Raw genomic sequence first — 96,326 nt, 5'->3', positions numbered from 1 at the left:
GCTGCTGCTGCTGGCGCTCGCCGGCAACGGCTGGCTGCGCGGTGTGCAGGAGCTGCACCGGCCGGTGCGGTTCGTGCTCGCGGGATGGCCGGGCCGCGCGCCGGGTGCCTAGTCGCCCTTGACGTTGACGACCTGCCGGAGGGTGTGCCGGACCTCCACCAGGTCCGCCGCGTCGGCCATGACGACGTCGATGCTCTTGTAGGCATCGGGGTGCTCGTCGAGGAACGCGTCGGAGTGGCCCCAGGCGATGCCCTGCATCCGCTGCTCCAGGTCCGCCCGGGTGAACAGCCGCCGCGCCGCGTTCCGCGAGTGGTTCCGGCCCGCGCCGTGCGGGCTGGACTGCAGCGCGTCGGCGTTGCCGAGGCCGGCCACCACGTAGGACGCCGTCCCCATCGAGCCGGGGATGAGGCCGGGCTGGCCCTTCCGCGCGGAGATCGCGCCCTTCCGGGACAGCCACACGTCGCGGCCGCCGTGCCGCTCCCGCTCGGTGTAGTTGTGGTGGCACTGCACCTCTTCGAGCCGCTGCACGTCCTGGTGCAGGAACCGACCGACCTGGTCGACGACCCGGTCCATCATCTCCTCGCGGTTGAGCCAGGCGAACCGCTGCGCCCAGCGCAGCGCCTCGATGTAGGCGTCGAACTCCGGCGTCCCCTCGGTCAGGTACGCGAGGTCCCGGTCGGGGAGCTCGATGCCCTGCGCCCGGCACACCTCCTGGGCCCGCCGGATGTGCACCTGCGCGAGCTTGTTGCCCACGCCCCGCGAGCCGGAGTGCAGGAACAGCCAGACCCGGTCCCGCTCGTCGAGGGAGACCTCGATGAAGTGGTTGCCCGAGCCGAGCGAGCCCAGCTGCAGCGGCCAGTTCCGCACCGCGCCGTCGGCCTGGGCGGCGCCGGGCAGCTCCCGGAGCTCCGCGACCCGCGGCTCGGCGGTCGGCAGCACCTCCTTGTTGGCGCGGCCGGCCGACAGCGGCACCGCCCGGGCGATCTGGCCGTGCAGCACCGCGAGGTCCCCGCGCAGGTCGGCGGCGTCGAACTGGGTGCGGACGGCCATCATCCCGCAGCCGATGTCGACCCCGACCGCCGCCGGGATGATCGCGCCGTCGGTCGGGATGACCGAGCCGACGGTGGCGCCGAGGCCCAGGTGCGCGTCGGGCATGAGCGCCATGTGCGGGTGGATGAACGGCATCGCCGCGGTGCGCTCGGCCTGCTCCCGGGTGTTGTCCTCGAGGATCGAGGCCCAGTTCCAGAGCCGTGCGTTGATTTTGTCCATGGCCCTCTGTCGTCGCCCTCTCTCGTCTCTGTGGGGTGCGGGTGGCGCTGCGCAGCCCGTGCAGTGAACGCGGTGGGCGCCGGGTCCGCACCCGCATTACCCGCTCTCGGCGCCGAGAGCGGCACCGCTTTGGGCGCCGAAAGAGGTAGCGCTTTCGGCGCTGAAAGCGGGGAGAGGGAGACGGGGATGGAGGGGAGTTGGGGGGTCAGCCGCGGAAGCGCTGCTCCAGCTGCTGCACCTCGGGCAGGCCGATCAGGTCGGTGAACTCGTCGAACGCGGGCAGCCCGTCCAGCGCCGGCACCCCGTCGGCGCGCAGCGACGCCAGCACCGAGCGGATCCCCGCGGTCGCCGCCAGCAGCGTGCCGATCGGGTAGATGACAAGCGAGAAGCCCAGCTCGGCGACCCGGGCGAGCGGCAGCGGCGGGGTCTTGCCGCCCTCGGCCCAGTTGAACACCATCGGCGCCAGGCCGCGCAGCTCGGTGGCGATGGTGACGAGGTCCTGCTCGGACGTCGGCGCCTCGACGAACAGCACGTCGGCGCCGGCCTCGACGTAGGCCCGCGCGCGGTCGATCGCGTCGCCCACCCCGGAGACCGCGACGGCGTCGGTGCGGGCGATGAGCACCAGGTCCGGGTCGCGGCGGGCGGCGACCGCGGCCTGCACCTTGCCCACCATCTCGGCGGTCTCGATGACGGCCTTGCCGCTCATGTGGCCGCACTTCTTCGGCGCGACCTGGTCCTCCAGCTGCAGCCCGGCCACCCCGGCCTGCTCGTACAGCTGCACGGTGCGCACCACGTTGATCGCGTTGCCGTACCCGGTGTCGGCGTCGGCGATGACCGGGACGTCGACCGCGGAGACGATCCGGCGGGCGTTGTCGACCATCTCGCTGCCGGTGAGCAGCCCGACGTCCGGGCGGCCGATCAGCGAGGCGGTGGTGCCGAAGCCGGTCATGTAGACGACGTCGAACCCGGCCTGCTCGACCAGCCGCGCGGACAGCGCGTCGTAGGCGCCCGGGGCGACCAGCGGTTGCGGTGCGGCGAGCAGCCGGCGCAGCTCGGCCCCCGGTGACGGACGGCGGTTCCCCAGCAGATCGGCCACGACGAGCCCTCCCCTTGTATGCAGTCACGCGGAATTTACGCGCGGAGGCTTGTCCCCGGGAAGCCTCTGGCCATAGTTTGCATGCAATCACCGAGGGGGTGTGAGCTGTGACACGGACGCTGACGTCCGCCGAGCGGGCGCTGGAGGTGCTCCGCGAGGACATCCTCCGCGGTGCGCTCACCGCCGGTGCCCGGCTCGGCGAGGTCGAGCTCGCCGAGCGGCTGGGGGTCAGCCGCACGCCGGTGCGGGAGGCGCTCAGCCGGCTGGCCGCCGAGGGGCTCGTCGAGCTCGTGCCCAACCGCGGCGCGCGGGTCGCCAGTTGGAGCGTCGACGAGCTCGAGGGGGTCTTCGCGCTGCGGTCGATGCTGGAGCCGCGGCTCACCGCGCTCGCCGTCCCGAACGCCTCGACCGCCGACCTGGACGAGCTGGAGGAGCTCGCCGTCCGCATGGCGGAGACCGGGGAGGCCGACCTCGACGGGCTGGTCCCGCTCAACCGCGCCTTCCACGACCGGCTGGTCGCGCTGGCCGCCGCGCCGGCGCTGGCCACCGCGCTCGCGGCCGCGGTGCACTCCCCGCTGGTCGCCCGCAACTTCCACGCCTACGACAGCGTCTCGCTGCGCCGCAGCACGGCCCACCACGTGGAGATCGTGGCCGCCGCGCGCGCCGGTGACCCGGAGTGGGCGGCCGCGGTGATGACCGCGCACATCCACAACGCCCGCGCCGTCATGGTGCGCGCGGCCCGCGACCGCGAGGACTGACCGGCACCACCCGACCGCACCGCCCGAGGAGAGGAGACCCGATGAGCTACCGGCTCGGAGTCGACGTCGGAGGAACGTTCACCGACGTCCTGCTGGTCGAGGAGGGCAGCGGCCGCACGTGGCGGGCCAAGACCGCCTCGACACCCGCCGACCAGTCGGTCGGCGTGCTCAACGGGATCGCCCGCGCCTGCGCCGAGGCCGGCATCGACCTGTCCGAGGTCGGCTCGGTGCTGCACGGGACGACGGTGGCCACCAACGCCATCCTCGAGGGCAAGGGCGCCACCGTCGGGCTGGTCACCACCCGGGGCTTCCGGCAGGTGCTGCAGATCGCCCGCTCGTACGTCCCCGGCGGGCTGGCCGGCTGGATCATCTGGCCCAAGCCCGAGCCGCTGGCCGCGCTGGAGAACACCGTCGAGGTCGACGAGCGGGTCGCCAGCGACGGCTCGGTGGTGCGCGAGCTCGACGAGGACGACGTCCGCGCCCAGCTGGCGACGCTGCAGGGCCGGGGCGTGCAGGCGCTCGCCGTCTCGCTGATCAACTCCTTCGCCGCACCCGCGCACGAGCGGCGGATCGCCGAGCTCGCCGCCGAGCTGCTGCCCGGTGTCCCGGTGTCGCTGTCCTCCGACGTGCTGCCCGAGCTGCGCGAGTACGAGCGGACGCTGACCACCGTGGCCAACGGCTACGTGCAGCCGCAGGTGAAGCGGTACGTCACCACGCTCGCCGACCAGCTGCGCGACGGCGGGGTGCAGGGCGAGCTGGCGATCCTGCGCAGCGACGGCGGGCTGTCCTCGGCGGGCGCGGCCATCGACGCCCCGGTCACCCTGCTGCTGTCCGGCCCGGCCGGCGGCGTCACCGGCGCGGTCTGGGTGGCCGAGCAGTGCGGCATCCGCGACCTGATCACCTTCGACATGGGCGGCACCTCCACCGACGTCGGGCTGGTGCAGGGCCTCGACCCGCGGATCGGCCGGGAGACCAAGGTCGGCGACCTCGCCGTCCGGGCCTCCAGCGTCGACGTGCGCACGGTGGGCGCCGGCGGCGGGTCGATCGCGCACGTGCCCGAGCTGACCAGGGCGCTGCGCGTCGGGCCGCAGTCGGCCGGCGCCGACCCCGGTCCGGCCGCCTACGGCAAGGGCGGGGTCGAGCCGACCGTCACCGACGCCAACGTCGTGCTCGGCTACCTGCCCACCACGCTGGCCGGCGGCGAGATCAGCCTGGACGTCGAGGCCTCCCGCGCCGCGGTCGGCAAGGTCGCCGAGGCGATGGGGCTGGAGTCGGTGGAGGCGGCCGCCGCCGGGATCATCGACATCGTCAACGAGAACATGCTCGGCGGCGTCCGGCTGGTGTCGGTGCAGCAGGGCTTCGACCCGCGCGACTTCGCGCTGGTCGCCTTCGGCGGCGCCGGGCCGCTGCACGCGAACGCGCTCGGGAAGCTGACCGGCGCGTGGCCGGTGGTCGTCCCGCCGGGGCCGGGCACGCTGTGCGCGCTGGGCGACGCCACCACCAGCCGGCGCGACGAGTCGGCGCGCACCGTGCTGCGCCGGTTCGGCGAGCTGACCGGCGCGGACCTCGCCGAGGTGCTCCGCGAGCTCGCCGCCGACGCCGGCCGGCGGCTGGCCGCGCAGGGGCTGCCCGAGGACCAGCAGACGGTCGGCTACCAGGTCGACGTCCGCTACCACGGCCAGGGCTTCGAGATCCCCGTCCAGGTCGACCCGGCCTGGCTGGACGACCTCGGCACGGCGCTGGACCGGGTGGGGGAGACCTTCGACGCCGAGCACGACCGGCTGTTCTCCTTCCTGCTCACCGTCGACCACGAGCTGGTCAACGCCCGCGCCACGGTCACCGGGCCCCGGCCCGACGTCGCCCCGGTGACGCTGCCCGAGGGCGACGGTGACCCGGCCGGCGCGCTGGTGCAGGACCACTCGATCCACGTCGGCGGTGAGTTCGTGCCGGCCGGCGTCTACGACCGCGGGCGGCTGCGCGCCGGCGATGTCGTCCGGGGTCCGGCGATCGTCACCGAGATGGACTCCACCACCCTCGTCCTGCCCGGGCACGCGGCCACCGTGCACGCCTCGGGCGCCCTGCTGATCAACCCCTTGACCACCGAGAGCACGGAGGGCTGACCCATGGCTCGGATCATCCAGACCGCGACCGGCGAGGTCGAGAAGTCCGACGTCGACCCGGTGACCCTCGACCTGATCGAGAACGGGCTGCGCAACGCCCGCTACGAGATGGACGAGGTGCTGTTCCGCACCGCGCTGAGCCCGGGCATCCGCGAGCAGCACGACGAGTTCCCGCTCATCGCCGACCCCGACGGGAAGATGGTCGTCGGCCAGTTCGGCCTGTCCATCCCCGACTTCCTCGACGGCTTCGACGGCACGATCGAGGAGGGCGACGTGCTGCTGACCAGCGACCCGTACGCCTGCGGCGCCGCGATCAGCCACGCCAACGACTGGCTCGTCGTCGTCCCGGTGTTCCACGGCGGCCGGCTGGTGGGCTGGTCGGCGATGTTCGGGCACATGTCCGACGTGGGCGGCAAGACGCCGTCGTCCATGCCGACCGACGCGCAGACCATCTACGAGGAGGGCGTGGTCATCCCGCCCTTCAAGCTCTACGCGCAGGGCCGGCTCAACGAGGACGCGCTGCGGATCATCCTCAACCAGGTCCGCAAGCCCGACTGGAACCGCGCGGACCTCAACGGCCTGGTCGCCGCCTGCCGCACCGCCGCCCGGCGGGTCGCGGAGATGTGCGACCGGTTCGGGACGGCGACCTACCTGTCCGGGCTGGACGCGCTGCTGCAGCGCAACTACGACGCCATGAAGGTGCTGCTCTCGATGGTGTTCGAGGAGGGCCGGACGCTGTCGTTCACCGACTACATCTGCGACGACGGCGTCGGCTACGGGCCCTACGAGCTGAAGCTGTCGCTGACCCGCACCGGCGACAAGGTGCACCTGGACTTCACCGGCAGCTCGCCGCAGGCGCACGGGCCGATCAACTACTACATCAACGAGAACCTGACCCGGATGTTCTTCGGGATCTACATGATCACCGTCGCCGACCCGCAGATCCTGTGGAACGACGGCTTCTACCCGCTGGTCGACGTCACCATCCCCGACGGCTCGTACTGGAAGCCGGCGCACCCGGCGTCGCTCAACGGCCGCAACCACGGCATCGGCCGGGTGTTCGACCTGTTCGGCGGCCTGCTCGGGCAGACCAACCCGGCGCTGCTGAACGCGGCCGGGTTCTCCTCCTCGCCGCACTTCATGTACTCCGGGCACTACTCGCAGGGCGAGCGGAAGGGGGAGTGGTTCCAGCTGTACTCGATCGGGTTCGGCGGCATCCCCGGCCGGCCGCTCGGCGACGGCCCCGACGGGCACTCGCTGTGGCCGAGCTTCACCAACATCCCGTGCGAGTACCTCGAGTCCTACTACCCGCTGCGGATCGAGAAGTGGGAGACGATCGCCGACACCGGCGGCGCCGGGCTGCACCGCGGCGGCAACGGGGTCGACGTCGCCTACCGGTTCGACGAGCCGGGCACGATCGCCATCCACGACGACCGCTGGCTCACCTACCCGTGGGGCGTCAACGGCGGCGCCCCGGGCGCCCGTGGCACCAAGTGGATCGACCACCCCGACGGCACCCGGCAGGTGCTGCCCAGCAAGTGCCACGACGTGCCGGTCGCCCCCGGCGACGTGCTGCACTTCGTCACCTGGGGCGGCGGCGGGTGGGGTGACCCGCTCGAGCGCGACCCGGCGCTGGTGGCGCTCGAGGTGCGCCGCGGGCTGGTCACCGCCGAGGGCGCCCGCCGGTACGGGGTCGTGCTCGGCGCCGACGGCAGCGTGGACGACGCGGCGACCGGGGAGCTGCGCGACCGCATGCGCGCCGACCGCCCCGCCGAGCTGCCGGTGTTCGACATGGGCCCCTCGGTCGAGGAGCTGCTGGCCCGCTGCGAGGCGGAGACCGGGCTGCCTGCACCGAAGCGCCCGGTCTGGACCTGATGGGCGGGCCGCACGGCGGGGGCTTCTCCGGCCGGGTCGGCTGGGGGAGCGCCCCGGCGGTCGTCGTCGTCGACCTGGTGCGCGCCTACGCCGAGCCGGACGGGCCGTTCGCGCTGCCCGACCCCGGCCCCGCGGTCGCGGCGACCCAGCAGCTGGTCGACGCGGCGCGGGCGCACGGCCGGCCGGTGGTGTGGACCGTCGTCCGGTACGCCCCCGGGCTCGCCGACGCCGGCCTGTTCGCCCGCAAGGTGCCCGCGCTCGCGTGCTTCGCCGCGGACGCGCCCGGGGGCTGGGGCGAGCTGGTGCTGCGGCCGGCGGCGGGGGAGACGGTGCTCGTCAAGCAGTACGCCTCCGCCTTCGCAGGCACGTCGCTGGCGGCCACGCTGCACGTGGCCGGCGCGGACACCGTCGTCGTCACCGGCGTCTCGACGTCCGGGTGCGTGCGGGCCACCGCGATGGACGCGCTCAACGCCGGCTTCCGCCCGCAGGTGGTGCGGCAGGCCTGCGCCGACCGCACGCCGGCGGTGCACGAGGCCAACCTCGCCGACCTCGACGCCAAGTACGCCGACGTGGTCGACCTGCCCGAGGCGCTCGGGCACCTCTGACCAGGCCGGCCCGGGGCGCGTCCGCCCCCGGGCTGGCCTGCTCCTCCCCGGGGCTGACCCGCGTCCGCCCCCGGGTGCAGCCGGGCGCTGGGCAAGATCACGTCCCCGGGTGACGCGCGCGGACGCCGCGGCGCGGTCGACTGTCCCGGTGATCACGAGATCCCGCACCCCGCTCGCAGCCTCCTCCCAGCCGCCCCGCGTTCCCTGGGGTCCGGGGGTCGGTCGGCGCAGCGGAGGCACGGCGGTGGGAGCGGGAGTGCGCCGGTTGGTCCGGCGGTCCGTGCGCCTCGCGCTGGTGCTGGCCGTGCTGGCCGGCGCCGTGCTCGGCGTCGCGTGGGCCGCCACCCCGGGCGTCGCGGACGCGCAGCAGCGGGTCGCCGCACGGCTCACCGCGCACGGCGCCACGGCGCTGGACGGCGCCGTCCCGGCGAAGGTCGCCGACGCGCTGATCGCCACCGAGGACAGCCGGTTCCGCACCAACGGCGGCGTCGACTGGCGCGGGGTGCTCCGGCAGCCGTGGGGGCTGGTGACGGGGCAGGACCTCGGCGGCGCGACGCTGGAGCAGCAGCTGGCCAAGAACGTCTACGAGGACGGCGAGAACGGGCCGGTGGAGAAGGTCCGCGCGGTCGCGCTGGCGCTCAAGCTGGACCGGGCGTGGAGCAAGGACCAGCTGCTGCGGATGTACCTGGACGACGGCTACTACGGCCACGGCTTCCACGGTCTCGCCGACGCCGCGCAGGGCTACTTCGGCGTGCCCGCCGACCAGCTGACCTGGGCGCAGTCGACGGTGCTCGCCGGCCTGTTCCAGGCCCCGAGCGCCTACGACCCGCTGGCGCACCCGGAGCGGGCGCGGGCTCGCCAGGCGCACGTGCTCGACCGGCTGGTCGCGGTCGGCACGCTCACCCGGGCGCAGGCGGACGCGGTGGCGCAGGACGACTGGGGCCTGGTCGGCCGCTGACCGGTCACGGGGCGCGCAGCGCGGCGGCGACGAACGACGCGGTGCGCCCGGGGACCGCGTCGTCGACCGCGGCGCCGGTCGCCGAGGCCACCTGCATGCCGATGCCGCGCAGCAGCCCGACCAGCATCACCGCCACGGCGTCGGCGTCCGCGTCGGCCCGCACCGACCCGTCGGCCAGGCCGGCGCGGACGAGGGCGGCGAGGTCCGCGCGGAAGGCGGTGTCGCGCTCGCCGAACAGCGCCTCCAGCCCCGGCTCGCCGGCGATCGACTCGGCCCACAGCAGCAGGAAGGCGCCGGTGCCCGGCCGCCGCTCCAGCACGTTGTCCAGGTAGGCCCGGACGACGGTGGTCAGCCGGTCGAGCCCGGTGCCGGTGGCCTCCGGGACGGGGAACCGCTGCGCGTCCCGGACGACGGCCTCCAGCAGCTGCTCCCGGCTGCCGAAGTGCGAGTGCACGATCCCCCGGCTGTACCCGGCCTCCCGGCCGACCTCGCCGAGGGTGACCGCGCGGGACCCGCGGGCCGCGATCAGCCGGGTCGCGGCGTCGACCACCCGCCGTTCGGTCTCCGCCCGGCGCTGCTGCTGGGTCCGTCGCCCCTGGTCCTCCGGCACCGGGTCACTGTGCCACCGCTCAGCGGTCGCATCCGCTCGGACATTGCTTGTGTGCATGCAAGCAAGTATGTTGCAGGAGGGCGCCACTCCGGTGCCCACTCGCCCGGAAGGGGCACCTGCGATGACCAGTGCCGACCGGTCCCGTCCCGCGCGGTGGAGCACCTCCGGGTGCGCCGAGCCGGACCGGGGCACCCCGCCGTTCCGCTGGCCGCTGCGCCGGCCCTCGCCCCGCCGCCCGCGCGACCTCGGCTGACCGCGAGCTCGGCTCGGCGAGGTCGCCCGGCCGGGCGAGGGCCCGTTCGCCCGCTGACCTGGCATCCTCCCGTCGTGCGGGCTCGCCTTCCGTTGCTGGTCGCGGTGGCGGCCGGGCTGCTCACCGCGTGCGGCTCCGGGCAGCCGGGACCGGCAGCTGCTGGTCCCGGGATCGATCCCGGGGCGGACGCCACTGCCGCGCCGGCCGGGGACCGGTGCAGCGCCTTCAGCCTGTCCATCGCGGACGGGGTGGCCGGGCGGCCGTCACCGGTCGCGGCGGCGGGGTGGTTCGCCGACCACGGCGGGGTCGGTGGTGTCCCCGGGGCCGGCTGGACCGACGGCGGGGCCGACGAGTCGGGTGCCGTCGTCCGCTCCGGGGGCTGGACGTTGCACGTCGTCCGGTTGAGCGACGGCACGTGGGTGGTCGACTCCGGCCGGCACTGCTGAGCCGGCCTCAGCCGAGGCGGTACCAGGCGCGGGCGTTGTCCCGCAGCACCGCGGGCAGCGCCTGCTCGCCGAGCGCGTCGATGAGCAGCTCGACGTCCGCCGGCGCGAACGGGCGGCGGGCCCGGGTGCCGGGCAGGTCGGTGCCGAACAGCAGCGCCGTGGGGTCGACCGCGTGCACTGCGCGCAGGGTCGCCGCCACGTCGAGGTCGACCCGGCCGAACCCGGTGGCCTTCACCCGGGCGCCGCCGTCGACCAGCCGCAGCAGCTCGGTCGTGCCGCGGCCGGACATGCCGAGGTGGTCCACGCCCACCCGGGGGAGCTGCCGGAGCACCGGCGCGAGCGCGGCCAGGTCGCCGGAGTCGACGTAGAGCTCGCAGCCCCAGCCGGCCAGGTCGTGCACCCGGTGGGCCAGCGCGACGAGCGCGGCGGCGTCCGGTGCGGTGCCGCGGGCCAGGTTGAACCGGACGGCGCGCACCCCGGCGGCAGCCAGCCGCAGCACCTCCGCGTCCGGCACGTCGGCGGGCAGCTGCGCGACGCCGGCCCACCCGGGGCCCAGCTCGGCGAGCGCGGTGGTCAGCCAGCGCTGGTCGGTGCCCTGGAACGAGCCGGCGACGAGCGCCCCGCCGAGGAGGTCCAGACCCGCGCCGGCGACCGCTGAGCGGTAGGCGGGCACGTCGAACGGGCCGGGCACGAAGCCCTGGTTCGGCACCAGCGGGAACCGCGGGTCGATCACGTGCACGTGCGCGTCGAACACCTGCACCGGCCGCTCCCGTTTCCGCCCGGCGGGTGCCGGGCACCGCCTGGCTGACTGTCGTACAGACGAGGAGACCCCACCATGCAGGTCGGCCTGAAGCTCGCCACCGAGGCGTTCGGCCCCAAGGAGATCATCCGGCAGACGGTCGCCGCGGAGGAGGCGGGCTTCGACTTCGTCGAGCTCAGCGACCACTTCCACCCCTGGCTGGAGGAGCAGGGCCATAGCGGGTTCACCTGGTCGATGCTCGGCTCGATGGCGGCGCAGACCTCGCGGATCGGGCTGGTCACCGGGGTGACCGCGCCGATCGTCCGGTACCACCCGGCGATCATCGCCCAGGCCGCCGCGACCGTGCAGATCATCTCGGACAACCGGTTCACCCTCGGCATCGGCGCGGGGGAGCGGCTCAACGAGCACGTCGTCGGCGGCGGCTGGCCGGCGGTGCGGATCCGGCACCACATGCTCACCGAGGCGCTGGAGATCATCAACCTGCTCTGGCAGGGCGGCTACCAGTCCTACGAGGGCACGTACCTGACCCTGGAGGACGCCCGCATCTGGGACCTGCCCGACCAGCTGCCGGCCATCGCGGTCGCCGCCGGCGGGCCGGGTGCCGCCCGGCTGGCGGCGCACCACGGCAGCGGGCTGTTCGCCACCGAGCCGGAGGCCTCCTACATCGAGGAGTTCACCAAGGCCGGCGGCAGCGGGCCGAAGTTCGCCGAGGTGCCGCTGAGCTGGGCGGAGACCGAGGACGCCGCCGTGCAGGAGGCGCTGGAGAAGAGCCGCTGGGCGCTGACCGGCTGGCCGGTGATGAGCGAGCTGCCCAACCCGGTGAACTTCGACGCGGCCAGCGGCACGGTCACCGCCGAGGACATCAAGGGCCAGTTCTCCGTGGGCCCCGACCTCGACGCCCACCTCGAGCAGGTGAAGCCCTACGTCGAGGCCGGCTACGACCACCTGGTGCTGCAGAACACCGGCCCGGACCCCGACGGGTTCATCGCCGTCTGCAAGAGCGAGTTCATCGAGCGGGTGAAGTCGCTCAGCGCCTGACGTCGTTCTGGGGGACCGGGAGCACGCTCCCGGTCCCTCAGGAGCTGAACTGCTGGGAGCCGATCACCGACAGCAGCTGCATCTTCTGGGCGCTCTCGGTGCCCGGCACCGGGGTGAGCACCATCAGCATCTGCGCCCGGTTCTCGGTGAACAGCACCTGGCAGTCGACGTCGATCGTGCCCAGCTCCGGGTGCACCAGCGTCTTGGCGTCGGCGAACCGCCCGCCGACCAGGTGCTGCTCCCACAGCGCCGCGAACTCGGTGCTGCGGGCCAGCAGCCCGCGCACGACCTCCTGCGCCCGCCGGTCGCCGGGGTCCGCGGTGAGCGCCGCCCGCAGGCCCGCGGTGTACATCCGGCTCTGGTGCGCGTGGTCGCCCGGGGGGTACGGACGGCGCTCGTCCGGGTCGGTGAACCAGCGGAAGTAGGCGCTGCGGGCGGGGCCGGCGTACCGCGTCTGGTCGCCCAGCAGCGCCGTCGCCAGCTCGTTCTGCACCAGCGTCTCGGCCAGGTCGGTCATGATCAGCGCCGGGGTGTCGGCCAGCCGGTCGAACACCCGCAGCAGCGGCGGGCTGACGTGCTCGGAGCGCTGCATCCGCAGCGGGGCGGAGTGCCCGGCCAGCCGGAACAGGTGGTCGCGCTCGTCGAGGGTCAACCGCAGCGAGCGGGCCAGCGCGGTGAGCAGCTGCTCCGACGGCTGCGGCCCGCGCCGCTGCTCCAGCCGGCTGTAGTAGTCCGCCGACATCCCGGTGAGCGCGGCGACCTCCTCCCGGCGCAGTCCCGCGGTGCGCCGGCGCGCGCCGGGCGGCAGGCCCACGTCGGCCGGCTGCAGCGCCGCCCGCCGCTGCCGCAGGAAGTCCGCCAGTCCGCTCCGGTCCACGCGCCGATCATCGGTCAGCGGCGGCGCCGCAGCCAGGGACCGGCAGTCCGTGGACGGGCGCTCCTCTCCCGCGCCGGCGCCGCGGGCCGCAGGGTCGTCCCCGTCAACCACGACGGAGGAGCACACCCATGAGGACGACGGGCAACACGATCCTGGTCAGCGGCGGCACGTCCGGCATCGGCCGGGCGCTGGCCGAGCGCTGGCACGCCGACGGCAACACGGTGGTCGTGGCCGGCCGCCGCAAGGACCTGCTGGACGAGGTCGCCGCCGAGCACCCGGGCATCGGGACGCTCGAGCTCGACGTCACCGACCCGGACTCGGTCCTGGCGGCCGCGGAGGTCGCCGCCGAGCGCTTCCCGGCGCTGGACGTGCTGGTGACGATGGCCGGCATCATGCGGACCGAGGACCTCCGCGACCCCGCGCACCTCGCCGACGCCGAGGCGACCGTCACGACCAACCTGCTGGGCACGATCCGCACGGTCGCGGCCTTCCTGCCGCAGCTGCTCGCCCGGCCGCAGGCCACCGTGATGACGGTGTCGTCCGGGCTGGCGTTCGTGCCGCTGCCGGTGACGCCGACGTACAACGCGACCAAGGCGGGCGTGCACGCCTACACCGAGAGCCTGCGTGTGCAGCTGGCCGGCACCGCCGTGCAGGTGGTCGAGCTGGTGCCGCCGGCGGTGCAGACCGGGCTGCTCGGCACCCCTGACCCGAGCTGGATGCCGCTCGGGGAGTTCGTCGACGAGGTGGCCGGCATCCTGGCCCGCGAGCCCGGCGTCCGCGAGGTGCTGGTCGACCGGGTGCGCCCGCTGCGGTTCGCGGAGGTCGACGGCACCTACGACCAGGTGCTCGCCGCGATGGCCGGGTAGTCCACCCCGGGCGCTGGTGCCCTGCTCACCACGGTGAGCAGGGCACCAGCGCCGGTCGGGTCACCCCGCGGCGAGGACGACCTTGCCGATGGTGGACGACGACTCGAGCAGCCGGTGCGCCTCCTGCAGGGTGGCCGCGTCGATCGGCGACAGCCGGGTGCCCAGCGTCGTCCGCAGCGTGCCGGCGTCGACGAGCCGGGCGACCTCGTCGAGCAGCTCGCGGTGCGCGCTGCTCTCCGGGTCGTGCAGCACCCGGGTGAACATGAACTCCCAGTGCCAGCCCTGGCTCTTCCACTTCAGCGGCAGCGTGTCGACGCCCTCGGGCTCGTCGATGGCGACGACCGAGCCGCCGATCGCCATGACCTCCGTGTAGGTCTCCACCATCCCCGCGGAGAACGGGCTGAACACGAAGTCGACGCCGCGCGGGGCGATCTCCGCGACCTCGGCGAGCAGCTGGTTGCGGTCCACGACGTGGTGGGCGCCGAGCCCGCTGGTCCACTCCCGGGACTCCGGGCGGCCGACCGCGGCGATCACGGTCAGGCCGGTGAGCTGCCGGGCGAGCTGGACGAGGATCGAGCCGACCCCGCCCGCGGCGCCCATGACCAGCAGCGTGCCGGTGCTGTCGGCCGACAGCCGCCAGCGCAGGAACAGGGTCTCCCAGGCGGTGATCGTGGTCAGCGGGAGAGCGGCGGCCTCGGCGAAGTCGAGCGAGGCGGGCTTGTGGCCGGCGACCCGCTCGTCGACCAGCTGCAGCTCCTGGTTCGACCCGGGGCGGGCGATCGAGCCGGCGTAGTAGACCTCGTCGCCGACCGCGAAGGCGGTGACCTCGTCGCCGACCGCGAGCACGACGCCCGCGGCGTCGTAGCCGAGCACCTGGGGGCCGTCCCCGCCGGGGAGCGCACCGCCCCGCAGCTTCACGTCGACGGGGTTGACCGAGACGGCGCGCACGCCGACCAGCAGGTCGCGCGGGCCGGGGGTGGGGACGTCGAGCTCGACGTCGGTGAGGACGTCGACCGGGCCGCTCGCGGTGGCGACGACGGCGCGGTTGCGGGTGGGGAGTGACATGGACGCCACGGTAGGAGCGTGGTGCCGGTCACTCCCCGGTCAGACGACCTTGCCCGGGTTGAGGATGCCGTGCGGGTCGAGCGCCGCCTTCACCGCGCGGTGCATCTCCAGGACGGCGGGGTCGAGCTCGCGGCGCAGCCCCTCGCGCTTGAGCAGGCCGACGCCGTGCTCCCCGGTGACCGTGCCGCCCAGCGCCAGCGCCTCGGCGATGATCGCGTCGAACGCCTGCTGCGCGCGCTCCCGCGCCGGCTCGTCGCCGGCCGGGGTGATCAGCAGCGGGTGCAGGTTGCCGTCGCCGGCGTGCGCGATGTTGGCGATGTGGGTGTCGTACCGCGCGCCGATGGCCTCGATCCGGGCGAGCATCTCCGGCACGGCGCCCTTGGGCACGCAGACGTCCTCGGTGAGCACCGGGCCCAGCCGCTCCAGCGCCGGGTAGGCCAGCCGGCGGGCGGCGAACAGCGCGTCCGCCTCGGCCGGGTCGGAGCTGACCGCGGCGAAGGTGGCGCCCGCGCCCTCGAACGCCGCGAGCATCGCCGCGGCCTCGGCGTCGCCGGCCGCGCCCGGGGTGTCGACCCGGCCCAGCAGCACCGCGTTCGCGTCGGCGGACAGGCCCATGTTCTTCCAGGCGTCCACGGCGACCAGGCAGGCGCGGTCGACCAGCTCCAGCGCGGACGGTGTGAGGCCCGCGGCGGCGACCGCGGTGACCGCCCGGCCGGCGTCCACCACCGAGTCGAAGTACCCGGCGACCGTGCGCTCCGGCTCGCGCAGCGGCCGCAGCCGGACGGTCACCTCGGTGACGATGCCGAGCGTGCCCTCGCTGCCCACCATCAGCGCGGTGAGGTCGAACCCGGCCACGCCCTTCGCCGTCCGGCGGCCCAGGCGCACCAGCTCACCGGTGCCGGTGACCACCTGCAGCGCGAGCACGTAGTCGCGGGTCACGCCGTACTTGACGCAGCACAGCCCGCCGGCGTTGGTCGCGACGTTGCCGCCGATCGTCGACCACGGGGAGCTGGCCGGGTCCGGCGGGTACCAGAGGCCGAACTGCGCGACGTGCGCCCGCAGGTCGTCGTTCACGACGCCGGGCTGGACGACGGCGTAGCGCTCGAGCTCGTCGACCGCCAGGACGGCGGTCATCTGCTCGAGGCTCACCACCACGCAGCCGGCCGCGGCGTTCGCACCGCCGGACAGCCCGGTGCCCGCACCCCGCGCGACGACCGGTACGCGGTGCTCGATGCAGGCCCGGACGACGGCCTGCACCTCCTCGGCGGACCGGGCCCGGACCAGCGCCGCCGGCAGCTCCCACGGCGCCCACTCGGCGTCGTCGTGCGCGTACGCGGCCAGCACGTCCGGGTCGGTGACCAGCCGGTCGGCAGGCAGCGCCGCCGCCAGCGCGCCCGCGATCGTGCTGCTGCCCAGACCCGTGTCGGCCGCCATCGCCCGTCCTCCCGTCGCCGAGTGCTGCTCCGACGCTAGCCCGGGGTGCTCTTCACGGCCGGGACGCCCGGAGGTGGCCGTCGGGGAGCTCGGTGAGCCGGCCGGCGGCCAGCGCCCGGGCGAGCGCCACGTCGAGGACGGCGACCAGCGCGGGGCTGGGCCGGCGGTTGCCGAACACGGCGCCGGTGCGGCGGAACAGCTCGTGCTGGGCGAGCGGGCCGTCGGCGCGGCACAGCCCGACCATCGCGTTGCCGATCTCCACCGCCGGCACCTGGTCCAGCGGGCGCTCGGCGGCGGTGGACTGCCGGCGGAACCAGGTCCACGAGTCGGCCGTCGAGCCGGCCGGCCAGGCGACCCCGTCGGCCAGCGCGCCCTTCGGCAGCAGCGCGAGCAGCGCGTCGCGGCGGGCCGGGCCCACCCGGGTCAGGCCGAAGGCGCCGGCGGTCAGCCTGGCCAGCCGGTCGCCGCTGACCGGGCCCTCGGCCTTGACGCCGGCGGTCAGCACCCGGCGCACGGCCTTGGCGACGGCGGGGTCGGCGAGCTGGTCGAGCAGCTTCTTCTCACCCGTCGGCTTCGGCGCCCAGGCGACGAACGGCAGCTCCTCGTCCAGCGGCGCGGGCGCCGCCGCCCGCGTCCGGGCCGCCGGGCGGGACCGCGCGGGGCGCGGCCGCTCCACCGGTGCGTCGGCCGCGGCGGTGCCGGCGGTGGGGACGTCGACGACCGGCGCGGGAGCGACCGGCGCGGGTGCCGGGACTGCGGGCCGCAGCTCGGCGCGCGGCGCGGGGGCCAGCGCCGGAGCGGCTGCGGCGGGCGCTGCCGGGGGAGTGGTCGGCGGGGCCTCGGGCGCCCGGCGCGGTGCCGGGGCCAGCCGGGCCCGGGGCGCCCGGGCGGGCGTGCGGACCGGTGCCGGCAGCGGGGTCGCCTCGACCGCGGCGACCAGCCGCTCGACCACGGCCGGGCGGTCGGCCAGCCACGACAGCAGCGACACCCGCTCGACCGCCGGCCAGCGCGCGGCCAGCGCGGTCAAAGGCAGCTCGTCCCGGTCGCCGGCGGTGCTGCGGGCCGCCCAGGCGGGCCCGTCGAGCAGCACGGCGAGCACCGGGGAGTCGGGGGCGGTCAGCCGGGCGACGGCGAGGTCGACGCGGAAGCCGCCGAGCCCGACGTCGGTGCGCACCACCAGCCCGCGCCCGCGCAGCGCCGCGGCGAGGTCCTCGACGTGCTGGTCGGGCGTGCCCGGCTCGCGCGCGGGCAGGGTGCCGGTGCCCCGCTCGGCCAGCAGCAGGTACCCGCGCAGCCGGCGGACGCCCGCGGCGGCGGTCTCGGTGGCCGGCAGCTGGGCGGGCGCGAACGACGCCACGACCACCAGCTGCCGGCGGGCCGCGGTGACCGCGGCGGTGAGCCACCGCTCGCCGCCGGCCTGCGACAGCGGGCCGAGGTCCAGCGGCACCCGGCCGCCGGCGTCCGGGGTGACGCCCAGGGACAGCAGGACGACGTCCCGCGCCGCCCCGTCGACCGCGGCGAGCTCGCGCACCAGCAGCCCGTCGGGGGCGTCGAGCGCCGCGGCCACCCGCGGGTCGCCGCACTCGCGCAGCAGCTCCAGCACGAGGTCGCGCTGCGCCGCGGTGAGCGTGGTGATCGCCAGCGAGGGCAGCGCGGCGGGCGAGGCGTCGAAGCGGCGCAGCACCTCGGCCACCACCGTCGAGGCCTCGACCGGGTTGGTGCCGGGGCGGTCGGCCGGTCCGGGGACCGCGCCGACCCGCACCAGCGCGACCCCGCGCCCGTCGGCGACCGACGACCGGCCCGAGCGCGGCGCGGGCACCGTGCGCACCCGGAGGCCGTGGTCGTGGGCGTTGGGGAACGCGAACAGCGACTCGTCGCGGCTGCGGTGCTGCCAGCCGAGCTCCCGGCGGGGGAGCCCGGCGCGCAGGGCGGCGGCCAGCACCGCGTCGTCCGGGCCGGGCAGCGAGGGGTCGCCGGCGACCACCGCGGAGCGGCCGCGGCGCACGGCGGCGACGCCGTCGGCGAGCGTCAGCTGCTGGGCGGCGCACACCAGCACCTGGTCGACCAGCTCGCGGGCGGGGAGGTCGGCCAGTGCCGCCGGGTCGGCGAGCACGACCGGGGTGGCGGTGAGCACCGCGGCGGTGTGCCGCGACAGCAGCTCGCGATCGGCCGGCGGGCGGGCGGCGGCCAGCGCGCGGCGCAAGGCGGCGAGGGCCTCGTCGTCGCGGGCGGCGACCGCGGCTGCTGGGAGGGCGGTGGTCAGCTGCGCGCGGACCGCCCGGGCGGCGGCGACCAGCGCGGGCGCGGCCGCGGCGACCGCGGCCGGGTCGGCGTCGTCCAGCGCGAGGGCCGTCCACCGCTCGGCGAGGGAGGCCTGCGCCAGCCCGTGCTCGAAGGCGCGCAGCGCCACCCGCGCGGGCACCGCGCCGGTGAGCAGCAGCCGGCGGGCCTCGTGCAGCCCCGCGATCCGCAGCGGCTCGAGGGTGTCGAGCAGGCTCACCCAGCGGCGCAGCGACATCGGGTGGGTGTACTCGACGCCGCGCTCGGGGCGGGTCATCGTCCACTGCAGCACGAGCCCGGACTCGTCGCTCCAGGCGACCAGCTGCTTGGAGCTGCTGCGGCAGGCGGCCAGCAGCGCGGCGAGCGCGGTGCGCAGGTCGACGACCAGCGCGGCGTCGCCGGCGTCGGCGACCGGGCCGGCGGCCAGGAAGCGGCGCAGCGCCGGGGCGAAGCCGGTCGCGCCCTCGACTGCGGCGGCCGCCCGGCGCAGCCACGCGATCTGGCTGTCGACGGTGAAGCGGCCGGCGTCCAGGAACGGGTTCCAGCCGGCGGGCACGGCCAGCCCGGGCACCGCGTCGGCGCGGCCGGCGAGGGCGCGCACCTCGGTCTGCAGCCGCAGCAGGTCGCCGGTCAGCTGCGGGACGTCGGCCGGCCGGACCACCACGCCCTCGCGCAGCACCGGGAGCAGGGCGGCGAGCACCGCCTTGAGCCGGCCGCCGCGACCGAAGCGGCTCGACGCCGCGGCGGCCCGCGCCTGCGCGTCGAGCTCGGCCAGCGGCAGCGCCAGGGCGGCCGGGGTGGCCAGGTCCAGCCCGGGGTGCGCGGCACCGGTGAGCGCGCCGACGGCGGCGGTCAGCTCCGCCGTGGCCGCCGCCCAGCGGTCGCCGCGGCTGACGTCGAGCAGCTCCAGCGTCACGGCGGGGCCGGTCAGCAGGTGCGCGAGGACGTCGAGGTCCTCCGGCGTGCGGGCGGCGCGGACGACGTGCGCGACCCGCCCCTCGCCGGGCAGTGCCCGGACGGCCCGGTCGACCCGGACGGCGGCCTGGTGCACGGCCGGCAGGTCCAGCTCCACCGCGTCGACGAAGGCCCAGGCGTGCCCGGTGGCCGGCCGGGCCAGGTCGGCGACGTCGGGCAGCAGGGCCAGCGACCGGCGCAGCTCAGCGGTGACCTCGTCGGTCGTGCCCGCGACGAAGGCTGCGGGCACCGGCAGCGCCGGGGTGTCGCCGGCGCCGGCGAGCACGGCGGACGCCGACCAGGTCGAGTGGCCGGCCGCGTTGCGGGCGTGCAGCTGCTCGGCCGAGCGGTCCAGCACCGCGCGCGCCGCGGCGAGGTCGGCGCGGGCCGCGGCGAGCGCGCCGGGGTCGGTGGCCGGTGCCGCGGCGAGGGCGGTGCGCAGCTGGTCGGCGACCGGTCGCGCGCCGTCCAGCCGGAGCGTGAGCGGGCCGAGCCCGGCGGCGGCGAGCCGGCGGGCGATCGGGTCCAGCGCGGCCGGCGGGGCCACCACCAGCGTGGTGCGGCCGGTGGCGACCGCCCGGGCCGCTGCGTTCACGACCGTCTGGGTGGCACCGGTGCCGGGGGCGGCGGTGAGCACGAAGGAGGTGCCGGTGTCGGCGGTGGCGACGGCCGCGAGCTGGCTGCCGTCGGCCGGCAGCGGCAGCTGGGCGGCGAGCTCGTCGAGGTCGGCGGCCGGCGCGGGCAGGAGCGCGGGCTCCGCGGCCGGGCCGATCAGCCGGGCGGCGAGCGGCGAGTCGCCGGCCGCGGCGCGCAGCTCGGCGGGCACCGCCGGGACGTCGAGCGAGCCCAGCGGGCGCAACCCGGCCGTGCGGGCCCGGGCGACGTCGGTGACGCCGAGCAGCCGGCCGCGGTCGGCGCCCAGCCAGCGGTCGGCCGCGGCGGCGTGCAGGTCCGCACCGGCCGGGCCGCCCGCGGTGAGCAGCGCCGTCTCCACCAGCCGGACGTCGCCGGCGGCCACCAGGCCGGCGAGCACCGCGGCGTCCGTGGTCGCGACCGCGTCGGCGGCGCGGGTGGTGCGCCAGCAGCCCAGGAACGCGTGCGCCTCGTCGGCACCGGCGCCCTCGGCGAGCACGACGAGCGGGCGCAGCCCGGCCCGCTCGAGCAGCGCGGCCAGGGCGAGCGTGAGGTCCAGCGGGGTGCCGGCGCGCTCGTCGAGGAGCTGCTCGGGCGTGCGCACCGACGAGCCGATGCCCGCCCAGGTGGCCGGGCCGGGCAGCCGGCGCAGCGACCGGCGGCGCAGCGCGTCCGCGGCCGTCGCGACCAGCCGGTCGACCTGCTCGGGGGTGCCCGAGCCGGCGGGCAGGCCGGCCAGCAGCGGGGTCAGCGCGGCGTCGTCCGGGTGCACGTGGACGGCCAGCACCTCCAGCGCCAGCGGCAGCGGGGTGGCCAGCCACTGGCTGGGGGCCAGCACGTGCACCGGCACCCGGCGGTGGGCGACCACCCGGCCGGCGCGGTGCAGCTCGGCGCGCACCCAGCCCGGCCGGCGCTCGGGCACCTGGCGGAGGGTGGCCGGGTCCAGCAGCAGCCCCGGGTCGGGGAGCACGGTGGCGCCGCCGGGCACCAGGTCGACCGGCACCTCGACCGCGGCGCCGATCGCGCCCTCGGCGTCCTGGACGGCCAGCCGGACGACGGCCGGTCCGGCGAGGTCGGCCGGGCTGGTGACCGTCAGCCGGGAGACCACCGGGACGCCGGCGGCCGCGAGCCCGGCGCTGAGCACGGGCACCGCGTCGAGGTCGAGCGAGGGCCCCGTCGGCGCCGCGGCCACCGGGGTGCCGGTGCTCAGCTGGAGGTCAGCGGTGTCGCCCATGCTGCTGTGTCTACCGGCTCGGACGGACCGTTCCCGTCAACCGGTGATCATGCTGGTGCGGATGTGACGGCAGGGGGCTGCTGGGGTGCGCGGAGGCCGGATGGACGCCGTCCCCGGCGGTGGTCAGAGGGCGGCGAGCTGGCGGCAGTCGGGGCAGAGCTCGTCGGCCGGCTGCGCCTCCGGCGGCCACGGCACCTCCTCGTCGCGGGGGACGTAGGCGCCGCACAGCGCGCGGCGGCCCCGGGTGCCGCTCAGCCCCAGGGTGGCGTGCGCCGGCCCGATCGCGCGTGCGGTCTGCCCGGCGGGGTCGTGCAGGGATCCCACCATCAGCACGGCCCGGGCCGTGCGGTACGAGTAGCCCATGGCGCCAAGATGTGCCGGGACGCCGCCGGCGGGCGCCTGACACGCGGGTCGTCACCGAACCGCAAGCCACACCGGCCCCACCCGTCCCAGGACGCGGTGGAGCCGGTGTGCCCGCCGGGTCAGCGGCGGCGGTCGATCCCGTCCGTGTCGGCCTCGATCTGCTCCTTGCGCACCGAGTCGCTCACCGTCTCGGTCCCGGTGACGGTCTGGGTGTCCAGGCGCACGCGCTCGACCGGCACGGCCTCCTTGGCCACCACGGGGCGCTCGGCGTGCAGCACGACCTCGTGCTCCTCCTCGGAGATGGCCGGGCCGTCGAGGGCGTCGCCGACGTTGGCGTCGGTGATCGGCTCGCGCTCGATCCGCACCTCCTCGTGGGAGACCGGCACGGTGGTGGTCACGTCCTCGGTGACGACGTACTTGCGCAGCCGGGCCTTGCCGGCCTCCACCTGCTGGGTGCCGACCCGCAGCTGCTCCTCGGAGCGGGTCATCGCGTCGTCGGTGGTCGGGCCGGAGGTGTCGTGGCCGACGGTGCCGTGCCGGTTCGCGTCGCGGCCGGTCGTGGTGCCGGCGGTGGTGTCGGTGGCCCTGCCGGTCGTGGTGTCGGTGTACCCGGCGGTCGTGTCGGTGCGGCCGGCGCTGCCGCCGGTGCCGACGCCGTAGAAGCGGTAGAGCTGGGTCTCCTCCTCGGGGCTGAGGTGGCCCTGCTCGGCGTCGACGCGCGGGGCGTCCTTGACCTTCGCCTTCTGGTACGGCAGGCGCAGGGTGCCCTCGCCGACGGTGGCGTCGGCCAGCGGGACGAAGGTCTCCTGGGTGCCGAACAGGCCGGTGCTCACGGTCACCCACTCGGGCTTGCCGGTCTGGTCGTCGAGGTAGACCTGGCCGACCTTGCCCAGCTCGTCGCCGTCGGCGTCCACGGCGTTGCTGCCGATGATCGTGCTGATGTCCCGCTCGGTGATCATGCGCGTTCCCCTTTGCGTGGTCCGGTCGGTGTGCACGGCGGCCGCACGGCGCGGTCGTCCACCGGACGCCTCTGTAGCCCGCCGTTTACGGCGTAAACAACGCCCCGGGAAATGGAGGTCGGCGCAGGGTCCTCACAGGTCCAGCACGTCGCCGTTCTCGCCGTTCCGGGCCTCGTGCCGCACCCGGTCCAGCCGGTCGAGCAGGTTCTCCAGCGCCTCCTCGAACTCCGCCGCGGACTTGTCCTGCGCCAGCAGCGGCTCGGTGCGCTCGAGCGCGGGGAACTGGTCGAGGTCGGTCCGCGCCTGCGCGTCGGGGTCGCCCTCGGGCTGGTCGAGCAGGCTCACCTGGGCGCCGATCTGGGTGACCTCCAGCAGCAGGTGGCCGAGCAGGAAGCTCGAGTACGCGCGGTAGGCGGCGACCGCGGCCTGGTCGGAGAAGCCGTCGCCGGTGAGGGTGCCGAGGAAGGACTCGACGATCCGCAGGCTGCGCAGCGGCGGGCGCACCCACGGCGCGGCCGGCGGCCGGCTGGCCACCAGCGGGAAGACCGCCGGGTGGGCCAGCGCGATCCGGCGGACGCCGTGCGCCAGGCGCATCAGGTAGTCCTGCCACCCGCTGTGGTCACCGATGTAGATGTCGTCGCCGTCGTCGGCCTCGAACAGGGTGTCGACGACGGTCTCGACCACGCCGTCGAGCAGGTCCTCCCGCCCGGGCACGTAGCGGTACAGCGCCATCGCCTCGACGCCGAGGGCGGACCCCAGCCGGCGCATCGTCAGCGCGGCCAGGCCGTGCTCGTCGATGAAGTCGATCGCGGCCTGGAGGATCCGCTCCCGGCCCAGCCCGGACGGCCGCGCCGTCCCGAGCGCCGTGCCGCCGCCCTCGGTGACCGCGACCAGGTCGGGGTCGTGCGGGTCGTCGCTCGTCCTGTCCACCTGCGGTGACCTCCTCTGGTCCCCCTCAGCCTGCGCGCCCGCCGGCAGCGGAACCGCGTCCTCGGACAGGCCCTACCCCGCCCGGGGTGGGTGCGACGCGTCGATCTGCGGGTGGGCGCAACCCGTGCGGAGGTGGTCACCGGGGGGCGCGACCGGCGGCAACGGAACCGAGACGCTCGTCACTCCAGGTTACGGACGCCCGGGTCCGGGAAATGCTCCTCCTCATGACCAGCACGCCTCAGGTGGAGGAGATCACGCCCGAGCTCCTCGCCCGCGAGTTCTCCATCGTCACCGCGGTCACCCGGCTGGACTTCCTGAGCCGCCGTGACAACGTGGCCATGGAGCTGCCCGCGCCGGCCACCGACGACGATGACGACGACTGGAAGCGCATCAAGAACGTCGACACGTCGCTGGACGCCGACGAGGCCTTGGAGTTGCTCGCGCTCGGTGAGGTGGTCGCCCGCAAGGCCCACGACAGCCGCCAGCTCGGGATCCGCGCCGCGCTCCGCGGCGGCGCCGGCTGGGAGCGCATCGGCACCGCGCTCGGCGTCGGCCCGCGCGCTGCCTGGGAGCAGCACACCGCCTGGCTGGACGCCCAGGCGGCCGCCCGCCGCGGCGGTGACCTCGAGGCCCTCGACGAGGCGGCGGTGGCCACGGCCCGCGAGCTCGCCGGTCCCCGTCCCGCCTGAGGGGAGGCCCCCGTCGCCGGGGCCTAGCCGTGTAGGACGGCGAAGGTGGCCACGGCGTGCACCAGGTCCGCGCCGTCCTGGGTGACGTCGGCGTCGCACACGGTCAGGTGCTCGCCCTGCTTCCGCACCCGCCCGGTGACCTGCAGGTCACCCGGTGACCCGGGACGCAGGTAGGTCACCGTGAGCTGGCTGGTGGCCGGTACGTCGTCGTCGCCGGTGCGGCTGCGCACGGCCGCGCCCATCACGGTGTCGACGAGCGTGGCCAGCACCCCGCCGTGCAGGGTCCCGGCCGGGTTGAGGTGCTCCTCGGTCGCGGTGAACACCAGCCGCGCCGTCCCGTCGTCGGCGTCCACCTCCGGCAGGCCGAGGTGCTGCACGAATCCGGTCGGGTGCGTCGCGGGCATGCCCGGCGGCTACCCCGTGCCCGCGCGGGGACACCTCCGCGGTCTTCCGCTCGGTGGGGGCCGGCTGGTGGGCCCGGCCGGTCGGGGAGATGCTCCGGCCATGACGAGCAGCACGGCACCCCGATCGGTCATCGTCACCGGCGCCGCCGGCGGCATGGGCGGCGACTTCGTCCGCGCCTTCGCGGCCACCGGCGCCGACGTGATCGCCTCGGACGTCCCGCAGCGGGCGGAGCTCGGCGAGCGGTTCGCCGCGGAGGTCACCGCGGACGGCGGCGGGCAGGTCACCTTCGTGCCCGCCGACATCACCTCCGACGACGACCTCGCCGCGTTGGTCGAGGCGGCCTCGGCCCGGTCCGGGGGCGTGGACGTGCTGGTCAACAACGCCGGCATCTTCATGGACCTCGGCGCCAAGCGGCCGATGACCGAGATCGACAACGAGTCCTGGGACCGGGTGCTCACCGTCAACGCCCGCGGCACCTGGCAGGCGGTCAAGGCCGTCGTCCCGGCGATGCGGGCCCGCGGCGGCGGCCGGATCATCAGCATGTCCTCGGGCACCGTGCACGCCGGCACCGCCGGTTTCGTGCACTACGTGGCCAGCAAGGCCGCGGTCGAGGCGCTCACCAAGGTGGCCGCCCGCGAGCTCGGCCCCGACGGGATCACCGTCAACTGCATCGCCCCCGGGCTGATCGAGACCGAGGCCGCCAAGCAGATGAACAGCCCCGAGTACCTGCAGCAGGCCGCGGCGAGCCGGTTCATCGCGCGCGGCATGGCGCCGGCGGACCTGGTCAGCACGATGCTGTGGCTGGCCGCCCCGGAGAGCGGGTTCGTCACCGGCCAGACGATCGTCGTCGACGGCGGCTGGCTGCAGGCCTGACGTCCCGACCGGACCCGCGACCATCCCGACCGGACGAAGGAGTCCTGTGACCGACCAGCCCGACGAGCACCTCTGGCGCGCCCCCCGCAGCACCCCGGAGTCCCGGGCCGGCCGGCCGCCGGAGCACCGGTTCGAGAACCGGCCCGGGATGGTGATCGAGAAGGACATCGCGATGCCGTTCGGCAGCGAGGGGCACGTGCTCTACGTCGACGTCTACCGCCCGGACACCGACGTCCCGGCGGCGCCGCTGGTGAGCTGGTCGCCCTACGGGAAGCACAACCCCGCGCCGATCGGGCAGATCTACCCGGGCAGCGGGGTGCGGCCGGAGTGGACGTCGGACCTCACCACCTTCGAGGCCCCGGACCCGGAGTACTGGGTGCCGCACGGCTACGCCATCGTGCTGGCCGACATCCCCGGCACCTGGTACTCCGAGGGCCGGGCCACCTACCACTCGGTCGAGGAGGCGCGGGCCTTCGCCGACGTGGTCGAGTGGGCGGGCACGCAGCCGTGGAGCGCGGGGAAGGTCGGGTTGTCCGGCGTCTCCTACCTGTCCAGCCTGCAGTGGTTCGTCGCCGCGCTGGACCCGCCGCACCTCGCCGCGATCAACCCCTGGGAGGGCTGGAACGACAGCTACCGGGAGGTGGCCCGGCACGGCGGCATCCCGGAGACCTCGTTCTGGCCCTACATCTGGGAGCGCTGGGGCGCCAGCACCACCGAGATCGAGGACCTCGAGGCCGAGACCGCCGCGCACCCCTGGTACGACGAGTTCTGGGCGTCCAAGGCGGCCGACCTGGAGGCGATCCGGGTGCCCGCGTTCGTCGTGGCCAGCTGGGCCGACCAGGGGCTGCACAGCCGCGGCACGCTGGAGGGCTTCCGGCGGATGGCCTCGGAGCAGCGGTGGCTGGACGTGCACGGCCGGAAGAAGTGGGCCTACTACTACGAGCCGGAGAACGTGGAGCGGCAGCGCGCGTTCTTCGACCACTTCCTCCTCGACCGGGACACCGGGGTCCAGCAGTGGCCGCGGGTGCGGGCCGAGGTGCGCGACCGCTACTACGAGGGCAGCTGGCGGGAGGCCCGCGAGTGGCCCCTGGAGGACGTCGAGTACCGGCGGCTGCACCTGGACGCCGCGTCGTCCGCGCTCACCTGGGAGCCGGTGGCCGCGGAGAGCGAGGCCGGCTACGACGGGCTGGGCAGCGGGCTGGCGCCGCGCCGGGCCACGTTCGAGATCACCTTCCCCGAGCCGGTGGAGCTGGTCGGGCACGTCACCGCCGTGCTGCACGTCTCCGCCGACGAGGCCGACGACATGGACGTCTTCGTGGCGCTGTTCAAGCTCGACGCCGCGGGCCGGCAGGTCGGCTTCGCCTACTACGGCCAGTTCGAGGACGGGCCGGTCGCGGTCGGCTGGCTGCGCGCCTCGCACCGCGAGCTCGACCCCGACCGGACGACGGAGTTCCTGCCGGTCCACGCCCACCGCCGCGCGCTGCCGCTCGAGCCGGAGGGACCCACCCGGATCGAGGTGGAGGTGTGGCCGTCGGGCACCCGCTTCGAGGCGGGGGAGAAGCTGCTGCTGGTGGTGCAGGGCAGCGACGTCATGCGCTACCCCGAGCCGCTCACCTACGCCCGGCACACCGAGACGGTCAACCACGGGCGGCAGGTGGTGCACACCGGCGGGCGGTTCGACTCGCACCTGCTGGTGCCGGTCCTGCCGCCGCGGGAGGGCTGACCGCTCCCGGGTCGACGGTCAGCCGGGGAGCAGCAGGGCCTGGTCGGGCTCGCACCACGCCCAGCGCTCACCCGGCTCCGCGGAGGCGACCACCGGGTGCCCGGTGGCCCGCCGGTGCGCGGCGGCGTGCCGCGCCGGCGAGGAGTCGCAGCAGCCGACGGCGCCGCAGGTCAGGCAGCGCCGCAGGTGCACCCACCGGCCGCCGTCGCGCAGGCAGTCCGGGCAGGTGTCGGCGGGCCCGGACGGCGCGGGCAGCGCGGCCGCGTGGGGGCAGACCGCACCGCCCTGCGCCGTCCAGCCGGTCACCGGCGACGGGTGGCCGGCTGCCGGGGGAGCCGCGCGCAGAACGTCGTCCCGTGCTCGCCGGTGGTGAAGCTCAGCGACCCGCCGTGCCGGCGCTCGATGATCCGCCGGGCGTTCTCCAGGCCCAGCCCGCTGCCGGCCCCCGCCGGCTTGCTGGTCACGAACGGCTCGAACACGTTGGCGCGCAGCTCCTCGGGGATGCCGGGGCCGTCGTCGGAGATCTCCACGAACACCGCGTCGTCGTCGGCCCGGGTGCGCAGCGTGAGCGTGCCCCCGCCGGGGCTCATCGCGTCGGCGGCGTTGTCGATGATGTTGGTCCACACCTGGTTGAGCTCGGCGGGGTAGCCGGGCACCTTCGGCAGCGCGGCGGCGTACTCGCGGCGCACCTCGATGCCCGACAGCTTCCGGGCGAGCATCACCAGGGTGCTCTCCAGCCCCGGCTTGACGTCGACGTCCTGGTGCTGGGCCTGGTCCATGTGCGAGTACTGCTTGACCGCGCCGACCAGCGAGGAGACCCGGGTGGTGGCCTCCTCGATCTCGTCCATCAACGCCTCGGTCTCCAGCGTGTAGCGGAGCCAGCCGAACGCGGCCTCCCACTTGAGGCCCGAGTCGACGTCGGCGACCACCCCGTCGACCCAGCCGGCGTCCAGGCCGGAGGCGGCGAACACCGGGGCCAGCTCGTACGCGTGGGCGACGCCGAGGTCCTCGAGCCGGTCGCTGATCTCGTCCTCGAGGTCGCTCTCCTCCAGCGCGGTGAGGTCCGGCCGCGGCTTGGCCGCCCGCTCGACGGCCTGCTCCTGGATGCTGATCAGCTGGTGCACCTTCTCCGCGGAGATGCCCTCCTTGGCCAGGATCCGCAGCTTCGAGCGCATGCCGGAGATCCGGCTGCGCAGCTGCTCGGTGGCCCGCACCGCCGCGGCCGCCGGGTTGTTCAGCTCGTGCGCCAGGTTCGCCGACAGCACGCCGAGCTGCACCAGGTGCTCCCGCTGGCGCATCGTCGACTCGGTGGCCCGCACCCCCTCGTAGATGCCGTCCAGCAGGTGCACCGCCATCGGGCACTGCTGGTGCACGAGGGTGGCGAAGTCCGCGGCGGGCAACCGCAGGAAGCGGCTGGGCCGGGTGGCGCGCAGGCTGGTCTGGTAGGCCTGCGGCGCGCCGGTGGCGAACGCCCGGACCGCCCCGGCGTACGCGCCGCGGTGCGTCGTCTCGTTGATCAGCACGTCCTCGCCGCCGGCGTGCTTGGTCATCGCCAGGCCGCCGTCCATGAGCACGAACAGCGCCTCGGCCGGCTCGTCGCCGGCGAACACGACGGCGTCGGCGTCGTAGACGCGCACCTCGGCCCGCTCGGTGAGCCAGTGCAGCGTCGCGTCGTCCAGCTGCTCGAAGAGGAACAGCGACCGCAGCTCGTCCACCGTGGGGCGGGGGGTCGTGGTGGTCATCAGATCGCCTCCAGGTAGCGGTGCACGAGGGTGACGGCCATCGCGCCCTCGCCGACCGACGACGCGACGCGCTTCACCGACTCCGAGCGGACGTCGCCGGCGACGAAGACGCCCGGCACCGAGGACTCCAGGTGGTAGGGGCCGCGCGACAGCGGCCAGCCCGCCGGCGGCCGGCCGTCGGCGTCCAGCAGCGCCGGTCCGGTGCGCAGGAAGCCGTGGTCGTCGCGGGCGTAGTCATCGCCGAGCCACCCGGTGATCGGCCGGGCGCCGATGAACACGAACAGCCGGCTCGCCTCGACGGTCTCGCTGCCGTCGGTGGCGTGCGAGAGCACCAGCCGCTCCAGGTGGCCGTCGCCCTCGACCGCCTCGACGGTGGTGCAGGTGCGCACCTCGATCGACGGGTGCGCCTCGATCCGGGCGACCAGGTACTCGCTCATGCCGCTGCGGATGTCCGGCCCGCGGCAGAGCATGACCACCTTGTCGGCGTACTTGGCGAAGTGCAGCGCCGCCTGCCCGGCGGAGTTCGCCGCGCCCACGACGTGCACCGTCTGCTTGCGGCAGCTGAGCGCCTCGTGCGGGTCGGCGCCGTAGTAGACCCCCCGGCCGTTGAACTCCTCGGCACCGCGGGCCGGCAGCCGGCTCCACTGCACGCCGGTCGCGAGGACGACGGCGTGCGTGGTCACCTCGCTGCCGTCGGCGAACCGGACGACGCGGCCGTCGCCGGCCGGCGCGATCTCGGTGACCTCGGCGGTCGTGACGATCTCCACGCCGAACTTCACCGCCTGGTCGCGGGCCCGCCGGGCCAGGTCGGCGCCGGAGACCCCGCGCGGGAAGCCGAGGTAGTTCTCGATCCGGCTGCTGGTGCCGGCCTGCCCGCCGGTGGCGGTCTTCTCCACCAGCAGGGTGCGCAGCCCCTCGCTGCCGGCGTACACCGCCGAGCCCAGGCCCGCGGGCCCGGCGCCGATCACCACGACGTCGTAGAACGGGCTGCCCGCCGTCGTCGACAGGCCGCACTTCTCGGCGACCTCCCGCAGCGTCGGCCGGCGGAGCACGACCCCGTCGGGGAAGACGCAGGCCGGCAGCGCGGCGTCGTCGGTGAGCTCGGCGGCGGTGCGGATCGCCGCGGCGTCCTCACCCTGCAGGTGCCGGTAGGGGACCTGGTTGCGGGCGAGGAACTCCTTGAGCTCCTGGGTCTCGGCCGACCACTGGTGGCCGAGCAGGGTGAGCCCGTCGAACGGCTGCCGGGCGCTGCGCTTCCACTGCTCGAGCAGGTCGTCGAGGACCGGGTAGAGCTTCTCCTCCGGCGGGTCCCAGGGCTTGAGCAGGTAGTGGTCGAGGTCGACGTCGTTGATCGCGCGGATCGCGGCGTCGGTGTCGGCGTAGGCGGTGAGCAGCACCCGCTTGGCGGTGGGTGCGAGGTCCATCGCCTGCTCCAGGAACTCCACCCCGGTCATGCCGGGCATGCGGTGGTCGGCGAGGAGCAGGGCGGTGGTCTCACCGCGAGCGGTCAGCTCGCGCAGCGCGGCGAGGGCGTCGGGGCCGCTCTCGGCCCGGACGACCCGGAACCGGTCGCCGTAGCGGCGACGCAGGTCGCGGGCGACGGCGCGGCTCACGGCCGGGTCGTCGTCGACGGTGAGCAGGACGGGACGAGCGGGCACGGCACCTCCGGATACGGGCCGCGAGGGTGGACACCCGGGAGGGGTCGCCCCCGGTGGCTGGTGTCCATCCAACCCGTTGCACGGCCCGACGGGAAGCCACCGGGCGATCGCACCTGGCAGGGTGGGCCCACCGACGACCACGCGAGGAGAGCAGATGACGGCGCCGACGGAGTACCTCGACTGGTGGCGGCACGGCGAGGAGCACCTGGGGACGGCGCTGGGCCGGCTCACCGACGAGGAGTTCGCCGGGCCGTCGCTGCTGCCGGGCTGGACCCGGGCGCACGTGCTCGCCCACCTGGCCGGCAACGCCGAGGCCCAGGTCAACTTCCTGACCTGGGCGCGGACCGGGGTCGAGACGCCGCCCTACGCCTCCGACGAGGCCCGCGACCAGGCGATCGCCGAGCGGGCCGCGCTGCCCCCGGCGGAGCTGCGCGCGCTGCTGCTGGACTCGGTCCGGCTGCTGGTGGCCGCGGTCGAGCAGCTCCCCGACGCGGCGTGGTCGGCGTCGGTGCGCAACCGGCAGGGCCAGGAGATCCCCGCGGTCGAGCTGCCGCTGATGCGGGCCCGCGAGGTGTGGGTGCACTCGGTCGACCTGGACGCCGGCGTCGGCTTCGACGAGGTGCCCGCGGAGGTGCTCGCCTCGGTCGTCGACGACGTCTTCACCCAGTGGGACGCGCGCGACGTGGTGCCCGACGTCGTCGTGTTCGCCGGCGACCGGGAGTGGGGGACCGGCCGGCTCGCGGTCAGCGGGTCGCTGGCCGACGTCGCCGCCTGGCTGACCGGGCGCGGCGACGGCGCCGGGCTGCGGTCCGACGGGCCGCTGCCCTCGCTGGCCGCCTGGCGCTGACCGGTCCGGCCGGGGTGACCACCCCGGGCTGAGCGTCCCCTCCCACCGGTGGGGCACCGCTGGGCCCGGGGTGGTCACCGGGTCAGGGCAGCGGGTCCACCCGGCGGAGGAACGAGCGGACCGCCAGGTGGTGCGACAGCTGCTCGCGGTGGTCGTCGCAGGCCGTCCAGGTCTTCTCCCGGTCGGGCGTGTGCACCTTCGGGTTGTTCCAGACCAGCCGCCACCGGGCGGGCGCCGTGCAGCCCTTGGCCGAGCAGATCACCGGTTCGTCGTCCACGCCCCCGAGTCTGCCCGGCGGCGTGTCAACCCCCGCGCGTGCACACCGCGTGTAGGAGGTGAGACGGGCCGTGACCGGCAGGGGAGGGCGGTTGGACGACGACGGGTTCCGCCGGTTCGTGGTGGCGCAGCGGCAGTCGCTGCTGCGCACCGCCTACCTGCTGGCCGGGGACCACGGCCACGCCGAGGACCTGGTGCAGACGGCGCTGCTGAAGACCTACCGGCACTGGGCGCGGGTCACCGCGAAGGGCGACCCGACCGCCTACGTGCGCCGGGCGCTGGTCAACGAGCACACCAGCTGGCGTCGCCGGCTGTCGAGCACCGAGCAGGTCGTCGAGACGCTGCCGGACGTCGCGGCCGCCGCCGTGCCGGACCGCGACGAGGAGATGGTCCGTGCGCTGCGCGAGCTGCCGCCGCGGATGCGCGCCGTCGTCGTCCTGCGGTACCTCGAGGACCGCTCCGAGGCGCAGACCGCCGAGCTGCTGGGCTGCTCGGTCGGCACGGTGAAGACCCAGTCCTCCCGGGCGATGGCCCGCCTCCGGGAGCTGCTCACCCCCGCCGAGCGAGAGGCAGGACGGCGATGAACGCCGAGACCGAGCTGCGCGACCGGCTGGCGTCCGCCGCCACCCGCGCCGACCGCTGGGACGACGACTGGGCGGCCGCCGACGCGGTGATCGACCGGCGGCGGGTGGAGCGGCGGCACCGGGTGCTGGGCGCGGCGGCGACCGTCTGCGCGGTCGTCCTCGCGGTGCTGGTGCCGACGGTCGCCGGCGGGATGTTCGCCGACAGCTCCGCCCCGCCCGCCCAGGGCGTGGACGCCGGCGATCCCTGGGACTCCCCGGTCCGCGGCTCGCTCGCCGGGGACCACGCCTTCCTCGCGCAGGTCGCGGCGCTCGACTGGCCGGGCACGTCCCGGCCCGCCGCCCGCCGGGTGGTGTTCGCCGGTGACCTCGGGGACCAGCGCTGGGTGCTGGTCGCCGGCCGGGTCGGCGGGGCGATGCAGGGGGCGTGGTTCACCGGGCGGGCCGGGGCGGTGCCGGGCGGGCTGGCGTTCGCGAGCTCGGCGCCGCTGCCGGCGTCCGGGGTCGCCGAGGGCACGCACCTGTCGGGCGACGGCAGCAGCCTGGTGGTGCTGGCCCGGCCCGCCGACCGGCTCCTGGTCTCCAAGGCGGTGCGGGTCGACGCCGACGGCGCGGCCTCCCGCGAGTGGTCGCCGGTGGCCCTGACGCGCGGCGTGGCCCGGGTCGACCTCCCCACGGCCGCCGGCGCCGTCCGGTACCGGGTCGAGCGCGACGGGGTGCCCGTGGCCGCCGGACCGACGGTGTCCGCGGACCTGCCCGACGGCGACCCGGCCGCCGACGTCGTGGCCGTCGCCGCCCAGCCGCCGCTGCGCGGAGGCCAGGGCACCGCACCGGCGGCCGCCGTCGCGACGGCGCTGGAGAGCGTGACCGGCCGGACCGGGCTGGCCGTCGCCGACCTGCACCCGCGGCTGCTGTGGACCGGACCGGTGCCCTCCGGGGACGGCGTGACGGCGCAGGCGGTCGTGCTGGCGGCGACCCTGCCCTCCGGCGCGGTGCTCACCAGCACGGCGTGGGCGGTGCCGGACGGCACCGGCACCCAGGCGGGCCGGTTCTTCACCGCCGCCCGGCCCTGCGGCACGACGGTCGACCCGGCGGGCACCCCGGTGGACGACCTGGTCGCGGTCGGCCGGTGCGCCGTGGGCGACGGCCTGGTCACCCGCTCGCTGGTCGTCTCCGCGCCGGCCCGGGTGACGCAGGTGCGGGTCGACTCCGGCGCGGGACCGGGGGAGCCGCAGCCGCTGGCGGGCAGCGGCGTCCTCGACGACCACGGCGCGGTCACCTCGGTGACCGTGTCCGGCCCCGGGCTGGACCCGGTGACCGCGCCGGTGGCGCGGTCCGGTGACGCGCTCGCCGTGGACGGCGGGTGATGCCTCCGCCGTGGCCGGAGTCGGCGGTGCTGCTGGCCGCCCGGCAGCTGGCCGACGAGGCCCGGGACCGCCGCGGCCGGGTGCACCCGCCCGGTCGGCGGCCGAGGTCGGTCGTGCGCCGTGACCCCGCGCACGACCGGCCTCCGGCCGGCCACCCGGCCCCACCCGCCGGCGGCGGATGAGCAGTTCGGTTCGCCGGGACCGGAGTGTGCGCGGGTGCCGGCGACCGCAACCGCGCAGCCGGCGCAGGGACGGCGACGCGGCTCAGGCGGCGGCCGCGGCGGCGTCCTCGACCGGTGCGTGCGCGGGTGCGCGCCGCGGGGTCATCCCCAGCGCGGCCGCGGCGGCGGCGACCGCCGTCCCGGCGAGCACCCACCACCCGGCCTGGAACGCGGCGTGCGCCTCCGCGTAGCCGTGCGGGGTGCCCAGCACCGCGACGAAGACGCTCACCCCCAGCGCCGTACCGATCTGCCGGGTCGTGTTGACCACCGCGCTGCCGGTGGCGGCCTGGCCGGGCGGCAGGTCGGCCGCGGCCGAGGACAGGATCGACGGCAGCGCCAGGCCCACGCCCGCCCCGCCGATCAGCCAGCCGGGCAGGAAGTCGGCGGCGTAGTGCGGCACCGGGCCCACCGACAGCGAGACGACGACCGCGCCGACGGCGGTGAGCAGGCAGCCGACCGCCACGACGACCCCGATCGGCAGCCGCCGGGCGAGCCGGTGGGCCACCACCGAGAACAGCGGCACCATCAGCGGCCCCGGCGTGATCGCCAGGCCTGACCGGACGGCCGACCAGTCCCAGACCTGCTGCAGCCACAGCACCCGCGACAGCAGCGAGGCCGCGAAGGCAGCGGCGAACAGCAGCGACGTCAGGTTCGCCCAGCCGAACGCCCGCACCCGCAGCAGCGCCGGCGCCACCACCGGCGCCGGGTGCCGGGCGGTGCTCCAGGCGAACCCGGCCGCCGCCAGCACCGCGACCAGCCAGGCGACGATCGTCCGCCCGCCGGCCCAGCCCCAGTCGGGGCCCTCGACCAGCCCCAGGGCCAGCGCGCCGACGCCCACGGCCAGCAGCGCGGCCCCGAGGGCGTCGGGCAGCCGCTGCACCGACCTGTCCCGGGACGCCGGCACCCAGCGGGCGGCCGCGGCGAGCGCGAGCAGCCCGATCGGCAGGTTGACCAGGAACACCCACCGCCAGCTGGCCTCCACGAGCAGCCCGCCGACCACCGGGCCCAGCGCGGCGGCGACGGCGCCGGACGCCGCCCAGGTGCGCACCGACCGCGCGCGGTGCTCCGGTGCCGCCGAGGCCACCACCAGCCCGAGGCTCGCCGGGGTGAGCAGCGCGGCGCCGGCCGCCTGCACGACCCGGGCGCCGACCAGCTCCCAGATGCCGTTGCTGGCAGCGCACGCGACGCTCGCCGCGGTGAAGACCGCGAGCCCGACCAGGAACCCGCCCTTGCGGCCGTAGCGGTCGGCGACGCGGCCGGCCGGGATGAGCAGCGCCGCGTACACGATCGCGTAGGCGTTGAGCACCCACGACAGCTGCGACAGCGACGGCCCGCGCAGCTCCGCCCCGATCGCGTCGAAGGCCACGTTGACGATGAAGACGTCGAGGCTGGCCATGAACGCGGCGAGGGACAGGACGGCGAGGACGAGCCCCGCTCGCGGCTGACTAGTGCGGGCCATGGTCAGGCACCGTAGACGGCTGGCTATGCGAGGCACAAGCTAGCCTGGTGCCGTGGACGACGAACGGGACGCGGTTCGGCTGGAGGGCCCGCTCGCCGATCGGGCGGCGTGGTCGGCGGACCGCTGCTCGCTGGCCGGTGCGCTGGGCGTGGTGGGCACCCGATCGGCGATGCTGATCATGCGCGAGGCCTACTACGGGACCCAGCGGTTCGACGACTTCGCCCGCCGGGTCGGCGTCACCGACGCGGTCGCCGCCACCCGGCTGCGCGAGCTCACCGACGCGGGGCTGCTGCGGCGCGAGGCCTACCGGGAGCCCGGCCAGCGCACCCGGCAGCGCTACCGGCTCACCGCCATGGGTCGCGACCTGTTCCCCAGCCTGGTCGGGCTGCTGCGCTGGGGCGACCGGTACCTGGCCGGGGCCGACGGACCGCCCGTGGTGCTGGAGCACGCCGACTGCGGCGAGCCGGTCGAGGTGGCGGTCCGCTGCGCGGCCGGCCACGACGTCCCGCTGGCGGAGGTCTCCGTCCGCGTGCCGTGAGCGCCGGTCAGCCGGGCAGCCGGGAGAGGACGACGTCCCCGCGGCTGACCACCAGCGCGAGCGAGGCCGCCGGGTCGGCCAGCACCCGGACGTCGTGGCCCGGGTCGGCGCGGGCCAGCAGCACGTCGGCCGCCGCGCCCGGCGCCAGCACGCCCAGCCGCCCGCTCTCGCCCAGCAGCTCGGCGCCGACCAGCGTCGCCGACGCGAGCACGTCCCAGGAGTCCTGCACCTCGGCGCGCAGCGCGAACTCGCGGTTCTGCTCCTCGGCCATCGGCCCGAGCAGGTCGGTGCCCAGCGCGATGCGCACGCCGGCCCCGGCGGCCACCCGCAGCGCCACGGCGCCCCGGTCGGCGACGGCGGCCAGCTTGTCCGCGCGGTCGGCGGGCAGCCCGAGCTCGACGCCGCGCTCGCCGAGCACCGCGTAGGCCGCCAGCGTCGGCACCAGGAACGTGCCGGCGGCGGCCAGCAGCTCGGCGTCCTCGGGCCCGACGAGGTTGCCGTGCTCGATGGTCCGGACGCCGAGGTCGACCGCCCGCCGGATCGCCGCGCCCGCGTAGGCGTGCCCGGCGCAGTACAGGCCCAGCCGGTCGGCCTCCTCGACCGCGGCGGTGATCTCCGCGTCGGAGAACTGCACGCCGTCGATCCGGTCGGTCGGGCTGGTGATCCCGCCGGACAGCATCAGCTTGATGAACGTGGCCCCGCGCCGGGCCTGCTCGCGGACCGCCCGGCGCACGTCGTCGGCGCCGTCGACGATGCGGCCGATGCCGGGCACGTCGGGGTGCGGGTCCCACAGCTCCCGCCCGCGCGGGCGGAGGTCGGCGTGCCCGGCGGTCTGCGACAGCGCCTTCCCGCAGGTGTGCAGCCGCGGGCCCACGGCGACGCCCTCGTCCAGCGCCTGGGTGAGCCCGGCGTCCGCGCCGCCGGCGTCCCGGGCGGTGGTGAACCCGCGGCGCACCATCTCCCCGAGCGCCCGCACCGCGTGCGCGGCGACGTAGCTGGCGCGGTGCCCGGAGTCGGCCCACTCGTCGGCGGTCAGCGAGGTGACGTGCACGTGGCAGTCGATGAGCCCGGGCAGCGCGAACAGCCCGGTGCCGTCGACGTCCCCGGCCTGCAGCGGGCCGCCGTCGTCCGGGCCCACGGCGGTGATGCGGTCGCCGTCCCACTCGACCTGCTGGCCGGGCACGGTCTCCCGGCGGGCGACGTCGACGACGGACACCGAGCGGATGCGCATGGGGTCAGACCCTCTCAGCTGCGGGCGAGACCGAGCAGCAGGCCGTCCTCGAGGACGGCCGGGCTGGTGGTGAGGAACAGCGGGACGCCGCTGGTGGGCGCGGTGACCCGGTGCAGCTCGTCGCCCCACGGCCCGAGCACCACGCCGAGCAGGTCGCCGGTGCGCACCTGGTCGCCCACCCCGACGGTGGCCTGCCAGAAGCCCTGCACCGGGCTGCGCAGCCAGGCCCAGCCGTCGTGCTCCACCGGGGCGGCGACCGGGGCGGCGACGTCCGGCGGGAGCATGCCCAGGTGCGCGAGCACGTTGTGCACGCCCTGCAGGTGGCCGGCGACCGAGGCCTCGTCGCAGATGCCGTTGGCGCCGATCTCGGCGGTGACCGACGGGACGCCGATGTCGGCGGCCGCGCTGCTGGTGCTGCCGCCGACGGTGCGCACCGCCCGGCTCTGCCGCACCACGTGCCCGGTGCCGTACACGCGGGCCATCTCCCGGGCGCGCTCCTCCACGGGTGACTGCTCGTACAGGCAGAACGGCTCCAGCGCCTCCGGGATGTCGCCCGCGTGCAGGTCCAGCAGCACGTCGGTGGGCCGGATGAACGCCTCGAACAGCCGGTGCGCGAGCACCTCGGTGTAGGACCCGGCCGGGTCGCCGGGGAAGCAGCGGTTGAGGTTCCTGCCGTCGGCCGGCACCACGAACGGCGACCGGGCCCAGAACGCGGGCTGGTTCAGCACCGGGACGACGGTGAGCGTGCCGTGCAGCCGGTCGACGTCCAGCTGCCCGATCAGCCGCAGCAGCGCGGCCATCCCGGTGTACTCGCCGCCGTGCACGCCGGCCACCACGGTCAGGTGCGGTCCGGTGCCCGCGCGCCCCTCGGCGCGGGCGAACGGAACCTCGACCGGAGGTCCGGGCAGGTCACCGAGCGTGAGCACGAGTCGCCGCATGCGGCCATCCTGCGGACCGCGGACCGGGTGTGTCACAGGTGACGCCGACATGGTTCGAAACGTAACACCTTGGAAACTGATGGCCGTTACTGTAATGATTGCTACAGGCCGAGACACCGGCGATCCCGGGTCTGCCGCAGTGCGCGCTCCGCTGTCCGCAGCACCTCTCCGGGCCTCCGCCCAGCACCCCTGCGATCCCCGCTCGGCACCCCCTCCGCCCGCCCCCGCGACGGCGGCCGCCGGCGTCCCCCGGTCAGTCTGTCCCGCCTCCCACCTGGGATCGGGCCGAACGATGAGGCAGTTCCCCCATGACACGAGCACACCGGTACCGCGTTCCCGGCATCGCGCTGGCCGCGCTGCTGACCCTCTCCGCCTGCGGCGGCGGCAGCAGCAGCTCCGGCAGCGGTGACTCCGCCGCGGCCGCCGAGGGTGGCGACCTGGTCATCGCCCGCGCGGCCGATGCGCTGTCGATGGACAAGACCACGACCTTCGACAACAACTCGATCTACGTGTTCGAGCAGATCATGCAGCCGCTGTTCACCGTGAGTAAGGACGGCAAGGAGGTCGAGCCGCTCCTCGCGACCAGCTACGAGGTCTCCGACGACAAGCTGACCTACACGATCAAGCTGCGCGAGGGCGTGACGTTCTCCGACGGGACGCCCATGACGGCCAAGGACGTCAAGTTCTCCATCGACGAGGACAGCAAGACCGGCGCCGACGGCTGGGGCTACATCAACGCCGCCATCGACTCGGTCGAGGCCACCGACGACCAGACGGTCACCATCAAGCTGAAGTACGCGTGGGCGCCGCTGCTGGCCGACCTGTCGCTGTTCTCCAACGGCATCATCCCGGAGAACTACGGCGGCAAGACCTCCGAGCAGTTCTACGAGGCCCCGGTCGGCACCGGCCCGTTCAAGTGGGGCGAGTGGAAGAAGGGCCAGTCGCTGAAGCTGGTCAAGAACGACAAGTACTGGCAGGAGGACCAGCCCCACCTCGACAGCGTCACCTGGACAGTCGTCCCCGACGCGAACACCCGCAAGCTGCAGCTGCAGGGCGGCCAGATCGACATCGACGAGTACCCGGACTGGTCGAGCTTCGGCTCGCTGAAGAACGCCCCCGGCATCACCGCCACCGCGTTCCCCTCGACCCGGATCGACTACCTGGACTTCAACCAGCAGAAGACGCCGTTCGCCGACGTCCACGTGCGCCGGGCGATCGCCTACGCCGTCGACCGCGAGTCGCTGGTCAAGACGGTGCTCTACGGCAACGGCGAGCCGGCCGACTCGCTGCTGGCCCCCGGCGTGCCCTACTACGCCAAGAACCCCGACGCGCCGAAGTTCGACATGGCCAAGGCCAAGGAGGAGCTGGCGCAGTCGTCGGTGCCGAACGGCTTCGCGACGTCGATCACCATCAACTCCGGTGACCCCAACCAGGGCTCCGTCGCGCAGATCCTGCAGGCGCAGCTCAAGGAGCTGGGCATCGACCTGCAGATCGAGCAGCTCGACCCGACCGCGCTCAAGCAGCACCGCAACGCCGGCGACTTCAACATGATCATCGGCGGCTGGACGATGGACATCCCGGACCCCGACGAGTGGACGTCGTTCGCGGTCGACCCCGAGGGCGGCTCGCACTCCGCGTACTCCTGGTACGACAACCCGGAGGTCGTCGCGCTGAACAAGCAGGCGCAGGCCGAGACCGACGAGTCCAAGCGCGCTGACCTGTACAAGCAGCTGCAGGAGAAGACCGCGGCCGACGCCTGGGCGGCGTACCTCTACTACTCGCCCTACGCCTACGCCACGACCGACAAGGTCAAGGGCTTCTACGCGACCCCCCTCGGCAACTACCCGCTCGAGGGCGTCTCCAAGACGAAGTGACCCCTGCCGCGGGCGGTGGCCGGCAGCGCGCCGGCCACCGCCCGCGGACCTCCCCGCACCACATCAGAGAGGAGGGGGACGTGCTCGAGCGCCTCCGCTTCGTCCCGGGCCGGCTGCTGCAGGCGGTCCCGGTCATCTTCGGCGTCACCGTCGTCGTCTTCTTCATGGTCCACCTGCTCCCGGGCAACCCGGCGCTGGCCATCCTCGGGCAGACCGCGACCGAGGACCGGGTGGCGGCGCTCAACCACCAGCTCGGCCTCGACCAGCCGCTGTGGAAGCAGTACTTCACGTTCCTCGGCCACCTGCTCACCGGTGACCTGGGCACCAGCATCAGCTACCAGCGACCGGTCTCCGAGCTGATCACCACCGCGATCCCGGTGACCCTGTCGCTCGTCGTCTTCGCCCTCGTGCTGGCGCTGGTCCTCAGCATCCCGCTCGCGGGCATCGCCGCCGGCAGGCCGGGCCGCGGCCGGGACCTCGCCGTCCGGGCGTTCACCCTGGTCGGCCAGGGCATGCCGCAGTTCTGGGTCGGCATCATGCTGCTCCTGCTGCTGGCGGTGAAGGCCGGCGCCTTCCCGGTCGGCGGGTACGGCGAGACCGCCGGCTCGCACGTCTACTACCTGTTCCTCCCCGCGCTGACGCTGGCCATCGCGCTGTCGCCGCAGATCATCCGCAGCCTGCGCGCCTCGACGATCAACGTGCTCGGCTCGGACTACGTGGGCACGGCCCGGTCCAAGGGCGCTGCCGGGATCTCGCTGTTCCGCGGTCACGTGCTCCGCAACGCCGCGATCCCCACAGTGTCGATCGTCGGGGTCAACCTCGGCTACCTGGTGGGCGGGTCGCTGGTCATCGAGAAGGTGTTCGCGATCCCGGGCCTGGGCTCGCTGATGATCAACGCGATCTTCTCCCGCGACTTCCCGACCATCCAGGCCGTCGCCCTCGTGGTCGCCCTGTTCGTCGTGGTCGTCGGGATCCTCACCGACGTCGTCTACACCTTCCTCGACCCGCGGGTCGACCTGTCCGCCAAGGAGCGCGCATGACGACCACCGCGGTGGCGACCGCCCGGCGGGCCGCCCGCCGGCCGGCGCGCTCGCGCAGCCTCCGGCCCTGGTACCGCAACGGCACCCTGGTCACCGGCCTGGTGATCGTCGGGCTGCTCGTGCTGGTCGCCGTCCTCGCCCCGTGGCTGGCGCCCTACGACCCGGTCAAGCAGGACCTGCAGAGCGCGCTGCAGTCGCCGTCCGGCTCGCACTGGCTGGGCACCGACAAGTACGGCCGCGACGTCCTCAGCCGGCTGATCTGGGGCGCCCGGGTCGACCTGCGGGTCGGCTTCCTCGCCGTCCTCATCCCGTTCGTGTTCGGCTCGGTGATGGGCGCGCTGGCCGGCTACTTCGGCGGCTGGTTCGACGCGGTCGTCATGCGCGTCGTCGACGTCTTCTTCGCCTTCCCGTTCTACGTCCTGGTCATCGTGCTGGTGTTCGTGCTCGGCGCGGGGGAGAAGAGCATCTACCTGGCGATCGCCGCGGTCTCCTGGGGCTCCTACGCCAAGATCCTGCGCGGCGAGCTGCTGGTGGCCAAGAAGCAGGACTGGGTGGTCGCCGCCCGGCTGGGCGGCATGTCGCACGCCCGCGTGCTGGGCCGGCACATCACCCCGAACGTGCTCTCGCAGGCGCTCATCTACGGGATGAGCGACATCGTCATGGACATCCTGGCGATCGTGACCCTGGGCTACCTGGGCCTGGGCATCGCACCGCCGACCGCGGAGTGGGGCAGCATGATCCTCGACGGGCAGGAGTTCATCACCACCCAGTGGCAGCAGGCCACGATCCCCGGCCTCGCCGTGGTGGTCACCAGCCTGGGCCTGTCGTTCCTCGGCGACGGCCTGTCCGACCAGCTCAGCCCGGGACGGCGCTCGTGACCGCCGTCGAGCAGAGCCCGCTGACCCTGCCCGGCGCCACCACGCCGCTGCTGCAGCTGGACCGGCTGACCCTGGGCCTGCGCCGCGGCGGCCGGGAGGTGCGCATCGTCGAGGACGTCGACCTGACGGTCGGCGCCGGCCAGCGGGTCGGCCTCGTGGGCGAGTCCGGCTCGGGCAAGTCGCTGACCCTGCGCGCCATCGCCGGGCTGCTGCCGGCCGGCGTGGAGGTGCTCGGCGGGGGCATCGAGTACGCCGGGGAGGACCTGCTGCGGATGCCGGCCAAGCGCCGCCGCGCGCTGGCCGGCCCGGACATCGCGATGGTCTTCCAGGAGCCGATGACCGCGCTCAACCCGGTCATGCGGGTCGGTGACCAGATCGCCGAGGGCCCGCGCCGGCACCTCGGGCTGTCGAAGAAGGCCGCCGCCGACCTCGCCGTCCAGCTGATGACCCGGGTCGGGATCCCCGACCCGGAGCGCCGGGCCCGCGCCCACCCGCACGAGCTCTCCGGCGGTCTCCGGCAGCGGATCATGATCGCGATGGCGGTCTCCTGCGGGCCGCGGCTGCTGCTGTGCGACGAGCCGACGACGGCGCTGGACGTGACCGTGCAGCTGCAGGTGCTGCGGCTGCTCGAGCAGCTGTGCGCCGACACCGGCACCGCGCTGGTGTTCGTGACCCACGACCTGGCCGTGGTCACCCAGACGTGCACCGACCTGTCGGTCATGTACGCCGGGCACATCGTGGAGACCGGCCCGGTGGCCGACACCTTCACCCGGCCGCGGCACCCCTACACCCGCGGCCTGCTGGAGTCCGCGCCGGACTTCGACCACCCCGACCGGGTGCTGGTGCCCATCCCGGGCTTCCCGCCCAACGTCGCCGACCGGCCGGCGGGCTGCCCGTTCGCGCCGCGCTGCGGCTACGTGCAGCCGCACTGCACCGAGGCGCCGCCGCCGCTGGCGGAGGTCGCCCCGGGTCGCGAGGCCGCCTGCTACGAGACCCACCGGCTGGGAGAGGAGCTGCCCGCATGACCGCCACCGCACCGGTGCCCAGCGCCGAGGACAGCGGCGCCCAGGAGGTCGTGCTGCGGGTCGCCGACCTGACCAAGGGCTACCCGCTGGCCGGCGGCTGGTTCAACCGCAACCGCCGGGTGCTCAAGGCGCTCGACGGCGTCGACCTGGAGCTGCGCCGCGGGGAGGTGCTCGCGCTGGTCGGCGAGTCCGGCTCGGGCAAGTCGACGCTGGCCAAGATCGTGGTGGGCGGCGCGTCCCCGACCACCGGGTCGGTGACCTACCAGGGCGCCGTCCTGCCGGCCAGGCGCTCGGGCAAGGACGCCCGCCGCATCCAGATGGTGTTCCAGGACCCGTACTCGTCGCTGAACCCGCGGCTGACCGTCGGCGCCATGCTCGGCGAGCTGCTCCGGCTGCACGACGTGGTGCCCCGCGACCAGGTGCGGGCGGAGAGCGTCCGGCTGCTCAACCTGGTCGGCCTGGAGGAGGACGCGCTCGGCGCCTACCCGAGCCAGTTCTCCGGCGGGCAGCGGCAGCGGCTGGCGATCGCCCGGGCGCTGGCCGTGCGGCCCGACGTCCTCATCGCCGACGAGCCGGTCTCCGCGCTGGACGTGAGCGTGCAGGCGACGATCCTCGAGCTGTTCGCCGAACTGCGCGCGGAGCTGGGCCTGTCGATCCTGTTCATCGCGCACAACCTCGCGGTCGTGCAGCACCTGTCCGACCGGGTCGCGGTCATGTACCTCGGCCGGATCGTCGAGGTCGCCGACACCGCCGACCTGTTCGCCCGGCCCCGGCACCCGTACACCCGCGCGCTGATCGACTCGATCCCGCGGATGACCCGCACCAACGCCGACGACGCGTTCCAGCTGGACGGCGACCCGCCCAGCCCCTACGACGTCCCGGCCGGCTGCCGGTTCGCGCCCCGCTGCGCGCTGGCCGCCGACGTCTGCAGGCGCACCGACCCGCCGCTGCTGTCCGTCGGCCGCGGCCACGTCGCCGCCTGCGTGCGGACGGCGGAGCTCGCCGAGATTCCCCTGGTGGACCCGCCCGCCGACCTGGTGGCCCCCACCCTCCCCAGCACCGAACAGGAGCGCACCGCGTGAAGATCTGGATCAGCTTCGACATGGAGGGCGTCGCCGGCATCGTCGACTGGGACCAGTGCCGGCCGAGCGGCGGCGCCCGCTACGCCGTCGGCTGCCAGCTGATGCTCGACGAGGTCAACGCCGCCATCACCGGCGCCATCGCCGGCGGTGCCACCGAGGTGGTGCTCAACGACTCGCACGGCACGATGGCCAACCTCGACCCGCGCGAGGTCGCCGGGGCGGCGTCCTACATCGCCGGCCGGCACAAGCCGCTGTACATGATGCAGGGCCTGGACGAGACCGTGGACGCGGTCTTCTTCGTCGGCTACCACGGCTCGATCTCCGGCCGGCCCTCGACGCTGTCGCACACCTACAACCCGGAGGTGTTCGCCGCCGCCCGGGTCAACGGCGACGAGGTCGGCGAGAGCGGCATCAACGCGCTGGTCGCCGAGCACTACGGCGTCCCGATCGCGTTCGTCTCCGGCGACGCGGTGACCTGGGCGGAGACCGAGAAGTACGCCCCGGGTGCGGTCAACGTCGTCACCAAGGAGTCGATCACCCGGTTCAGCTCGGCCAACCTGCACCCGGCGGAGTCCTGCCGCCGGATCCGGGCCGGCGCCGAGGAGGCCGTGCGCCGCGTGGCGGCCGGGCAGGTCGGCACCCCGGGCATCAGCCGCCCGGCGACCCTCGAGCTCGACGTGCAGACCGCCGACATGGCCGAGGTCGCCACCTGGGCCCGCGGCACCGAGCGCGCCGGCGAGCGCACCGTCTCGATCACCGGCGACGACCTGCTGGCGGTCTTCCGCTCGTTCGTCGCCGTCAACTACATCACCCGCCAGGCGGGCGGGCGATGACCGACAGGAGCGCCACCCCCATGCGTCTTCTCGAGCTCGCCCCGCCGGCCACCGGCTACTCGCTCGCGCTGCACGGCGGCGCCGGCGGCCGCGTCGAGGAGCTGACCCTCGTCGAGCAGGGCACCTACGCCGAGGGCCTCACCGCCGCCTACCAGGCCGGCGCCGCCGTGCTGGCCTCCGGCGGCAGCGCGCTGGACGCCGTCTGCGCGTCGGTCGAGGTGCTGGAGGACGACCCGCTGTTCAACGCCGGCCGCGGCGCCGCGCTCACCGCCGCCGGCACCGCCGAGCTGGACGCCTGCGTCATGACCGGCGACGGCCACGCCGGGGCGGTCGCCGCCAGCCGGTTCGCCCGGCACCCGGTGCGCGCCGCCCGCAAGGTGATGGAGGAGTCCCGGAGCGTCCTGCTGGTCGACCCGAGCGCCTCCCGGATCACCGGGTGGGGGCTGGAGACCGTGGACGCCGGCTGGTTCGTCACCCCGGCGCGGCAGCAGCAGCTGGCCAACGTGCAGGCGGGCACCCTCGCCGCCGGCCGGCACGGCACCGTCGGCGCCGTCGCGGTCGACGTCCGCGGCCGGGTCGCTGCCGCCACCTCCACCGGCGGCATGGTCAACCAGAGCGAGGGCCGGATCGGTGACTCGCCGATCGTGGGTGCGGGCACCTACGCCCGGGACGGCGTGGTCGCCATCAGCTGCACCGGCGAGGGCGAGGCGTTCATCCAGGGCACCGTCGCCGGCGACATCGCGGCCCGGGTGCGCTACCTGGGGCAGCCGCTCGGCGCGGCCGTGGAGGCCACCGTCGTCGAGGAGCTCGACCGCCGGTCGGCGATGGGCGGGCTCGTGGCCGTCCGCCCCGACGGCTCGGTCGTGGTCGCGCACAACTCCCCGGCGATGTTCGCCGCCTTCCACGACGGCACCCGGCTGGTGACACTGACGTGACGGTCCCGACGAGCGCGGAGGCGCCCGTGACGCAGGTCAAGGACGAGGTCTTCGCCCGGATGGACCAGCTCAGCCCGGCGGAGAAGAAGGTCGCCCGGGCGCTGCTGGCCGACTACCCCAGCGCCGGGCTGGCCAGCGCGGCCACCCTGGCCAAGGTGGCCGGCACCAGCACCCCCACGGTGCTGCGGCTGCTGGCCCGGCTGGGCATCGGCAACTACCCGGAGTTCCAGGAGCTGCTGCGCAGCGAGGTCAGCCAGACGATGAACAGCCCGGTCAGCCGGGCCGCGTCCTCGCTGCGCCCGGAGGAGGACGGCTCGTTCTTCTCCCGGGCCATCGGGCAGCGGGTCGAGCTGGTCGAGCGGCTGCGCACCACCGTCCCGCCCGGCGAGTTCGAGGCCGCGGTGCAGGCGCTGGCCGCCCCCGGCCGGCACGTGGTCACCTCCGGTGGCTACTTCTCCCGGCACCTGGCCAAGATCCTGGCCAAGCAGCTGGACCAGCTCGTCGCCGGCGCCGTGTACGCCGACGAGCCGCTGGGCCAGGACATCGGCCGGTACCTGTCGATGGGCCGCGACTCGGTGGCGGTCGTGTTCGACCTGCGCCGCTACGAGCTGCCCGCCCAGCAGGTCGCCACGCTCGCCGAGCAGCGCGGCGCCACTGTCATCGTCATCACCGACCAGGGGCTCTCCCCGGCCGGGGACGACGCCGACGTGGTGCTGCCGGTCGCGGTCGACGGCACCCCGTTCGACTCCTTCGCCGCGCTGCTGGTGCTCGTCGAGTGCCTGGTCGAGGGTGTCTTCCAGCGGGTCGGCCAGGCCGGGCTGGACCGGATGCGGCAGTGGGAGGAGTCGGTGCGGATCACCCGTGCCTTCCGGGCGGCCGCGCTGAGCGCGGAGGAGGGCCGGTGACCGGCGCTGGTGCGTTCTCCGGGCAGGTCGTCGTCGTCACCGGGACGGCGCAGGGCATCGGCGCCGCCATCGCCGACGCGCTGGAGGACGCCGGGGCCACCGTGCACCGGGTCGACAAGGACAGCGTGGACCTGAGCGTCTCCGCGCAGGTGGAGGAGTTCTTCGCCGGCGTGGGTGACCTGGACGTGCTGGTCAACGTCGCCGGCGGCGTGGTCGGGCAGACCCACGTGCCGATCGACGAGCTCACCGACGAGGCGTGGGACGTCGTCGTCGACGCCAACCTGCGCACCACGATGAACTGCAGCCGGGCCGCCGCGCGGACCATGAAGCGCCGCGGCTCCGGCCGGATCGTGAACATCTCCTCCGGCGCCGGCCGCAGCGTCAGCCTGACCGGCATCCAGGCCTACGCCTCGGCGAAGGCCGCGCAGATCGGGTTCACCCGGCAGCTGGCCCACGAGCTCGGCCCGCACGGCATCACCGTCAACTGCATCGCGCCGGGCTTCGTGCTGTCCAACCCCAGCACCCGGGCGCAGTGGGAGTCCTACGGCCCCGACGGGCAGCGCGCGCTGCTCGACCGGATCGCCACCCGCCGCACCGGCACGCCCGCCGACATCGCCCGGGGCGTGCTGTTCTTCGCCGCCCCCGACGCCGGCTGGGTCAGCGGCCAGACGCTGTCCATCGACGGCGGCCACCAGCTCTTCTGAGCCGTCCCCGACCCACCCGCCCTCCCTGGGAGAACCATGACGACCGCGTCCGCGGCCGCCGAGACGCTGCGCGCGCTCGGCGAGCGGTACTTCACCACCCAGCACACCTACGACCCCTACAACGCGACCCTGCTCGGGCTCACCGAGTTCGACTCGCTGGCCGGCGACCCGAGCCGGGCGGCGAGCGAGGCCGCCGCCGGGGAGTTCGCAGCCATCGCCGGGGAGCTCGAGGAGCTGCCGCTCGACGGCCTGACCGCCGAGCAGCGGGTCGACGCCCGGGTGCTCGACGTGCTCACCCGCGGCGCGGGCTCCGACGCCGCGCACTCGCTGTGGGCGGCCAACGCCTCGGCCATGGGCTACGTCAGCCGGCAGGGCCTCGTCTTCCAGGCGGTGCCCGCGATGACCGCCGGGGACGCCGAGGGCGCCGAACGCTACGAGCACCGGCTGGCCGGGGTGGCCGGGTTCCTCACCGCGCTCGGCGAGCGGTACGCCGAGGAGGCCGCCGACGGCCGGGTGCCCACCGCGCTCGGCGTGCACCACGCGCTCGGCCAGCTCGAGGGGCACCTCGCGGTCGCCGCCGACGAGGACGCCCTGCTCGGCCCGGCCCGGGCCGCGGGGGACCCCGCGCTGCTGGAGCGGGCCACCGAGCTGGTCCGCTCCGGGATCCGCCCGGCGATGGCCGCGCTCGCCGAGCGGCTGCGCACCGAGCTGCTCACCGTCGCGCGCCCCGACGACCGGGTCGGCATCGACCAGGTGCCCGGGGGTGCTGCGGGGTACCGCGCCGCGGTCGCCCGGCACACCACCACCGACCTCACCCCCGACGAGGTGCACCAGATCGGGTTGGACACCCTCGACGAGCTGCGCCCCCGCTGGGCCGAGCTGGGGCAGCGGCTGTTCGGCACCGGCGACCTCGCCGCGATCGCCGACCGGCTGCGCACCGACGCAGGCCTGCGGTTCGGCACCTCCGACGAGATCATCGACAGCGCGGCCGCCGCGCTGGCCCGCGCGCGGGCCGTGCAGGACGACTGGTTCCCCGCGCGGGCGCTGCCCGACTGCGCCATCGAGGCGATCAACCCCGCCGACGCCGCCCACTCCGCGATGGGCTGGTACCGGCCGCCCGCGGACGACGGCAGCCGGCCCGGCGTCTACCACCTGCTGGCCACCGACCCGCAGGAGCGGCACCGCTACGAGTACGAGGCGCTGACCTTCCACGAGTCGGTGCCCGGCCACCACCTGCAGCTGGCCACCGCGCAGCAGCTGGACCTGCCCCGCTACCGCCGGCACCTGGACGTCGAGGCGTGCAGCTTCAACGAGGGCTGGGGGCTGTACGCCGAGCGGCTGGCCGAGGAGATGGGCCTGTACTCCGACGAGCTGTCGCTGTTCGGGATGCTCTCGTTCGCCGCGCTGCGGGCCTGCCGGCTGGTCATCGACACCGGCGTGCACTCCCGCGGCTGGACCCGCGAGCAGTCGGTGGAGTTCATGTACGCGAACACCGCGACCACCCTCGACCACGTCCGCAGCGAGGTCGACCGGTACATCTGCTGGCCCGGGCAGGCGCTGGCGTACCGGGTCGGGCAGCGGGAGATCCTCCGGCTGCGCGCCGAGGCCGCCGCGGCCCTGGGCGCGCGGTTCGACCTGCGCGCCTTCCACGAGGTCGTGCTCGGCAGCGGCGCCGTGCCGCTCGCCGTCCTCGCCGAGAACGTCACCCGCTGGACCTCGGGCCAGCTCACCGCACAGGAGGTCTGACGTGGACGTCACCATCAACGGCTGCCGGCTGCACGTCGAGGTGCACGGCCCCGCGGACGGGCCGGTGCTCATCGCCCACCACGGCGGCGGGGGCATCGGCTCGCTGGAGGAGCCGCGCGCGTCGTTCGGCCCGTTCGCCGACCGGTTCCGGGTGATCGTGTTCGACGCCCGCGGGTGCGGGCGCAGCGAGGGCGTGCCGCCCTACTCCCACGAGCAGTGGGCGGCCGACGTCGACGGGCTGCGCGAGTGGGCCGGCGCCGAGCAGGTGGTCGTCGCCGGCGGTTCCTACGGCGGGTTCATCGCGCTGGAGTACGCCGTCCGGTACCCCGAGCGGGTGCAGGCCATCGTGCTGCGGGACACCTCGCCCGACGGCAGCAACCTGGAGCTCGCCTTCGAGAACGCCCGCAACCAGGACCGGGTGGAGATCGACTGGGAGCGGTTCAACCGCTACTGGGGCGGCCGGACCCGGTCCGACGAGGACCTCAAGCAGCTCTGGAGCGAGCTCATCCCCCTCTACGACAAGGAGTACGACCCGGAGAAGGCCGCCCGGTCGGTCGAGGCCGGCTTCTACCGGCACGAGTCGCACAACTGGTGCTTCGTGCACAACTGGCCCGGGTACGACCTCAAGGACGCGCTGCCCGCGGTCGCCGTCCCGACGCTGGTCACCGTCGGCCGCTACGACTGGGTCACCCCGGTGAGCTCGTCGGAGACCATCGCCCGGCTGGTGCCGGGCGCCGAGCTCGTCGTCTTCGAGAACTCCGGCCACTCGCCGCAGGTCGAGGAGGCGGAGCTCTGGCGGGCGACCGTGCGCGACTTCCTCGACCGCGCCGTGCCGGCTCCGTCGGACCCGGTGCGGGCGACCGCGTGACGCAGTACGTCGTCATCGGCGCGGGCGCGATCGGCGGCACGCTCGGCGCGCACATGGCCCGGGCCGGGCACGACGTCCTGCTCTGCGACACCGACGCCGACCACGTCGCGGCGATCAACGAGCGGGGCCTGTCGATCGAGGGCCCGGTCGAGGAGTTCACCGTGCGGGTGCCCGCGGTGCTGCCCGCCGGCCTGCCCGACCGCATCGAGCGGGCGATCGTGGCGGTGAAGAGCCACCACACCGCCGAGGCGGTCGCCCCGCTGCGCGAGCGGCTCACCGCCGACGGGTTCGCGCTCACCGTGCAGAACGGGCTGACCGCCGACGTGCTGGTCGAGGCGCTGGGCGCCGACCGGGTGGTGTCGGCGTTCATCAACGTCGGCGCCGACCAGCTCGGCCCCGGCCGCATCGTGCAGGGCAACGTCGCCGCCTTCCACGTCGGCGAGCTGACCGGCGGCCGGATCACGACGCGGGTGCGCGAGCTCGCCGACGTGCTGCCCTACGCGCAGCCCACCGGCAACGTGCTCGGCTACCTGTGGGGCAAGGAGGCCTACGGCGCGATGCTCTGGGCGGGCGCCGTCTCCGACCTCACCATCGCCGAGAGCCTCGAGCGACCGGAGTACCAGCCGCTGATGGTCGCCCTCGCTCGCGAGGTGCTCGCCCAGGCGCCGGTGCCGGTGGAGAGCTTCGACGGCTTCGACCCCGCCGACCTGCCCGGTTCGCTCGACCGGCTGGCCGCCTTCAACCGGCGCAGCGCCAAGCATTACAGCGGCATCCACCGCGACCTCGTCGTCCGCAAGCGGAAGACCGAGATCGACAGCATGCTGCGCGACCTGGACGGGCCGATCTTCGCGAAGATCGGCGAGATCGTGCACGACATCGAGCAGGGCCGCCGGGTCAACGAGGTCGCCAACCTCGACGAGCTCGCCGCCTACGCCGCCGCACTCCCCACCACCGAGCAGGAGAACCACTGATGCGTGCTGCCGTCTACCAGGCCGCCGGGGTCGTCACCGTCGAGGACGTCCCGGACGCCGCGATCGCCGAGCCCACCGACGCCGTCGTCCGGGTGCTGCGCTCGTGCATCTGCGGCTCGGACCTGTGGTCCTACCGCGGCATCGTCAACCGCGCCGCCGGCGGCCGGCAGGGCCACGAGTTCATCGGCGTCGTCACCGACGTCGGCGCCGAGGTGACCACCGTGCGCCCCGGCGACCTCGTCGTCGCGCCGTTCACCTGGTCGGACAACACCTGCCCGGCCTGCGCCGACGGGCTGCAGAGCAAGTGCGACAACGGCGGCACGTTCGGCGCCCCGGGCGCCGACGGCGGCCAGGGCGAGGCGGTCCGGGTGCCGCAGGCCGACGGCACGCTGGTCGCCGTCCCCGGCGGTCCGGACGGCGTCGACGAGGCCATGCTGCCGGCGCTGCTCGCGCTCTCGGACGTGATGGCCACCGGCCTGCACGGCGCGGTGCTCGCCGGGGTCACCGAGGGCTCGACGGTCGCGGTCATCGGCGACGGCGCGGTGGGGCTGTGCGCCGTCCTCGGTGCCAGGGAGGTGCTCGGCGCCGAGCGGGTCGTGCTGATGAGCCGGCACGAGGACCGGGCCACGCTGGGCCGGGCGTTCGGCGCCACCGACGTCGTCGCCGAGCGCGGGGAGGAGGGCATCGCCGCCGTCCGCGAGCTCACCGGCGGGCGCGGCGTGCCGTTCGTCGTCGAGGCGGTCGGCACCCCCGGCTCCTGGGAGATGGCGCTGGGCATGGCCCGCGCCGGTGGCCGGGTCGGCGCGGTCGGCATCCCGCACACCATGCCGGAGCTGCCGCTGCTGCCGATCGTCCGCTCGCAGCTCACCGTCGGCGCCGGCATCGCCCCGGTGCGCCGCTACCTGCCCGACCTGGTCGAGCGCGTGACCAGCGGCCGGCTCGACCCGGGCGCGGTGTTCGACCTGACCCTGCCGCTGGCGGACGTCGCGAAGGGCTACGCCGCGATGGACGAGCGCCGCTCGATCAAGACGATGCTCACCCCCTGACCCGCCCCAGCGGTGATCAGGTCACCTGATCACCGGCTGTCCTCCCGCACCGGCGTTGCTGCAGGGGGACAGCCGTTGGTGGGGGAGGAGACCTGACCGCTCAGCCGACCGACTCGAGCTCGGGGTCGGTCGGCCGCGGGGCGGGGGTGCGCTGCAGCCGCACCCAGGCCGCGAAGCCCCAGACGCAGAACGCGCCGTAGACGATGTAGAGCAGCGCCGAGGGGTAGTAGCCGGCGCGCAGCAGCAGCGTCACGCCCACCACGTCGACGGCCACCCAGATCAGCCAGAATTCGACATAGCCGCGGGCCATGCCGATGGTGGCCAGCAGGCTGCCGACGAAGATCCACGCGTCGGCCAGCGGCCCGAAGCTGCCCAGGTGCGACAGCACCACCCAGCCGACGGCGATCCCGGCGAGCGCCGAGACGACCAGCACCCCGCGCTCGCGGGCCGACGCCCACCGCGGCACCACCGCCGGGGCGCCGTCCGCGGCGTGCCGGTTGCGGTGCCAGGCCCACCAGCCGTAGGCGCTGGCGGTGAAGAAGAAGACCTGCCTGCCGGCCTGGCCGTAGAGGTCGACGTCCTGCGGCGTGTGGAACACCCCGCCCAGGAAGACGGTGAACAGCAGGACGTTGGCGACCATGCCGACCGGCCAGGCGGCGGTGCGCCGCCACATGCCGAGGACGGCGCTGGCCAGCCCGATGACGTTCCCGATGATCTCCCGCCAGAGGACGTCGGCGCCCAGCACGTGCACGCTCGCGTTCAGCAGCCAGCCCACCAGCACATCTCCTCGTCGGTCCGGTCCCGGCGGCTGCAACCGGGCACGGCGGCCAGACCTTCCCGGTCAGGAGCCGAGCTGCCCCACCCCGGCGGCGATCACCAGCAGGCTGGTCAGCAGCGCCGCGGTCGCCTCGACGCCCATCAGCGCCTTGACCCGGGTGGTCAGCGGCATGGTGTCGGTCGGGCTGAAGGCGCTGGAGTTGGTGAGCGAGACGTAGAGGTAGTCGGGGAAGGCCGGCACCCAGTCGCTCAGCTCGCTGGAGGACTTCGCCACCTCCCGCACCGCCCCGGCGTTCTCGTCCTGCGAGAAGCGCAGGTCGGCCGCCGGCAGCTCGCGGCGCGGCCGCCGGGACCGCGCCACCGGACCGCCCCGGTCCAGCTCGCTGAACGCCAGCGCGAACACCAGCACGTTCGTCGCCCAGATCTGCAACGCCGCCAGCAGCAGCGCGCCCGGGTCCTGCGCGGCGGCGGTCTGCTGCACCAGCGCGGTCACCGTGGCGCCCAGCGACCCCAGGTTGGCGGCGGCGATCAGCGCGATCAGGCCGAGGGAGACCCAGCGCGACCAGCGGGTCTCCCGGGTCATCCGCCACGGGTTGACCGCCAGCAGCGCGCCCAGCAGCACAACCTCGATCGCCGGCACCACCCAGCGCGGCCCGAGCAGCAGCGCGTCGGGCAGCAACGCGTACAGCGCGATCGCCAGCGCGGTGGCCAGGGCAGCGGGCAGCCGCGCCTCGCCCCGCCGGTCCGGCCGTTCGGTCCGCATGCGCCCAGGTTGGCAGGTCGCCGTCCGGTCGTCCCGCCGCCGGGCGGACCGGCCGCCCGGAGGGGGTAGGTGGCGGTGGGACCGGGTACCGGGCCGCCATGACCGACACGAAGCCCCTCGCCCTGGTCACCGGTGCCTCGAGCGGCATCGGTCTGGAACTCGCCCGGCAGTTCGCCCGGCACGGGTACGACCTGGTCGTCAACGCCGAGGACGCCGAGCTGGACGCCGCCGCCGCGCAGCTGCGCGCCGAGGGCGCCGAGGTGCACGCCGTCCGGGCCGACCTGCGCCAGGCCGACAGCATCGACCTGCTGTGGAACCGGGTGCAGGGCCTGGGCCGCCCGCTGGCCGCCGCCGCGCTCAACGCCGGGGTGGGCGTCGGCGGCCGGTTCGTCGACACCGAGTGGGCGCGCGACCTGGAGATCATCGAGCTCAACGTCGTGTCGACGGCGGCGCTGTTCAAGCTGGTGCTCCGGGACATGACCGCGCGCGACGAGGGCCGGGTGCTGGTCACCTCGTCGCTGGCCGCGACGCAGCCCGGCTCGCACCAGACGGTCTACAACGCCTCGAAGTCGTTCGTGCAGTCGATGGTCGAGGCCGTCCAGGACGAGCTGAAGGACACCGGCGTCACCGTCACGTCGCTGATGCCCGGCCCCACGGACACCGAGTTCTTCGACCGTGCCGACATGGCGGACACCGGCATGGGCAAGGGCCCCAAGGACTCCGCTGCCGCTGTCGCCGAGGCGGGCTTCGAGGCGCTGATGGCCGGCGAGAAGAAGGTGCTCGCCGCGTCGCTCGCGGTCAAGGCGCAGGGCGCGCTCAACCGGGTGCTGCCCGACGCGGTGAAGGCGGCCGGCAACCGGGTGTTCGCCAAGCACCGGGACTGATCCGCTCTTCCGCTGGCCGGGGGGCGGTCCTGCGCAGGACCGCCCTCCGGCTGGCACAGTGAGGTCATGGACGACGTCGTCATCTGCTCACCGCTGCGCACCCCCGTCGGCCGACAGGGCGGGGTCTTCGCCGGGCTGTCGGCCAACGAGCTCGCCGCCGCCGCGATCCGCGGCCTGGCCGAGCGCACCGGGCTCGGTGAGGGCGAGGTGGACGACGTCGTGCTCGGGCACTGCTACCCGAGCGGGGAAAACCCGGCGATCGGCCGGATCGCCGCCCTGGACGCCGGCCTCGGCGTCCAGGTGCCCGGTCTGCAGATCGACCGGCGCTGCGGCTCCGGCCTGCAGGCGGTGCTGTACGCCGCGATGACCGTCGCGTCGGGCGCGGCCACCACCGTGGTCGCCGGCGGCGTCGAGTCGATGAGCAACGTCGAGCACTACGCGCTGGGCCTGCGCACCGGCGTCAAGGGCGACGGCGTGATGCTGCACGACCGGCTCGCCCGCGCCCGGGAGACCGCCGGCGGCATCCACCACCCGGTGCCCGGCGGCATGCTCGAGACCGCCGAGAACGTGCGCCGCGAGTACAAGGTCGACCGGCTGGCGCAGGACGCCTGGGCGCTCCGGTCGCAGCAGAACGCCGCGGCCGCCGTCCGCGAGGGCCGGTTCGCCGACGAGATCCTCGGCATCGAGGTGCCCGCCACCCGCAAGACGCCGGCCCGCGTGGTCACCGAGGACGAGCACCCGCGCCCCGGCACGACCATGGAGGACCTCGCCAAGCTCCGCCCGGTGATGGGCCGGGTCGACCCCGAGGCCACCGTCACAGCCGGCAACGCCTCCGGGCAGAACGACGGCGCGGCGGTCTGCCTGGTCACCACCCGGGCCGAGGCCGACCGCCGCGGCTGGGACCCGTTCGTGCGCATCGCCGGCTGGGCCGTCGCGGGCGTGCCGCCGGAGACGATGGGCATCGGGCCGGTGCCGGCGACCGCCGCGGTGCTGGAGAAGACCGGGCTGAAGCTGTCGGACATGGACCTCATCGAGCTCAACGAGGCCTTCGCCAGCCAGGTGCTGGCGTGCCTGGACCAGTGGGGGCTGGGCGCCGACGACCGGGACCGGGTCAACGTCAACGGCTCGGGCATCTCGCTGGGCCACCCGGTCGGCGCCACCGGCGCCCGGATCCTGGCCACCGTCGCGCACGAGATGCGCCGCCGCGAGGCCCGCTACGCGCTGGAGACGATGTGCATCGGTGGCGGCCAGGGCCTGGCCGCCGTGTTCGAGCGCGTCGTCTGAGGCCGTGACCCCGGCCGGTCGGGCAGCTGCCGCGGCCGGGGTCGCCCTCGCCCTGGGCTCGGCCGCGCTCAGCCTGTACTGGACGGCGGGTGGCACCGCGCTGCTGGACACCGTCGGCGGCGAGGTCGAGCGGCTCGCCCGCGAGCGGACGCCGGCCGCCGTGGCCCTGGGCGCCGGCACGGTGCTCGCCAAGCTGGTCGCCGCCGCGCTGGCGCTCGCGCTGCTGCGCCGGCCCCGCCGTCCGGTGCGGCTGCTCGCCTGGGCCGCCGGTGCGCTGCTGACCCTGTGGGGTGGCGCGAACGTGCTGCTCGGCGGCCTGGTGCTGCTCGGCGTCCTGGACCTGGGGGTGGTCGCCGACGAGCGGGCGCTCCGCTGGCACGTGCTGGTGTGGGACCTGTGGTTCCTGCTCTGGGGGGCCGCCCTGCTGGTGGCCTGCTGGTCGGCCCGGCGGGGTCAGCGGCGCGGTGCGGTGGACCGCCGCTCCACCAGCGCCGGCGGCACCAGCTCGGCCCGCGACCCCGGGTAGCCGGCCTCGCCGCCGTCGAGCTGCGCGAGCAGCAGCGCGGCGGCCTGCCCGGCGAGCACCTCCGCGCGGTTGTCGACCGTGGTCAGCGGCGGCGACCACCAGTCGTAGTACGGCTCCTCCTCGGTGCACACCACCGACAGCTCGTCGGGGACCCGCAGGCCCACCTCGCCGAGCACCGGCAGCGCGCCGAACGACGCCTCGTGGTTGCTCACCAGCAGCGCGGTCGGCGGCTCGGGCAGCCGCAGCACCACCGCGGCCGCCTCCCGGCCGAACCCGGCGTCGAACGGGCCGCGGTGCACCAGCTCGGGCAGCACCGGCACCCCGGCGGCCGCCATCGCGGCGGCGAAGCCCTCGTGCGACTGGCGCCCCGACGTGACGTCCGCGGGACCCTCGATGGTGGCGATCCGGGTGTGCCCGAGCCCGAGCAGGTGCTCGGTGGCCAGCCGGGTGGCGGCCGCGTAGTCGCTCATCACCGACGGCGCCAGCGACCCGGGCACCTCCCGGTTCATGGTGACCACGCCCCGCCCCTCGCGGACGAGCGTGTTCACCAGGTCGACGTTCGCCCCGGAGCCGGCGATCACCACCCCGTCGAAGTGGTGCGAGCGCACGGTCTGCAGGAAGGCGGCCTCCCGGTCCGGGTCGCCGCCGGTGGTGCAGACCAGCACCTGGTACCCGCGGCCGGCGGCCCAGGCCTGCAGCGTCTCGGCGATGGTGTGGAAGGTCGCCGTCCGCAGGTTGTTGACGACCAGCCCGAGCAGCCCGGTGCGCTGCGTGCGCAGCGCGCTGGCCATCCGGTTCGGCTGGTACTCCTGGGCGGCCGCGGCGGCGAGCACCCGGGCCCGGGTGCTGGGCAGCACCGAGGGGTGCCCCGACAGCGCCCGGCTCGCGGTGCTCGTGCTGACGCCGGCGGCCGAGGCCACGGAGGTCAGGGTGGCCCGCATGGGCACCTGTCTACCTCGTGGTCCGCACAGGCGGACCAGTCACCCCCGTCCGGGTGCCGCCCCGCCGGGTGGTGCGCCCCGGCCGGCACTGTCGGTACCCCGTCGTAGCGTCCGGGACGGCGGCAGCGCGAGTGCGGTCGCGGGGGAGTGCGGGGGTGCGCGGGTGTACGAGTCCGACGGCGGTCTGGTGGTCAGCGCCACCGACCTCACCGGCTTCCTGGAGTGCGAGCACCTGACCCGGCTGTCGGTCGAGGTGGCCCGCGGTCTGCGGCAGCGGCCCGACGCGGTCGACCCGATGACCGAGCTGGTGGCCGCGCACGGCCTGGCGCACGAGGCCCGCCACCTCGAGCGGCTGCGCGACCGCGGGCTGGCCGTCGTCGAGATCGCCCCGCCGTCCGGCCGGGGCGCCGAGGCCCTGCACCGCGCCCAGGCCGAGACGCTCGCCGCGATGCGCGCCGGTGCCGACGTCGTCTACCAGGCCACCTTCTTCGACGGCACCTGGCGCGGGCACGCCGACTTCCTGCTCAAGCGCCCCGACCGGGTCAGCGACCTGGGCCCGTGGGCCTACGACGTCGCCGACACCAAGCTGGCCCGCCGGATCAAGGTGCCCGCGCTGCTGCAGATGGCGCTCTACGGGGACCTGCTCGCCGGCCTGCAGGGCGTGCCCCCGGAACTGCTGACCGTCGTGACCGGCGACCAGCAGGAGCTCGTCTTCCGGTACGCCGACGCGGCCGCCTACACCCGGGTCACCCGGGAGCGGTTCCTCGCCCGGCTGGCCGACGGCGACCTCGCCCCGCCCTACCCGAACGCGCACTGCGGCGTCTGCCCCTGGCGGGAGACCTGCACCGCCCGGTGGCGGGAGGAGGACCACCTGTCCCGGGTGGCGCACCTCCGCCGGGACCACGCGGTGGCGCTCACCGAGGCGGGCATCGGCACCGTCGCCGCGCTGGCCGCCACCGACCCCGCCGACCTGCCCGGGGTGATCGGCCGGCAGGCCGCGCAGCGGCTGTCCACCCAGGCCCGGCTGCAGATCGAGGAGGAGCGCACCGGCCGCCCCGGCTTCCTGTTCCTGCCCCGGCTGCCCGGTCGCGGCTTCGAGCTGCTCCCGCCGCCCAGCCGGGGCGACCTGTTCTTCGACATCGAGGGCGACCCGTTCACCGGCGAGCACGGGCTGGAGTACCTCTGGGGCCTGCTGGACACCGCGGGGGAGTACCGCTCCTTCTGGGGCTGCGACCCCGACGCCGAGGTCACCGCGTTCGAGCAGCTGGTCGACGCGCTGACCGCGGCCCACACGGCCGACCCCGACATGCACGTCTACCACTACGCGCCCTACGAGCCGGCCCGGCTCAAGGCGCTGTCGGCCCGGCTGCGCACCCGGCAGGCCGAGGTCGACCGGCTGCTGCGCGGCAACGTGCTGGTCGACCTCTACACGGTGGTCCGGCAGGGGCTGCAGGTGAGCAAGGAGTCGTACTCGATCAAGAAGCTCGAGGACCTCTACCGCGGGCACACCCGCCCGGCCGGCGAGGCGGTCTCCGACGCCGGGGCGAGCATCGTGGCCTTCGAGACCTGGCTGCGCACCGGCGAGCAGCGGCTGCTCGACGAGATCGAGGAGTACAACCGCGACGACTGCGTCTCCACCGCCGAGCTGCGCGACTGGCTGGAGGCCCGGCGCGCCGAGCTGCTGGCCTCCGGCGAGCCGCTGGGCCGGCCCGTCGACGGCGACCCCGACCCGTCCGAGCGGGCCGTCGCGGCCGCGGCGGCGCAGGACGAGCTGGAGCAGCGGCTGCTGACCGGGCTGCCCGAGGCGGCCGCCGACCGCGACGAGCGCCAGCAGGCCACCTGGCTGCTCGCCCAGCAGCTGGGCTGGCACGCCCGGGAGGCCCGGTCAGAGTGGTGGGAGTACTTCCGGCTGCACGGCCTCACCCCCGAGGAGCTGGAGCGGGAGTCCACCGGGCTGGGGCCGCTGGCCGAGCCGGAGCTGCTCGGTGCCCGCGGCCGCACGGTGCACTGGCGCTACGCGTTCCCGCCGCAGGAGACCAAGGTGTCGATGGGGCAGCGGGTCGAGCAGGTGCCGGCGCCGGCCGGGAGCCGGCCGACGACCGCGGTCGTGGTGGACGCCGACCCGACGGCCGGCTGGCTGGTGCTGTCCCGCCGCGTCGACGCCGGCGCCGACCACCCGCAGGGCCTGCTGCCGACCAGCCCGCTCGACCCGGCCGCGTTCCGCGCGGCGCTGCTGGACCTGGGCGGGTTCGTCGCCGAGCACGGCGTCGACGCCGCCGGCGACCGGCTGCGCGCCGGGCGCGAGCTGCTGCTGCGCCGCCCGCCGCGGCTGCTGCCCGGCACGCCGATGACCGTGCCGGGGGAGGAGGCCGCCGACCGGGCGCGCCGGCTGGTGCTGGCGCTCGACGGCGGGGTGCTCGCCGTCCAGGGGCCGCCCGGGGCGGGCAAGACGTACACCGGCGCGCGGGCGGTGCTCGACCTGGTGCGCGCCGGCCGCCGGGTGGGCATCACCGCGCACAGCCACAAGGTGGTCGGCAACCTGCTCGACGCGGTGATGGCCGCCGCCCGGGCCGAGGGTGTGCCGCTGCGGGCGCTGCAGAAGGCCGACGAGCACCAGCGGTGCGCCTCCACCGACGTCAGCTGCACCAACGACAACGCGGCCGTGGTCGCCGCCCTGGACGCCGGCGACGTCGACGTGGTGGCCGGCACCTCGTGGCTGTTCGCCCGCCCCGACCTCGCCGGCCGGCTGGACGTGCTGGTCGTCGACGAGGCCGGGCAGCTGGCGCTCGCGCCGACGCTGGTCGTCTCCCGGGCGGCGCGCAACCTGGTGCTGCTCGGCGACCCCCAGCAGCTGCGGCAGCCGGGCCGGGGCATCCACCCCGAGGGCGCCGACGTGTCGGCGCTGCAGCACGTGATCGGCGGTGACGACGTGCTGCCCGCGGACCGCGGGGTCTTCCTCGACCGGTCGTGGCGGATGGCGCCGGCGCTGTGCCGGGTGGTGAGCGACCTGTCCTACGACGGGGCGCTGCAGCCGGCGCCGGTCACCGCGGCCAACGTCCTGGACGCACCGCAGCGGTGGGCAGCACCGGCCGGGATCGGCTGGGTGCCCGTCGTGCACGAGGGGAACGGCGCGGCGTCCCGGGAGGAGGCCGCGGTCGTCGCCGAGCTGGTCGCCGACCTGATGGGCCGCCGGTGGGTCGCGGAGGGCCGGGCGCGCGTGGTCGGCCAGGCCGACGTGCTGGTGGTGACCCCGTACAACGCGCAGGTGAACCAGGTGCGCAGCGCCCTGGCGGCGGCCGGGCTGGCGCGCGTGGAGGTCGGCACCGTGGACAAGTTCCAGGGTCGCGAGGCGGCGGTCGCGGTGTTCACGCTGGCCGCCTCCAGCGGGGCGCACGTGCCGCGGCGGCTGGACTTCCTGCTCGACCGGCACCGGCTCAACGTCGCGCTCAGCCGGGCGAAGACGGTCGCCTACCTGGTCGGCAGCCCGGCGCTGCTCACCTCGCCGGTGCACACGCCCGAGCAGCTGCGGCTGGTCAACGGCCTGTGCCGGCTGGTCGAGACCGCCACCGGCACCGCCCCGGGCCCGGCCCGCGCCCTCACGCCCGCCTGACCCGGTCGTGGGGGAGCCGGGGACGGGCGGGCAGGCCGTCGACCTGCGTGTCGCTCCGCCGCCCACCTCCGAGGTCGTGCAGGCGCGGTTCCGCCGGCAGGGCCGCCGGGACACCGTCCCGGAGCTCGCGGTGCGCCGGCGCCTGCACGCCCGCGGGGTGCGCTTCCGGGTCGACGTCCGCCCGTGCCGGGAGACCCGGGCGCGCGGCGACCTGGTCTGGAAGGGCCGCCGCCTCGTCGTCTTCGTCGACGGTTGCTTCTGGCACGGGTGCCCGGTCTGCGGTCACGTGCCGAAGGCGAACGCCACGTGGTGGGCCGAGAAGCTCGCCGCCAACGTCGCGCGGGACCGGCGGACGGATGCCCTGCTCGCCGGGCTGGGCTGGCGGGTGCTGCGCTTCTGGGAGCACGAGGACCCGGACGCCGTCGCCGACGCGATCTGCGCGGCGCTGGGGCGTTGAACGCCGGTGGCCCAGGAGTGCACCCGTTCTGGGCCACCGGCGTTCCACGGTCAGCTGACCTTGCGGTCGGCCGCCAGCCAGCCGGCCAGCTTCTCCATGTAGGCCGCCTGCGCCTGGTAGTCCATGCCGACGTACTCCCACGGGTGCACCTGGCCGGCCTGCGCCGCGGGCAGCAGCTGGTAGGTCGGCTGGGCCTGCATCTCCTCCGGCGTCATCGCGCCGCGCAGCGAGTACAGGATGACGTCGCTGCGGTACTGCGGCACCGACTCCCAGCCCGCGGTCTCCCAGAAGTAGCCGTCGCCGCCCGGGTCGCGGAACTGCACACCGAGGTCCTGGTACAGGTGCAGCGACGGGTCGTCGGGCGCCTTGGCCATGTAGAAGCCCTCGCCCGGGTAGGCGGCCACCGGCAGCACGGTCAGCCCCGACGCGGCGGCCTCGGTCAGCGCCGCGGAGGCATCGTCGTAGTCCCGCCGCATCGCGGCCACCTCGTCGCCCTGCATGTCCGCGCCCAGCGCATCGGCCAGGTCCGCCGTCCGCTCGATGACGTCGGCCGCCGAGCCCCGCCAGGCGATCGCGATGATCGGCGCGATCTGCGCCACCTGCTCCTGCTGGGCCGTCGACTCGAAGCCGTACAGCGGCTGCGAGCCGTCGAGGGTGCCGGCCGAGTCGACCGGGTAGACGCTGGTGACGATGACGTCGGGCTTCGCCGCGGCCAGCCGCTCCAGGTCGATCTGCCCGTAGCTGCTGCCCACGATCTCGACGTCCGAGAGGTCCTTGCCGGCGAACTGCACGTCGTCGGCGGCGGAGGTCTGCCCGAACGTCGCCACCGGCGCGATGCCGTAGTTCCACAACGAGGAGGCCACGTCGTTGAGCCCGGCGACCCGGGTCGGTCGGGCGTCCAGCGTCACCGTCTGGTCCAGGTCGTCGGTGAACGACCAGCTCCGCGGCTGGGCGGACGACGAGTCCGCGTCCTCGCCGCAGCCGCTCAGCGCGGCCAGGGCGGTCAGGGCGAGGACGGCGCCGGCCAGGCGTCGTCGGGGGATGCGCACACGATCTCCTCGGGTTCCGGGCGGGGTGTTCCCCCGCGATGGGCGGTTAGGCTAGCCTCACCTACGACTGGTGCGGCGATCGGCCACCCGGCGACGACGGCAGGAGACGGCATGACCACGGCGACGCGGGTCCGGACCGACACCACCGAGCCGGCCGTCGTCGAACGCCTCGCCGAGTCCGTGCCCGCCGCGAACGAGACGGCGCCGCTGACCCCGCAGTACCGCTTCTTCGAGGCCACCGTGGCCCGCACCGAGCGGCTGGGCCCGAGCTTCCTGCGGCTCACCCTGGCCGGTCCCCAGTTGCGCGGCTTCGGCGTCGGCGGCGACGACCAGCGGATCAAGCTGGTGCTCTCCCGCGACGGCCGCCCGGTGCTGCCCCTGCTCACCGCCGGCCCGCGCTGGTACCAGGACTACTGCGCGCTGCCCGACGACCAGCGCCCCCACCTCCGCACGTACACCGTCCGTGCGGCCCGCCCCGAGCTCGGCGAGCTGGACGTCGACGTCGTGCTGCACGGTGTCGACGACGGCCACGCCGGCCCGGCCGCCGCCTGGGCCGCGGCCGCGGTCCCCGGCGACCCGATCGTGCTGCTCGGGCCCGACGCCCCCGGTTCGGGCCGCGCCTGGGGCTGCGAGTGGGCACCGCCGGCGCACGGCAGCCTCTTCCTCGCCGGCGACGAGACCGCCGTCCCCGCCATCAGCGCGATCCTCGAGGCGCTGCCCGCCGGCCGCCGCACGGTCGCCGTCCTGGAGGTGCCCGAGGCCGGTGACGTGCTGCCGCTGACCGTCGCCCCCGGCGTCGAGGTGCGCTGGCTGGTCCGCGGCCGGCGTGCCCGCGGCGAGGCCCTCGGCAGCGCGGTGCACTCGGCGTTGTGCGAGCTCGGCATCGCCAAGCCCACCGCCGGCGTCGAGCCCGAGGACGTCGACCTCGACAGCGGCATCCTCTGGGAGGTGCCCGACTCCGCGGCCGCCGACGGCTGCTACGCCTGGCTCGCCGGGGAGGCCGGCGTGGTCAAGAAGCTGCGCCGCCGCCTCGTCCGCGACCTCGGTGTGCCGCGCACCTCGGTGGCGTTCATGGGCTACTGGCGGCTGGGCGCGGCCGAGGGCGCCTGAGCGCTCCCGCCGCGCGCTAGCGTCGGGGGCGTTCCCGGCGGGCGCCGGGACGAAGGAGGTGCGCGGTGCTGCTCCGGATCCTCGGGCTGCTGCTGGTCGTCTGGCTGGCGCTGGTCGTGATCGGCCTGGTCGTGAAGGCGCTGTTCTGGCTGGCCGTCGTCGGGCTGGTCCTCTTCGTCGGCACGATGGTGCTCGGCCGGGGCGAACGCGGCCGCATCAAGCGGTGACCACGCTGCTGGTCGACGTCGCCAACGTCGTCGGCTCGCGGCCCGACGGCTGGTGGCGCGACCGGGCCGGCGCGACCACCCGGCTGCTCGACCGGCTCGCCGTCCTGCCCGGCCGGACCGTGCCCGGACCCGAAGGCGCGGACGTGGCCGTGGCCGCGCTGGTCGCGGTCGTCGAGGGCCGGGCCCGGGACGTCGCCGCGCCGGCCGGCGTCCGGCTGGTCCGCGCGCCGGGCAGCGGGGACGACGCGCTGACCGCCACCGCGGCCGAGCTCGCCAGGTCCGACGACGACCTGCTCGCCGTCACCGCCGACCGCGGCCTGCGCGAGCGGCTGCCCGCGGGCGCGGCCGTCACCGGCCCGGGCTGGCTGCTGGACACCCTGGACCGCCTGGCCTGAACGGCACCGGGCAGGCTCGGGGCATGAGCGCACTCCTTCCGTCCACCGCCGTCCGGGTCGCCGCCGAGCTCGCCGGGGCCGCCGCGGCCGCCGTCCGCCCCGACCAGCTCGCCGACCGCACCCCCTGCCGGGACTGGGACGTCCGCGGCGTGCTCGACCACCTGGCCTGGGCCGCGGTGCTCGCCCAGCGCTCGGCCACCCGGCTGCCGCTGGAGCACGACTGGACCAGCGGCCGGCCGGCACCGTTCGTCGACGGGGTGCCGGTGGCGCAGTGGGGTCCGCTGATCGCCGAGGAGCTGGACGTCGCCGCCGACGCGTGGGCCGACGTCGCCGCCTGGCAGGGCGAGACGCTGATGGGCACCGCCCCGATGCCCGCCGAGGTGGTCGGGCCGATGATGCTGGCCGACATCGCGCTGCACGGCTGGGACGTCGCCCGGGCGGTCGGCGCTCCCTACCCGGTGGCCGCCGAGCTGGGCGAAGCAGTGCTGGCGGCGGTCGTGCCGATCGCGCCGATGGGCCGGGACGGCGGCTGGTACGCGGCCGAGGTGCCGGTGCCCGCGGACGCCCCCGCATTCGACCGGGCGCTGGGCCTGACCGGCCGCGACCCGGGCTGGACCCGCTGAGTCAGACCGACGAGCGCTCGGCCGGGTCCACGGCCGGCTGTTCGGCCGGGACGGCCGGCGCCAGCCCCGCCGTCCAGCGCTCCTCGATCCGCCCGTACCGCCAGACCGTGATCGCCACCGCCCAGGCCAGCACGAACAGCCCGACGATCGCGTAGCCGGCGTAGTCCAGGTCGATCCCGGCGACCCAGGCGAGCGGGCCGTGCTCGATGCCCACCTGGTCGGCCAGCACGCCGACCAGCTCGATGGTGCCGATGACCAGCGCCACCAGCACCGAGATCGAGGTGATGGTGATGTTGTAGAAGACCTTGCGCACCGGCCGGGCGAAGGCCCAGCCGTAGGCGGCGTTCATGAACACGCCGTCGACGGTGTCGGCCAGGCACATGCCGGCGGCGAAGAGGATCGGCAGCACGAGGATCGCGTAGAACGGCAGGCTGAACGCCGCCGCGCCGCCGGCGAGCACCAGCAGGCCGACCTCGGTGGCGGTGTCGAAGCCCAGCCCGAACAGCACGCCGATCGGGTAGATGTGCCAGGCCTTGCGGACCGACCGGGTCAGCCCGCCGAGGAACCGGTTGAAGAAGCCCCGCTTGTTGAGCTGCTCCTCCAGTGCGGCCTCGTCGTAGCGGCCGGCGCGCATCTCGCGGGACACCTTGAGGATGCCGACCAGCGCCGCGAGGTTGAGCAGGCCCAGCACCCAGAGGAAGACGCCGGACACCGACGGGCCGATGGTGCCGGTGATGCTGTGCAGCGTGGAGCTGTCGTCCTGCACCGGTCCCACCAGCGCCTTGACGCCGATCGACAGCAGGAAGGCGAGCGCGAAGACGATCGTCGAGTGGCCCAGGGAGAACCAGAAGCCGACCGACAGCGGACGCCGCTCGCGCGGTCGGCCGGTCACCTCGAGCGCGACGTTGTCGGCGATGAGCTTGCGGGTGGTGTTGTCGATCGCGGCGATGTGGTCGGCGTCGAAGGCGTGCCGCAGCCCGAACGTGTAGGCGAGCATCCCGACGCCGACGGTGAACACCCCGCTGCTGCCCAGGTCGAAGTGCTGGGGGACGACGAGGCCGAACAGCACGCCGAACCCGACCACGTGCAGGACGACGATCACCGCGACCATGGCGGCCAGCGAGGCGCGGTCCCGCCGGTCCAGCGACCGGGCGAAGTCCGCCCACTTGGATCCGCGTGCGGCCTGGGTGCTCACTGCGTCCTCTCCACCCGGGGACACGACCGGTCCCGTGGCGGCCTCGACCCTAGCTTGTTGCGAACACTTGGCAACAAGGCGTCGTGCGGGCTGGCGCTGGGGCTGTGGCCGGACGACCTGGTCGTGAAGCGCGACGACCTGACCGACCTCGGCGGCGGCAACAAGGTGCGCAAGCTGGAGCACCTGCTGGCGGAGGCGCGCGCCGCCGGCGCCACCGCGCTCGTCACCACCGGCGGGCTGCAGAGCAACCACGCGCGGATCACCGCCCTGGCCGCCGCCCCGCTCGGGCTGCGCGCGGTCCTGGTGCTCACCGGTACCGGTGACCCGGCGCGCACCGGGAACCTGGCGCTGGAGGAGCTGGCCGGCGCGCGGATCGTCCCGCTGCCGGCCGGGGCGGACGCCGCCGAGCGGCTCGCCGCGGAGGCCGACGCGCTGCGGGCGGCGGGGGAGCGGCCGTTCGTGGTGCCGCTGGGCGGGTCCACGCCCACCGGCGCGCGCGGCTACCTGACGTGCGCGGCCGAGCTGGCCGAGCAGGTGCCGGACCTGGCCACCGTCGTCGTCGCGCTGGGCTCCGGCGGCACGATGGCGGGTCTGGTCGCGGGGCTGGGCGCCGGCCGGGTGCTGGGCGTCGACGTCGGCGCCGTGCCGGACCCCGCCGGCCGGGTGCGGGACGTGGTGACCGCGCTCGGGGCGCCTGTCCCGGAGCTGCGGCTGCGCACCGACCAGGTGGGCGAGGGCTACGGGGTGGCCACCGCGGCCGGCGTCCGGGCGCTGCGGACGGCGGCAGCCACCGAGGGGCTGCTGCTCGATCCCGTCTACACCGGCAAGGCCCTGGCCGGGCTGGCCGTCGCGGTCGCCGACGGCAGCATCCGCCCGGGCGAGCGCATGGTCCTCCTGCACACCGGCGGGCTGGTCGGGCTGTTCGGCCACCCGCTGGCGGCGGAGCCGACCGCCGCCGCGCTGGCCGGGGACGGGGGTGCGGTGCCCGGGGAGCTCGTGCGCTGACCAGCGGGGCGGGCCAGCGCACGAGCTCCCGTCACGGAGGTCAGGCGCCCGCGTAGGAGCCCTTCTCCAGGTCCTCCACCAGCGACCGGGCGGTCGGCTTCCAGCCCAGCTCGTCCTTGGCCAGGCTGCCGGTGGCCTGCTGGTCCAGGTCGAGGGCGGCGGCCAGGGCGCCGAGGCGGGCCTCGGTCTCCTCGGCGGTCGACGCCACCACGCGACCCTCGCGGCCGGCGCCGCGCTCGGCGGCCTCGCCCAGCTCGCGCACGGTCGGGTTCTCACCGCTCACGCCCAGGTAGTAGGAGCCGGGCCGGGCCGAGGCCACCGCCAGCGCGTACAGCCGGCCGAGGTCCTCGGCGGCGACGGTGGTCCAGTGCTGGTCGCCGCTGCCGGGCAGCAGCAGCGCGCCGTCGTCCGTGCGCGGGCCGTCCTTCACCACGTTCGGCAGGCCGGCGCCGGAGCCGTGCACGATGCCGGGGGCGATCACGACCGAGCGGACGCCGTCGGCGGCCGCGGCGCGCACCCGCGCGTCGAGCGGCAGCCGCCAGGCGGTGAGCTGCGGCGGGGCGAACGGGGTGTCCTCGTCGATCGCGCCCGACCCGTGCACCCAGACGCCGCTGGTGTGCACGTAGACCTTGCCGGTGCCGGCCAGCGCCGGGAGGACGGCGTCGAGCAGGGCGGCGTCGCGCTCGGCGTCCTTGCCGTCGGCGGCGGCCGCGGTGTGCACGAAGGCGTCAACGCCGCGGGCCTGCGCGGCCAGCAGCGCGGCGTCGTCGACGTCGCCCCGGACGACGACGGCACCCGCGGCCGCGAGCGTGTCGGCGGAGCCGTCGCTGCGCGCCAGCGCGTGCACGGTGTGGCCGTCGGCCCGCAGGGCCGCGAGCACGGAGGATCCGACGAGACCGGTGCCACCGGTGAGGAAGACGTCCATGCCCTCCTCAAGCCGGTTGCCCGGTCAGACCTTCCCGGAGGGCAACTTCATCCGCCGGCCGGCCGCCATCACCCCGGACAGCAGCAGCTCGGCGGGGTGCCGGCGCGGCGGCTCCACCTCCGGCGGCCAGTCCGGGGCGAGATCGGGGTCGGCCGGGGCGATGACCACCTCGGCCGCCCGGCCCTGCAACCGTGCCCGCACCTCCTCCGGTGAGTAGGCGCGCCGGTGGCGCTCGTGCCGCAGCACCACCGCACCGGTGGCGGCCACGCCGGCAAGACCCGCGATCCCCAGCACCTTCCAGACCCGCATGACGCCCTACCGTAGTGGTGTGGCTCACAATCAGGTGCTCTCGCTGCCCGACGCCGTGGACCTGACCCGCACCGGTGACGTGTGGGTGTTCCGGGGGAGCTCGTTCGCCGACCGGGCGATCCGCACCGTCACCAACGCACCGGTCAACCATGTCGGGATGGCCGTCGTGCTCGAGGACCTGCCGCCGCTGCTCTGGCACGCCGAGCTCGGCCACTCGCTGCCCGACGCCTGGACCGGCCTGCACCAGCGGGGCGTCCAGCTGCACGACCTGCGCGACGCGGTCTGCGTGTGGCGCAAGCGGTACGGGCAGCAGGCGTGGCTGCGCCAGCTGGTCGGGCCGGCCGACGACGGCGGGGTGACCCGGGAGATGGAGGACGCCGTCCTGCAGACCATCGCCCGGCTCGACGGGAAGCCGTTCCCGACCACCCGCACGCTGGCCCGCGGCTGGGTCAACGGCCGGCTGCGGCGGCACCAGACCAACGACACGGTGTTCTGCGCGGAGCTGGTGGCCGCGACCTACCGGGCGATGGGGCTGCTGCCCGCCGACCGGCCGGTCAACGCCTACGACCCGGGCAGCTTCTGGTCCGGCGACGACCTGCAGCTGACCGGGGCGACGCTCGGCCCGGAGGTGCGCGTCGACGTCCCCGGCGCGGTGCCCGTCGCCGCCTGACCGCCTGGATCACGAGCGGCAGGGCGTCCGGAGCGGCCGGGCGTCAGGAGCGGGTGGACGCCAGGTCGGCGGGGGTGAGCCGGCCGGTCAGCAGGTCACCGGCGACGTCGTCCACGGTGCGCCCGGTGGCCGTGGCGTGCGCCCGCAGCACCGTCAGCGCGGTGGGCAGGTCGGCCGACAGCGCCAGGCCCAGCGCACCCAGCGCCTGCCAGACGCCGGTGCGCCGCACCGCCGTCGGGCTGCGCAGCCAGTCCGGGCCGGACGCCTCCGACCAGGTCGACCACACGGCCGCCTCGCTGAGCGCGGAGGTGATCAGGTCGGCCACGGCGAAGGCGTCGAAGACGTCGACCCGGGGGACGTCGGCCGGGTCGGTGACGAACAGGTCGAGCGCGCCGACCCCGGCCAGCGCGCGGCGGAACGGCAGCGCCACCACCCCGCGGAACGGCGTGCGGGTGGTCAGCTCGGCGGCGAAGGACGGCCACCGGTGGGTCAGGTCCTCCGGCACCGCGAACACCGGCTGGCCGCTCTCGAACGCGGCCAGGCAGGGTCCGTCGCCGACGGTGAACTGCAGCTGCTCGGCGAGCTCGGCGACCGGGTCGCTGCCGCCCAGCGGGCTGCGGCCGTGCGGACCCGACTGCACGCTGATGCCGAGCCCGGCGACCGGCAGCACCCGCGCGCCGGCCCGGGCCAGCCGCACCGGCAGCAGCTCCGGAGCCCCGCCGTCCGCGGCGCTCTCCGCCGCCAGGGCGTCCGCGAAGCGCTGGGCGAGGGTCACCCTGCGATCGTGCTCAGCGCGGGCCGGGCTGCGAGCCGTCCGGCGGCGTCACCGGCGCGCCGCCTCCGCAGCGTGTCCGGGGAGTGCCAGCACGGTGTCGTCCCCGCCGGCCAGTCCCGCGTCGTGGGTCACGCAGACCACCAGCCGGCCGGCCAGGGCGCGCCGCAGGTCGGTGACCAGGGCCGCCGCCGTGGGCGGGTCGAGGTGCGCGGTCGGCTCGTCGAGCAGCACCACCTCGCGGTCGGTGAGCAGCGCCCGGGCCACCGCGAGCCGGCGCCGCTCCCCGCCGGACAGCGCGGTGCCGCCCGCGCCGAGCGGGGTGTCCAGCCCGGCCGGGAGCGCGGCGAGCAGCGTGCCCAGCCCGGCCCGCCGCAGCGCCGCGCGCATGGCCGCCTCGCCGTCGGCACCGGCCAGCTCCCCGCCGGGCCGGGCCAGCGCCAGGTTGGCCCGCAGCGATGCGTCGAAGACGTGCGCGTCCTGCGGGCACCAGGCCATCGCGGCGCGGACGTCCTCGCCGTCCAGCACGGCTGCCTCGACCGGGCGGCCGCCGCTGCCGAGCACGTAGCTGCCGGCCGCCGGCCGCAGGAAGGCCATGAGCACCGACACCAGCGTCGACTTGCCCGACCCCGACGGCCCGGTGACCACCAGCCAGCCGGCGCCCGCGGTCGCCACCAGGTCCAGGTCGAGCAGCACCCCGGGGCGGCCGGGCCAGCCCGCGGTCAGCTGCTCGGTGGCCAGCTCGCGCACCGGGCGCGGGGCGGCCAGCCGGTCGTCGGGCGCCGGGTCGGCGGCGACCGGTTCGGCCAGCACCGCCTGCACCCGGGCCTGCGCGTCCCGCCAGCCCAGCCGGTTGCGGCGGGCTGCGCCCAGCGCGGTCAGCGGCTCCAGCAGCGCCAGCGGCGCCAGCGCCAGGACCGCCGCGGTGGGCGCCGACAGCTCCCCGGCCCGCACCGCGGCCCCGCCGATCGCGACGGCGAGCACGGCGGCCGCGCCGGTGGCGAACACCGCCAGCGCGTCGCCGAGGGCCGCGGCGCCGGCGGCGGCCTGCGCGGCGCGGCCCTGCCGGCGGCCGAGTGCGTCCAGCCGCGTGACCGCGGCACCGGCCAGCCCGTGGGCGCGCAGGTCCGCGGCGCCGTCCAGGGCGGCGGTGGTCTCGCGCAGCGTCTCGGTCTGCAGCTCGGCGGCGGCCCGGGCCACCCCGCGGTCGGCCGTCCGGTGCACCGCGACGACGGCCAGCGCCGTGGCCGCGAGCACCGCGCCCACGGCCAGCCCGGCGGCCGGGTCGATCGCCAGCAGCACCGCGGTCGTGCCGGTGAGCACCACGCCGGAGACCAGCGGTGGGGTCACCACCCGCACGGACAGGTCCTGCAGCAGCTCGACGTCCCCGACGACCCGCGCCAGCGCGCGGCCGGGGGTGCGGTCGGCGGCGGGCCCCTGGCTGGTCAGCGCCCGCCACAGCCGGAGCCGGGTGTCCGAGGCGAAGCGGAAGGCGGCGTCGTGGGCGGCCAGCCGCTCCAGCCAGCGCAGCAGTGCCCGGCCCAGCCCGGAGGCGCGGACGGCGACGATCGACGTCATCAGCAGCAGGATCTGCGGCTGCTCGGCCGCCCGGACGATCAGCCAGCCGGAGACCGCGGTCAGCGCGATGCCGAACCCGCTGGACGCCGCGCCGTAGAGCACCGCCCGGGTCATCGCCCGCCGCGGCAGCCGCAGCCGCCCGCCGTCCGCCGTCGCCGCCGTCGTCGTCGTCGTCCCGCTTTCGGCGCCGAAAGCGGACCGGCTTTCGGCGCCGAGAGCGGGGGCTGCTCCGGTTTCTCGCGAGAAGTCGGGGGTGGGGAGGCCGGGGAGGTCGACGGTGCGATCGGCGAGGGCGGCCAGGCCTGGGTCGTGGGTGACCAGGACGGTGGCCAGCGACCCGCGCAGGCGCACCAGCAGCTCGGTGACCCGGGCGGACGACGCCGCGTCGAGCGAGGCGGTCGGCTCGTCGAGCAGCAGCACCCGGGCCCCGCGCTGCACGCGCACCAGCGCCCGGGCCAGCGCGACCCGCTGCAGCTCACCGGGGGAGAGGGTGCGGCAGGCACGGTCGCGCAGGTGCCCGCCGTCCACCCACGCCAGCGCGGTGCCGGCGAGCTCGGTGGCCCGCGCCTCGTCGACGTCCCCGGCGTGCCGGCGCAGCTCGTCGACGACCAGGTCGGCGGTCGTGCGGGGGAACTGCGGCACCACGGCGACGTCGTCCGGGCGGGTCACCCGGCCGTGCACCGCCGCCGCCCCGCCGTCCAGCAGCTGGCCGGCCAGCACGGCGAGCACCGTCGACTTGCCCGAGCCGCTGGGCCCGCGCAGCGCGACCAGCTCGCCGGGGGCGACGGTGAGGTCGAGGCCGGTCACCGCGGCGTCCGCCCGGCCGGGGAACTGCACGTGCAGCCCGGTGACGGCGATGCCGCGGGGAGCGCCGTCCGGCGGGGGTGCCAGCACCGGCCGCAGCGGTGCGGTGCCGAGCACGGTGCGGGCGGCCGCGGCGGCCTCGGCGGCGTCCTCGCTGGCGTGGTGGGCCGCGCCCAGCGCCCGCAGCGGCGCGAACGCCTCGGGGGCCAGCAGCAGCGCGAGCAGCCCGGCCGACAGCGCCATCGAGCCGTGCGTCAGCCGTAGGCCGACGGTGACGGCGACCAGCGCGACCGACAGCGTGGCCAGCACCTCGAGCACCAGCGAGGAGAGGAAGGCAGTGCGCAGGGTGGCCAGCGTGCGCCGGCGGTAGGTCTCGCCGAGCTCGGCGAGGGAGGACAGCTGGTCGGCGGCCCGGCCCAGGCCGACGAGCACCGGCAGCCCGCGGACGAGCTCGGCGACGGTGCCGGCGACCCGGTCCAGCGCGCGGGCGGCGTCGGCGGTCCGGTCGCGGGTGTGCAGCCCGACCAGCGCCATGAACAGCGGCACCAGGGGCAGGCAGACGGCGACCAGCACCGCCGACAGCCAGTCGGTGACGCCCAGGACGACCAGCAGCACCGGCGGGACGACGATCGTCTGGGCGACCGCCGGCAGGTAGGTGGCCAGCGCCGGGCCGAGGTCGTGCAGCCGGGTGGTCGCGAGCACCGCGGCCGGGCCGGTGCCCCCCGCGGCGGCGGCCGCCTCGCCCTCCCCGGCGAGCAGCCGGTCCAGCAGCGACCGGCGCAGCTCGTCCTCGGCGCGGCGGGCGTCCCGGGTGGCGACCGCGGTGCCGACGCCGCCGGCGACCGCCCGCAGCGCGGCCCCGGCGACCGCCGCCAGCAGCGCCGTGCCCGGGGTGGTGCCGGCCGCGACGTCCGCGACCGCCCGGGCCAGGCCCGCGGCCAGCAGCACGACGCCGACCGTGGAGACCAGCGCGGCAGCCGCGGCGCGGACCAGCGCGCCGGTCACCCCCGGCACGCCGGCCAGCGCGCCGAGGGGACCGCGGGCGGGCCGGGAGCTCATGCGGTCACTCGCTCCGCGGCGGTCTCGTGCGGCGTCTCCGGCTCGGCGGTCAGCCGCTTGCGGAAGACCCAGTAGGTCCACGCCTGGTAGGCCAGCACCACCGGCAGCCCGATGCCCGCGGCCCAGGTCATGATCGTCAGCGTGTAGGAGCTGACCGAGGCGTCGGAGACGGTGACGTCGAAGGCCGAGCTGATCGTCGACGGGACGACGACCGGGTAGGCGGCCCCGAACACCGTGCCGGCCGCGCCGAGCAGGGTGACCGCCCAGGCGGTGAAGGCCTGCCCCTCGCGGTCGACCCGGATCCGCGCCCAGGTGACCAGCACGGCCATCGCCGCGACCAGCCACAGCACCGCGGTGACGAGCGTGCCGTCGCGCAGCTGGACGATGCCGGCCCACGCCAGCAGCGGCAGGGCCGCGACCGGGGCCCAGCGCCGGGCGAAGGCGCGCGCCGCGAGCCGCACCGGGCCCTCGGTCTTCAGCGACAGGAAGATCGCGCCGTGCACGACCGAGTAGGCGAGCACCGCGACCGCGCCGAGCAGCGCCGGCCAGCCCAGCCCGCTGAACGCGCCGCCCACCCGGTTGCCGTCGGCGTCGATCGGCAGCCCGATCGTGGTGGCGCCGAGCGCGGCGCCGATGCCCAGCGCGGCGATGAGCGAGCCGGCGGTGATCACGTGGGTCCAGGTGGTGTCCCACCGGTCGGTGTGGTGCGAGTGCCGCCACTCGAAGGCGACCGCCCGGATGATCAGGCCGAACAGCACCAGCACGAACGGCAGGTACAGCGCCGGCAGCCAGGTGGAGTACCAGCCGGGGAAGGCGGCGAACACCGCGCCGGCCGCGGTGATCAGCCAGACCTCGTTGCCGTCCCACAGCGGGCCGATGCTGCGCAGCATCAGGTGCCGGTCGGCGGGCGTGCGGCCGATCACCGGCAGCAGGGCGGCGACGCCGAAGTCGAAGCCCTCGAGCAGCAGGAAGCCGATCCACAGCACCGCGACGGCGGCGAACCAGAGGCTCTCCAGGTCCATCTCAGATCCCTCTTCTCGGTGGTCGCGGTCAGTAGGCGAAGCTGAGGACGTCGTCCTCGGCGCCGCGCCGGGCGGGCGGGCGCTCGCCGTCCCGGCCGCCGGGCAGGTCGTCGTCCGGACCGCCCTCGGGCGTGTGCCCGGGCACCGGGGCGCCGTCGCCGGTGGTGACGCCGCGGCGGACGAACCGGACCAGCAGCCACGCCTCGACGATGGCCAGCACGCCGTAGACCAGGGTCAGCCCGATCATGGAGGTGAGCACCTCACCCGCGGAGACGCCGGGGGAGACGGCCTGGGCGGTGAAGAAGTACACCTGGTCGGCCCGCGGGACGTCGGGGTTCGGGTAGACGACGAACGGCTGGCGGCCCATCTCGGTGAACACCCAGCCGGCGGCGTTGCCGACGAACGGGGCCGCGACGCCCAGCAGGCCGACGCCGATGCCGATCCGGGAGGTCGGCACCCGGCCGCGGCGGGTCGACCACAGCGCGACCGCCGCGACGCCGGCCGAGGCCAGGCCCATGCCGATCATCAGCCGGAAGTTCCAGTAGGTGGTGGCCAGCAGCGGGGTGTAGTCGATGGGCTGCCCGGCCTTGTCGCCGAACGACGGGTCGTCGGGGTAGGTGGCGCCGTACGCCTGCTCGTACTCCGCCTGCAGCTCGTTGACGCCGGGAACGGCGGTCGAGAAGTCGCCGTGGGCGAGGTAGGAGAGCAGGTAGGGGACGGTGAAGGAGTGCACGTCGTCGCACTCCTGGCTGCCGAACTTGCTGAACGCGAAGATCGAGAACGGGGCGGGCGCCTCGGTCTCGCACAGCGCCTCGGCCGAGCTCATCTTCAGCGGCTGCTGCTGGTACATCAGCTTGCCCTGGAAGTCGCCGGTGACCGCGACCGCGACGAAGGCGACCAGCGACAGGTAGCCGCCGAACCGGACCGAGCGGCGCCACACCGCGTGGTCCACGTCGGTGACCGGCAGGTCGGCCAGCCGGCGCTTGCGCAGGTGGTACAGCCCGACGCCGACCAGGGCGCCGCCGGCCACCATGAGCGCGCCGGCGATGGTGTGGCTGAAGGCGGCGAGCGCGGTGTTGTTGGTCAGCACCGCGAGGAAGTCGACCTGCCGCGGGCGGCCGGTCGCGTCGTCGGTGACGACGCCGACCGGGTGCTGCATCCAGCTGTTCGCCGCGATGATGAAGTACGCGCTGACGATCGAGCCGATCACCGCGGCCCAGAGGGCGGCCAGGTGCACCTTCTTCGGGATGCGGCCCCAGCCGAAGATCCACAGCCCGAGGAACGTCGACTCGAGGAAGAAGGCGAGCAGCGCCTCGAGCGCCAGCAGCGAGCCGAACACGTCGCCGACGAACCGGCTGTACTCGCTCCAGGCCAGCCCGAACTGGAACTCCTGCACCAGCCCGGTGGCCACGCCGAGCACGAAGTTGATCAGGTAGATGCGGCCCCAGAAGCGGGTCATCCGCAGCCACTCCGGCTTGTCGGTGCGCACCCACATCGTGTGCATGACGGCGACGGCGATGCCCAGGCCGATCGTCAGCGGCACCATCAGGAAGTGGTAGACGGTCGTGATGCCGAACTGCCACCGAGCCAGGTCCAGCACGTCCACAGCTGGTGCCTCCCCTGCGCCGACCCGCGGCGCGTAGTCTTCTTCTACGTCGCGTAGAACCGATCTCTTTCTACGCCTCGTAGAAGCGGAGTTCTACGGTAGGTAGAACGACACGCTGTGAACTGCACGACAGGAGAGCGATGAACACGCTGGGCGAGCTCGAGCGCGCGGTGCTCGAGCACCTCTGGTCCGTCGGCGGTCCGGTGACCGCAGCCCAGCTGCGCGACCACTTCGCCGACCGCAACCTGGCGCTGACCACCGTGCACACCGTGCTGTCCCGGCTGGAGCAGAAGGACTTCGTCACCCACGACGAGGCCCGCCCGCGCCAGTTCACCGCCCGGTCCACCCGCGAGGACCACATGGCCGGCCTCATGCACGAGGTGCTCGGTCAGGCCGCGGACCGGCAGGCCGTGCTCGCCCGCTTCGTGGGCAGCGTCGACCCGGCAGAGGCGCGCATGCTGCGCGAGCTGCTCGCCGGGGCGGACGACGCCGCCGCGCGCTGACCGTGCTCCCCGCGACCGCCGTCGCCCTGGGGGTGCTGGCCGCCCTGCTGGCCTGGCCGGTGCCGGCGGCGCTGTCCCGGGCCGGCTGGACCCGCCGCGACCCGCTGGTCGCGCTGGTCTGCTGGCAGGCGATCGGGCTGGCCGGCGGTCTGTCGATCATCGGCGCGCTGCTCACCCACGGGTTGTCGCCCTGGGGGCACTCGCTGCCCGAGGCGTGGTGGCACTGGGCGCAGCACCTCGCGACCGGCCGGCCCCCGGAGGAGCCGGTGCGCGGCGACCACTGGGTGGCCCAGACGCTGGCCGCCGTGCTCGCCGCGGAGCTGCTCGGCGTCCTGCTGCTGTCGTGGGTGCGCACGGCCCGCACCCGGCGCCGGCACCGGGAGCTGCTCGAGCTGATGGTCACCCCGCCGGTGCCCGGTGAGGACACCCGGCTGCTCGACCACCCCGCGCCGGTCGCCTTCTGCATCCCCGGCGCGCGGCCGCTGCTGGTGCTCTCCTCGGGGATGGTCGCCGAGCTGGACGGCGACCAGCTGGCCGCCGTCGTCGCGCACGAGCGGGCGCACCTGACCGAGCACCACCACCTGCTGCTGCTGCCGTTCGTGGCCTGGCGGGCCGCGCTGCCGGTGCTGCCCGCCGCGGACCGCGCGCACGACGCGGTACGGGCGCTGGTGGAAATGCGCGCCGACGACGTGGCGCTGCGCTCGCTGGACGGTCCGGACCCGCGGCGGACCCTGGCCGGCGCGATCGTCGCGGTCGCCGGCGCGGCCGGTGGGGAGGTGCCGGCCGGCGCGCTCGCGATGACCGGTGGGCCGGTCGCCGAGCGGGTGCGGCGGCTGCTCGCGCCGGCGGTGCCGCTGCCGGTGGCCGGGCGGTGGGGTGTGCTGGCCGCCGCGGTGGCGCTGCTGCTGGTCCCGACGGCGCTGCTGCTGGTCCCGGCCTTCGCCTGAAGGAGGACCACCCTTCCCCCCACGCCTCGCGGGCGTCAGCGCCGGTCGTCGAGCTCCCGGCGGGCATCGTCGCGCTCGGCCCGCGCCGACGCGAGGTCGTCCTGCAGCTGGACGATGACCTGCGCCGAGGACAGCAGGTGCCCGTCGTCCAGCAGCACGCGCACCCGGGCGGCGACCTGCAGCTGGTGCCGTGAGTAGCGGCGGTGGCCGCCGGGGGAGCGGTGCGGGTGCAGCACACCGGAGGAGTCCAGGCTGCGCAGGAACGCCGCCTGCACGCCCAGCAGCTCGGCCGCCTGGCTCATGGTCAGGACCGGGTGGTCCGGGTCGTCGAGCCGGTCGAGCGGGTCGGCCATCGCGGGTCCTCCTCGGGAACGACGGAGGGGCGGGACCCGTGGGTCCCGCCCCTCCGGGGATCGGACGGCGTCAGCTCTGCCGGGCCTCCGCCGCGGGCTGGTCGCCCTCGATGGTGCGGTGCTCGCCGGACTCGACCGCGGCCGGGGTGTCGGCCCTGGTGACGGTGATCTTGCGGGCCTTGGCCTTCTCCGCGACCGGGATGCTCACGGTGAGCACGCCGTCGTGGTAGCTGGCCTCCAGCCGGTCGGTGTCGAGGTTGCGGCCGAGCAGCAGCTGCCGGGTGTAGCTGCCGAACGGCCGCTCGGCGACCGCCCACTGGGCGCCCTCGATCTCCGGCACCGAGCGCTCGGCGCTGACCGTCAGCGTGGTGCCCTCGACCTGCAGGTCGATCGAGCCGGGGTCGACGCCCGGCAGGTCGAAGTGGGCGACGAAGTTGTCACCGACCCGGTAGGCGTCCATCGGCATCCCGGCCAGGGGCCGTGCGGTCCTGGTGCCGGGCCGGCCGAGCTGGTCTAGCACCCGGAACACCGACGAGGCGGTGCCGAACGGGTCGTAGTTGCTCATCGTCATGGCTGCGTACCTCCAGAGGTGTGCGTTCCGGTGTTCGCTGCCCTGAGGTGAACCTCCAGTGGCGACTGGAGACTACCTCAGACGCGCACTTGAGTAAACGTCTCCGCTCCAAGAATGTTCCAGCCGTCGCTGCAACTCTTGTCCAAGGGTCGGCAGCGTCATGGCGTCCAGCCGCGGGACCGCAGCGCGCGCTCGCACCGGTCGAGCACCGCCCAGCGTCGGTGCAGGTGCGCCCGGCCGAACCGCAGCACGAGCCAGCCGTCGGCGGCCATGTGCGTGTACCGCTCGATGTCCTCGCCGAAGCGCCCCGGATCGGCGTGCTGCGCGCCCTCGTACTCGATGAGCACCCGCCACCGGCGCCAGCCCAGGTCACCGTGCGCGACCTCCCGGCCCCAGCGGTCGAACACCGGCACCTGCACCTCCGGATCGGGCAGCGCGCTGTCGAGCAGCCACACCCGCACCAGGCTCTCCGGTCGTGACGCCGCGTCCCCCGTGAGCTGGCCCGCCCGCCGCCGCGCCCGGACGACGCCGCGCAGTCCGTCCGCGCGCGCGAGCCGCTCGGCCAACCGCGCCTCGTCCATGGCTCCGCCGCGGAGCAGGGCGTCGCCGACCGCCACCAGTTCGTCGTCCGGCACCGCGGCCGCCAGGTCCAGCCAGGTCTGGGCGCCCGATGTGACCGGCAGGCCGCGCAGGTGGGCGACGTCCGTGCGGGTCAGCCCGCGGGTGACCGCGACGAGTCCCGGGTGCCGGGGCGGCACGACCTCGGTGGGCACCACGACGTGCGGTCGGATCGGCTCGGCCACCGGGGCACCGTGCAGGAACGCGGCGGTGCCGAGCCCGAACGCGGCGCCGGCGGGGAGCACCGCCGTCCAGGCGTGGCAGCGCTCCTCCAGCGTCGGGTCGACGGCGCGGGAGAGGTACGCACCGCGCCCCACCCGCACGCCGTCGGCCGCGATCCGCCGGCGGCCCAGCCCGGCGGCCCGGGCGGCCGCCCAGCCGTAGGCGGTCGGGTGCTCGTCCACGGCACCGACGCTGCCGGTCGGCAGCGCCGTGCGGGAGCGTGCGCGGTGATATGTGGACGGCGCCGCGGGCTGTGGACCGTCGGCCCCTGCGGCCGGCGATCATGCAGATCGTGCCCGCCGGCACGCCGAGGCACGGCGCGTCCCCGGGCAACAACTGCATGATCACCGGGGAAGGGGTCGGGAGGCGGGACCAGGGAAGGGACGTCAGCCGGTGAGCGGGGGCTCCAGCACGATCTCGGTGGGGCACCCCGGCCCGGGGAAGGTCAGCACGAACCGCACCGCGGCCGCCACCTGGGCGGGCTGCAGCACCTGGTCGGGGTGCTGCTGCACGACCGGCGCGGCCAGCGCCGCCCCGGCGGCCACCAGACCGGGGGAGATCAGGCTGACCCGCACGCCGCGCGTCCGGACGTCGGCCCACACGCCCCCGGCGAGCCCGGCCAGCCCGTGCTTGCTGGCCACGTAGGCGGCGTTGTCCGGGAACGCCTGCCGGGCGGCGCCCGACCCCAGGTAGACCAGCGCCCCGGGCGGGTCGGCGAGCACCGCCGGCAGCAGCAGCCGGGTGGTCAGCGCGGCAGCGGTCAGGTTGACGTCGAGCACCTCCGCCCAGCGGTCGGGGTCGGCGCGGTCGGCGGGCGCCCAGTCGAACACCCCGGCCGCCCAGACCACCGCCGCGAGCCCGCCGCCCGCGGACACCTCGGCGGCGGCCCGGCGCAGCGCGGGGCGGTCGGTGAGCTCGACCTGCTGCCACCGGCTGGGGACGCCGACGGTGGCGCACGCCCCGGACGCCTCCGCAAGCCGCTGCGGGTCGCGCCCCCAGAGGGTGACGTCGAGCCCCAGGCCGGCGAGCTCCAGCGCGATCGCCCGCCCGATGGTGCTCGACCCGCCGACCACCAGGGCGCGGGCGGAGGCCGTCGTCACCGCGGGCCGGGGCCGTCGTCGGCGGTCGGCTCGCCCTGGTGCACGTGCTGGTAGACGTCCGGTTCCTCGTCGGCGTCCTGCGGGGCCGCGAACGTGACGTCGACCCGTTCGAAGCCCTTCTGCCGCTGGGCCTTCGCCTGCCCGGTGTAGCTGCGCCGGTCGCCGGAGGTGAGCTGCACGTCGTCGGTGAAGGGGGTGAGCAGCGCCCGCGGGTGCAGCCGGTCGACGCGCACCACGTTCACCTCGACGCACAGCACCACCGCGGTGGCGGCCAGGTAGAGGAAGGCGAGCAGCCCGAGCACCAGCGCGAACACCCCGTTGGTGGCGCTGGCGTTGCGGACGACGTGCTTCACGTAGGCCACGCCGAAGGTCTGCAGCAGCTGCCAGGCGACCGCGGCCAGCAGCGCGCCGGGCAGCACCTGGCGCGCCGTCAGCGGCCGCGAGGTGGCCAGCCGGAACACCAGCAGGAACACCGTGGCGCCGAGGACCAGCGAGCCGGCCAGCACCAGCGCCCGCAACAGCGGGCCGAACGAGCCGGCGTTGCCCGCGCCGATCGACGACAGCGCGAAGCTGCCCAGCACCATGAGCCCGCCGGCGCCCAGCAGCAGCAGGCTCCGGCCGCGGGCGAGGAACGGGTTGGGCCGCTTGTTGCGCGGCACCGACCAGGCGGTGTTCATCGCGTACTGGGCGGCCTGCGCCACGCCCAGCGCGCCGTAGATCGCCACGAGCGAGCCGATGACCACCCCGCCGACCCCACCGCTGAGCGCCTGCGGCGTGCCGAGCTGGTCGCCCACCACCGGGAACTGGCTGAGCGCGGAGTTGATCAGCCGCTCCTGCAGCTCCGGGTCGCCGCGCAGCAGGTAGGACAGCACGGTCGAGGTGAGCAGCAGCAGCGGGAACAGCGAGACGAACGCGTAGTAGGTGATGAGCGCGGCCAGGTAGGGCCCGGAGTCGTCGACGTACTTGTAGACGACCGCGATCGGGAAGCCGGCCGCCCGGTGCCGCCGCTGCAGCCGGTCCAGCCGGTCGGTGATGCCCACGCGCGCATCGCACCACGGGTCTCGACGCGCGGCCAGGGGACCGGGCAGGGTCGGGGCGTGACCGACGATGAGTCCCCCCGCCCGTTCCGCGTCGACGTGCCGTCGGCCGACCTCGACGACCTCCGCGAGCGGCTGGCCCGGACCCGGTGGCCGGTCGAGCAGCGGCTGGAGGGGCGGCGCGGGCTGCCCCTGGACCAGGTGCGGGCACTGGCCGCGCGCTGGGCGGACGGCTGGGACTGGCGGGCGCAGGAGGCCGCGCTCAACCGGTGGCCGCAGCTGACCACCACGATCGACGGCACGCTCGTGCACGCGCTGCACGTGCGGTCGCCGCAGCCGGGCGCCCCGACGCTGGTGCTGCTGCACGGCTGGCCGGGGTCGGTGGTCGAGTTCGCCCGGGTGGTCGGCCCGCTCACCGACCCCGCCGCGCACGGCGGCGACCCGGCCGACGCCGTCTCGCTCGTCGTCCCCTCGCTGCCCGGCTACGGCTTCTCCGGGCCGACGCCCGACGGCGGCTGGACGACGACCCGGATGGCGGCCGCGGTGGCCGAGCTGCTGCGCCGGCTGGACGTCGACCGGTACGTGGTGCACGGCGGCGACTGGGGCTCCGCGGTCGGCCGGGACCTCGCCGTCCTGGCGCCGGACCGGGTGCAGGGGCTGCACGTGACGATGACGATGGGATTGGAGGTCACCGACCCGGCGACCGACGCGGAGCGGGCGGCGGCGGAGAAGTCCCGGTACTACGACGCCGAGCTCGCCGGCTACAACCGGCTGCAGGCCACCCGGCCGCTGTCGCTGGCGCCGGCGCTCAGCGACTCCCCGGTGGGCCTGCTCGCCTGGATCGCCGAGCGGTTCGCCGAGTGGACCGACCCGGCCAGCGGCGTGCTGACCGACCCCGGGCTGGTCGACCAGGTGCTCACCGACGTCGCCGTCTACTGGTTCACCGGCACCGCCGGCTCGTCCTCGCAGGTCTACTGGGAGCGGGCGCACGGCCCGGCCACGAGCTGGTCGACCGACGTGCCCACCGGCGTCGCGGTGTTCCCGCACGACCTGCGGCGGCCGGTCCGCCGGGTCGTCGAGCCGGTCGTCGACCTGGTGTCGTGGACGGAGTTCGACCGGGGAGGGCACTTCCCGGCGGTGGAGGTGCCCGACCTGCTGGTGCCCGAGCTGCGCCGGTTCGTGCGGCAGGTCGGCTGAGACCGACCCGACCCGCCGCCTGCCCGCGGATCCCGGCCGCCCGACCTAGCCTGACCGGGTGTCGGCCCACTCGCACGCCCCCGACGACGCCCCGCCCGACCCGGCCGCGGCGGCTCGGCGCCGCAGCGCCGTCCGGTTCATGCTCTGGCTGCTGGTGCCGGTCGGGGTGGCGACCCTCGCCGGGCTGATGCTGCTGTGGCCGAGCGGCGAGCAGAGCGCCGCGGGCCGGGCCGCCGGGCAGTTCCTGCCCCCCGGCACCACGTTCCCGCAGGCGACCGTCGTCCAGCTGACCGAGCAGGACTGCACGGGCGATGCCACCACCGGGCCGCCGCAGACCTGCGCGACCGCGGTCGTGGTGGTCGCCGACGGCGCCAGCGCGGGGGACAACGTGCAGGTCGACCTGTCGCCGGACGTGGTGGCCAGCGGCGTGCAGGTCGGCGACGAGCTGGTGCTCAGCCGGCAGGTGGACGCCGCGAGCGGTCAGCCCACGTACGCGTTCCAGGACTTCCCGCGCGGCACCCCGATCGTCGTCCTGGCGATCGTGTTCGCGGTGCTCGTCGGGGCGGTGGCCCGGCTGCGCGGGCTGATGAGCCTGCTCGGGCTCGGGTTCGCGTTCGTCGTCCTGCTGGAGTTCGTGCTGCCGGGGCTGCTGGCCGGCGAGTCACCGGTCTGGGTGAGCCTGGTCGGCTCGTCGGCGATCATGTTCGTCGTCCTCTACCTGGCGCACGGCTTCTCCGCACGGACGACGACCGCGCTGGTGGGCACGCTGTTCGGGCTGGCGATCAGCGCGGCGCTGGGCGCGGTCGCGGTCTCGGTCGCCCACCTCACCGGGTTCAGCAGCGAGGCGACCATCCAGCTGCAGACGTACGACCCCACGCTGGACTTCTCCGGGCTGGTGCTGGCGGCCACCGTCGTCGCCGGGCTGGGCATCCTCAACGACGTCACCATCACCCAGGCCTCCGCGGTGTGGCAGCTGCACGAGGCGGCGCCGCAGACCGGCTGGCGCGAGCTGTTCCGCCGCGGCATGGCGATCGGCCGCGACCACATCGCCTCGACCGTCTACACGCTGGTGTTCGCCTACGCCGGGGCAGCGCTGCCGCTGCTGCTGCTCTTCGAGATCTACCAGCGGCCGTTCTGGACGGTGCTCACCGGTCAGGAGGTGGGCGAGGAGGTCATCCGCACGCTGGTCGGCGGGATCGCGCTGGTGCTCGCCGTGCCGGTGACCACGGTGATCGGCGCGCTGGTCGCCACCGCCGCCACGGCGACCACCACCCCGCCCGCGCCGGAGCCCACGCCCGAGGAGGTGGCCGCCGAGCGGGAGGCCGAGCGCCGCCGGGAGCGGCTGCGCGCGATGCGCGAGGCCGCCGGCGGGGGACCGGCGACCCAGGCCCGGCCGGCCGCGGACGGCCGGGACCTCCCGCGGCCCCGCTGAGCGCGGTCCCGGGTGGTCAGGCGGTGAACAGCAGCGACACGTTCTGCCCGCCGAACCCGAACGAGTTGCTGACCGCGGCACCGATCGCCAGCTCGCGGGGCTTGCCGGTGACCACCTCGAGCTGCACCTCGTCGTCCTGCTGCTCCAGGTTCAGCGTCGGCGGCACGAGGCCGTCGCGGACCGACAGCAACGTCGCGATCGCCTCCACCGCCCCGGCGGCGCCGACCAGGTGACCCAGCGCCGACTTCGGGGCGGTCAGCAGCACGTGGTCGCCGAGGGCCCGCCGGACGGCCCGGGCCTCGCCGACGTCGCCGACCACGGTGGAGGTCGCGTGCGCGTTCACGTGGTCGACGTCGGCGGGGGTGAGCCCGGCGTCGGCGACCGCCTTGAGCACCGCCCGGACCTGCCCGGCGCCGGACGGGTCGGGGCCGGTGATGTGGTACGCGTCGGAGGTGACGCCGATGCCGGCCAGCCGGCCGAGCACCCGGGCGCCGCGAGCCGCGGCGAAGTCGGCGCGCTCGAGCACCACCACCCCGGCGCCCTCGCCGAGCACGAAGCCGTCCCGGGCGGCGTCGAAGGGTCGCGAGGCCCGCTCGGGTTCGTCGTTGCGGGTCGACAGCGTGCGCGCCTGCCCGAAGGCGGCCACGGTCAGCGGCCGGATGTTGGCCTCGGTGCCGCCGGCGACCACGACGTCCGCCTCGCCGGAGCGGATGAGCCGGACGGCCTGCACCAGCGCCTCGGCACCCGAGGAGCAGGCCGACACCGGCGTGTAGACCCCGGCCCGGGCGCCGAGCTCCAGGCTCACCCAGGCGGCCGGGCCGTTCGGCATCATCATCGGCACGGTCAGCGGGGAGACCTTCCGCTGCCCGCCGGCCTCCAGGGCGTCGTCCTGGGCGAGCAGCGTGGTGAGCCCGCCGACCCCGGTGCCGATCGCGACGGCCAGCCGCTCGCCGTCCACCTCGGGCGCGCCCGCGTCGGCCCACGCCTGCTGGGCGGCCACCAGCGCGGCCTGCTCGGCCCGGTCGAGCCGGCGGGCCTGCACCCGTGGCAGCACCCCCGCCGGGTCGACCGCCAGGGGCGCGGCGATCCGGGTGGTCAGGGTGTCGGCCCCCGGGCTGCCGGCGAGCAGGTCGTCGATCCGGCGCACCCCGGACCGGCCGCCGAGCAGGCCCTGCCACAGCGCGTCGACGTCCCCGCCGAGCGGCGTGGTGGCGCCGAGTCCGGTGACGACGACGTCGGTGCTGTGCATGCCTGGCCCTCCCGCTCCGGCGACCGGGGTGGTCCGCCGTTCCTTGTACCGTATACAACTAACGGCGTGACCAGTCCCGAGCCCGCGCGGACCCGCGGCCGCCGCACCCGGGCGGCGATCCTCGAGCGGGCCGTCGCGCTGTTCGCCGAGCGGGGTCTGGACGGCGTGAGCCTGGCCGAGGTCGCCGAGGCGGCCGGGGTGTTCCCCAGCCAGATCACCTACTACTTCGCCAGCAAGCACGCGCTGTTCGTGCACTCGGCGTTCGCGCTGCTGCTGCGCGACGCCGAGCGGCTGGAGCGGGTCGGCCGCCGGCAGCGCACCCCGGAGGCGTTCCGCGCGGCGCTGGCCCGCGCCGCGCTGGCGCTGCCGTCGGTGCCGCTGGCGACCCAGGCGCTGGCGGTCGCCGCCCACCGCCCGGAGCTGCACGCCGCGGTCCAGCGCGACCTGACGCTGCTGTTCCGGTCCGCGCAGCGCTACCTCGAGGCGGTGCTCGCCGAGCGGGACTGGGTGGTCGACCGCGCGCCGGACACCGAGACCCGGACCTTCTGGAGCACGGTGCTGGGCGCCCGGCTGGTGGCGGCGTCCGGGTTCGGCGGCCGGTCGGCCGAGCTCGACCTGGCCGGGGTGCTCACCGTCCGCGCCCGCTGACATCCTCGGGCGGTGCCGACCGACCTGCTCGCCGCCGCCGCTGCCGCCCCCGGCTTCATGCCGCCGGACGAGGGGTGGGCGCTGTACGAGGCCGCCCGGGACGTCGCCGTGCCGGGGCCGCTGCTGGAGATCGGCAGCTGGCAGGGCAAGTCGGCGCTGTACCTGGCCGCCGCCGCGCGGGAGACCGGCCGCCAGGTGGTGACCGTCGACCACCACCGCGGCTCGGAGGAGCACCAGCCCGGCTGGGACTACCACGACCCGTCGCTGGTCGACCCGCTCGTCGGGCGGATCGACACGCTGCCCCGCTTCCGCCGGACCATCGCCGACGCCGGCGCGGAGGACGTCGTGGTCGCCGTCGTCGCCCGCTCGGAGGTGCTGGCCCCCCTCTGGTCGACCCCGCTGGCGCTGCTGTTCCTCGACGGCAGCCACACCGAGGAGTCCGCCCGCCGCGACCAGGACGCCTGGGTCGCCAAGCTCGCCGCCGGCGGCACCCTGGCTGTCCACGACGTCTTCCCCGACCCGGCGGACGGCGGGCAGGCGCCCTACGGCGTCTACCGGCGGGTGCTCGCGTCCGGGGAGTTCACCGAGCTGCCCGGCACCGGGTCGCTCCGCTTGCTGCGCCGCGACCGCCGCTGACCCCCGGTGCGGCACGATGGGCGTCGTGCCCGTCCGCGTCTGCCTGCTCGGCCCGGTCGCCGTCCTGCGGTCCGACGGCACGGCGGCCGACGGCCGGCCGGTCGACGTGGGGGGTCCCCGCGCGCGGGCGCTGCTGGCCCGGCTCGCGATCGACCCCGGCCGGGTGGTGGGCCTGGACGCGCTGATCGACGCGCTGTGGGACGGCGAGCCGCCCGCGGCGCCGGGCAACGCGGTGCAGGCGGTGGTCTCCCGGCTGCGGCGGGCGCTGCCGGAGCTCTCGCTGCGCGCGCAGGCGCACGGCTACGTGCTGGAGCGGCCCGCCCGGGTCGACGCCGCCGAGTTCGAGGCGCTCGTGGCCCGGGCCCGCGACGAGCGCGACCCGCAGCGGGTGGTCGAGCTGCTCGACGCCGCGGAGGCGCTGTGGCGGGGGCCGGCGCTGGCCGACCTGCGCGACCTGGCGTTCACCGCCGCGCCCGCGGCCCGCTGGACCGAGCTGCGGCTGTCCGCGGCCGAGCAGCGGCTCACCGCCGAGCTGGCCCGCGGCCGGGCGGCCGCCGTCCTGCCCGAGCTGGAGGAGCTGACCGCCGACCACCCGCTGCGGGAGACCCTCGCCGTGCTGCTGGTCCGCGCGCTGGCGCAGCTGGGCCGCCCGGCCGAGGCGCTCACCGCCTACGGGCGCTGCCGCGCCCGGCTGGCCGACGAGCTCGGCGCCGACCCGTCACCGGCGCTGCAGGCCGAGCACCTGGCGGTGCTGCGCGGCCGGACCACCGCCCCCGAGCCGCCCGCGGTCCGGGACGGCACCCCGCTGCGCACCCCGCTGACCAGCTTCCTGGGCCGGGACGACGAGCTGGCCGCGGCCCGGCGGATGCTCGACGGCGGCCGGTTGGTGACGCTGCTCGGGCCGGGCGGCGCGGGCAAGACCCGGCTGGCGCTGGAGACCGCGCACGCCCGCCGGGGCGAGGTGCCCGACGGCGTCTGGTGGGTGGAGCTGGCCCCGGTCGCCGACGCCCGGCTGCTGCCCGCGGCCGTGCTGGCCGCGGTCGGCCAGCGCGAGGGCACGTCGCTGGAGCGGGTGCCGACCCTGGTCGAGGCCAGCGACCGGCTGCAGGAGACGTTCGCCGAGCGCCGGGCGCTGCTCGTGCTGGACAACTGCGAGCACCTGGTCGCCGCCGTCGCCCAGCTCACCGACGAGCTGCTCGCGCACTGCCCGCGGCTGTCGGTGCTGACCACCAGCCGCGAGCCGCTCGGCGTCCCCGGCGAGACGGTGCTGCCGGTGGGGCCGCTGGAGGTGCCCGAGGCCGGCGACGAGGGTGCCGCCGACGCCCCGGTGGTGCGGCTGTTCGCCGACCGGGCCGCCGCGGTGCGGCCGGACTTCGCGGTGACCGCGCAGAACCTGCCCGCCGTGCTGGAGATCTGCACCCGGCTGGACGGGATGCCGCTGGCCCTGGAGCTGGCCGCTGCGCGGCTGCGCAGCCTGGGGGTCGCCCAGATCGCCGCCCGGCTCGACGACCGGTTCCAGCTGCTGACCGGCGGCAGCCGGGTGGCGCTGCCCCGGCACCAGACGCTGCGCGCGGTGGTCGAGTGGAGCTGGGAGGCGCTCGACGCCCGCGAGCAGGCGGTGGCCCGGCGGCTGTCGGTGTTCAGCGGCGGGGCGACCCTCGACGCGGTCGAGGCCGTCTGCGCGGACCCGGGCTGGCTGCCCGGCGAGGTGCTCGACGTGGTCAGCGCGCTGGTGGAGAAGTCGCTGCTGCTGGCCGGGTCGGCCGGCCCCGACGACGGCGTCCGCTACCGGATGCTCGAGACGATCCGCGCCTACGGTGCCGAGCAGCTCGACGCCGCCGGGGAGCGCGACCGGGTGGAGCGCGCGCAGGCCGCCTGGTGCCTGCGGGTGGTCGACGAGCTGGAGCCCCGGCTCCGCGGCCGCGGGCAGCTGCCCGCGCTGCACCAGCTGGACGCCGAGCACGACGGGCTGCTCGCCGTCCTGCAGCGGGCGGTCGCCGGCGGCGACGGGGAGACCGCCGTCCACCTGGGGGCGCGGCTGTGCTGGTACTGGCTGCTCACCGGGCGGCAGGCCGCCGCCAGCAGCTGGCTCGCGCAGGTCGTCGCGCTGCCCGGCGGCACGCCGGCGCAGCGGGCGACCTGCCGGACGTTCGCCGCGATGAGCCGGGCGGAGGGCGGCGACTGGACGTCGGCGCTGCCCGCGCTGCAGGAGGTCGCCGAGCTCCCGGCGGCCGACACCTGGGCCTCCGGTGACCCGGTCGCGGCCGTCGCGTGGGGGATCGCCGTGGTGTTCGCCGGCGGGTTCCGCTCCGGCGCCGCGCTGGACCGGCTGCGCGACCACCCCGACCCGTGGGTGCGGGCGGCGGCCCGGGCCGTGCAGGTGCAGGTCGCCGAGAACGTCGGCGAGCTGGCCGCGCTCGCCGACGAGCTCGTGGCGGTGCACGCCGAGTTCACCCGCCTCGGCGACCGGTGGGGCCGCTCGTTCACCGCCAGCAGCCTCGCCTCGTCGCTGGCCACCGAGGGTGACCTGGCCGGCGCGCTGGCCCGCTACGACGAGGCGATCGAGGTGGGGGAGGAGCTCGGCCTCACCGACGACGGAAACGCGATGCGGATCCGGCGGGCGCTGGTGCGCGCCGCGACCGGGGACCGTGCCGGGGCCCGCGCCGAGGTCGAGGAGCTGTTCGCCCGGGTGGCGGGCACCGGCGGCCCGCACCTGGCGTTCGTGGAGTCGGCGCTCGCCGGGCTCGACCTGCTCGAGGGCCGGATCGAGGAGGCGGAGCGGCTGCAGCGGGCGGCGGTGGCCCGGCTGGCCGGCACCGCGGGGCCACCGCAGGTCCTGGCGATGGTGCACGCCGGTCTCGGCCTGGTGCTCGCCGCCCGCGCCGCACACCAGCCGGGCGACCCCGCGGTGGTGCAGGAGGCGGCCGCGGAGCTCGACGCGGCGCTGGACCAGGCCGTCCGGGTGTCCGCCGACATGCCGATCGCGGCGATGGTCGTGCAGGGGCTCGCGGCGCTCGCCCTGGCCACCGGCGACGTGGAGCGCGCCGGCACCCTGTTCGGGATGGCCACCGCCGTCCGCGGCCGCCGGGACCGGGGTGACCTGGTCACCCTCGAGGTCGAGCGGCGGCTGCGGGAACGGCTGGGCGAGGCGGAGACCGAACGGCTGCACGCCGCCGGTGCGGCCGTGCCCCGGGCCGACGTGTTCGCCGAGCTCGGGGCGGCCTACACCGGCGGCTGGCCGGCCTTCCCGGCCGGGGAGACGGCTCAGACGCGACGCCGGTAGGCCCGCATCGCCAGCGGCACGAACACCACCAGCAGCAGCGCCGCCCAGCCCGCGGTCCAGGCCAGCGGCTCGGCCACCGGCCCGCCCAGCAGCAGCCCGCGGACGACCTCGATCAGGTGGGTCACCGGGTTGTTGCGGGTGAACGCTTGCAGCCAGCCGGGCAGCGTGGCCGGGTCGACCAGCGCGTTGCTGCCGAAGACCAGCGGGAACATGGCCAGGAAGCCGATGCCCTGCACGGCGCCGGCCGACCGCACGGTGAGCCCGATCCAGACGAACACCCAGGACAGGCACATGGCGAAGGCGATCGCCACCAGCACCGCCAGCGCCGCCGCGGGCAGGCCCTCGGTCGTCCGGAAGCCGAGCGCCGAGACGAAGACCAGCAGCACCCCGACCGCGGTGACGTACCGGACGACGTCGGCGAGCACCGCGCCCACCAGCGGCGCGGACCGGGCGATGGGCAGGCTGCGGAACCGGTCGAACACTCCCTTGCTGATGTCGTTGTTCAGCGCGGTGCCGATGCCGCCGGTGGCGAACAGCAGGGTCTGCGCCAGGATGCCGGGCACCAGGTAGGTCAGGTAGTCGTGCCAGTCGCCTGAGATGGCGCCGCCGAAGACGAACACGAACAGCACGGTGAAGACGATCGGCTGCAGGCTGACGTCCATCAGCGCCTCGGGCTGGTGGCGGATCTTCACCACGTTGCGCCAGGCGAGGGTCAGCGACTGCTGCAGGGCGGACCCGCCGCCCGGGCGGGTGGTCGCCGGCCGGGTGGCCGGCGGAGCGGTGAGCGTGGTCATGCGAGGGCCTCCTGCGGGTCGGTGGGCACGCCCTGCTCGGCCGCGTGGCCGGTGAGCGCGAAGAAGACGTCGTCCAGGCTGGGCAGCCGGACGGCGAGCTCGGAGACGGCGACGCCGGCGACGGTGAGCCGGTCCAGCACCGTGCCGAGCAGCGTCTCGCTGGGCACCGGCACCGAGCTGGTGCCACGGCTGTCGGTGGTGGGCACCGCGCCGGTGACCTGCTCGAGCACCTGCAGGACGACCGGCTGGTCGGCGCGGTCGCGCGGGCGCACGGTGAGCGTCCGGGCGCCGGTGCGGAGCTTCAGCTCGTCGCTGGTGCCGCGGGCGACGACGGTGCCCTCGTCGAAGACGACGATGTCGTCGGCGAGCTCGTCGGCCTCCTCCAGGTACTGCGTGGTCAGCAGCACGGTGGTGCCGTCGTCGACCAGGCCGCGCACGGTGTCCCAGACCTCGTTGCGGCTGCGCGGGTCCAGGCCGGTGGTCGGCTCGTCGAGGAACAGCACGCGCGGCCGGTTGACCAGGCTGGCGGCCAGGTCGAGCCGCCGGCGCATGCCACCGGAGTAGGTCTTGGCGGAGCGGCCGCCGGCGTCGCTGAGGCTGAACCGGGCCAGCAGCTCGGTGGCCCGGGCGTGCGCGTCGGTCCGGGAGGCGCCGAGCAGCCGGCCGATCATGACGAGGTTCTGGCGGCCGGTGAGGTCCTCGTCGACCGAGGCGTACTGGCCGGTCAGGCCGATGAGCTCGCGGACCCGCTGCGGTTCGCGGGCGACGTCGTGGCCGCAGATCCGGGCGGTGCCGGCGTCGGCGCGCAGCAGCGTGGCGAGCACCCGCACCGCGGTCGTCTTGCCGGCGCCGTTCGGGCCGAGCACGCCGAGCACGGTGCCGGCGGGGGCGGAGAGGTCGACGCCGGCCAGCGCGCGGGTCGACCCGTAGCTGAGCTCCAGGCCGGTCGCCTCGATGGTGTTGTCCATGTGTCCTCCTGCAGACGTGGTCTGTCGGAGGAGACGGTCGCGCCGGGCGCTGACGGCCGGCCGACGTCGCGCTGACGCCCGCTGACGACGCCTGGGTGGAGTCCCAGCGCATCGATCTCCGAGCGCTGGGACTCCACCCGGCGCGCGGGGGACGATGGAGGCGTGACCGTGCTCGACGACCTGACCCGCACCCGGGCGGAGACCCTCGCCCAGATCGACGCGCTCACCCGCGAGTTCGCCGAGGTGGTGGCCGCGTCGCAGTCGTCGAACGCCGACGACGAGCACGACCCGGAGGGCGCGACGATCGCGTTCGAGCGGCAGCAGGTGGCCGCGCTGCTGGACTCCGCCCGCCGCCGGCTGGCCGACGTGGACGCCGCGCTGGCCCGCGCGCAGGACGGCGGCTACGGCGTCTGCGAGAGCTGCGGCCGGCCGATCGCCGCCGAGCGGCTGGCCGCCCGCCCGCAGGCCCGCACCTGCATCGGCTGCGCCCGCTGAGCGGGGCGCCGCCGTCCGGGCACCCCGCCCGGCGTCGTCAGCTGAGCGCCGAGAGGTCCCCGCGGCCGGCGTCGGGCTTGTAGGGGGCCGGCGCGACGGTGGCCCGGATGACCTTCTCCGGGTCGCCTGGGTTGCCCCAGACCACCTCGACCTCGGTGCCGATCTCGGCGGTGTCGACGTCCATCGTGGCCAGCGACAGCATCCGGCGGGCCCAGTAGCTGAACCCGCGGGACGTGGCGACGCCGACCAGCCGGCCGTCCCGCTCCACCCGGTCGGCCCACATGAAGCCGCGCTGGTCGCGGGGCAGGTCCATGAACGTGTGGTGGCGCCGGCCGGGGTCGAACAGCGACGCGTACACGTCGGTCACGTCCTCGGCGTTCCACTCCAGCGACCGGATCACCCGCCGGGGCGCGGCCTTCTCCGCCTCCAGGGCGGCGCGGCCGAGGAAGTCGTGGTCGAACTTCACGTTGCGGCCCCAGCCGAGCTCCACCGGGCTGCGGTAGTACTCGCTGACGTCCTGCCCCGGGTAGCTGCCGGCGATGTAGGCGGGCTGGGCGTTCGCCGGCATCGAGGCGGTGAACAGGTCCAGGTAGTCGGCCAGGTCGGGCTCGAAGATCGCCGGGATGTAGTCGGTGGCGATGGTCGGGACGCACGCCTCCAGGTGGTTGATCGGGGCGACCCGGCCGCCCATCCTGCGGATGCCGAACTCCTGGCCGGCCTCGAGCACGGCCGCGTACACCTCCGGCCCGACCTCGGACGGGCCCTGCAGCTCGAAGCCCGCCTCGCCGGCCATGCCCTGGCGCAGCGCCCACACGTCGTGCCCGGCGATCCGCACCGCCGTGACGTGCATGTAGGGGGTGGTCAGCAGGTCCTGGCTGCCGGTCAGCCGCTGCAGCAGCCTGACCGAGGTGGGGCCGGACACCTGGTAGACGAACCAGTCCTCGCGCTGCACTGCCGCGTCGTAGCGGCCGCGCTCGAGCTGGTGGCCCAGCCAGAAGCCGCCGCGCCCGTGCAGCACGAAGTCGTCGTCACCGAAGCGGGTGAGGATTCCCTCGTGGACCACCTTGCCGTCGGCGTTGGTGTGGATGACGTGCTTGGACCGGCCGGGCCGGAAGTCCTCGAAGCTGTTGACCGAGTAGTCGCTGAACAGCCGCAGCACGTCCGGCCCGGAGAACCGGTGCTGCCAGAGGAACGACCAGTCGCCGATGTAGCAGGTGTTCTTCCACGACAGGCTCTCGTCCAGCCAGTCGGTGTACTCCGGCTGGCCGAAGCGGCTCCACGCGTATCCCGGCGGGGGCACGCGCATGCTGCTCACGGAGTACGTCATCGTCGCTCCAGTCGTCTCGGGCGCGTCAGCTGACGTAGCGGCGCGCGGTGCTCTGCTTCTGGGCGTGCTCCAGCGCGGCGAACCGCGCCTCGGCGTGCGGGGGCAGCACCCGCCGCTCGCGCACCAGCCACGGGATCCCGCGCACCGCGGCGAGCAGGCCCCGCGCGGTCACCCGGTCCTTGGGCACGGTGCGCAGCAGGTGCCCGGTGCGGCGCAGCGCCGGGCGCAGCGGCCGGCGCAGCCACGTCGTCCACAGGGTGTTGCGGATGCCGTCGGCCCGCCGCTTGTGCGGGTCGCGGGCGGTGCTGGCCTGGTGGTGGATGGTCAGCTGCGGCAGGTAGCAGAGCTCCCAGCCGCGGGCGGCGAGGTCGCCGGCCATCAGCTCCTCCTCGCCACCCAGCCACAGCCGCTCGTTGAAGCCGCCGACCTCGCAGAAGGCCGCGCGGCGCAGCACGCTCGCGCCGGCGAGGAAGCTGCCCAGCGCCGGACCGGGCAGCCAGTCGGCGCCGACGACGGGGGAGTCGCGCAGCTCCGCGACGATCGGGTCCTCGACGCCGCCGGGCTCCACCAGGATCCGCGCGGTGACGACGGCCAGCCGCGGGTGGGCGTCGAGCACGTCGGCGGCCTCCCGCAGCGAGCCCGGGTCCCACCACGTGTCGTCGTCGCAGAACGCCACGTAGGGGGTGTCGAGCCGGGCGACGCCGAGGTTGCGGCCGACCGCGCCCAGGTTCTCCGGGCTGGCGATCAGCTCGACCCAGGGGTGCTCGCGGCGGACGGCGTCCGCGGTGCCGTCGGAGCTGCCGTTGTCGACGACCACCACGTGCGGCTGCTCGGGCAGCGCCCGCAGCCGGGTGAGCGCCAGCAGCAGCTCGTCCCGCCGGTCGTGCGTGATCACCACGACGGCGGCCCGCGGGTCGGGCACGGTGCCGGTCGTGGTGGGCTCGGTGAGTTCGCTGGTCATGACTCCTGCAGCTGTCGGACGCCGGTCATCACGGTCGGGGGGAGCACCCGGCGGGCGCGGAGGGCCGCGGGCACCCGGGGCAGGGCGCCGGCCAGCCCGCGCAGGCCGAGCCGGCCGGCACGCGCCGCGCGCAGCAGCTGGCCGGCCAGGTCGCGCGCGGGGTAGCGCATCAGCGCGGTGAGCACCCGGCTGCGCCACAGGCCCGACTGCCGGACGGCGGACGCCTCCCGCCGGGTCGAGGGGTGGTGGTGCACCGTGACGCCGTCGACGTAGGCGAGCCCCCAGCCGGCGGCGGCCAGGTCGAGGGCGAGCCGCTCCTCCTCGCCGGGGAAGCGGACCACGTCGTCGAAACCGCCGACGGCGGTGAACGCCTCGGTGCGCACCAGCGCGGCGCACGCGACGAAGCCGAGCAGCGACGGGCCCGGGAGGTCCGGCTCGGTGCCCAGCGGGCTCTCGGCCATCACCGTGCAGACGCCGTCGAGCGACTCCTCGGGGCCCACCAGGATCCGTGCGGCGAGCAGGCCGAGCCGCGGGTGGGCCTCCATCACCGCGACCGCGCGGGCCAGGTCGCCGGGCGCCCACCACGAGTCGTCATCGGTGAAGGCCACGTAGGGGGTGTCGGCGTGCTGCACCCCGATGGTGCGGGCGACCGCGCCGACGTTCTCCGGCAGCGGGACGACAGTCACCTCCGGGTGCGCGGCCCGGACGGCGGCGACCGTGTCGTCGGTCGAGGCGTTGTCGACCAGCACCACCGGCGCCTCGTGCCGGGGGATGCTGGCCAGCAGGTCCTCGCGCCGGTTGCGGCTGGCGATCACGCACGTGACCGCGGCCCGGGCGGCGTCCGGCTGCGCGGGCGCGGCGGCCGGTTCGGTGATCACGGGCGGAGTCTGCCCGGCGTCCCGCTCGCTCAACCGCCGGCCTCCGTGGTCTCCGGCACGCCGGTGCCCGCTGCGCCCGTGCGGTCCAGCGCCGCCGGGGCGGTGAACAGGCCGGCGGCGGGGCCGGTGCCGGCCAGCGCGTCGGCGGCGAGCACCACCGCGGCCGCGGTCCAGGTGGTGCGTTCCACCGGCCAGCGCGCGTCGTCGGCGTAGACCAGCCCGGTCCAGTAGCCGCCGTCCTCCTCGCGCAGGTGCTGCATGGCGGCCAGCTGCGCGAGGGCGTCGTCCCGGCGACCTGCGGCGGCCAGCGCGAGCGCCAGCTCGCAGGTCTCCGCGCCGGTCACCCAGGGCCGGTCGGCGACGCACCGCACCCCGAGGCCCGGGACGACGAAGGTGTCCCAGCCCGCGGCCAGCCGCTGCGACGCGGCGGGACCGGTCAGCGCGCCGGCGAGCACGGGGTAGTACCAGTCCATCGAGTACCGCGACCGGTCGGCGAACGCGCCGGGCCGCCGGCGCAGCGCGGTGAGCACGCCGTCGGTGGCCAGCTCCCAGTCCGGCTGCGGCTCGCCGACCAGGTCGGCGAGCGCGGCGCCGCAGCGCAGCGCCTGCGCCAGGCTGGCGTTGCCGGTCAGCAGGGCGGTGTCGTCGGCGGTTCCGTCGGGGCGCAGCGCCCAGCCGATCGCGCCGCTGGGCAGCTGCATCGCGACGACCAGGTCCAGCGCCCGCCGGACGGCCGGCCACAGCTGGTCGACCAGCGCCGCGTCGCCGCTGCACAGCCAGGAGTGCCAGGCGCCGACGGCGAGGTAGCCGGCGTGGTTGCTCTCCGCGGCCGGCGCGGTCACCCGGCCGTCGGTGTACCCGGCGGCCCAGGAGCCGTCCGGGCGCTGCCGGCCGGCCAGCCACCGGTAGGCGGCGACGGCGCGGGCGTGCTCCCCGCCGACGTCCAGCGCCATGGCGGCCTCGACCGAGTCCCAGGCGTCGAGCCGGCCGTTGCGCGCCCAGGGCAGCGCACCGTCGGCGGACTGCTGCGCGGAGATCCAGCCCACCGTGGCCCGCAGCTGGTCGGCGCTCAGCACGCCGGGGACGGCGGGCAGCTCAGGCACGCGCCGGTTCCTGCTCGGCGGGGACGTCGGCGGGTGCGTCCGTCGCGGCCGGCTTGTCGGCGTAGATGACGAAGCTCTTGCCCAGCAGCGGGTCCAGGGCCCGCTCGGCGGCGCGGGTCAGCCGCGGCCGCTTGACGAGGTCCCAGACCAGCAGCCGGTGGTAGGCGCGGGTGAGCGCGGTGTCGCGGTCGACGCCGACCGCGCACTTGAGCCACCAGTAGGGCGCGTGCAGCGCGTGCGCGTGGTGGGTGTCGGTGGGCTGCAACCCGGCCTGCGCCAGCCGCTCCCACAGCTGGTCGCCGCGGTAGATGCGCAGGTGGCCACCGGCCTGCGCGTGGTAGGCGTCGGACAGCGCCCAGCACACCCGCTCGGGCCCGTACCGCGGGACGGTGACGGCCACCCGGCCCCCGGGCTTGAGCACCCGGGCGATCTCGGCGATCGCGCTGACGTCGTCGGGGACGTGCTCGAGCACCTCGGAGGCGATCACCCGGTCGACGCTCGCGTCGGGCACCGGCAGCGCGCGCAGGTCGGCGCGGGCCACCGCGGCGTGCGCGCCGGCCGGCGCCTCACCGGCG

At 75.7% G+C, this 96,326-nt stretch carries 91 protein-coding genes (1 of these 91 only partly in view); 48 read left to right on the top strand and 43 right to left on the bottom strand.

Annotation, left to right across the window (positions count from 1 at the left end; all coding sequences use genetic code 11):
- Window positions 1-108: 108 nt before the first annotated feature.
- Window positions 109-1,269 carry an RtcB family protein gene (locus AB0J00_RS02730; protein ID WP_357739788.1) on the bottom strand — a complete coding sequence of 387 codons (1,161 nt, stop codon included), beginning with the start codon at window positions 1,267-1,269 and terminating at the stop codon, window positions 109-111.
- A gap of 205 nt (window positions 1,270-1,474) precedes the next feature.
- The gene (locus tag AB0J00_RS02725; RefSeq protein WP_357739786.1) at window positions 1,475-2,365 is read right to left on the bottom strand and encodes an oxaloacetate decarboxylase; all 891 of its coding nucleotides are present in this window, start codon (window positions 2,363-2,365) and stop codon (window positions 1,475-1,477) included.
- 107 nt (window positions 2,366-2,472) lie between these two features.
- On the opposite strand from AB0J00_RS02725, the gene AB0J00_RS02720 reads away from it, so the two are divergent.
- The 5 genes from AB0J00_RS02720 to AB0J00_RS02700 all read left to right on the top strand — a co-directional run bounded on the left by AB0J00_RS02720 (window position 2,473) and on the right by AB0J00_RS02700 (window position 8,681).
- Complete coding sequence (locus AB0J00_RS02720; protein WP_357739783.1) at window positions 2,473-3,123, top strand: GntR family transcriptional regulator; 651 nt, start codon at window positions 2,473-2,475, stop codon at window positions 3,121-3,123.
- Window positions 3,124-3,164: 41 nt separating this feature from the next.
- The gene (locus tag AB0J00_RS02715; protein ID WP_357739780.1) at window positions 3,165-5,243 is read left to right on the top strand and encodes a hydantoinase/oxoprolinase family protein; all 2,079 of its coding nucleotides are present in this window, start codon (window positions 3,165-3,167) and stop codon (window positions 5,241-5,243) included.
- 3 nt (window positions 5,244-5,246) lie between these two features.
- The gene (locus AB0J00_RS02710) at window positions 5,247-7,118 is read left to right on the top strand and encodes a hydantoinase B/oxoprolinase family protein (RefSeq protein WP_357739777.1); all 1,872 of its coding nucleotides are present in this window, start codon (window positions 5,247-5,249) and stop codon (window positions 7,116-7,118) included.
- Window positions 7,118-7,723 (top strand): isochorismatase family protein, encoded by a 606-nt coding sequence (locus AB0J00_RS02705; protein ID WP_357739774.1) that lies wholly within the window; start codon window positions 7,118-7,120, stop codon window positions 7,721-7,723. The genes AB0J00_RS02710 and AB0J00_RS02705 overlap by 1 nt, the downstream gene beginning before the upstream one ends.
- A gap of 280 nt (window positions 7,724-8,003) precedes the next feature.
- Window positions 8,004-8,681, top strand: coding sequence for a biosynthetic peptidoglycan transglycosylase (locus AB0J00_RS02700; RefSeq protein WP_357739771.1), 678 nt, complete (start codon window positions 8,004-8,006; stop codon window positions 8,679-8,681).
- Between the two features lie 4 nt (window positions 8,682-8,685).
- On the opposite strand, the gene AB0J00_RS02695 is transcribed toward AB0J00_RS02700, so the two are convergent.
- Window positions 8,686-9,291 carry a TetR family transcriptional regulator gene (locus tag AB0J00_RS02695; protein ID WP_357739768.1) on the bottom strand — a complete coding sequence of 202 codons (606 nt, stop codon included), beginning with the start codon at window positions 9,289-9,291 and terminating at the stop codon, window positions 8,686-8,688.
- A 121-nt stretch (window positions 9,292-9,412) separates the two neighbouring features.
- Here AB0J00_RS02695 and AB0J00_RS02690 point away from each other — a divergent pair, with 121 nt between their 5' ends.
- Both AB0J00_RS02690 and AB0J00_RS02685 read left to right on the top strand, forming a co-directional pair.
- On the top strand, window positions 9,413-9,544 hold the full coding sequence (locus tag AB0J00_RS02690) for a hypothetical protein (protein ID WP_357739765.1): 132 nt from the start codon (window positions 9,413-9,415) through the stop codon (window positions 9,542-9,544).
- 74 nt (window positions 9,545-9,618) lie between these two features.
- Complete coding sequence (locus AB0J00_RS02685) at window positions 9,619-9,990, top strand: hypothetical protein (RefSeq protein WP_357739762.1); 372 nt, start codon at window positions 9,619-9,621, stop codon at window positions 9,988-9,990.
- Window positions 9,991-9,997: 7 nt separating this feature from the next.
- Here the strand turns inward: AB0J00_RS02685 and AB0J00_RS02680 are convergent, their stop codons facing one another.
- Complete coding sequence (locus tag AB0J00_RS02680; RefSeq protein ID WP_357739759.1) at window positions 9,998-10,750, bottom strand: amidohydrolase family protein; 753 nt, start codon at window positions 10,748-10,750, stop codon at window positions 9,998-10,000.
- Window positions 10,751-10,825: 75 nt separating this feature from the next.
- Between AB0J00_RS02680 and AB0J00_RS02675 the strand changes: the two genes are divergently transcribed.
- A complete protein-coding gene (locus AB0J00_RS02675; protein WP_357739756.1) occupies window positions 10,826-11,788 on the top strand; it encodes a TIGR03557 family F420-dependent LLM class oxidoreductase in 963 nt (320 codons plus the stop codon).
- 37 nt (window positions 11,789-11,825) lie between these two features.
- Here AB0J00_RS02675 and AB0J00_RS02670 read toward each other — a convergent pair whose 3' ends face one another.
- Window positions 11,826-12,665: a helix-turn-helix transcriptional regulator gene (locus AB0J00_RS02670; RefSeq protein WP_357739753.1), complete on the bottom strand. Its 840-nt coding sequence runs from the start codon at window positions 12,663-12,665 to the stop codon at window positions 11,826-11,828.
- 128 nt (window positions 12,666-12,793) lie between these two features.
- On the opposite strand from AB0J00_RS02670, the gene AB0J00_RS02665 reads away from it, so the two are divergent.
- Window positions 12,794-13,531, top strand: coding sequence for an SDR family NAD(P)-dependent oxidoreductase (locus tag AB0J00_RS02665; RefSeq protein WP_357739750.1), 738 nt, complete (start codon window positions 12,794-12,796; stop codon window positions 13,529-13,531).
- Between the two features lie 60 nt (window positions 13,532-13,591).
- On the opposite strand, the gene AB0J00_RS02660 is transcribed toward AB0J00_RS02665, so the two are convergent.
- The 6 genes from AB0J00_RS02660 to AB0J00_RS02635 form a co-directional block, all read right to left on the bottom strand.
- Window positions 13,592-14,596 carry a zinc-binding alcohol dehydrogenase family protein gene (locus tag AB0J00_RS02660; protein ID WP_357739747.1) on the bottom strand — a complete coding sequence of 335 codons (1,005 nt, stop codon included), beginning with the start codon at window positions 14,594-14,596 and terminating at the stop codon, window positions 13,592-13,594.
- A gap of 39 nt (window positions 14,597-14,635) precedes the next feature.
- Window positions 14,636-16,030: an FAD-linked oxidase C-terminal domain-containing protein gene (locus AB0J00_RS02655; protein WP_357739745.1), complete on the bottom strand. Its 1,395-nt coding sequence runs from the start codon at window positions 16,028-16,030 to the stop codon at window positions 14,636-14,638.
- Window positions 16,031-16,082: 52 nt separating this feature from the next.
- The gene (locus AB0J00_RS02650; protein WP_357739742.1) at window positions 16,083-21,131 is read right to left on the bottom strand and encodes a DNA helicase; all 5,049 of its coding nucleotides are present in this window, start codon (window positions 21,129-21,131) and stop codon (window positions 16,083-16,085) included.
- A 123-nt stretch (window positions 21,132-21,254) separates the two neighbouring features.
- Window positions 21,255-21,494, bottom strand: coding sequence for a hypothetical protein (locus AB0J00_RS02645; protein WP_357739739.1), 240 nt, complete (start codon window positions 21,492-21,494; stop codon window positions 21,255-21,257).
- 119 nt (window positions 21,495-21,613) lie between these two features.
- Window positions 21,614-22,453, bottom strand: a complete 840-nt coding sequence (locus AB0J00_RS02640) for a PRC and DUF2382 domain-containing protein (protein ID WP_357739736.1) — start codon at window positions 22,451-22,453, stop codon at window positions 21,614-21,616.
- A 132-nt stretch (window positions 22,454-22,585) separates the two neighbouring features.
- Window positions 22,586-23,383: a TetR/AcrR family transcriptional regulator C-terminal domain-containing protein gene (locus tag AB0J00_RS02635; RefSeq protein ID WP_357739734.1), complete on the bottom strand. Its 798-nt coding sequence runs from the start codon at window positions 23,381-23,383 to the stop codon at window positions 22,586-22,588.
- 224 nt (window positions 23,384-23,607) lie between these two features.
- Here AB0J00_RS02635 and AB0J00_RS02630 point away from each other — a divergent pair, with 224 nt between their 5' ends.
- Complete coding sequence (locus tag AB0J00_RS02630) at window positions 23,608-24,072, top strand: hypothetical protein (RefSeq protein ID WP_357739731.1); 465 nt, start codon at window positions 23,608-23,610, stop codon at window positions 24,070-24,072.
- A 23-nt stretch (window positions 24,073-24,095) separates the two neighbouring features.
- Here the strand turns inward: AB0J00_RS02630 and AB0J00_RS02625 are convergent, their stop codons facing one another.
- Complete coding sequence (locus AB0J00_RS02625) at window positions 24,096-24,476, bottom strand: PaaI family thioesterase (RefSeq protein WP_357739728.1); 381 nt, start codon at window positions 24,474-24,476, stop codon at window positions 24,096-24,098.
- A 100-nt stretch (window positions 24,477-24,576) separates the two neighbouring features.
- Here AB0J00_RS02625 and AB0J00_RS02620 point away from each other — a divergent pair, with 100 nt between their 5' ends.
- Entirely contained in the window at window positions 24,577-25,350 is a 774-nt protein-coding gene (locus AB0J00_RS02620; RefSeq protein WP_357739725.1) for an SDR family NAD(P)-dependent oxidoreductase, read from the top strand.
- Between the two features lie 46 nt (window positions 25,351-25,396).
- Window positions 25,397-27,073 (top strand): CocE/NonD family hydrolase, encoded by a 1,677-nt coding sequence (locus AB0J00_RS02615; protein ID WP_357739722.1) that lies wholly within the window; start codon window positions 25,397-25,399, stop codon window positions 27,071-27,073.
- 18 nt (window positions 27,074-27,091) lie between these two features.
- Here AB0J00_RS02615 and AB0J00_RS02610 read toward each other — a convergent pair whose 3' ends face one another.
- The 3 genes from AB0J00_RS02610 to AB0J00_RS02600 are packed head-to-tail and all read right to left on the bottom strand — an operon-like array spanning window position 27,092 to window position 30,473.
- Window positions 27,092-27,379 (bottom strand): UBP-type zinc finger domain-containing protein, encoded by a 288-nt coding sequence (locus AB0J00_RS02610; protein WP_357739719.1) that lies wholly within the window; start codon window positions 27,377-27,379, stop codon window positions 27,092-27,094.
- A complete protein-coding gene (locus tag AB0J00_RS02605) occupies window positions 27,376-28,815 on the bottom strand; it encodes an ATP-binding protein (RefSeq protein WP_357739716.1) in 1,440 nt (479 codons plus the stop codon). Before AB0J00_RS02605 ends, AB0J00_RS02610 begins: the two co-directional genes overlap by 4 nt.
- Window positions 28,815-30,473 carry an FAD-dependent oxidoreductase gene (locus tag AB0J00_RS02600; RefSeq protein WP_357739713.1) on the bottom strand — a complete coding sequence of 553 codons (1,659 nt, stop codon included), beginning with the start codon at window positions 30,471-30,473 and terminating at the stop codon, window positions 28,815-28,817. The genes AB0J00_RS02605 and AB0J00_RS02600 overlap by 1 nt, the downstream gene beginning before the upstream one ends.
- Window positions 30,474-30,627: 154 nt before the next feature.
- On the opposite strand from AB0J00_RS02600, the gene AB0J00_RS02595 reads away from it, so the two are divergent.
- Window positions 30,628-31,320, top strand: coding sequence for a maleylpyruvate isomerase family mycothiol-dependent enzyme (locus AB0J00_RS02595; RefSeq protein ID WP_357739710.1), 693 nt, complete (start codon window positions 30,628-30,630; stop codon window positions 31,318-31,320).
- 82 nt (window positions 31,321-31,402) lie between these two features.
- Here AB0J00_RS02595 and AB0J00_RS02590 read toward each other — a convergent pair whose 3' ends face one another.
- Window positions 31,403-31,597, bottom strand: coding sequence for a hypothetical protein (locus tag AB0J00_RS02590; protein ID WP_357739707.1), 195 nt, complete (start codon window positions 31,595-31,597; stop codon window positions 31,403-31,405).
- Window positions 31,598-31,667: 70 nt separating this feature from the next.
- Here AB0J00_RS02590 and AB0J00_RS02585 point away from each other — a divergent pair, with 70 nt between their 5' ends.
- Both AB0J00_RS02585 and AB0J00_RS02580 read left to right on the top strand, forming a co-directional pair.
- A complete protein-coding gene (locus AB0J00_RS02585; protein ID WP_357739704.1) occupies window positions 31,668-32,180 on the top strand; it encodes a SigE family RNA polymerase sigma factor in 513 nt (170 codons plus the stop codon).
- Window positions 32,177-33,544 carry a hypothetical protein gene (locus tag AB0J00_RS02580; protein ID WP_357739701.1) on the top strand — a complete coding sequence of 456 codons (1,368 nt, stop codon included), beginning with the start codon at window positions 32,177-32,179 and terminating at the stop codon, window positions 33,542-33,544. Before AB0J00_RS02585 ends, AB0J00_RS02580 begins: the two co-directional genes overlap by 4 nt.
- 264 nt (window positions 33,545-33,808) lie before the next feature.
- Here the strand turns inward: AB0J00_RS02580 and AB0J00_RS02575 are convergent, their stop codons facing one another.
- Window positions 33,809-35,224 (bottom strand): MFS transporter, encoded by a 1,416-nt coding sequence (locus tag AB0J00_RS02575; protein ID WP_357739698.1) that lies wholly within the window; start codon window positions 35,222-35,224, stop codon window positions 33,809-33,811.
- Between the two features lie 52 nt (window positions 35,225-35,276).
- Here AB0J00_RS02575 and AB0J00_RS02570 point away from each other — a divergent pair, with 52 nt between their 5' ends.
- Window positions 35,277-35,762, top strand: coding sequence for a helix-turn-helix domain-containing protein (locus AB0J00_RS02570; protein ID WP_357739695.1), 486 nt, complete (start codon window positions 35,277-35,279; stop codon window positions 35,760-35,762).
- A gap of 7 nt (window positions 35,763-35,769) precedes the next feature.
- Here the strand turns inward: AB0J00_RS02570 and AB0J00_RS02565 are convergent, their stop codons facing one another.
- Both AB0J00_RS02565 and AB0J00_RS02560 read right to left on the bottom strand, forming a co-directional pair.
- Complete coding sequence (locus tag AB0J00_RS02565) at window positions 35,770-36,993, bottom strand: amidohydrolase family protein (RefSeq protein WP_357739692.1); 1,224 nt, start codon at window positions 36,991-36,993, stop codon at window positions 35,770-35,772.
- A gap of 14 nt (window positions 36,994-37,007) precedes the next feature.
- Window positions 37,008-37,931, bottom strand: a complete 924-nt coding sequence (locus tag AB0J00_RS02560) for a succinylglutamate desuccinylase/aspartoacylase family protein (protein WP_357739689.1) — start codon at window positions 37,929-37,931, stop codon at window positions 37,008-37,010.
- A gap of 308 nt (window positions 37,932-38,239) precedes the next feature.
- Between AB0J00_RS02560 and AB0J00_RS02555 the strand changes: the two genes are divergently transcribed.
- From AB0J00_RS02555 to AB0J00_RS02495, 13 genes are all read left to right on the top strand, one after another.
- Complete coding sequence (locus AB0J00_RS02555) at window positions 38,240-39,805, top strand: ABC transporter substrate-binding protein (protein ID WP_357739686.1); 1,566 nt, start codon at window positions 38,240-38,242, stop codon at window positions 39,803-39,805.
- A gap of 80 nt (window positions 39,806-39,885) precedes the next feature.
- Window positions 39,886-40,845, top strand: a complete 960-nt coding sequence (locus AB0J00_RS02550; RefSeq protein WP_357739683.1) for an ABC transporter permease — start codon at window positions 39,886-39,888, stop codon at window positions 40,843-40,845.
- A complete protein-coding gene (locus AB0J00_RS02545) occupies window positions 40,842-41,723 on the top strand; it encodes an ABC transporter permease (protein WP_357739681.1) in 882 nt (293 codons plus the stop codon). Before AB0J00_RS02550 ends, AB0J00_RS02545 begins: the two co-directional genes overlap by 4 nt.
- Entirely contained in the window at window positions 41,720-42,748 is a 1,029-nt protein-coding gene (locus tag AB0J00_RS02540; RefSeq protein WP_357739678.1) for an ABC transporter ATP-binding protein, read from the top strand. The genes AB0J00_RS02545 and AB0J00_RS02540 overlap by 4 nt, the downstream gene beginning before the upstream one ends.
- Complete coding sequence (locus AB0J00_RS02535; protein ID WP_357739675.1) at window positions 42,745-43,830, top strand: oligopeptide/dipeptide ABC transporter ATP-binding protein; 1,086 nt, start codon at window positions 42,745-42,747, stop codon at window positions 43,828-43,830. Before AB0J00_RS02540 ends, AB0J00_RS02535 begins: the two co-directional genes overlap by 4 nt.
- Complete coding sequence (locus AB0J00_RS02530; protein WP_357739672.1) at window positions 43,827-44,663, top strand: M55 family metallopeptidase; 837 nt, start codon at window positions 43,827-43,829, stop codon at window positions 44,661-44,663. Before AB0J00_RS02535 ends, AB0J00_RS02530 begins: the two co-directional genes overlap by 4 nt.
- A gap of 20 nt (window positions 44,664-44,683) precedes the next feature.
- A complete protein-coding gene (locus AB0J00_RS02525) occupies window positions 44,684-45,598 on the top strand; it encodes an isoaspartyl peptidase/L-asparaginase (protein WP_357739669.1) in 915 nt (304 codons plus the stop codon).
- Window positions 45,599-45,624: 26 nt separating this feature from the next.
- Window positions 45,625-46,503, top strand: a complete 879-nt coding sequence (locus tag AB0J00_RS02520; RefSeq protein ID WP_357739666.1) for a MurR/RpiR family transcriptional regulator — start codon at window positions 45,625-45,627, stop codon at window positions 46,501-46,503.
- On the top strand, window positions 46,500-47,207 hold the full coding sequence (locus AB0J00_RS02515; RefSeq protein WP_357739663.1) for an SDR family NAD(P)-dependent oxidoreductase: 708 nt from the start codon (window positions 46,500-46,502) through the stop codon (window positions 47,205-47,207). Before AB0J00_RS02520 ends, AB0J00_RS02515 begins: the two co-directional genes overlap by 4 nt.
- Before the next feature lie 36 nt (window positions 47,208-47,243).
- Window positions 47,244-48,953, top strand: a complete 1,710-nt coding sequence (locus AB0J00_RS02510; RefSeq protein WP_357739660.1) for a DUF885 domain-containing protein — start codon at window positions 47,244-47,246, stop codon at window positions 48,951-48,953.
- Between the two features lies 1 nt (window position 48,954).
- A complete protein-coding gene (locus tag AB0J00_RS02505; protein WP_357739658.1) occupies window positions 48,955-49,821 on the top strand; it encodes an alpha/beta hydrolase in 867 nt (288 codons plus the stop codon).
- Window positions 49,818-50,792: a 2-dehydropantoate 2-reductase N-terminal domain-containing protein gene (locus AB0J00_RS02500; protein ID WP_357739655.1), complete on the top strand. Its 975-nt coding sequence runs from the start codon at window positions 49,818-49,820 to the stop codon at window positions 50,790-50,792. Before AB0J00_RS02505 ends, AB0J00_RS02500 begins: the two co-directional genes overlap by 4 nt.
- The gene (locus AB0J00_RS02495; protein WP_357739652.1) at window positions 50,792-51,838 is read left to right on the top strand and encodes an alcohol dehydrogenase catalytic domain-containing protein; all 1,047 of its coding nucleotides are present in this window, start codon (window positions 50,792-50,794) and stop codon (window positions 51,836-51,838) included. The genes AB0J00_RS02500 and AB0J00_RS02495 overlap by 1 nt, the downstream gene beginning before the upstream one ends.
- 100 nt (window positions 51,839-51,938) lie before the next feature.
- Here AB0J00_RS02495 and pnuC read toward each other — a convergent pair whose 3' ends face one another.
- Both pnuC and AB0J00_RS02485 read right to left on the bottom strand, forming a co-directional pair.
- Window positions 51,939-52,613: a nicotinamide riboside transporter PnuC gene (gene pnuC, locus AB0J00_RS02490; RefSeq protein WP_357739650.1), complete on the bottom strand. Its 675-nt coding sequence runs from the start codon at window positions 52,611-52,613 to the stop codon at window positions 51,939-51,941.
- Window positions 52,614-52,679: 66 nt separating this feature from the next.
- Window positions 52,680-53,378 carry a hypothetical protein gene (locus AB0J00_RS02485; RefSeq protein WP_357739647.1) on the bottom strand — a complete coding sequence of 233 codons (699 nt, stop codon included), beginning with the start codon at window positions 53,376-53,378 and terminating at the stop codon, window positions 52,680-52,682.
- Window positions 53,379-53,476: 98 nt separating this feature from the next.
- Here AB0J00_RS02485 and AB0J00_RS02480 point away from each other — a divergent pair, with 98 nt between their 5' ends.
- From AB0J00_RS02480 to AB0J00_RS02470, 3 genes are all read left to right on the top strand, one after another.
- On the top strand, window positions 53,477-54,262 hold the full coding sequence (locus tag AB0J00_RS02480; RefSeq protein ID WP_357739644.1) for an SDR family NAD(P)-dependent oxidoreductase: 786 nt from the start codon (window positions 53,477-53,479) through the stop codon (window positions 54,260-54,262).
- 66 nt (window positions 54,263-54,328) lie between these two features.
- Window positions 54,329-55,546: an acetyl-CoA C-acetyltransferase gene (locus tag AB0J00_RS02475; RefSeq protein WP_357739642.1), complete on the top strand. Its 1,218-nt coding sequence runs from the start codon at window positions 54,329-54,331 to the stop codon at window positions 55,544-55,546.
- Between the two features lie 4 nt (window positions 55,547-55,550).
- Complete coding sequence (locus AB0J00_RS02470) at window positions 55,551-56,072, top strand: DUF3995 domain-containing protein (protein WP_357739639.1); 522 nt, start codon at window positions 55,551-55,553, stop codon at window positions 56,070-56,072.
- Here AB0J00_RS02470 and AB0J00_RS02465 read toward each other — a convergent pair.
- The gene (locus AB0J00_RS02465; RefSeq protein WP_357739636.1) at window positions 56,000-57,013 is read right to left on the bottom strand and encodes a LacI family DNA-binding transcriptional regulator; all 1,014 of its coding nucleotides are present in this window, start codon (window positions 57,011-57,013) and stop codon (window positions 56,000-56,002) included. The two genes, AB0J00_RS02470 and AB0J00_RS02465, sit on opposite strands and share 73 nt — an antisense overlap.
- Window positions 57,014-57,176: 163 nt before the next feature.
- Between AB0J00_RS02465 and AB0J00_RS02460 the strand changes: the two genes are divergently transcribed.
- Together AB0J00_RS02460 and AB0J00_RS02455 are read left to right on the top strand one after the other, a co-directional pair.
- Window positions 57,177-60,623, top strand: a complete 3,447-nt coding sequence (locus AB0J00_RS02460) for a TM0106 family RecB-like putative nuclease (protein WP_357739634.1) — start codon at window positions 57,177-57,179, stop codon at window positions 60,621-60,623.
- 76 nt (window positions 60,624-60,699) lie between these two features.
- Window positions 60,700-61,080: a very short patch repair endonuclease gene (locus AB0J00_RS02455; protein WP_357739630.1), complete on the top strand. Its 381-nt coding sequence runs from the start codon at window positions 60,700-60,702 to the stop codon at window positions 61,078-61,080.
- 50 nt (window positions 61,081-61,130) lie between these two features.
- On the opposite strand, the gene AB0J00_RS02450 is transcribed toward AB0J00_RS02455, so the two are convergent.
- A complete protein-coding gene (locus AB0J00_RS02450) occupies window positions 61,131-62,129 on the bottom strand; it encodes an ABC transporter substrate-binding protein (RefSeq protein WP_357739627.1) in 999 nt (332 codons plus the stop codon).
- 111 nt (window positions 62,130-62,240) lie between these two features.
- On the opposite strand from AB0J00_RS02450, the gene AB0J00_RS02445 reads away from it, so the two are divergent.
- The 4 genes from AB0J00_RS02445 to AB0J00_RS02430 all read left to right on the top strand — a co-directional run bounded on the left by AB0J00_RS02445 (window position 62,241) and on the right by AB0J00_RS02430 (window position 64,484).
- A complete protein-coding gene (locus tag AB0J00_RS02445; protein WP_357739624.1) occupies window positions 62,241-63,239 on the top strand; it encodes a siderophore-interacting protein in 999 nt (332 codons plus the stop codon).
- Between the two features lie 65 nt (window positions 63,240-63,304).
- Complete coding sequence (locus tag AB0J00_RS02440) at window positions 63,305-63,466, top strand: hypothetical protein (RefSeq protein WP_357739622.1); 162 nt, start codon at window positions 63,305-63,307, stop codon at window positions 63,464-63,466.
- Entirely contained in the window at window positions 63,463-63,861 is a 399-nt protein-coding gene (locus AB0J00_RS02435; protein ID WP_357739619.1) for a hypothetical protein, read from the top strand. The genes AB0J00_RS02440 and AB0J00_RS02435 overlap by 4 nt, the downstream gene beginning before the upstream one ends.
- 23 nt (window positions 63,862-63,884) lie before the next feature.
- Entirely contained in the window at window positions 63,885-64,484 is a 600-nt protein-coding gene (locus AB0J00_RS02430) for a TIGR03086 family metal-binding protein (protein ID WP_357739616.1), read from the top strand.
- 1 nt (window position 64,485) lies between these two features.
- On the opposite strand, the gene AB0J00_RS02425 is transcribed toward AB0J00_RS02430, so the two are convergent.
- Window positions 64,486-65,679, bottom strand: coding sequence for a HoxN/HupN/NixA family nickel/cobalt transporter (locus tag AB0J00_RS02425; RefSeq protein WP_357739613.1), 1,194 nt, complete (start codon window positions 65,677-65,679; stop codon window positions 64,486-64,488).
- A 57-nt stretch (window positions 65,680-65,736) separates the two neighbouring features.
- Here AB0J00_RS02425 and AB0J00_RS02420 point away from each other — a divergent pair, with 57 nt between their 5' ends.
- Window positions 65,737-66,684 carry a pyridoxal-phosphate dependent enzyme gene (locus AB0J00_RS02420; RefSeq protein ID WP_357739610.1) on the top strand — a complete coding sequence of 316 codons (948 nt, stop codon included), beginning with the start codon at window positions 65,737-65,739 and terminating at the stop codon, window positions 66,682-66,684.
- Between the two features lie 40 nt (window positions 66,685-66,724).
- On the opposite strand, the gene AB0J00_RS02415 is transcribed toward AB0J00_RS02420, so the two are convergent.
- Both AB0J00_RS02415 and AB0J00_RS02410 read right to left on the bottom strand, forming a co-directional pair.
- Window positions 66,725-67,609: an NmrA family NAD(P)-binding protein gene (locus tag AB0J00_RS02415; protein ID WP_357739607.1), complete on the bottom strand. Its 885-nt coding sequence runs from the start codon at window positions 67,607-67,609 to the stop codon at window positions 66,725-66,727.
- Between the two features lie 24 nt (window positions 67,610-67,633).
- Window positions 67,634-67,918: a hypothetical protein gene (locus AB0J00_RS02410; protein ID WP_357739604.1), complete on the bottom strand. Its 285-nt coding sequence runs from the start codon at window positions 67,916-67,918 to the stop codon at window positions 67,634-67,636.
- A 19-nt stretch (window positions 67,919-67,937) separates the two neighbouring features.
- Here AB0J00_RS02410 and AB0J00_RS02405 point away from each other — a divergent pair, with 19 nt between their 5' ends.
- On the top strand, window positions 67,938-68,588 hold the full coding sequence (locus AB0J00_RS02405; protein ID WP_357739601.1) for a hypothetical protein: 651 nt from the start codon (window positions 67,938-67,940) through the stop codon (window positions 68,586-68,588).
- A 43-nt stretch (window positions 68,589-68,631) separates the two neighbouring features.
- Here the strand turns inward: AB0J00_RS02405 and AB0J00_RS02400 are convergent, their stop codons facing one another.
- The 4 genes from AB0J00_RS02400 to AB0J00_RS02385 are packed head-to-tail and all read right to left on the bottom strand — an operon-like array spanning window position 68,632 to window position 75,429.
- Window positions 68,632-69,363 (bottom strand): GAF domain-containing protein, encoded by a 732-nt coding sequence (locus AB0J00_RS02400; RefSeq protein ID WP_357739598.1) that lies wholly within the window; start codon window positions 69,361-69,363, stop codon window positions 68,632-68,634.
- 48 nt (window positions 69,364-69,411) lie between these two features.
- Window positions 69,412-72,801, bottom strand: coding sequence for a thiol reductant ABC exporter subunit CydC (gene cydC, locus AB0J00_RS02395; protein WP_357739596.1), 3,390 nt, complete (start codon window positions 72,799-72,801; stop codon window positions 69,412-69,414).
- The gene (gene cydB / locus AB0J00_RS02390) at window positions 72,798-73,823 is read right to left on the bottom strand and encodes a cytochrome d ubiquinol oxidase subunit II (protein WP_357739593.1); all 1,026 of its coding nucleotides are present in this window, start codon (window positions 73,821-73,823) and stop codon (window positions 72,798-72,800) included. The genes cydC and cydB overlap by 4 nt, the downstream gene beginning before the upstream one ends.
- Window positions 73,824-73,851: 28 nt before the next feature.
- On the bottom strand, window positions 73,852-75,429 hold the full coding sequence (locus AB0J00_RS02385; protein WP_357739590.1) for a cytochrome ubiquinol oxidase subunit I: 1,578 nt from the start codon (window positions 75,427-75,429) through the stop codon (window positions 73,852-73,854).
- A 140-nt stretch (window positions 75,430-75,569) separates the two neighbouring features.
- Here AB0J00_RS02385 and AB0J00_RS02380 point away from each other — a divergent pair, with 140 nt between their 5' ends.
- Together AB0J00_RS02380 and AB0J00_RS02375 are read left to right on the top strand one after the other, a co-directional pair.
- Complete coding sequence (locus tag AB0J00_RS02380; protein ID WP_357739588.1) at window positions 75,570-75,932, top strand: BlaI/MecI/CopY family transcriptional regulator; 363 nt, start codon at window positions 75,570-75,572, stop codon at window positions 75,930-75,932.
- A gap of 2 nt (window positions 75,933-75,934) precedes the next feature.
- Window positions 75,935-76,879, top strand: coding sequence for a M56 family metallopeptidase (locus tag AB0J00_RS02375; RefSeq protein WP_357739585.1), 945 nt, complete (start codon window positions 75,935-75,937; stop codon window positions 76,877-76,879).
- A gap of 35 nt (window positions 76,880-76,914) precedes the next feature.
- Here AB0J00_RS02375 and AB0J00_RS02370 read toward each other — a convergent pair whose 3' ends face one another.
- The 5 genes from AB0J00_RS02370 to AB0J00_RS02350 all read right to left on the bottom strand — a co-directional run bounded on the left by AB0J00_RS02370 (window position 76,915) and on the right by AB0J00_RS02350 (window position 80,783).
- The gene (locus AB0J00_RS02370; protein WP_357739582.1) at window positions 76,915-77,232 is read right to left on the bottom strand and encodes a MerR family transcriptional regulator; all 318 of its coding nucleotides are present in this window, start codon (window positions 77,230-77,232) and stop codon (window positions 76,915-76,917) included.
- A 70-nt stretch (window positions 77,233-77,302) separates the two neighbouring features.
- Complete coding sequence (locus AB0J00_RS02365; RefSeq protein WP_357739579.1) at window positions 77,303-77,797, bottom strand: Hsp20/alpha crystallin family protein; 495 nt, start codon at window positions 77,795-77,797, stop codon at window positions 77,303-77,305.
- A 164-nt stretch (window positions 77,798-77,961) separates the two neighbouring features.
- Window positions 77,962-78,825, bottom strand: coding sequence for a hypothetical protein (locus AB0J00_RS02360; RefSeq protein WP_357739577.1), 864 nt, complete (start codon window positions 78,823-78,825; stop codon window positions 77,962-77,964).
- A 204-nt stretch (window positions 78,826-79,029) separates the two neighbouring features.
- On the bottom strand, window positions 79,030-79,743 hold the full coding sequence (locus AB0J00_RS02355; protein ID WP_357739574.1) for an SDR family oxidoreductase: 714 nt from the start codon (window positions 79,741-79,743) through the stop codon (window positions 79,030-79,032).
- Window positions 79,740-80,783 (bottom strand): YihY/virulence factor BrkB family protein, encoded by a 1,044-nt coding sequence (locus AB0J00_RS02350; RefSeq protein ID WP_357739571.1) that lies wholly within the window; start codon window positions 80,781-80,783, stop codon window positions 79,740-79,742. The genes AB0J00_RS02355 and AB0J00_RS02350 overlap by 4 nt, the downstream gene beginning before the upstream one ends.
- 57 nt (window positions 80,784-80,840) lie before the next feature.
- On the opposite strand from AB0J00_RS02350, the gene AB0J00_RS02345 reads away from it, so the two are divergent.
- Both AB0J00_RS02345 and AB0J00_RS02340 read left to right on the top strand, forming a co-directional pair.
- Window positions 80,841-81,977 (top strand): epoxide hydrolase family protein, encoded by a 1,137-nt coding sequence (locus AB0J00_RS02345; protein ID WP_357739568.1) that lies wholly within the window; start codon window positions 80,841-80,843, stop codon window positions 81,975-81,977.
- Between the two features lie 58 nt (window positions 81,978-82,035).
- Window positions 82,036-83,409 (top strand): YibE/F family protein, encoded by a 1,374-nt coding sequence (locus tag AB0J00_RS02340; protein ID WP_357739565.1) that lies wholly within the window; start codon window positions 82,036-82,038, stop codon window positions 83,407-83,409.
- A 16-nt stretch (window positions 83,410-83,425) separates the two neighbouring features.
- Here the strand turns inward: AB0J00_RS02340 and AB0J00_RS02335 are convergent, their stop codons facing one another.
- Window positions 83,426-84,658, bottom strand: coding sequence for a beta-ketoacyl-[acyl-carrier-protein] synthase family protein (locus AB0J00_RS02335; protein WP_357739562.1), 1,233 nt, complete (start codon window positions 84,656-84,658; stop codon window positions 83,426-83,428).
- 66 nt (window positions 84,659-84,724) lie between these two features.
- Between AB0J00_RS02335 and AB0J00_RS02330 the strand changes: the two genes are divergently transcribed.
- From AB0J00_RS02330 to AB0J00_RS02320, 3 genes are read left to right on the top strand one after another with little or no spacing between them, the layout of a single operon-like run.
- On the top strand, window positions 84,725-85,306 hold the full coding sequence (locus AB0J00_RS02330; protein ID WP_357739559.1) for a TetR/AcrR family transcriptional regulator C-terminal domain-containing protein: 582 nt from the start codon (window positions 84,725-84,727) through the stop codon (window positions 85,304-85,306).
- A 12-nt stretch (window positions 85,307-85,318) separates the two neighbouring features.
- Window positions 85,319-85,942: a class I SAM-dependent methyltransferase gene (locus tag AB0J00_RS02325; protein ID WP_357739556.1), complete on the top strand. Its 624-nt coding sequence runs from the start codon at window positions 85,319-85,321 to the stop codon at window positions 85,940-85,942.
- A gap of 25 nt (window positions 85,943-85,967) precedes the next feature.
- On the top strand, window positions 85,968-89,225 hold the full coding sequence (locus AB0J00_RS02320; protein ID WP_357739553.1) for a BTAD domain-containing putative transcriptional regulator: 3,258 nt from the start codon (window positions 85,968-85,970) through the stop codon (window positions 89,223-89,225).
- Here AB0J00_RS02320 and AB0J00_RS02315 read toward each other — a convergent pair.
- Entirely contained in the window at window positions 89,207-90,019 is an 813-nt protein-coding gene (locus AB0J00_RS02315; RefSeq protein WP_357739550.1) for an ABC transporter permease, read from the bottom strand. The two genes, AB0J00_RS02320 and AB0J00_RS02315, sit on opposite strands and share 19 nt — an antisense overlap.
- The gene (locus tag AB0J00_RS02310; protein ID WP_357739547.1) at window positions 90,016-90,987 is read right to left on the bottom strand and encodes an ATP-binding cassette domain-containing protein; all 972 of its coding nucleotides are present in this window, start codon (window positions 90,985-90,987) and stop codon (window positions 90,016-90,018) included. The genes AB0J00_RS02315 and AB0J00_RS02310 overlap by 4 nt, the downstream gene beginning before the upstream one ends.
- Before the next feature lie 162 nt (window positions 90,988-91,149).
- Between AB0J00_RS02310 and AB0J00_RS02305 the strand changes: the two genes are divergently transcribed.
- Entirely contained in the window at window positions 91,150-91,482 is a 333-nt protein-coding gene (locus AB0J00_RS02305; RefSeq protein WP_357739544.1) for a TraR/DksA C4-type zinc finger protein, read from the top strand.
- Window positions 91,483-91,519: 37 nt separating this feature from the next.
- On the opposite strand, the gene AB0J00_RS02300 is transcribed toward AB0J00_RS02305, so the two are convergent.
- The 5 genes in view from AB0J00_RS02300 to AB0J00_RS02280 are tightly spaced (at most 29 nt apart) and all read right to left on the bottom strand, a layout consistent with a single transcriptional unit that may run on beyond the window.
- On the bottom strand, window positions 91,520-92,809 hold the full coding sequence (locus AB0J00_RS02300; protein ID WP_357739541.1) for a hypothetical protein: 1,290 nt from the start codon (window positions 92,807-92,809) through the stop codon (window positions 91,520-91,522).
- A 25-nt stretch (window positions 92,810-92,834) separates the two neighbouring features.
- Window positions 92,835-93,770, bottom strand: a complete 936-nt coding sequence (locus tag AB0J00_RS02295; RefSeq protein WP_357739538.1) for a glycosyltransferase — start codon at window positions 93,768-93,770, stop codon at window positions 92,835-92,837.
- Complete coding sequence (locus AB0J00_RS02290; RefSeq protein WP_357739535.1) at window positions 93,767-94,648, bottom strand: glycosyltransferase; 882 nt, start codon at window positions 94,646-94,648, stop codon at window positions 93,767-93,769. Before AB0J00_RS02290 ends, AB0J00_RS02295 begins: the two co-directional genes overlap by 4 nt.
- A gap of 29 nt (window positions 94,649-94,677) precedes the next feature.
- On the bottom strand, window positions 94,678-95,751 hold the full coding sequence (locus AB0J00_RS02285) for a prenyltransferase (protein ID WP_357739532.1): 1,074 nt from the start codon (window positions 95,749-95,751) through the stop codon (window positions 94,678-94,680).
- Window positions 95,744-96,326: the 3' portion of a class I SAM-dependent methyltransferase gene (locus tag AB0J00_RS02280; RefSeq protein ID WP_357739529.1), read on the bottom strand. Its footprint extends 179 nt past the window's final position; only the last 583 of its 762 coding nucleotides appear in the window; its start codon lies off the right edge, out of view; it ends in the stop codon at window positions 95,744-95,746. The genes AB0J00_RS02285 and AB0J00_RS02280 overlap by 8 nt, the downstream gene beginning before the upstream one ends.

This window comes from Modestobacter sp. NPDC049651, assembly GCF_040659695.1.
Lineage (GTDB): Bacteria > Actinomycetota > Actinomycetes > Mycobacteriales > Geodermatophilaceae > Modestobacter.
This window is presented reverse-complemented; position numbering and strand designations above follow the sequence as displayed.

What these genes read in the sequence shown, in the direction of transcription:
- AB0J00_RS02580 (WP_357739701.1), top strand. Translation starts at nt 32,177, where the DNA reads ATGAACGCCGAGACCGAGCTGCGCGACCGGCTGGCGTCCGCCGCCACC.
- AB0J00_RS02475 (WP_357739642.1), top strand. Translation starts at nt 54,329, where the DNA reads ATGGACGACGTCGTCATCTGCTCACCGCTGCGCACCCCCGTCGGCCGA.
- AB0J00_RS02300 (WP_357739541.1), bottom strand. Translation starts at nt 92,809, where the DNA reads ATGACGTACTCCGTGAGCAGCATGCGCGTGCCCCCGCCGGGATACGCG.
- AB0J00_RS02410 (WP_357739604.1), bottom strand. Translation starts at nt 67,918, where the DNA reads ATGCGGGTCTGGAAGGTGCTGGGGATCGCGGGTCTTGCCGGCGTGGCC.
- AB0J00_RS02295 (WP_357739538.1), bottom strand. Translation starts at nt 93,770, where the DNA reads ATGACCAGCGAACTCACCGAGCCCACCACGACCGGCACCGTGCCCGAC.
- AB0J00_RS02660 (WP_357739747.1), bottom strand. Translation starts at nt 14,596, where the DNA reads ATGTCACTCCCCACCCGCAACCGCGCCGTCGTCGCCACCGCGAGCGGC.
- AB0J00_RS02625 (WP_357739728.1), bottom strand. Translation starts at nt 24,476, where the DNA reads ATGCCCGCGACGCACCCGACCGGATTCGTGCAGCACCTCGGCCTGCCG.
- AB0J00_RS02715 (WP_357739780.1), top strand. Translation starts at nt 3,165, where the DNA reads ATGAGCTACCGGCTCGGAGTCGACGTCGGAGGAACGTTCACCGACGTC.
- cydC (WP_357739596.1), bottom strand. Translation starts at nt 72,801, where the DNA reads ATGAGCTCCCGGCCCGCCCGCGGTCCCCTCGGCGCGCTGGCCGGCGTG.
- AB0J00_RS02620 (WP_357739725.1), top strand. Translation starts at nt 24,577, where the DNA reads ATGACGAGCAGCACGGCACCCCGATCGGTCATCGTCACCGGCGCCGCC.
- AB0J00_RS02690 (WP_357739765.1), top strand. Translation starts at nt 9,413, where the DNA reads ATGACCAGTGCCGACCGGTCCCGTCCCGCGCGGTGGAGCACCTCCGGG.
- AB0J00_RS02575 (WP_357739698.1), bottom strand. Translation starts at nt 35,224, where the DNA reads ATGGCCCGCACTAGTCAGCCGCGAGCGGGGCTCGTCCTCGCCGTCCTG.
- AB0J00_RS02640 (WP_357739736.1), bottom strand. Translation starts at nt 22,453, where the DNA reads ATGATCACCGAGCGGGACATCAGCACGATCATCGGCAGCAACGCCGTG.
- AB0J00_RS02605 (WP_357739716.1), bottom strand. Translation starts at nt 28,815, where the DNA reads ATGACCACCACGACCCCCCGCCCCACGGTGGACGAGCTGCGGTCGCTG.
- AB0J00_RS02480 (WP_357739644.1), top strand. Translation starts at nt 53,477, where the DNA reads ATGACCGACACGAAGCCCCTCGCCCTGGTCACCGGTGCCTCGAGCGGC.
- AB0J00_RS02665 (WP_357739750.1), top strand. Translation starts at nt 12,794, where the DNA reads ATGAGGACGACGGGCAACACGATCCTGGTCAGCGGCGGCACGTCCGGC.
- AB0J00_RS02430 (WP_357739616.1), top strand. Translation starts at nt 63,885, where the DNA reads ATGAGCGCACTCCTTCCGTCCACCGCCGTCCGGGTCGCCGCCGAGCTC.
- AB0J00_RS02545 (WP_357739681.1), top strand. Translation starts at nt 40,842, where the DNA reads ATGACGACCACCGCGGTGGCGACCGCCCGGCGGGCCGCCCGCCGGCCG.
- AB0J00_RS02535 (WP_357739675.1), top strand. Translation starts at nt 42,745, where the DNA reads ATGACCGCCACCGCACCGGTGCCCAGCGCCGAGGACAGCGGCGCCCAG.
- AB0J00_RS02465 (WP_357739636.1), bottom strand. Translation starts at nt 57,013, where the DNA reads ATGCGGGCCACCCTGACCTCCGTGGCCTCGGCCGCCGGCGTCAGCACG.
- AB0J00_RS02510 (WP_357739660.1), top strand. Translation starts at nt 47,244, where the DNA reads ATGACGACCGCGTCCGCGGCCGCCGAGACGCTGCGCGCGCTCGGCGAG.
- AB0J00_RS02655 (WP_357739745.1), bottom strand. Translation starts at nt 16,030, where the DNA reads ATGGCGGCCGACACGGGTCTGGGCAGCAGCACGATCGCGGGCGCGCTG.
- AB0J00_RS02645 (WP_357739739.1), bottom strand. Translation starts at nt 21,494, where the DNA reads ATGGGCTACTCGTACCGCACGGCCCGGGCCGTGCTGATGGTGGGATCC.
- AB0J00_RS02560 (WP_357739689.1), bottom strand. Translation starts at nt 37,931, where the DNA reads ATGCGGCGACTCGTGCTCACGCTCGGTGACCTGCCCGGACCTCCGGTC.
- AB0J00_RS02335 (WP_357739562.1), bottom strand. Translation starts at nt 84,658, where the DNA reads ATGCACAGCACCGACGTCGTCGTCACCGGACTCGGCGCCACCACGCCG.
- AB0J00_RS02565 (WP_357739692.1), bottom strand. Translation starts at nt 36,993, where the DNA reads ATGCGCATCCGCTCGGTGTCCGTCGTCGACGTCGCCCGCCGGGAGACC.
- AB0J00_RS02710 (WP_357739777.1), top strand. Translation starts at nt 5,247, where the DNA reads ATGGCTCGGATCATCCAGACCGCGACCGGCGAGGTCGAGAAGTCCGAC.
- AB0J00_RS02310 (WP_357739547.1), bottom strand. Translation starts at nt 90,987, where the DNA reads ATGGACAACACCATCGAGGCGACCGGCCTGGAGCTCAGCTACGGGTCG.
- AB0J00_RS02485 (WP_357739647.1), bottom strand. Translation starts at nt 53,378, where the DNA reads ATGCGGACCGAACGGCCGGACCGGCGGGGCGAGGCGCGGCTGCCCGCT.
- AB0J00_RS02370 (WP_357739582.1), bottom strand. Translation starts at nt 77,232, where the DNA reads ATGGCCGACCCGCTCGACCGGCTCGACGACCCGGACCACCCGGTCCTG.
- AB0J00_RS02365 (WP_357739579.1), bottom strand. Translation starts at nt 77,797, where the DNA reads ATGAGCAACTACGACCCGTTCGGCACCGCCTCGTCGGTGTTCCGGGTG.
- AB0J00_RS02650 (WP_357739742.1), bottom strand. Translation starts at nt 21,131, where the DNA reads ATGGGCGACACCGCTGACCTCCAGCTGAGCACCGGCACCCCGGTGGCC.
- AB0J00_RS02445 (WP_357739624.1), top strand. Translation starts at nt 62,241, where the DNA reads ATGACCACGGCGACGCGGGTCCGGACCGACACCACCGAGCCGGCCGTC.
- AB0J00_RS02730 (WP_357739788.1), bottom strand. Translation starts at nt 1,269, where the DNA reads ATGGACAAAATCAACGCACGGCTCTGGAACTGGGCCTCGATCCTCGAG.
- AB0J00_RS02630 (WP_357739731.1), top strand. Translation starts at nt 23,608, where the DNA reads ATGACCAGCACGCCTCAGGTGGAGGAGATCACGCCCGAGCTCCTCGCC.
- AB0J00_RS02675 (WP_357739756.1), top strand. Translation starts at nt 10,826, where the DNA reads ATGCAGGTCGGCCTGAAGCTCGCCACCGAGGCGTTCGGCCCCAAGGAG.
- AB0J00_RS02495 (WP_357739652.1), top strand. Translation starts at nt 50,792, where the DNA reads ATGCGTGCTGCCGTCTACCAGGCCGCCGGGGTCGTCACCGTCGAGGAC.
- AB0J00_RS02555 (WP_357739686.1), top strand. Translation starts at nt 38,240, where the DNA reads ATGACACGAGCACACCGGTACCGCGTTCCCGGCATCGCGCTGGCCGCG.
- AB0J00_RS02315 (WP_357739550.1), bottom strand. Translation starts at nt 90,019, where the DNA reads ATGACCACGCTCACCGCTCCGCCGGCCACCCGGCCGGCGACCACCCGC.
- cydB (WP_357739593.1), bottom strand. Translation starts at nt 73,823, where the DNA reads ATGGACCTGGAGAGCCTCTGGTTCGCCGCCGTCGCGGTGCTGTGGATC.
- AB0J00_RS02595 (WP_357739710.1), top strand. Translation starts at nt 30,628, where the DNA reads ATGACGGCGCCGACGGAGTACCTCGACTGGTGGCGGCACGGCGAGGAG.
- AB0J00_RS02705 (WP_357739774.1), top strand. Translation starts at nt 7,118, where the DNA reads ATGGGCGGGCCGCACGGCGGGGGCTTCTCCGGCCGGGTCGGCTGGGGG.
- AB0J00_RS02525 (WP_357739669.1), top strand. Translation starts at nt 44,684, where the DNA reads ATGCGTCTTCTCGAGCTCGCCCCGCCGGCCACCGGCTACTCGCTCGCG.
- AB0J00_RS02415 (WP_357739607.1), bottom strand. Translation starts at nt 67,609, where the DNA reads ATGGACGTCTTCCTCACCGGTGGCACCGGTCTCGTCGGATCCTCCGTG.
- AB0J00_RS02380 (WP_357739588.1), top strand. Translation starts at nt 75,570, where the DNA reads ATGAACACGCTGGGCGAGCTCGAGCGCGCGGTGCTCGAGCACCTCTGG.